This window comes from Alicyclobacillus tolerans (assembly GCF_048984885.1).
Classification (GTDB): domain Bacteria; phylum Bacillota; class Bacilli; order Alicyclobacillales; family Alicyclobacillaceae; genus Alicyclobacillus_I; species Alicyclobacillus_I tolerans.
Genome location: NZ_JBMGNK010000002.1, coordinates 698357 through 813699, shown reverse-complemented (window position 1 = coordinate 813699; position 115343 = coordinate 698357). Strand labels below are relative to the sequence as shown.

102 protein-coding genes, 1 tRNA gene and 2 riboswitches (2 of these 105 running past the window's edge) are annotated in these 115343 nt (G+C 43.9%); of the genes, 33 read left to right on the top strand and 70 right to left on the bottom strand.

Going from position 1 to position 115343, the window contains the following annotated elements; translation table 11 throughout:
* The 4 genes from ACOJUR_RS04125 to ACOJUR_RS04110 form a co-directional block, all read right to left on the bottom strand.
* Window positions 1-419, bottom strand: partial view of an IS110 family RNA-guided transposase gene (locus ACOJUR_RS04125; RefSeq protein WP_420950494.1) — the start only. The gene continues 868 nt to the left of window position 1, outside the view; 419 of the gene's 1287 nt are visible here — the first part of the coding sequence; its start codon is at window positions 417-419; its stop codon lies off the left edge, out of view.
* A 285-nt stretch (window positions 420-704) separates the two neighbouring features.
* Window positions 705-1328, bottom strand: a complete 624-nt coding sequence (locus ACOJUR_RS04120; protein WP_072875370.1) for a signal peptidase I — start codon at window positions 1326-1328, stop codon at window positions 705-707.
* 111 nt (window positions 1329-1439) lie between these two features.
* Window positions 1440-2168: a hypothetical protein gene (locus ACOJUR_RS04115; protein WP_420949310.1), complete on the bottom strand. Its 729-nt coding sequence runs from the start codon at window positions 2166-2168 to the stop codon at window positions 1440-1442.
* An 831-nt stretch (window positions 2169-2999) separates the two neighbouring features.
* Window positions 3000-4139, bottom strand: a complete 1140-nt coding sequence (locus ACOJUR_RS04110; RefSeq protein WP_420949309.1) for an RNA-guided endonuclease InsQ/TnpB family protein — start codon at window positions 4137-4139, stop codon at window positions 3000-3002.
* 509 nt (window positions 4140-4648) lie between these two features.
* Here ACOJUR_RS04110 and ACOJUR_RS04105 point away from each other — a divergent pair.
* From ACOJUR_RS04105 to arsC, 4 genes are all read left to right on the top strand, one after another.
* A complete protein-coding gene (locus ACOJUR_RS04105) occupies window positions 4649-6136 on the top strand; it encodes an aldehyde dehydrogenase family protein (protein ID WP_072875368.1) in 1488 nt (495 codons plus the stop codon).
* 156 nt (window positions 6137-6292) lie between these two features.
* Window positions 6293-6616 carry an ArsR/SmtB family transcription factor gene (locus tag ACOJUR_RS04100; protein WP_072875367.1) on the top strand — a complete coding sequence of 108 codons (324 nt, stop codon included), beginning with the start codon at window positions 6293-6295 and terminating at the stop codon, window positions 6614-6616.
* Window positions 6617-6631: 15 nt separating this feature from the next.
* Window positions 6632-7675 (top strand): ACR3 family arsenite efflux transporter, encoded by a 1044-nt coding sequence (gene arsB / locus ACOJUR_RS04095; protein WP_420949308.1) that lies wholly within the window; start codon window positions 6632-6634, stop codon window positions 7673-7675.
* 15 nt (window positions 7676-7690) lie between these two features.
* Window positions 7691-8125: an arsenate reductase (thioredoxin) gene (gene arsC / locus ACOJUR_RS04090; RefSeq protein WP_420949307.1), complete on the top strand. Its 435-nt coding sequence runs from the start codon at window positions 7691-7693 to the stop codon at window positions 8123-8125.
* 141 nt (window positions 8126-8266) lie between these two features.
* Here arsC and rlmD read toward each other — a convergent pair whose 3' ends face one another.
* The 5 genes from rlmD to ACOJUR_RS04065 form a co-directional block, all read right to left on the bottom strand.
* A complete protein-coding gene (gene rlmD / locus ACOJUR_RS04085; protein ID WP_420949306.1) occupies window positions 8267-9655 on the bottom strand; it encodes a 23S rRNA (uracil(1939)-C(5))-methyltransferase RlmD in 1389 nt (462 codons plus the stop codon).
* 58 nt (window positions 9656-9713) lie between these two features.
* Window positions 9714-11162, bottom strand: coding sequence for an Asp-tRNA(Asn)/Glu-tRNA(Gln) amidotransferase subunit GatB (gatB, locus tag ACOJUR_RS04080; RefSeq protein WP_072873492.1), 1449 nt, complete (start codon window positions 11160-11162; stop codon window positions 9714-9716).
* A complete protein-coding gene (gene gatA / locus ACOJUR_RS04075) occupies window positions 11159-12601 on the bottom strand; it encodes an Asp-tRNA(Asn)/Glu-tRNA(Gln) amidotransferase subunit GatA (RefSeq protein ID WP_306955470.1) in 1443 nt (480 codons plus the stop codon). Before gatA ends, gatB begins: the two co-directional genes overlap by 4 nt.
* Before the next feature lie 6 nt (window positions 12602-12607).
* Window positions 12608-12898, bottom strand: a complete 291-nt coding sequence (gatC, locus tag ACOJUR_RS04070) for an Asp-tRNA(Asn)/Glu-tRNA(Gln) amidotransferase subunit GatC (protein WP_420949305.1) — start codon at window positions 12896-12898, stop codon at window positions 12608-12610.
* 109 nt (window positions 12899-13007) lie between these two features.
* On the bottom strand, window positions 13008-13967 hold the full coding sequence (locus tag ACOJUR_RS04065) for an MraY family glycosyltransferase (protein ID WP_072873495.1): 960 nt from the start codon (window positions 13965-13967) through the stop codon (window positions 13008-13010).
* Window positions 13968-14257: 290 nt separating this feature from the next.
* Between ACOJUR_RS04065 and ACOJUR_RS04060 the strand changes: the two genes are divergently transcribed.
* Window positions 14258-14434: a hypothetical protein gene (locus ACOJUR_RS04060; protein WP_203115661.1), complete on the top strand. Its 177-nt coding sequence runs from the start codon at window positions 14258-14260 to the stop codon at window positions 14432-14434.
* Window positions 14435-14501: 67 nt separating this feature from the next.
* On the opposite strand, the gene ligA is transcribed toward ACOJUR_RS04060, so the two are convergent.
* Window positions 14502-16526: an NAD-dependent DNA ligase LigA gene (gene ligA, locus ACOJUR_RS04055; protein ID WP_420949304.1), complete on the bottom strand. Its 2025-nt coding sequence runs from the start codon at window positions 16524-16526 to the stop codon at window positions 14502-14504.
* A 99-nt stretch (window positions 16527-16625) separates the two neighbouring features.
* Window positions 16626-18845, bottom strand: coding sequence for a DNA helicase PcrA (pcrA, locus tag ACOJUR_RS04050; protein WP_420950497.1), 2220 nt, complete (start codon window positions 18843-18845; stop codon window positions 16626-16628).
* Between the two features lie 173 nt (window positions 18846-19018).
* On the opposite strand from pcrA, the gene ACOJUR_RS04045 reads away from it, so the two are divergent.
* Window positions 19019-19094 (top strand) — tRNA-Pro (locus ACOJUR_RS04045).
* Between the two features lie 105 nt (window positions 19095-19199).
* Here ACOJUR_RS04045 and ACOJUR_RS04040 read toward each other — a convergent pair.
* Together ACOJUR_RS04040 and ACOJUR_RS04035 are read right to left on the bottom strand one after the other, a co-directional pair.
* Entirely contained in the window at window positions 19200-19445 is a 246-nt protein-coding gene (locus tag ACOJUR_RS04040) for a hypothetical protein (RefSeq protein ID WP_072873498.1), read from the bottom strand.
* A gap of 150 nt (window positions 19446-19595) precedes the next feature.
* Window positions 19596-20939, bottom strand: a complete 1344-nt coding sequence (locus ACOJUR_RS04035) for a DNA recombination protein RmuC (protein ID WP_072873499.1) — start codon at window positions 20937-20939, stop codon at window positions 19596-19598.
* A gap of 232 nt (window positions 20940-21171) precedes the next feature.
* Between ACOJUR_RS04035 and ACOJUR_RS04030 the strand changes: the two genes are divergently transcribed.
* Genes ACOJUR_RS04030 through ACOJUR_RS04020 form a run of 3 tightly spaced genes read left to right on the top strand, consistent with a single transcriptional unit; the run spans window position 21172 to window position 23369 of the window.
* On the top strand, window positions 21172-21627 hold the full coding sequence (locus ACOJUR_RS04030) for a DUF420 domain-containing protein (RefSeq protein WP_072873500.1): 456 nt from the start codon (window positions 21172-21174) through the stop codon (window positions 21625-21627).
* Entirely contained in the window at window positions 21624-22406 is a 783-nt protein-coding gene (locus tag ACOJUR_RS04025) for an SDR family NAD(P)-dependent oxidoreductase (RefSeq protein ID WP_420949303.1), read from the top strand. Before ACOJUR_RS04030 ends, ACOJUR_RS04025 begins: the two co-directional genes overlap by 4 nt.
* A 24-nt stretch (window positions 22407-22430) precedes the next feature.
* Window positions 22431-23369: an NAD-dependent epimerase/dehydratase family protein gene (locus ACOJUR_RS04020; RefSeq protein ID WP_306954840.1), complete on the top strand. Its 939-nt coding sequence runs from the start codon at window positions 22431-22433 to the stop codon at window positions 23367-23369.
* A gap of 128 nt (window positions 23370-23497) precedes the next feature.
* Here ACOJUR_RS04020 and ACOJUR_RS04015 read toward each other — a convergent pair whose 3' ends face one another.
* From ACOJUR_RS04015 to ACOJUR_RS04000, 4 genes are all read right to left on the bottom strand, one after another.
* Window positions 23498-24067 carry a hypothetical protein gene (locus tag ACOJUR_RS04015; RefSeq protein ID WP_420949302.1) on the bottom strand — a complete coding sequence of 190 codons (570 nt, stop codon included), beginning with the start codon at window positions 24065-24067 and terminating at the stop codon, window positions 23498-23500.
* A 55-nt stretch (window positions 24068-24122) separates the two neighbouring features.
* Window positions 24123-24593 carry a GtrA family protein gene (locus ACOJUR_RS04010; RefSeq protein ID WP_072873504.1) on the bottom strand — a complete coding sequence of 157 codons (471 nt, stop codon included), beginning with the start codon at window positions 24591-24593 and terminating at the stop codon, window positions 24123-24125.
* A gap of 92 nt (window positions 24594-24685) precedes the next feature.
* A complete protein-coding gene (locus ACOJUR_RS04005; RefSeq protein WP_420949301.1) occupies window positions 24686-25642 on the bottom strand; it encodes a hypothetical protein in 957 nt (318 codons plus the stop codon).
* A gap of 11 nt (window positions 25643-25653) precedes the next feature.
* Complete coding sequence (locus ACOJUR_RS04000; RefSeq protein WP_420949300.1) at window positions 25654-26730, bottom strand: phosphodiester glycosidase family protein; 1077 nt, start codon at window positions 26728-26730, stop codon at window positions 25654-25656.
* 241 nt (window positions 26731-26971) lie between these two features.
* Here ACOJUR_RS04000 and ACOJUR_RS03995 point away from each other — a divergent pair, with 241 nt between their 5' ends.
* From ACOJUR_RS03995 to ACOJUR_RS03980, 4 genes are all read left to right on the top strand, one after another.
* The gene (locus tag ACOJUR_RS03995; protein ID WP_072873507.1) at window positions 26972-27628 is read left to right on the top strand and encodes an O-methyltransferase; all 657 of its coding nucleotides are present in this window, start codon (window positions 26972-26974) and stop codon (window positions 27626-27628) included.
* A 485-nt stretch (window positions 27629-28113) separates the two neighbouring features.
* Window positions 28114-28761, top strand: a complete 648-nt coding sequence (locus ACOJUR_RS03990) for a DUF4850 domain-containing protein (protein ID WP_072873508.1) — start codon at window positions 28114-28116, stop codon at window positions 28759-28761.
* 352 nt (window positions 28762-29113) lie between these two features.
* Window positions 29114-30868, top strand: a complete 1755-nt coding sequence (locus tag ACOJUR_RS03985; protein WP_420949299.1) for an ABC transporter transmembrane domain-containing protein — start codon at window positions 29114-29116, stop codon at window positions 30866-30868.
* Window positions 30869-30888: 20 nt separating this feature from the next.
* Window positions 30889-32700, top strand: coding sequence for an ABC transporter ATP-binding protein (locus tag ACOJUR_RS03980; protein ID WP_420950496.1), 1812 nt, complete (start codon window positions 30889-30891; stop codon window positions 32698-32700).
* Here the strand turns inward: ACOJUR_RS03980 and ACOJUR_RS03975 are convergent.
* The 4 genes from ACOJUR_RS03975 to ACOJUR_RS03960 form a co-directional block, all read right to left on the bottom strand.
* Window positions 32653-34038 (bottom strand): D-alanyl-D-alanine carboxypeptidase family protein, encoded by a 1386-nt coding sequence (locus ACOJUR_RS03975; protein WP_420949298.1) that lies wholly within the window; start codon window positions 34036-34038, stop codon window positions 32653-32655. The genes ACOJUR_RS03980 and ACOJUR_RS03975 overlap by 48 nt on opposite strands.
* Window positions 34039-34150: 112 nt before the next feature.
* Window positions 34151-35272 carry a S53 family peptidase gene (locus ACOJUR_RS03970; RefSeq protein ID WP_420949297.1) on the bottom strand — a complete coding sequence of 374 codons (1122 nt, stop codon included), beginning with the start codon at window positions 35270-35272 and terminating at the stop codon, window positions 34151-34153.
* Between the two features lie 54 nt (window positions 35273-35326).
* On the bottom strand, window positions 35327-35992 hold the full coding sequence (locus ACOJUR_RS03965) for a 3'-5' exonuclease (protein WP_306954850.1): 666 nt from the start codon (window positions 35990-35992) through the stop codon (window positions 35327-35329).
* Window positions 35989-37059: a DUF294 nucleotidyltransferase-like domain-containing protein gene (locus ACOJUR_RS03960; protein ID WP_072873512.1), complete on the bottom strand. Its 1071-nt coding sequence runs from the start codon at window positions 37057-37059 to the stop codon at window positions 35989-35991. Before ACOJUR_RS03960 ends, ACOJUR_RS03965 begins: the two co-directional genes overlap by 4 nt.
* Window positions 37060-37247: 188 nt before the next feature.
* Between ACOJUR_RS03960 and ACOJUR_RS03955 the strand changes: the two genes are divergently transcribed.
* The gene (locus ACOJUR_RS03955) at window positions 37248-38426 is read left to right on the top strand and encodes a glutamine synthetase beta-grasp domain-containing protein (RefSeq protein ID WP_420949296.1); all 1179 of its coding nucleotides are present in this window, start codon (window positions 37248-37250) and stop codon (window positions 38424-38426) included.
* 65 nt (window positions 38427-38491) lie between these two features.
* Here the strand turns inward: ACOJUR_RS03955 and ACOJUR_RS03950 are convergent, their stop codons facing one another.
* Window positions 38492-39790, bottom strand: a complete 1299-nt coding sequence (locus ACOJUR_RS03950; RefSeq protein ID WP_420950495.1) for an ammonium transporter — start codon at window positions 39788-39790, stop codon at window positions 38492-38494.
* Window positions 39791-40079: 289 nt separating this feature from the next.
* On the opposite strand from ACOJUR_RS03950, the gene ACOJUR_RS03945 reads away from it, so the two are divergent.
* Window positions 40080-40772 carry a hypothetical protein gene (locus ACOJUR_RS03945; RefSeq protein ID WP_420949295.1) on the top strand — a complete coding sequence of 231 codons (693 nt, stop codon included), beginning with the start codon at window positions 40080-40082 and terminating at the stop codon, window positions 40770-40772.
* Here the strand turns inward: ACOJUR_RS03945 and ACOJUR_RS03940 are convergent.
* The 3 genes from ACOJUR_RS03940 to hmpA form a co-directional block, all read right to left on the bottom strand.
* A complete protein-coding gene (locus ACOJUR_RS03940; RefSeq protein ID WP_072873516.1) occupies window positions 40769-41827 on the bottom strand; it encodes an LLM class flavin-dependent oxidoreductase in 1059 nt (352 codons plus the stop codon). The two genes, ACOJUR_RS03945 and ACOJUR_RS03940, sit on opposite strands and share 4 nt — an antisense overlap.
* Before the next feature lie 29 nt (window positions 41828-41856).
* Entirely contained in the window at window positions 41857-43098 is a 1242-nt protein-coding gene (locus ACOJUR_RS03935; RefSeq protein ID WP_083574100.1) for a carboxylate--amine ligase, read from the bottom strand.
* 135 nt (window positions 43099-43233) lie between these two features.
* A riboswitch (SAM riboswitch) is annotated at window positions 43234-43342 on the bottom strand.
* 49 nt (window positions 43343-43391) lie between these two features.
* Window positions 43392-44615 carry an NO-inducible flavohemoprotein gene (gene hmpA, locus ACOJUR_RS03930; protein ID WP_203115511.1) on the bottom strand — a complete coding sequence of 408 codons (1224 nt, stop codon included), beginning with the start codon at window positions 44613-44615 and terminating at the stop codon, window positions 43392-43394.
* A 172-nt stretch (window positions 44616-44787) separates the two neighbouring features.
* Between hmpA and ACOJUR_RS03925 the strand changes: the two genes are divergently transcribed.
* The gene (locus ACOJUR_RS03925; RefSeq protein WP_072873579.1) at window positions 44788-45294 is read left to right on the top strand and encodes a Crp/Fnr family transcriptional regulator; all 507 of its coding nucleotides are present in this window, start codon (window positions 44788-44790) and stop codon (window positions 45292-45294) included.
* A gap of 15 nt (window positions 45295-45309) precedes the next feature.
* Here the strand turns inward: ACOJUR_RS03925 and ACOJUR_RS03920 are convergent, their stop codons facing one another.
* Window positions 45310-46251, bottom strand: a complete 942-nt coding sequence (locus ACOJUR_RS03920) for a mechanosensitive ion channel family protein (protein ID WP_072873517.1) — start codon at window positions 46249-46251, stop codon at window positions 45310-45312.
* A gap of 133 nt (window positions 46252-46384) precedes the next feature.
* Between ACOJUR_RS03920 and ACOJUR_RS03915 the strand changes: the two genes are divergently transcribed.
* The 4 genes from ACOJUR_RS03915 (at window position 46385) to ACOJUR_RS03900 (ending at window position 50790) form a co-directional block, all read left to right on the top strand.
* Window positions 46385-47533 carry an FAD-dependent monooxygenase gene (locus ACOJUR_RS03915; RefSeq protein ID WP_420949294.1) on the top strand — a complete coding sequence of 383 codons (1149 nt, stop codon included), beginning with the start codon at window positions 46385-46387 and terminating at the stop codon, window positions 47531-47533.
* 67 nt (window positions 47534-47600) lie between these two features.
* Window positions 47601-48788, top strand: coding sequence for a CaiB/BaiF CoA transferase family protein (locus ACOJUR_RS03910; RefSeq protein WP_420949293.1), 1188 nt, complete (start codon window positions 47601-47603; stop codon window positions 48786-48788).
* A complete protein-coding gene (locus tag ACOJUR_RS03905) occupies window positions 48782-49993 on the top strand; it encodes an acyl-CoA dehydrogenase family protein (RefSeq protein WP_072873520.1) in 1212 nt (403 codons plus the stop codon). Before ACOJUR_RS03910 ends, ACOJUR_RS03905 begins: the two co-directional genes overlap by 7 nt.
* Entirely contained in the window at window positions 49993-50790 is a 798-nt protein-coding gene (locus ACOJUR_RS03900; RefSeq protein WP_072873521.1) for an IclR family transcriptional regulator, read from the top strand. The genes ACOJUR_RS03905 and ACOJUR_RS03900 overlap by 1 nt, the downstream gene beginning before the upstream one ends.
* 24 nt (window positions 50791-50814) lie before the next feature.
* Here the strand turns inward: ACOJUR_RS03900 and ACOJUR_RS03895 are convergent, their stop codons facing one another.
* From ACOJUR_RS03895 to ACOJUR_RS03850, 10 genes are all read right to left on the bottom strand, one after another.
* The gene (locus tag ACOJUR_RS03895; RefSeq protein ID WP_072873522.1) at window positions 50815-51657 is read right to left on the bottom strand and encodes a carbohydrate ABC transporter permease; all 843 of its coding nucleotides are present in this window, start codon (window positions 51655-51657) and stop codon (window positions 50815-50817) included.
* A gap of 45 nt (window positions 51658-51702) precedes the next feature.
* Entirely contained in the window at window positions 51703-52644 is a 942-nt protein-coding gene (locus ACOJUR_RS03890; protein ID WP_083574101.1) for a carbohydrate ABC transporter permease, read from the bottom strand.
* The gene (locus tag ACOJUR_RS03885) at window positions 52644-53933 is read right to left on the bottom strand and encodes an ABC transporter substrate-binding protein (RefSeq protein WP_420949292.1); all 1290 of its coding nucleotides are present in this window, start codon (window positions 53931-53933) and stop codon (window positions 52644-52646) included. The genes ACOJUR_RS03890 and ACOJUR_RS03885 overlap by 1 nt, the downstream gene beginning before the upstream one ends.
* Before the next feature lie 166 nt (window positions 53934-54099).
* Window positions 54100-56289 (bottom strand): amylo-alpha-1,6-glucosidase, encoded by a 2190-nt coding sequence (locus ACOJUR_RS03880; protein ID WP_420949291.1) that lies wholly within the window; start codon window positions 56287-56289, stop codon window positions 54100-54102.
* 105 nt (window positions 56290-56394) lie between these two features.
* Complete coding sequence (locus ACOJUR_RS03875) at window positions 56395-57399, bottom strand: LacI family DNA-binding transcriptional regulator (RefSeq protein ID WP_072873525.1); 1005 nt, start codon at window positions 57397-57399, stop codon at window positions 56395-56397.
* A gap of 233 nt (window positions 57400-57632) precedes the next feature.
* Window positions 57633-58976, bottom strand: coding sequence for a cation:proton antiporter (locus tag ACOJUR_RS03870; RefSeq protein WP_072873526.1), 1344 nt, complete (start codon window positions 58974-58976; stop codon window positions 57633-57635).
* Between the two features lie 182 nt (window positions 58977-59158).
* Window positions 59159-59220: riboswitch (Fluoride riboswitch) on the bottom strand.
* Between the two features lie 93 nt (window positions 59221-59313).
* Window positions 59314-60756 (bottom strand): SpoVR family protein, encoded by a 1443-nt coding sequence (locus ACOJUR_RS03865; RefSeq protein WP_420949290.1) that lies wholly within the window; start codon window positions 60754-60756, stop codon window positions 59314-59316.
* Window positions 60753-61904: a sporulation protein YhbH gene (yhbH, locus tag ACOJUR_RS03860; protein ID WP_203115089.1), complete on the bottom strand. Its 1152-nt coding sequence runs from the start codon at window positions 61902-61904 to the stop codon at window positions 60753-60755. The genes ACOJUR_RS03865 and yhbH overlap by 4 nt, the downstream gene beginning before the upstream one ends.
* Before the next feature lie 30 nt (window positions 61905-61934).
* Window positions 61935-63833, bottom strand: a complete 1899-nt coding sequence (locus ACOJUR_RS03855; RefSeq protein ID WP_203115088.1) for a PrkA family serine protein kinase — start codon at window positions 63831-63833, stop codon at window positions 61935-61937.
* A 136-nt stretch (window positions 63834-63969) separates the two neighbouring features.
* Window positions 63970-64686 (bottom strand): alpha/beta hydrolase, encoded by a 717-nt coding sequence (locus ACOJUR_RS03850; protein ID WP_072873530.1) that lies wholly within the window; start codon window positions 64684-64686, stop codon window positions 63970-63972.
* 248 nt (window positions 64687-64934) lie between these two features.
* Here ACOJUR_RS03850 and pdhA point away from each other — a divergent pair, with 248 nt between their 5' ends.
* From pdhA to lpdA, 4 genes are read left to right on the top strand one after another with little or no spacing between them, the layout of a single operon-like run.
* Window positions 64935-66020: a pyruvate dehydrogenase (acetyl-transferring) E1 component subunit alpha gene (gene pdhA, locus ACOJUR_RS03845; RefSeq protein WP_072873581.1), complete on the top strand. Its 1086-nt coding sequence runs from the start codon at window positions 64935-64937 to the stop codon at window positions 66018-66020.
* A 4-nt stretch (window positions 66021-66024) separates the two neighbouring features.
* Window positions 66025-67005 (top strand): alpha-ketoacid dehydrogenase subunit beta, encoded by a 981-nt coding sequence (locus tag ACOJUR_RS03840; RefSeq protein ID WP_420949289.1) that lies wholly within the window; start codon window positions 66025-66027, stop codon window positions 67003-67005.
* Between the two features lie 19 nt (window positions 67006-67024).
* The gene (locus ACOJUR_RS03835) at window positions 67025-68296 is read left to right on the top strand and encodes a dihydrolipoamide acetyltransferase family protein (protein ID WP_072873532.1); all 1272 of its coding nucleotides are present in this window, start codon (window positions 67025-67027) and stop codon (window positions 68294-68296) included.
* Window positions 68297-68300: 4 nt separating this feature from the next.
* Entirely contained in the window at window positions 68301-69713 is a 1413-nt protein-coding gene (gene lpdA / locus ACOJUR_RS03830) for a dihydrolipoyl dehydrogenase (RefSeq protein ID WP_420949288.1), read from the top strand.
* An 89-nt stretch (window positions 69714-69802) separates the two neighbouring features.
* On the opposite strand, the gene ACOJUR_RS03825 is transcribed toward lpdA, so the two are convergent.
* The 3 genes from ACOJUR_RS03825 to ACOJUR_RS03815 all read right to left on the bottom strand — a co-directional run bounded on the left by ACOJUR_RS03825 (window position 69803) and on the right by ACOJUR_RS03815 (window position 71878).
* Window positions 69803-70135: a GNAT family N-acetyltransferase gene (locus ACOJUR_RS03825; RefSeq protein ID WP_420949287.1), complete on the bottom strand. Its 333-nt coding sequence runs from the start codon at window positions 70133-70135 to the stop codon at window positions 69803-69805.
* A 220-nt stretch (window positions 70136-70355) separates the two neighbouring features.
* Window positions 70356-70814, bottom strand: a complete 459-nt coding sequence (gene trmL, locus ACOJUR_RS03820; protein WP_072873583.1) for a tRNA (uridine(34)/cytosine(34)/5-carboxymethylaminomethyluridine(34)-2'-O)-methyltransferase TrmL — start codon at window positions 70812-70814, stop codon at window positions 70356-70358.
* 86 nt (window positions 70815-70900) lie between these two features.
* Window positions 70901-71878, bottom strand: coding sequence for an amidase domain-containing protein (locus ACOJUR_RS03815; protein WP_420949286.1), 978 nt, complete (start codon window positions 71876-71878; stop codon window positions 70901-70903).
* A gap of 139 nt (window positions 71879-72017) precedes the next feature.
* Here ACOJUR_RS03815 and ACOJUR_RS03810 point away from each other — a divergent pair, with 139 nt between their 5' ends.
* A complete protein-coding gene (locus ACOJUR_RS03810; RefSeq protein WP_203115085.1) occupies window positions 72018-73103 on the top strand; it encodes an isocitrate/isopropylmalate family dehydrogenase in 1086 nt (361 codons plus the stop codon).
* 101 nt (window positions 73104-73204) lie between these two features.
* Here ACOJUR_RS03810 and ACOJUR_RS03805 read toward each other — a convergent pair whose 3' ends face one another.
* Window positions 73205-74359: a hypothetical protein gene (locus ACOJUR_RS03805; protein ID WP_420949285.1), complete on the bottom strand. Its 1155-nt coding sequence runs from the start codon at window positions 74357-74359 to the stop codon at window positions 73205-73207.
* Between the two features lie 213 nt (window positions 74360-74572).
* Here ACOJUR_RS03805 and ACOJUR_RS03800 point away from each other — a divergent pair, with 213 nt between their 5' ends.
* A complete protein-coding gene (locus tag ACOJUR_RS03800) occupies window positions 74573-76003 on the top strand; it encodes a phosphotransferase (RefSeq protein WP_420949284.1) in 1431 nt (476 codons plus the stop codon).
* Between the two features lie 9 nt (window positions 76004-76012).
* On the opposite strand, the gene queG is transcribed toward ACOJUR_RS03800, so the two are convergent.
* From queG to ACOJUR_RS03750, 10 genes are all read right to left on the bottom strand, one after another.
* Window positions 76013-77167, bottom strand: a complete 1155-nt coding sequence (gene queG, locus ACOJUR_RS03795; protein WP_072873538.1) for a tRNA epoxyqueuosine(34) reductase QueG — start codon at window positions 77165-77167, stop codon at window positions 76013-76015.
* Window positions 77164-77625 (bottom strand): ribonuclease HI, encoded by a 462-nt coding sequence (gene rnhA / locus ACOJUR_RS03790; protein ID WP_420949283.1) that lies wholly within the window; start codon window positions 77623-77625, stop codon window positions 77164-77166. The genes queG and rnhA overlap by 4 nt, the downstream gene beginning before the upstream one ends.
* Before the next feature lie 99 nt (window positions 77626-77724).
* A complete protein-coding gene (locus ACOJUR_RS03785; RefSeq protein WP_165611952.1) occupies window positions 77725-77898 on the bottom strand; it encodes a hypothetical protein in 174 nt (57 codons plus the stop codon).
* Entirely contained in the window at window positions 77891-79036 is a 1146-nt protein-coding gene (locus ACOJUR_RS03780; RefSeq protein ID WP_420949282.1) for a GerAB/ArcD/ProY family transporter, read from the bottom strand. Before ACOJUR_RS03780 ends, ACOJUR_RS03785 begins: the two co-directional genes overlap by 8 nt.
* Window positions 79037-79070: 34 nt before the next feature.
* The gene (locus tag ACOJUR_RS03775; RefSeq protein ID WP_420949281.1) at window positions 79071-80879 is read right to left on the bottom strand and encodes a spore germination protein; all 1809 of its coding nucleotides are present in this window, start codon (window positions 80877-80879) and stop codon (window positions 79071-79073) included.
* A 168-nt stretch (window positions 80880-81047) separates the two neighbouring features.
* The gene (locus tag ACOJUR_RS03770; RefSeq protein ID WP_420949280.1) at window positions 81048-81641 is read right to left on the bottom strand and encodes a DUF2140 family protein; all 594 of its coding nucleotides are present in this window, start codon (window positions 81639-81641) and stop codon (window positions 81048-81050) included.
* A gap of 23 nt (window positions 81642-81664) precedes the next feature.
* On the bottom strand, window positions 81665-82405 hold the full coding sequence (nth, locus tag ACOJUR_RS03765; RefSeq protein ID WP_203115082.1) for an endonuclease III: 741 nt from the start codon (window positions 82403-82405) through the stop codon (window positions 81665-81667).
* A complete protein-coding gene (locus ACOJUR_RS03760) occupies window positions 82405-83856 on the bottom strand; it encodes a bifunctional metallophosphatase/5'-nucleotidase (RefSeq protein WP_420949279.1) in 1452 nt (483 codons plus the stop codon). Before ACOJUR_RS03760 ends, nth begins: the two co-directional genes overlap by 1 nt.
* Window positions 83857-83906: 50 nt before the next feature.
* Window positions 83907-85475, bottom strand: a complete 1569-nt coding sequence (locus tag ACOJUR_RS03755; RefSeq protein WP_072873542.1) for a long-chain-fatty-acid--CoA ligase — start codon at window positions 85473-85475, stop codon at window positions 83907-83909.
* A 139-nt stretch (window positions 85476-85614) separates the two neighbouring features.
* Window positions 85615-86262 carry a DUF1054 domain-containing protein gene (locus ACOJUR_RS03750; RefSeq protein ID WP_420949278.1) on the bottom strand — a complete coding sequence of 216 codons (648 nt, stop codon included), beginning with the start codon at window positions 86260-86262 and terminating at the stop codon, window positions 85615-85617.
* A 180-nt stretch (window positions 86263-86442) separates the two neighbouring features.
* On the opposite strand from ACOJUR_RS03750, the gene ACOJUR_RS03745 reads away from it, so the two are divergent.
* A complete protein-coding gene (locus tag ACOJUR_RS03745) occupies window positions 86443-87006 on the top strand; it encodes a transcriptional regulator (RefSeq protein ID WP_072873544.1) in 564 nt (187 codons plus the stop codon).
* A 58-nt stretch (window positions 87007-87064) separates the two neighbouring features.
* Here the strand turns inward: ACOJUR_RS03745 and ytvI are convergent, their stop codons facing one another.
* The 8 genes from ytvI to mutY all read right to left on the bottom strand — a co-directional run bounded on the left by ytvI (window position 87065) and on the right by mutY (window position 95183).
* Window positions 87065-88180, bottom strand: a complete 1116-nt coding sequence (gene ytvI, locus ACOJUR_RS03740; RefSeq protein WP_238413630.1) for a sporulation integral membrane protein YtvI — start codon at window positions 88178-88180, stop codon at window positions 87065-87067.
* A gap of 48 nt (window positions 88181-88228) precedes the next feature.
* Window positions 88229-88417 (bottom strand): hypothetical protein, encoded by a 189-nt coding sequence (locus tag ACOJUR_RS03735; protein ID WP_072873545.1) that lies wholly within the window; start codon window positions 88415-88417, stop codon window positions 88229-88231.
* A gap of 7 nt (window positions 88418-88424) precedes the next feature.
* Window positions 88425-89138: a purine-nucleoside phosphorylase gene (gene deoD, locus ACOJUR_RS03730; RefSeq protein ID WP_203115078.1), complete on the bottom strand. Its 714-nt coding sequence runs from the start codon at window positions 89136-89138 to the stop codon at window positions 88425-88427.
* Between the two features lie 196 nt (window positions 89139-89334).
* A complete protein-coding gene (locus ACOJUR_RS03725; protein ID WP_072873547.1) occupies window positions 89335-89757 on the bottom strand; it encodes a potassium channel family protein in 423 nt (140 codons plus the stop codon).
* A 171-nt stretch (window positions 89758-89928) separates the two neighbouring features.
* Window positions 89929-90654 carry a FadR/GntR family transcriptional regulator gene (locus ACOJUR_RS03720; RefSeq protein ID WP_238413629.1) on the bottom strand — a complete coding sequence of 242 codons (726 nt, stop codon included), beginning with the start codon at window positions 90652-90654 and terminating at the stop codon, window positions 89929-89931.
* A gap of 173 nt (window positions 90655-90827) precedes the next feature.
* On the bottom strand, window positions 90828-93245 hold the full coding sequence (leuS, locus tag ACOJUR_RS03715) for a leucine--tRNA ligase (protein ID WP_072873549.1): 2418 nt from the start codon (window positions 93243-93245) through the stop codon (window positions 90828-90830).
* Window positions 93246-93393: 148 nt separating this feature from the next.
* Window positions 93394-94038: a Bax inhibitor-1/YccA family protein gene (locus ACOJUR_RS03710; RefSeq protein WP_072873550.1), complete on the bottom strand. Its 645-nt coding sequence runs from the start codon at window positions 94036-94038 to the stop codon at window positions 93394-93396.
* Window positions 94038-95183: an A/G-specific adenine glycosylase gene (mutY, locus tag ACOJUR_RS03705; protein WP_203115077.1), complete on the bottom strand. Its 1146-nt coding sequence runs from the start codon at window positions 95181-95183 to the stop codon at window positions 94038-94040. Before mutY ends, ACOJUR_RS03710 begins: the two co-directional genes overlap by 1 nt.
* 178 nt (window positions 95184-95361) lie before the next feature.
* Here mutY and ACOJUR_RS03700 point away from each other — a divergent pair, with 178 nt between their 5' ends.
* On the top strand, window positions 95362-95589 hold the full coding sequence (locus ACOJUR_RS03700; protein WP_072873552.1) for a hypothetical protein: 228 nt from the start codon (window positions 95362-95364) through the stop codon (window positions 95587-95589).
* Window positions 95590-95680: 91 nt separating this feature from the next.
* On the opposite strand, the gene ACOJUR_RS03695 is transcribed toward ACOJUR_RS03700, so the two are convergent.
* Both ACOJUR_RS03695 and ACOJUR_RS03690 read right to left on the bottom strand, forming a co-directional pair.
* Window positions 95681-96238, bottom strand: coding sequence for a cysteine hydrolase family protein (locus tag ACOJUR_RS03695; RefSeq protein ID WP_072873553.1), 558 nt, complete (start codon window positions 96236-96238; stop codon window positions 95681-95683).
* A 14-nt stretch (window positions 96239-96252) separates the two neighbouring features.
* Window positions 96253-96768 carry a DUF402 domain-containing protein gene (locus tag ACOJUR_RS03690; RefSeq protein WP_072873554.1) on the bottom strand — a complete coding sequence of 172 codons (516 nt, stop codon included), beginning with the start codon at window positions 96766-96768 and terminating at the stop codon, window positions 96253-96255.
* Between the two features lie 205 nt (window positions 96769-96973).
* On the opposite strand from ACOJUR_RS03690, the gene ACOJUR_RS03685 reads away from it, so the two are divergent.
* The 4 genes from ACOJUR_RS03685 to ACOJUR_RS03670 all read left to right on the top strand — a co-directional run bounded on the left by ACOJUR_RS03685 (window position 96974) and on the right by ACOJUR_RS03670 (window position 100559).
* Window positions 96974-97891 (top strand): ABC transporter ATP-binding protein, encoded by a 918-nt coding sequence (locus ACOJUR_RS03685; RefSeq protein WP_420949277.1) that lies wholly within the window; start codon window positions 96974-96976, stop codon window positions 97889-97891.
* Window positions 97888-98640, top strand: coding sequence for an ABC transporter permease (locus tag ACOJUR_RS03680; RefSeq protein ID WP_072873556.1), 753 nt, complete (start codon window positions 97888-97890; stop codon window positions 98638-98640). The genes ACOJUR_RS03685 and ACOJUR_RS03680 overlap by 4 nt, the downstream gene beginning before the upstream one ends.
* A 99-nt stretch (window positions 98641-98739) precedes the next feature.
* On the top strand, window positions 98740-99960 hold the full coding sequence (locus tag ACOJUR_RS03675) for a sensor histidine kinase (RefSeq protein WP_420949276.1): 1221 nt from the start codon (window positions 98740-98742) through the stop codon (window positions 99958-99960).
* Entirely contained in the window at window positions 99957-100559 is a 603-nt protein-coding gene (locus ACOJUR_RS03670; RefSeq protein WP_072873558.1) for a response regulator transcription factor, read from the top strand. Before ACOJUR_RS03675 ends, ACOJUR_RS03670 begins: the two co-directional genes overlap by 4 nt.
* A 66-nt stretch (window positions 100560-100625) precedes the next feature.
* On the opposite strand, the gene ACOJUR_RS03665 is transcribed toward ACOJUR_RS03670, so the two are convergent.
* The 5 genes from ACOJUR_RS03665 to ACOJUR_RS03645 all read right to left on the bottom strand — a co-directional run bounded on the left by ACOJUR_RS03665 (window position 100626) and on the right by ACOJUR_RS03645 (window position 106166).
* Window positions 100626-101105 (bottom strand): hypothetical protein, encoded by a 480-nt coding sequence (locus ACOJUR_RS03665; protein WP_420949275.1) that lies wholly within the window; start codon window positions 101103-101105, stop codon window positions 100626-100628.
* Between the two features lie 80 nt (window positions 101106-101185).
* Complete coding sequence (whiA, locus tag ACOJUR_RS03660) at window positions 101186-102118, bottom strand: DNA-binding protein WhiA (protein WP_203115073.1); 933 nt, start codon at window positions 102116-102118, stop codon at window positions 101186-101188.
* 15 nt (window positions 102119-102133) lie between these two features.
* Window positions 102134-103297: a gluconeogenesis factor YvcK family protein gene (locus ACOJUR_RS03655; protein ID WP_420949274.1), complete on the bottom strand. Its 1164-nt coding sequence runs from the start codon at window positions 103295-103297 to the stop codon at window positions 102134-102136.
* 2 nt (window positions 103298-103299) lie between these two features.
* Complete coding sequence (rapZ, locus tag ACOJUR_RS03650; protein WP_072873562.1) at window positions 103300-104166, bottom strand: RNase adapter RapZ; 867 nt, start codon at window positions 104164-104166, stop codon at window positions 103300-103302.
* 257 nt (window positions 104167-104423) lie between these two features.
* A complete protein-coding gene (locus tag ACOJUR_RS03645; protein ID WP_306954920.1) occupies window positions 104424-106166 on the bottom strand; it encodes a tetratricopeptide repeat protein in 1743 nt (580 codons plus the stop codon).
* Window positions 106167-106384: 218 nt separating this feature from the next.
* Here ACOJUR_RS03645 and argS point away from each other — a divergent pair, with 218 nt between their 5' ends.
* The gene (argS, locus tag ACOJUR_RS03640) at window positions 106385-108115 is read left to right on the top strand and encodes an arginine--tRNA ligase (RefSeq protein WP_072873564.1); all 1731 of its coding nucleotides are present in this window, start codon (window positions 106385-106387) and stop codon (window positions 108113-108115) included.
* An 86-nt stretch (window positions 108116-108201) separates the two neighbouring features.
* Here the strand turns inward: argS and hprK are convergent, their stop codons facing one another.
* The 5 genes from hprK to ACOJUR_RS03615 form a co-directional block, all read right to left on the bottom strand.
* Entirely contained in the window at window positions 108202-109149 is a 948-nt protein-coding gene (gene hprK, locus ACOJUR_RS03635) for an HPr(Ser) kinase/phosphatase (RefSeq protein ID WP_072873565.1), read from the bottom strand.
* Between the two features lie 37 nt (window positions 109150-109186).
* A complete protein-coding gene (uvrA, locus tag ACOJUR_RS03630; protein ID WP_306954925.1) occupies window positions 109187-112078 on the bottom strand; it encodes an excinuclease ABC subunit UvrA in 2892 nt (963 codons plus the stop codon).
* A 62-nt stretch (window positions 112079-112140) separates the two neighbouring features.
* Complete coding sequence (uvrB, locus tag ACOJUR_RS03625; protein WP_203115070.1) at window positions 112141-114126, bottom strand: excinuclease ABC subunit UvrB; 1986 nt, start codon at window positions 114124-114126, stop codon at window positions 112141-112143.
* A 164-nt stretch (window positions 114127-114290) separates the two neighbouring features.
* On the bottom strand, window positions 114291-115076 hold the full coding sequence (locus tag ACOJUR_RS03620; protein ID WP_420949273.1) for a flagellar motor protein MotB: 786 nt from the start codon (window positions 115074-115076) through the stop codon (window positions 114291-114293).
* A protein-coding gene (locus ACOJUR_RS03615) for a flagellar motor protein (protein WP_072873569.1) crosses the window boundary here: on the bottom strand, window positions 115054-115343 show its final stretch. The gene runs 517 nt beyond the window's last position; 290 of the gene's 807 nt are visible here — the last part of the coding sequence; its start codon lies beyond the right edge, outside the window; the stop codon is at window positions 115054-115056. Before ACOJUR_RS03615 ends, ACOJUR_RS03620 begins: the two co-directional genes overlap by 23 nt.

Genomic DNA, 115343 nt, shown 5'->3' with positions numbered 1-115343 from the left:
TTGGGCTCGGTGTACTTGCCGTCCTTCACGAGATTCGCAATGACCTTAGCATCCTTGTAGTCGTTCTTCGTCGGCGAGTTATCCTCCAACTCTTTGCTCTTGTTGACGTGATGCGGATTCACGAGCACGAATCGAACGTTCAAGTCTTGAATGAAGGCACCTAACGGGAACCAGTAGTGTCCGGTCGGCTCAACGCCAAAGACGACATCCGTCTTGCCGTGCAGCCGTTGCAACTCCGTCATCCACGTTACGAGTTTCGTCAGACCCTCATCGTCATTGCTAAAAACGCACTCTCTACCGAGCTCAATTCCACGAAAATCAATGGCTCTCGCTACATGCGTTTGCTTCGCAATGTCCGCTCCCACAATGATGGTAGCGTCGGTAATTTGTTGGATTCGTTGATTTTGCTTCTGTTGCATCTTATACTTCACGTTGAGCGTCCTCCTCAATTAGGGAATGAATGTCCTGCATTCGGAACCCAGCATACAGGAGGCGCTCTTTTTGTTTCAAACCCGAAATTAATTCATTACAGGAATGGCTCCTTAATATTTAAATATTTTTATTGAAGACTTAAATCTTCAAAATGATACCGAGCTATCATTGGAGCATCAGTTCATTCTGCAGATTTAATGTCTATTTGATCTCCTATCCTTTATATTTTTAAATTCATTAATGGATAGGAGTTTCAAATTTCTCGATATTCTCTACGAATGAATCGCATTTTGTTCTTGGAGCGCAGGTGAATCATTGTTCTCCTGATTGCTTTTCTTTTGTAAATTTAAAATTTCTTTGAATAGAGAGACCATACTACTGATGATGAGAAAAGCACCGGGTAAAATAAGTAACGAACCGTCTCCCCAACGACCGTGCAAAAAGTTCAGATAATACCCTGCATAAGGGATAGTAAAATGCGTGTACTCTCCAACAATATTGCTAGCCGATACTGTCCATGGATCTACTGACGGATTTGCGTCTCCTTTGGTTTGAAACATCATCTGGCCATTTTGATCGAATTCCCTTACGATTCTGTGTGTAACCAATACATTGGTCATGCCGTTAAAACCCGAATTTTGGGGTACATGAAATGTGATAATATCGCCTGGCTTTAAATCCGCAACATTCACATGAGGATTATCAAAAATCACTGAACCTGTATCAAATGTGGGGGTCATTGATCCAGAAAGCACTTCATACATGGTTTTTCCAGCCACAACCGGATTACCATCATGAATTCTTGATGACACTGTCAAATAAAGTGTAGAAGCAAAGATAAATACCATAAGACCAATCACAATACCATTTATCACACTAAATATTTTTCGGACCATTATACTTGCCTCCCCTTTACCTCTCGCTCCAACTCTAATCTAATTCATTGAATTGTCTTAGAAATTTTTACAATCCTTAGATTGGATAGAATTTCTTACTGTCCATGTTTCTTAATTTTTTCCTGAGCCAGTTGTTGGTTGTTGCACCTGCGGCAATTCTGTCGTCGAACCTGTCGATGTTGCTTCTGTCGATGTTGCTTCTGTCGATGTTGCTTCTGTCGATGTTGCTTCTGTCGATGTTGCTTCTGTCGATGTTGCTTCTGTCGATGTTGCTTCTGTCGATGTTGCTTCTGTCGATGTTGCTTCTGTCGATGTTGCTTCTGTCGATGTTCCTGACTGCAAACTTGAAACTTTTGCTATACTTGATTGCTGAACTGTTTGCTCTTTGCTTGCTAATTTTTGCAAATCCATCACCTGGTTTATGTCAGTAGTAAGCCAACCAGGTTCAGGATCTCCTATCTGCGCAACGTCTATTTGTAAATCTGATTTCAAAGAGTTCAGTTCCTTCTGAATTACACTGATAGATGAACTACTCGGTGATTTTTTAAGTTGTCTTCCATAAGTTTCTAAAAGGAACTGGACTTCATTCGGAAATATCGCTAAAACAGAAAATGTTTGTGTAGCAGGTACCGCTGTTTCATCCGTTAAAAGGGCAAATGATTCGTTCAGCCTAAGACTGGATGTTTGGAAAGCCAAAAAGCCTGCTATGAGCCCAGTACCAACGGCTACCAGTGAGCCCATTTTTCGAATCATACGGCGTCTACTGCGGCGCTTCACTAAATGCCGAATAGCCCGACGGGTCATGCCTCCCTGAACAGGAAACCAATCTTTTTGAGACACTGTAAACTCCCGCCCTCCATATGTTCTTAAAATAAAAAGTTATTCATTAAATAGAACATATAGTTAGATTAAATCACGGCTTCTGGAATGCCTTTGACTGTAAATGTGCTCGGTTCTCTCTATATCCCTTTACCCTTTACCGAGCAATGAGTACGTGAGTAAGCGAAACCCCAGAATCCTTCAATGGTGTTCTTCAAAATAAAATATATTCATTATTAAGAACACCTGAATGTATAGTAACGCATCCCAAATCAATAATCAATACTTTTTTCATTATTTATTTTTTTGTGTTCGCAAAGCATATGTATTTGGATGGAACTGGGGATCTCATAGCGTTCGCATGACATAACTCTGATAACTTGGCACTTGGATATACCAAGTTCTTTATATTTATGTAATTTGTGCAGACGCTCTACGATAAACCACTAGAACAGCAGGAATTGCCAAACGTCGATGTTAAGTAATTCCTACATCTGTAATGTCATTTCGGGATTAATTCTCTAACATTGACCCGCAGGGGGACGAAGGTAACTGGTGTCGACTTTTAAGATAAAGCCCTAGAGATTACAAAGCGAAGCTGGACTGGACGCTCAATTCGTCTGTTTTGATATTTTTTCGTTGCCAACCGTTCTGAATGGAAATTTGGACATTGTGTTCACCTCTTATTGGATACTTTGTTGGCGTCAACTACTCACCGCCTACGCTAACGCTTAGAGGCGGGAGCTTGTAACTGATCTAGTGGTAAATGGCTTTCGCCTCCCACGTCACGGCAACCGAAGTCGCACACAATCGCTACCATAGGCTGGCTGACACACAGCCCGATTACAAGTGTCATGCACTTGTAATCTCGATCTCATGGCGAACTTCTCTACCACGGTCACGAATGTTTCTTGCACCGACCAAATCATCATTCAGTTTGTAATGGCATTTGCGGCACTCGAACCAATGCTTTTTCTTGTCTCGATTTTCCTTTTCGGTATGACCACACTTTGGACACTTTTGGCTGGTATACTTTGGAGACACCGACAGTACAGGAATCCCTTCTGCTACGGCTTTATACCGAATGATGGATTCCAGTTGTCCGAATGCCCAAGAAAACCTCCAATACCGATCTCGTAACCGAACCGTGGTTCGCATGTTGATGTTGGTCAGGTCTTCCAAAACGATGCAAGGTCTACTGCCTGATGCTTTGGCAAACTTAATGACTTCGTTTGCGACTTGATGGTTGATGTCCGTCATAAAACGGTTTTCTCGCCCTGCAAGTTTCTTGAGTTTCCGCTTTGCAGAACGAGTGCCTTTGCGCTGTAAGTATTTGCGTTGACGAACGAGCTTGGCTTTCTTTTCCTTGATCGAGCGTCCCTTGAAGAACATCGTTTTGTTATCCTGATTGGTTGCAACAGCCAAGAAGTTCATGCCACGGTCTACGCCGATCATGGCATCGCACTCTGTCAGATTCGGTTCATCTATGGCACGTTTGACCGTTACATGCAGAGAGTAACCTTTGTGGGTCGGAACCAATTCCGCAGAGCCAAACAGCCAATCTGGACTCAGCAGATAGGGCAGATAGTTTTCACCCACAAGGAACGGAACCTTGATACGTTTGTCAAGTGTACCAATGGAGACGCTATGCTTGTCTGTTTCTACCGTATAGTCTCGATTGTATGAATACACCAATTTGCTGTGAGAGAACGAGGACAATTTCATCCTCTTATTACTCTTTGCACTGGCGTAGGTACTTGCAACAGCCGAACACACATTACAAGCCATTTGCGACTTGAGTCCGAAGTCTTCTCGTAACTGTCTATACACCAGTTGTTGTAGTTTCTTAAAAGTGGACAACCCACCATTCTGAAAGGCAACTTTGCTGGTGAAATTGAGGGCATTTCGATTGGCTGTCAAAGTCGTATCTAATGCTTGCTTCTGTTCTGGGGATACCAGAAGTTTCAATCGTATTGTACGAACCAATTCCATGCTTACTCACCACCTTTCAGTGAGTATATTCTACCATTAGTTTTACTGAACAAACAAAGAAAACGGCATTCCTCCACCACTTACGCTATTGCTTAGAAGTAGGGGAATCCTGCCTTACTGTGTTGAAAGTCTTAACGAATGGGCAAAAGTGATATATCGATACTTGAAGCCTGGTGGCACATACTACATCAAGGAGAATGAATCAATTGGAATGCTTGCAGAGTACTGGAAGGTTTGATAATTCTATGAACTCAAACTCATGATACCTATGCTTGAGTTGGGTTCTCCTTTAGGCATGAAGAAGACCATCGAATTTACATCTAAATCCTGCATAGGAATCATGGCAAACTTTTTTCAATCATGTATAGTAGATAAAGTTTTTCGTTCAAATATTCTGAAATAACTAATATTCGACATCATTCCCAATTGACTCATATCCAAGCGAGATATAGCATAATTGTGTAAGCGTTTTCTGATTGCTCTTGTTAAATTGAAAGGAGGAGCAAAAAATGTCTGTTAATCAAATTAGCTCTATCCAAGGAAAGGTACATGAATTTCTTCAAGGAACTAAAGAATTGTTTATAGACGGCCGTTTTGTCCCTTCTTTGTCAGGCAAAACATTTCATACCATCAATCCTGCAACTGAAGAAGTATTAGCAGTTGTATCGGAAGCAGAATCAGCCGATATCGACAGAGCCGTAAAAGCAGCCCGTCGAGCTTTTGATGAAGGACCATGGTCAACCATGAGCGGTGCAGAACGCAGTCGGCTCCTTTACAAACTTGCAGACCTTATGGAAAAACACCAAGTTGAACTAGCTCAAATTGACACCTTAGATAATGGCAAACCTATCCGGGAAACCCTACATGCTGACGTTCCCCTCGCCATTGAACATTTCCGCTACTATGCAGGTTGGGCTACTAAAATTGTTGGCCAAACCATACCTGTGTCAGGAAATTTTTTCAACTATACTAGACATGAACCTGTTGGAGTCGTGGGTCAAATCATCCCTTGGAACTTTCCATTGCTGATGGCCGCTTGGAAGTTAGGAGCTGCATTGGCCATGGGATGCACAGTAGTATTAAAGCCCGCTGAACAAACTCCTCTCTCAGCCTTGTATCTGGCAACCTTAATTCAGGAAGCTGGTTTTCCTGATGGTGTCGTTAATGTTGTTCCTGGATTTGGTGAAACTGCAGGTGCAGCATTAGTGGACCATCCGCAGGTCGACAAAATCGCTTTTACCGGATCGACCGAAGTGGGCAAACTCATTATGCGACAAGCTGCCCAGACTCTGAAACGTGTCACTCTTGAGTTGGGTGGAAAATCTCCGAATATCATTCTACCCGATGCCGATTTGTCAAGAGCAGTACCTGGTTCGCTGATGGGTATCATGTTCAATCAAGGGCAGGTGTGCTGTGCCGGTTCACGTTTGTTCATTCAAAAAAAAGCATATGATAACGTAGTGGCTGATTTAGTTTCCATGACTAAAAATATTCGTCAAGGTCAGGGTATTGATCCGGATACAAGCATGGGCCCCCTCGTTTCGGATGAACAGCAAGCTAAAGTCCTTGGCTATATTGAAAGTGGTGTCAACGATGGTGCTGAACTTCTTGTGGGTGGCCATTGTCCAACTGAACAAGGTTATTTTGTTGCCCCCACCATCTTTGCCAATGTTCGAGATGAAATGACCATCGCTAAAGAAGAAATTTTTGGCCCAGTGGTAGCAGCAATGCCCTTTGAAGATCTTGACGAAGTCATCGAACGAGCCAACCGTTCAGATTATGGTTTAGCTGCTGGTTTATGGACAGAGAATGTGCGAAATGCTCATTATGTCGCTAGCAAATTAAAAGCAGGAACTGTTTGGGTCAATTGCTACAACGCTTTTGATGCTGCAGCACCATTTGGTGGTTATAAACAGTCGGGAATTGGTCGTGAGATGGGTTCGTATGCTTTGAATAACTATACTGAAGTAAAAGATGTCTGGATTAGCTTAAGTTAAGCTCTCTTCGTTTATCAAATTTTGGAAATCAAAGTTATTTTATGATCGGCCTCGTCTCTTGCGAGGCCTTTTTCATTTTCCTAACCATGATATGATGATACCTTAATTGAAAACATTATAACCATATGGTTATAATGTTGGTTGTGAGGTGATTTCATGAACTTTGACCAGCTTGCTGATACGCTGAAAGCTCTCAGCGATCCAACTCGATTGAAAATTATTGCACTACTTCAAATTCGTGATTGCTGTGTGTGTGAACTGGTTCCTTTATTTGAGATCTCACAGCCAGCTGTTTCAAAACACATGAGTCGCTTAAAGAACGCAGATTTGGTTAAGGAGTCTCGCAAAGGAATGTGGGTGTTTTATTCCTTGAACCGCGATCGTTTGAATGAAATCGGAATATCTCTGACGAACTTACCTGACTTGTCCGAAGAGCTACGGCAACTTGAACAACAGGGTTTGCTCGTGCAGTGCGATTAAGGAGCGTGAAAACCATTGGGTAAACGGTTATCTTTTCTCGACCGATATCTCACCATCTGGATCTTTGCGGCAATGGCTGTTGGGATTGGTTTGGGGTACGTAGCCCCACATTTCGTCAACGGACTGAACCAATTGCAAGTCGGAACTACATCTATTCCAATCGCCATTGGTTTAATCCTGATGATGTATCCGCCGCTTGCGAAAGTACGGTATGAAGAGATAGGTCAGGTATTTCGAAATGGCAAAATCTTAGGGCTTTCTCTCCTTCAGAACTGGGTTATTGGACCTGTTTTAATGTTCATTCTTGCCCTGGTGTTCCTTCGTGGATATCCAGAATACATGGTTGGTCTAATTATGATTGGGTTGGCGCGTTGTATCGCCATGGTCATTGTTTGGAACGACCTTTCTAAGGGCAATGCGGAGTATGCGGCTGGACTCGTAGCGTTCAACTCTATCTTTCAGGTCCTGTTTTATTCCGTTTATGCTTATATTTTCGTTACAGTGATTCCGCGCTGGCTGGGTTTTCAAAGCATGATCATTCACATTACCGTTGCTGAGGTCGCGAAAAGTGTCTTCATCTATTTAGGCATCCCGTTCTTAGCGGGTGCGATTACCCGTTATATCTTCGTCAAAGCAAAGGGGCGTTCTTGGTACGAGAAGAACTTCGTACCGAAAATCAGCCCGATTACACTGATTGCACTGTTATTCACCATCATTGTGATGTTCTCGCTCAAAGGAAACCTGATTGTACGGTTGCCAATGGATGTCGTTCGTATTGCCATTCCGCTACTCCTCTATTTTGTCGTCATGTTTTTGGTGTCCTTCTTCATGGGTAAACGGGCAGGCGCCGATTACTCCGTGACTTGTACCCTGTCTTTCACGGCGGCAAGCAATAACTTTGAACTTGCCATCGCAGTTGCCGTTGGCGTGTTTGGCATCAATTCAGGAGCCGCCTTTGCCGCCGTCATTGGGCCTTTGGTTGAAGTTCCTGTCATGCTAGCTTTGGTTAAGCTTGCACTGATTTTCCAGAAAAAATATTTCCTACAGTTAACAGACTAAATGGAGGGAATTCTCATGGCAAACAAACCGCTCATTTATTTTTTGTGTACGGGCAACTCATGCCGCAGTCAAATGGCAGAAGGATGGGCAAGACATTTTGGTAAGGACAAAATTGAAGTTCATAGTGCAGGAATTGAAACACACGGTCTTAATCCAAGAGCCGTCTCTGCGATGAAGGATGCAGGTGTGGACATCTCCCACCACACGTCCGATTTGATTGACCCTGAGATTCTAAACAAAGCCGACTATGTGATCACGCTTTGCGGCGATGCCAATGATAAATGTCCCGTCACTCCAACACACGTCCATCGCTTGCACTGGGGATTTGAAGACCCTGCGAAAACGACGGGGTCTGAAGAGGAAATTACCGCGAAGTTTCATGAAGTGCGGGATGCCATTAAAGAGCGCGTTGCAAAATTCTTGGAGGAAGAGATGAATGATAGACTGTGACGTCCTGACAAAAATGACGGGAAAAGGGCTTGTCGGGCAAGGATTTCTCCGTTTTGCCTCACGCTCTTTTCCCGCTTGAATCAGGTCTTTGTTTGTTCTGGAGCAGATGATTATTCGAGATTGCAGAGGATTGTTATTGGGCTACACTTTTCTCACAAGCGTCACTACGCACTCCACATGGGAAGTTTGCGGAAACATATCAAACGGCTGAACGGATGTAATTTGATAACCATTTTCAGCAAATGGCCGCAAATCGCGAGCGAGTGTGACCGGATTGCAGGAGACATACAAAAATGTTTGCGGATTTGCTTTTAATATAGCGGATATCACTTCAGAATGCAGACCTTTGCGAGGCGGATCTACCAAAATGGTATCAAACGAGTCATTGTCAGAAATTTGTCGAGGTAGCCAATGCTCTACAGTATCCTCAATAAACTGGACATTAAAAATATGATTAATTTCAGCGTTTTGCCTGGCATTCTCAACACTTGCGCGGACAGATTCTACACCAACCAAAGTCTTAGCATAAGGTGAAAGCAGAAGCGATAGAGTTCCCGTACCAGAGTACGCATCCAGTAAACGAGTGGCAGAATGTTTCTGCAATCTGTCAATGACATGTCTGTATAATTGCTCGGCTTGAGCTGAATTGACTTGAAAGAAAGATTCCGCGGACAAACGAAAACGCACACCCAGCAATTCTTCTTCAATCCATGAAGAACCTGCAAGAATATCTGCTCGACGGCTATTGGGTCGATCCGTTTCATAAGAGGTTCTGTTTATACCTACCGTCAATAGTTTGCGCAGCGAACTTTCTAAATTTTGGTAGAAGTTTCGGATGTGCTCAACCACTTTTTCGTATTCTGCCTGCACAGCCCAGATAATCATCTGCTGACCAGTCGCCACTGCTTCACGAAGATGTAAATGATGAATAGCCGCTTTAAGCTCTCTGGGCCACGTCTCCATTCCCTTTCTCACCGCTTGCCAAAGCAACATCAAACGAGGTGAGATAAGCCAGCAATCCTCAGTTGGGACTAACTCATGGCTCGAAGGAGCGTAAAATCCAAAAAGAAGTTTATCCTTCTGCCCGTCATAACGAACAGGAATCTGTACATGATTGCGATATCCATACGGAGATGGCGACGCGATAGTGGGTTGCACCTGCAAATTCTCAATTGCCGGTAACCCTCGTAACGAGCGACGCAAATGATGCTCTACCACTTTTTGTTTATGTAAGAGTTGGCCACGATAACTCAGGTGTTGTAATTGACATCCCCCGCATTGTCCAAATACTGAACACGGGGGATGCACTCGATCCTTTGATTCCGTCCCCAGTCGCTCTATCATTTCACCACGTAAAAAAGAACGCCCAGCAGACTGAACTCGTACATTCGCCACTTCGCCAGGCAAGAGATGCGGAACAAAAATCGTTACTCCCTCGAGCGTAGCCACACCTTCCCCATCATCATTGATACGTATAGGAGAGAGCGTTACCTGCTGACCAACGCATGATAGAAGTTCAGATTTAGGCACCGCAATGTTTCCTCCTCGCTTAGCGGGTTGCAAAGAAGTCTCCATAGGAGACTTGACTTTAGTTGTTTCCTGCCTTCAAAGCCGATATTTTCTCGAGCAAAAGCTTGTTCACTACACCAGGATTAGCTTGTCCTTTCGTAGCTTTCATGGTTTGTCCAACAAGTGCACCGAGAGCTTTCTCTTTTCCGTTTAGATAGTCCTCGACTGACTTGGGATTTTTAGAAATAATTTCATCCAAAATTCCACTCAACGCACTTTCGTCGCTAATTTGTTCATACCCTCGCTGCTGAATAATAACAGCCGCATCTACCCCTGTCTCAAACATCTCACGGAAAACTTCTCTGCCCTGCTTTATCGATATTTTCCCAGATTCAATTTGTTCAATCAGCTGGGCCAATTGATTCGCAGTCACCTTAGAATCCGCAATCGACTTACCCGCAGCGTTAAGAGCGCCCAACAAATCTCCCATGACCCAGTTGCTGGCAGTCTTTGCTTGAGCGCCGGCAGCGACTACTGCCTCAAAATATTCTGCTACTGCCCGTTCCGCTGTTAAAACACCCGCATCGTAGGCAGGCAGGCCAAATGACTCTACATAACGTCGGGCTTTGACATGCGGAAGTTCCGGGATCTCCCGGCGAACCCTTTCCAACCAAGCATCATCCATGTGGAGTAAAGCGAGATCGGGCTCAGGAAAATAACGATAGTCATGCGCTTCTTCTTTAGAACGCATGGATACCGTCGTTTGAGTGGCTTCATCGAACCGGCGCGTCTCCTGAACAACTGTCTGGCCTGATTCGAGTAGCTCACGCTGACGTTTTTCCTCATATTCAAGACCGCGCTGCACATTACGGAAAGAGTTCATATTCTTCAATTCAGCTTTGTTGCCAAATTTTTCACTTCCCAGAGGACGCAAAGAAATATTCGCATCACAGCGCAGCGAACCTTCTTCCATACGACAATCAGACACATCGCAATATTGCATAATGGACTTAAGAGCTTCCAGATAGAGACGCGCTTCTTCTGGCGAACGGATATCTGGCTCGGAAACAATTTCTATCAACGGTACGCCCGTTCGATTGTAATCAACCAACGTATGGGAACCATCGGCAGCGTGCATAGATTTTCCGGCATCTTCTTCAAGATGGAGACGCGTGATACCAATTCGTTTCGTTTTACCTTCGATCTCGATTTCAAGATAACCGTGTTCACCAACGGGCTTATCGTATTGGGATATTTGATAACCTTTCGGCAGATCGGGGTAAAAATAATTTTTGCGGTCAAACTTGCTTTCTTGATTGATCTGACAATTTAAAGCCAATGCAGCGCGCAAGGCAAGATTGACAGCTTGCTCATTAAGGACAGGCAAGGTACCAGGATGCCCTAAACATACTGGGCACACATGGGTATTGGGTTCGCTGCCTGACTCATTCTTACAACCACAAAAAATCTTGGTTGCTGTTTTTAATTCAACGTGAACTTCTAAACCAATGACCGTTTCGTAGTTCATTGTCCAACCTCCTCCGCAGCCAGTTGCACGCTGAAGCCGCGCAATTGTTCATAAGCATGCGCAACGCGCAACAACGTCGCTTCGTCGAAGGCTCGTCCTACCAATTGCATGCCCACTGGCAATCCGTCTACTTTCCCACATGGAACACTGATACCCGGAAGTCCCGCCAAGTTGGCTGGAATAGTGAATATGTCGTTTAAATACATCTGCAATGGACTTTCCAATTTTTCACCCATACGAAAAGCTGTTGTTGGCGTCGTTGGGGTAAGAATAACGTCGCATTGTGCGAAAGCTTTTTCATAATCTTGCCGAATTAATGTACGCATTTTTTGTGCCCGTTTATAAAAAGCATCGTAATATCCACTGGACAGGGCATATGTACCAATCATAATGCGCCTTTTTACTTCCAGGCCAAAACCTTCGCTGCGCGTCTTTTCATACATTTCAAGAAGCGTTTCTCCACTTGCACGTCGTCCATAACGAACACCGTCGTATCGGGCCAAATTTGAAGAAGCTTCAGCAGGCGCAATTAAATAGTAGGTTGCTACAGCATATGATTGGTGAGGTAAGTCAATTTCCACAATTTCTGCACCCGCAGAAGATAACGTGCGAATGGCGTTTTGCAAAGCATCTGCTACACCATTGTCCAGACCATGTAAGGCATCCTGCGGCAAAACTCCGACCCGCATACCTTTTATATCTCCAGTCAGAGCTTGGCTAAAACGTTCTGTCTCATGTTTGGCCGACGTCGAGTCATGCGGATCGTAACCTGAAATGGCTTCTAGCACGAGTGCAGCATCCTCAACTGTTTGTGTAAAGGGACCAATTTGGTCCAGTGAAGACGCGAAAGCGATAAGTCCAAACCTAGAGACACGTCCGTATGTAGGTTTGAGTCCCACGACTCCACAAAAAGCGGCTGGTTGACGAATTGAGCCACCCGTATCCGAACCCAATGCGAACGGAACCATGTTTGCAGCTACAGCTGCCGCCGAACCTCCGCTCGACCCTCCGGGAACAAAACCTAGGCGATGAGGATTATGTGTTTTTTGAAAAGCTGAATTCTCGGTAGAAGAACCCATGGCAAACTCATCAAGGTTTGTCTTTCCAACCAACACCGCATTTTCATTCTGTAATTTTTCTGCAACTGTGGCGCTGTATGGCGGAATATAGTTTTCAAGGATACGACTAGCTGCTGTTGTGCGTAAGCCTTCCGTACATATATTATCTTTCAAAGCGTAGGGTACACCGTAAAGCGAGCCAGACGGCTGTGACTCGTCCAATTTTTTGGCTTGCTGTATGGCCATTTCCGGTTGCACTGACAGAAAAGATTGAATACTGGACTCAGCACGTTCGATTTGCTGAATGGATAATTCTACCCATTCAGAAGGCTTACTTTCTCCAGATTGCAAAGAACGAATGATTTCTTTTACTGTTTGCATAACTGATTACCCCTCCAGCACTGCAGGCACGCGGACCTGACCTTGTTCCGAATCTGGTGCATTTTTGAGCGCTTCTTCTCTTGGCAAAGAGGGGCGTACCGCGTCTGCGCGCAAAGCGTTTACTAATTGAAATGAATGACTGGTGGCTACCACGTCATCAAGATTAAGTTGTTGAAGTTGTTCCGCATAGTGCAGTATGTCGTTTAATTCTGGAGTAAGTCGCTCCACTTCTGTTTCGGAGACTGCGAGCCGTGCCAATTTAGCCACATGGCGCACTGTAACTGCAGTAATTTGCAAGAATTTCATCCTCCTGTCTTGCCATGTCAAAAAATTGCCCCTAGAAGGGACACACAATTCAATGTCATGCATTATAGCATAGCTACAGAAGGAGATACGAAGTTAATTATCAGCGGGTTGCTAACTGCACAACAATAGAAGCAAGTGAAAAGCATATACCGAGTAAATAAAGAAAAGTAACTGTTTGAATTTGGCTTAACCCTGATTTCATCAAAACGTGAAAAGTGTGCCCTTTATCAGCAATATGAAGTGGCCGATTTTCCCTGACACGCCGAAAAAGAACCCAGACCGTATCCATAATAGGCACGCCAAGCGCCAAAACAGGTACAACCAAGGAAACAGCTGTAGCGCTTTTAAATGCCCCATCTACGGCAATGGCCGCCAAAACAAACCCAAGAAATGTTGCACCTGCATCACCCATGAAAATACGCGCCGGATAAAAATTGTGGCGAAGAAACCCGATAGCGCTACCCATCAAGGCAATGGAGAACACAGCCATTACCGGCTGACCTTTGAGCAATGCGACAAAAAACAACGTCATTGCTGAAATTGCTGCAATACCAGCCGCCAGCCCATCCACGCCATCAAGAAAATTCATCATGTTTGTAATCGCAACTACCCATAGCACCGTGGCCAAAACTGAAACCCAAAGCGGGAAAGTGTCATATCGGTGTTGAAATGGCAAAGAAATACCTGTAATGCGAATTTGGTAAAGAACAAGTACTACAGCAGCAGCAATTTGCATCAAAAACTTAGGTAAAGCTTTAAAATCTTTACCTCTTGTTTTATAAAAATCATCCAAGACGCCGATAGAAAAAATCAAGAAACCCCCAATGGCAATTCCCCAAAAGGTACTGCCCGCCTTCCCCATCCAAGCCGCAGTGACAAGAAACCCACAATAGATAGAGAGTCCGCCGAGTAAAGGAATAGGCTCTTTATGAATTTTCCTTCCATTAGGTTGATCTACAAAACCAAGATGAACAGCAAATTTTCGAATAAATGGCACCGTAGCATAAACAATTCCTAAGGATAAAAGAAAGCTCACGAGATAATACCAAACGGGATGCATGTGATTCAGGGGACCTCCTATCGCCCAACCTGAGTGTCTTTTTTACCCTTCCACATCGTATTATGGTTTATGTCTACATTGATGCATATTACAATATTTAGAATGCTTTCCTCATTCTGATGTTCTATTGGATAAAGAAGCAAACCATCTTACACGGCCCTCATTATACCAGACCTTGAGCAACAGACAAGATATCATCTCTTTCTTGAAATTTCATAGAAAGAGACATGCACAGAAAAGCATGAGCATACGTTGGAGAAGAGGCGGAAAACCTGTCGCCGCTAAATTCTATGGAAGAGGAGATGGCCGTATCCATGACCACTCACGAAATCATCGCAGCATGCGTCATTGCTATTCCGGTTGCTTTTGCAATCGGTCGGTATTCGAGCAGAGTTGCGATTTTTCACACACGGACGTCAGAAACATTGAGTGTACCAGAATTTCTACGTTCCAAAGAACATCAATAAGCATTCATTTTTCGTACATCTGAGATTCATGTATGTTTGCAAAAGCGCCCTGACTACACAAAAGCAGTCAGGTGCGCCTTACATTTGTTTGGGGGATATACGGGGCAATCGATTCCAAAAATTGTTCTTCATTCAAAATGAGCAGATGCGGTTGTTTCCCGGAAGCACGAATGTCTTCCGCCTTCTTCAATTTTGAACCAGCTTCATTCCCAGCAATTAAAATATCTGTTTTGCTGCTCACACTGCTTGTTACACGACCGCCTAACTGCTCGATCAGACGAGTAGCCTCAGCGCGATCGTACGATTGAAGCGTTCCTGTCAATACAACCACTTTGTCAGAATAGGGTGTTTTCTGCTCTTGCTCCGTAACAATATGATTCTCAGTTGGCCAAACGCCAAGTTTTTTAAAATCGTCCAGCATGTGCAATATCGCAGCTTCATGAAAGTATTGGTAAATACTTTCTGCCATTTTGGGACCAATATCGCGAAGTGAAAGCAGTTCTTCATACGATGCATTTTTCAGGGCATCCAGACTGCCAAAGGACCGGGCTAGCGTTTTGGCAGCTTTTTCACCCACCATGCGAATACCGAGTCCAAATATGAAACGATACAGTTCATTGTTCTTGCTTCGTTCAATAGCTGCAAGAAGTTTCTCTGCTGATTTTTCCCCCATTCGTTCCAGAGTCAATAATGTATCTCGTTGCAACCGATAGATATCTGGCAAACTGCGTAGCAAATTTTTCTGAACCAGAATTCCAACCCACGTTTCTCCCAATCCTTCAATATTCATGGCGTCCCGAGAAGCGAAATGGATCAACCCTTCGCGCAACAACGCTGGGCAATTAGGATTGACACAACGCCAAGCAACTTCTCCAGCAAACTTATGCAGATTTTCCCCACATTCCGGGCAAGCGGCAGGCATCTCAAACGACTTTTCCTTGCCTGTACGCCGATTGGGCAAGGACTGTACTACCTCGGGTATAATGTCTCCAGCCTTTTGCACAATAATCCAATCACCGATACGAATATCGCGTGCGTGAATAATATCTTCATTATGTAAAGAGGCACGCGTAACTGTGGTTCCTGCCAACTGTACCGGATGAAAAACAGCTGTAGGTGTCACCACACCTGTCCGTCCAACATGCAAAACAATCTCCTGTAACTGAGTTTCCGCCTGTTCTGCTTGATATTTATAAGCGATGGCCCAGCGTGGACTCTTAGCTGTAAACCCAAGTACTTGCTGTTGAGCAAAATTGTCCACTTTTACAACCATGCCGTCTGTAGCGTAAGGCAACGTATGACGTTTTTCCGACCAATCCTGAATATATTGGATGACTTCATCAATACTCATACCGCCGCGTCTCTCTCCGACCGCTGGCAAACCAAGGGAACGCGCAAAATCGAGCGCTTGAGAATGTGTAGCCAAATCTCTTCCTTCCATATAGGCAACCTGGTAGACAATCAAAGATAAACCTCGTTTGGCCGCAATAGCTGGATCAAGTTGGCGCAATGAACCGGCTGCGGCGTTGCGAGGATTCGCAAAAAGGGGCAATCCCTGTGCTTCACGTTCCTCATTTAGTCGTAAAAATGTTTGTTTTGGCATATAAGCTTCACCGCGCACTTCAAGCGTCAATGGTTCTTTTAATTGCAAAGGCAGGCTGCGAATGGTTCGCAAATTGGCCGTGATATCTTCGCCGGTCTCTCCGTCTCCCCGCGTTGCTCCAAGCGCAAGTTTCCCTTCTTCGTAACGCAGGGAAACAGCTAAACCGTCAATTTTCAGTTCACAAACATATTGTACTGAATCACCCACCACATCTCTCACACGCTGATCAAACTCTCGTAACTCTTCTGGAGAATACGCATTGGCCAAAGACAGCATGGGTAACTGGTGAACAACCTTCACCAATGACTGGCGAGGCGAACCGCCCACTCGTTGCGTAGGAGAATTGGGATCAGCCCATTCCGGATAACGGCGTTCCAAATCTTGTAATTCACGCATCATCTTGTCCCATTCAGCATCACTGATGCGTGGTGCATCTTCCTCATAATAAAGACGATTATGTTCTTCAATTTCTTCTATTAGCTGTTTCATGCGCGCCTTTGCTTGCTCAGCGTCCAATCCTGCTTTCCCCTTCCTAAACGACTAGCTTGTCCTCATGAATTCCCACTTCATAAATAGATCTAGCTCAACCTATTCACTCTTGCGAATGGGCGCAAAACGAGCCGCAAGTTTTCGCTCACCAATCGGTGCTGGAAAATGAACTGTCATTTCCATATCCTCTCCACTGCCACTGGTGGAAAGAATCACACCTTGTCCCCATTTCCGATGCAAAACGCGATCGCCAACATGATATTCGACAGACAAATCCGCTCCGAAAGAGGAAGGTATCTGTTGTAGCAAACCGCTTGAACGAGGACGCCACAACTCGCGTTTCTCTGAAGGCTGTCCAGGAGAAATTCGCTGCAAACAATGAACCGGCATTTCTTTGAGAAACCGAGATGGTGTATAACTGTGCACATCACCAAAAATCATTCGTGTAGCGCATGTACTCAAATAAAGTCGTTTGCGGGCGCGGGTAACTCCCACGTAGCAAAGTCGACGTTCTTCTTCCAGTTCCTCTTCACTATTGAAAGAGCGGCTATGCGGAAAAATACCTTCTTCCATACCGATTAAAAAAACGATGGGAAATTCCAGTCCTTTGGCACTATGCAGTGTCATGAGTGTGACACCTTGCGCCGATTCAGGCGAAGGGCGACCATTATCCATGTCTGTATCAGCCACCAGGGAGACATCAGTAAGAAATTGACTCAGCCTTTCTACAGGTTCCAATCCTGGCCAATTTTCATCAAACTCCTTCGTCAGCGAGAGAAATTCTTCGAGGTTTTCTATGCGACTCTCTGCTTCTAAAGAATGTTCTGTCTGCAGCATCTCCACGTATTTTGTCTGCTCAATGATCAGACGAGCGATTTCTGTAACCGACAATTTTTTCTGCTGTTCATGACATTCTTCCATCCACTCCGCAAAGGAGGTTAAACCCATTTTAGCTTTGCCGCTTAAACTAGCAGCCTCGAGATGTTCACAGGCCGCCAACAAGGGCATTTGATGTGCATTTGCATATTCTGCCAATCTGCCTAGCGATGTGTCACCAATTCCGCGTTTTGGCACATTGACGATGCGCAAAAATGAAGCGTCGTCCGCAGGATTGTCAATAAGTCTTAAATAAGCAATCAAATCACGAATTTCTTTTCGTTCGTAAAAACGCACACCGCCATAGATGCGGTAGGGTATACCTCGTTGCAAAAAGGTTTCCTCAATCACACGCGATTGAGCGTTTGTACGATACAGCACAGCAGCATCCGTGTATTGTCCTCCCGCTTCGACCCATTTCACCAACTCTTGAGAGATCCAGGCAGCTTCAACACGCTCATCACGGCATTCCAAAAGTTGAGCAGCCTCACCTTTTTCACCATCCGTCCACAGCGTCTTCTCTTGACGATCGCGATTATTTCGAATTACATGATTGGCAATATCCAGGATGGTTTGCGTTGAACGGTAATTTTGTTCTAAACGAATCACCTTGGCTTCCGGGAAGTCTTTTTCAAACTGCAAAATATTACGAATATCCGCACCACGCCAACCATAAATAGATTGATCGGAATCCCCTACGGCGCAAAGATTTCGATGCTCATCTGCAAGTAGGCGGATCAAGATATATTGAGCATGATTGGTATCCTGATATTCATCCACATGAATGTAACGATATTTTTGACTGTATGCCGACCGAACATCAGGAACTGCGCGAAAAAGTTCAACTGTTTTCATAATGAGATCGTCAAAATCAAGCGCTTCGTTCAGTTTCAATCTGCGCTCATATTCGATGTAGGTGTCTGCTACAATTCGGCTAAACAAATCACGTGCTCCATCTTTGGCCTTTTGGGGACTTACCAATGCATTTTTATGCTGACTAATGCCTCCCAGCACCGCACGCGGATCAAATCTCTTGCTATCTATTTGGTAATCGCGCAGAATTTTACGTACAATGGCAATCTGATCCGAGCTGTCAAGTACGGTAAACCGCGTACTGTATCCCATCTGGTCAATATCGCGGCGTAAAATTTTTGCACAGAAAGAATGGAATGTGCTGGCCATGACATCTTGTCCAGCCAGTCCAACCCATTGTTCAATACGCTCACGCATTTCGCGTGCAGCTTTATTGGTAAAAGTAATGGCAAGCACATTCCAAGGCGAAACTCGACAATGCCCCAGCAGATAAGCTATCCTGCGAGTGAGTACGCTTGTTTTTCCGCTGCCCGCACCAGCGAGAATTAAAAGTGGTCCCTCTGTAGCTTGTACAGCTTCTAATTGAGCGGGATTCAGTCCGTCGAGAATGCGCTCGCTGCCAATTCCCATTTTATGCATAAACATCAAGCACCTAACTTCCCTTGGAGGATGATTTCTATTATATCAGTCCTCAACTCATGGATGCGAACAAATGACCGAACATATAAAGGCTTTTTAGAGAGTTGACGCTCCAAGAGGAAGCGTGCTATAGTAGCTTTTGTTCAAATAGAGGTCTTTATTTTCGGAATGTAGCTCAGGTGGTAGAGCGCACGGTTCGGGACCGTGAGGCCGCAGGTTCGAGTCCTGTCATTCCGACCAGGTTGCCTAGAATGTGATAATCCGTTTTTTTAAACATAAAAAATAAAGTCGCAGATTCCTTGTTTAAATCGAGAGAATCAGGCGACTTTTTTAATCTACAATCCATTACTTTTCATCTTTCGTATTGACGATTAAAGCAGCAAGCGCAATATAAGTAATGAAAAGTCTGGCGCTTGTAGCCGTAAAATCAATTTTCTTTTGTCTAGCAATACCAAGGACGTAGATAAGCGTAGATTGCAAAATAAGGAATAGAAAAGCGATATTGTTGTACCCTTCCGGCAAGAGAGCTTCCAGAAGCAAAAATGATATCATGGCCCAGACTATAGTTCTGGTCAAGAAGTCATCGTTCATACTCCTACCCCCTAGTCCAGCCACCTATCGTCTGTTGTCATTTTACGCCATCCTCAAACAAAGAGGCACTGACAATTGCCACTCCCCAATTCGAAGTCGAATGAAAAGAAAACTTCTTTGTCTTTTATCTAAGTACGTCTGAGGTCTAGATTATTGATCAAGTTCTTCCCATTCTTCTTCGGTTCCCAATTCAGGCAACAATAAAGACGCTTGGCTATTCGGCAATGCTTCCACTTGTCTTAATTTACGTTCAATGCCGCGCGAACTTCGAGAAGCTCGTTCTATCACATTACTTGCTTCTTGTAATTTTTTCTGAGTTTTTTGGAGCAAGTCCCCAAATGTACCAAACTGTGTCTTAATGGCCCCCAGTAACTCCCAAACTTCGCTCGATCTCTTTTGAATAGCCAGTGTACGAAATCCCATTTGCAAACTGTTTAACAAAGCTGTGATGGTGGTGGGGCCTGAGACAATCACCCGAAATTCTTGTTGCAATTTTTCCAGCATGCCTGGTTGACGCAATACTTCAGCAAACAAGCCTTCAATGGGCAGATACAGAATAGCAAAATCTGTCGTATGAGGTGGGTCAAGATATTTGTCGGATATCGATTTTGCCTCTTGACGAATTCTTGACAGCAGAGACTTGGCAGTTTCCTGCATGAATTCCAAGTCCCCCCTATCTTCCGCATCTAACATCCTTTGATAGTCTTCCAATGGAAATTTACAATCAATTGGCAACCATACAGCTTCATCTTGACGATCACGACCTGGCAATTTTATGGCAAACTCAACGCGATCGGCAGAACCTTTGCGCACTGAGACATTTTTCTCATACTGTTCGGGTGATAATATTTGCTCAAGAAGCATTTCTAATTGAATTTCTCCAAATGTACCTCTGGTTTTGACGTTGCCAAGCACTCGCTTTAAATCTCCTACATTACTGGCTAATGTCTGCATCTCGCCCAAACCTTTATGGACCGCTTCTAAACGTTCGCTGACCAGCTTAAAGGATTCTGTCAAACGTTGTTCAAGCGTGGCATTGAGCTTTTCATCTACTGTTTGGCGCATTTTTTCCAATTGAAGCGCATTATCTTCCTGTATTTTATGAAGCTGTTTTTCCACAATATCTCTGACACGTTCCAATTTTTGCTCATTCATCGTCGTCAACTGTGAAAGTTGATTAGAAAAGGCGTCAAACAAATTTTTTTGCTGTTGACCAAAAGTCTGGAACTGTTGCTGAAGCTGCTCACCGCTTTGACGCTGCAAACGTTCCAATTGTTGACCTAATTCCGCACGCATCTCTCGAAACTCCTGATGTTGTCCATTAAGGATTTTTTCTCTTTCAACAGAAAAACTCTCTTTCATAGCGTCCAAGTCATGATTGAGACGGGTCAATGACTCCAACCATTCCGGATTTCGTTCTCTGTTTTGCTTTCTAAACAACCAAATCATCAGGATAATTTGTAAAATGAGGACAATCGGCAATAGATAGGACATTGAAAAACCTCCTCAGGGTAATCCATCTTTTCAAACCAAAAGATTGCATCATCTCCCTGTTCAATTTAAATAAATTTTCGCTTATTCCTCTCGACTGCACAACCACATCATCTATGCTCTTCTGATGGTCTAGACAGAGTGTCACACATTGCTACGATTTGTGGTATAGGCGTAGCTTTTTTCCCCACCGTGCTAATGTTACAATGCAGTTTGATAGAAAGGGGTGTCAATCATGGGGCTATTTTTAGCCTATTTCAACGAAGCCTGCATTCTGATTAGTGCTGCGTTGTTTGGTATTGGGTGGTATCAAATCCGTCAGGGAAGACAGTTGCTCCACAAGAGATTGATGCTTACCGGCTCTACGTTTGCTGCGCTTTTTTTCATCACCTATGTACTAAAAACCATTTTTATTGGCGATACAGCTTTTGGCGGTCCAAAGTCGATGGCCAATTTTTATTACGCTTTTCTCCAAACGCACTCGATTTTGGCAACTGTTGCAGCTATTTTCGGCATTGTAACGCTCGTCTTCGCGTTTCGGATGAACTTTGCCAAACACCGAAAAGTCGGACCATGGACTGTGGTTATTTGGTTTATCACAGCAGCCACTGGTTTGACCGTATTTATTTTACTATACATTGCTTATCCTATAGGCCCTACCACCAATCTATTTAAGGCGTGGATGGGATGAACACAGAATCTCAGAAATACGTCCTGGTGACTGGAGCAGCGCGCGGAATCGGGCGGGCTGTCAGTGAAGCTTTTGGACAAAGCGGCTGGCATGTTTTTTTACTAGACCATCACGAACAGGCTTTAACTGAACAAATGAGACGCATGCAAGATTTAGGCTACGCCAGCTCCTCTTTATTAGCAGATTTGCGCAATGAGCAGCACATTGTCTCTGCTATGAAGCAGGCAGCGAAAATTGCCCCGAAATTAGACGCGTTGATTAATAACGCTGGCATTATGTCACCCAGACTGCCTTTAACTGATATGCCCGTAGAACATTTTGACGATGTGATTGCTGTCAATTTACGAGCGCCTTTTTTATGCGTCAAGTATGCCTTGCCATTGCTTGAGAAAGCCAAAGCTCCTGCTGTAGTTAACATGGCCTCTACTCGCGCTTTAATGTCTGAGGCCAATACGTTTCCGTATTCCGCTTCAAAAGGTGGGATACTTGCTCTGACACACGCAATGGCCGTATCACTCGGTCCGAAAATTCGCGTCAACGCTGTCTCTCCAGGATGGATTGAGGTAAGCGATTGGCAGGATGGTGAAAACAGACAAGTCCCCATACATTCTGAGGCAGATTGTGCTCAACATCCAGTTGGACGCGTAGGAAGACCGCAAGACATTGCAAAAGCCTGTCAGTTTCTTTGTTCCAATGAATCTGGTTTCATCACAGGAACAAATCTTGTTATAGATGGCGGAATGACTGTCAAAATGATCTATGTGGAAAATGAGGAGTAACGAATAAGGAGCTGAGCTGTTCCCTTGAAAATTCTAGTCACTGGCGGCGCTGGTTTTATTGGTTCTAATGTGGTGGACACCTATATAGCAGCCGGACATAAAGTAGTCATTCTGGATAACCTGAGTACAGGATCACCCAGCAATATCCCAGATGGAGTGACATTTTATCCTGTCAGCATAGAATCAAAAGATATGGATACCATCATAAAGATCGAAAAACCAGATATTGTGAATCATCATGCGGCCCAGAAATCTGTTCCCGCTTCTGTTGAAAATCCTCTCTATGATTTACACCAGAATGCGGAAGGTTTTTTGAATTTATTGGAATCCAGTGTTCGACACGGTGTACGTAAAGTCATTTTTGCATCATCTGGTGGCGCGCTGGCTGGCGATGCTCCCATCATTCCTACGGATGAGACTTATGTACCACGCATGATTTCACCGTATGCCATACACAAATATCTAGGTGAGCAATATCTGCATTTTTATGCCGTGACTTATGGATTAAAATACACCGTACTGCGGTATGCAAATGTCTACGGCCCACGCCAAGTTCCAGACGGAGAATCAGGAGTTATTCCTATTTTTATAACCCGCCTGCTGGCTGATCAGCCTTGTACACTTTATGCTTATGCAGATCAGCCCGATGGCACTACGCGAGATTACGTATATGTATCCGATGTCTGCCGGGCAAACTTACAAGCCTTAACTCACGGCGACAATGAAGCTTTTAATATCGGATCGGGTACAGAAATGAGCACATCTGCGGTCTATCAACTGATTGCTGACCTGCTTGAAAAGAGAAGTATACCTCTAAATCGAGCAGGAGAACGAAAAGGTGATGTCAAGAGAAGTGTATTGGATATTAGGAAAGCTGCTGAAAAACTGGATTGGAGACCTAACATTTCTTTGCAAGAAGGTTTGAAACGTACTCTAGAATGGCAACAACAGTTTCTATCATAAACGGCCTTTTGCACGAATAAAACTATCATCACCCATAGTGACCCTAAAAAAGCCTCTCCTTCAATTAAAATTGAAGAGTGAGGCCTTTTTAACTGCGAACCCACTTATTTCTTGAGGTCTTATCGAATTTAGAAATCATCCTGGCCAAGCATTTCTGATTCTAATAGAAATTGTTGAAACGCGTACTGCAGCGGATCGACCAGAGAGTTTTCCATAGTGATAACAAAATCCGTTTGAGGAAATGGCCATTTTTGCGTATGGTCTACGGAAACAGCCGGGCAATTTCGGACTGCAAAAGTATCCTCTCGAACAAATGGACAGCCCAATTCATTGACAGCACAATTATGCAGGTAAATTTTCTTTAGTTCCCAATCTGGATTGTTCAAACGTTCTAATAAGTCTTGCTCGTAATCTGCATGAATCGGTAGCCATTCAGAAGCTTTGGATACTGAATGCTGGAACTCTAAAGACGACTGCATATACCAAACAGCCATTCCCGTTTCCCAATGAATTTGACCAACCCATTCTTCTATTTCCGTATGATGCGTTTCATCCATACCATGATGGCCAAATGGCGGATCAATAGGATCTTCCAAAATATCTTTAGGATAAATTGGGGCAAAAGATTGGCTGTCTAGAAAAGTAGCCATCTTCTCCATCTCTATGGTTCTTTGGCTAACAACAAGGATCTTGCGCATAGACTGTTTGATTCCCCTCATGACCCAGTTTAGCCAGCAATACCGGCTTCAACGCTTACGAACCTGTACAACGTTTGGGTTGACGAAAGACCATATAACGCATAAACAAATACGAAATAAAGGAAGAAAGCATCATTGCCAGAATTTTCGCTGCATTCCCAGAAGCAAAAAGAGGTATAGATTTATTGAAAACCAAATATCGAGAAATCCAAAAAACAATTAAATCGTTGATAAGCAGGTTAATACCAGCCTGGATAAGAAATAACATTTTCTCTTTTTTCGATCCGGTGGCCTCCGCCTGGAATGTCCATCTTTTATTCCAATAATAGCTGTTTGCAATAGCTGCCAGTACGGCCATAGTATTATAAAGTGCCAATGCCCAGACAGCCCTTGTAGGCACAATGAAGAAAAACAGATTAAATACGAGCAAATCGACTGCAGCGTTCATCGCACCTACCAAGAGAAAAAGCATATATCTTTTGATGGTTTTGGTAAATCCCTGACGAACGACAGCGCGCTGCGACATACACAGCACCCCTTCTCTAGATCGCCCTTCAGCCACTAACCGGCTTTTCAAATCTTTTTGTATACAACTATCCAATCCTGCAAACCTTCTATTTAACCTCCAGCCGACGCTGCATCCGTAGATGTATTGGAACTTGGTTGCAGAATATTGGACGGCAATCGATGATGAATCGTAATTTGTCCATTTGAATTCACAGAAATTTTTTCAGCTAACTCTGGTTGAGCCAGCGTTGATACCAGTACACCCTGTCCATTGACCAACTTATAGACAGCCGTGACAAGTCCTTGATTATTGATGACGCCATAATACAAAGTATTATTCACGACACCAATGAGAGCGCCACCTTGCTGAATAGTCTGGATAGTTCCATTATTGTCCGACATGACATTGAAAGTGCCATTTGAATAATCTTCATAATACAAAATATCTCCCGTCAATGTCACTGCCACATTTTTGACAAATACCCCGCCTAAATGCACACGATTAATATTCCCATTTGTATCATAGTGATATAACACACTGGAAGAATCTGTAGCAATAAGAATGTACGTATCGTTGGTCAGATAACTGTATGAAATTTTTCGAATGCTAGCCGTTGGTGAAACATAAAATGTGTGAATTAGCCGATTCGGTGAATTAGGTTCCAAAATATCCAAGGTATTGAGTGTGATTACTCCTGGTGACTGTTGGAGACCGACAAACAGCGTATCATTGCGAATCCAGAGCAGATACGTGACCAAATTGCCTTCATTGTATTGCATCAGTTGCTTATCTGTCGTCAAGTCCATCACATGCACAATATTTGAGGTATCCGCATAAGCAACGTATTGACCATCCGGAGAAACATCAACTACCGGATATTTTGCCTTTAGTTTTTCTACTTCTGCACGTATTTGTTGATTTGAAGCTAAAAGATTAGAATCCCCGCTCTGGTTTGTTAACGAGTTTGCTTGTCCTAATATGGAATTATAATGATGAAACGCAGCCACCTGAACAACACTCACCAAGACTACAAATGCAGCAATTTTCGTCCAAGTTTTTTTTAACAATATGCGCACCCTCAATTCGGCATGACGACAAATGCTGTCGCCACCGCGCGCTCACCTAGCACGTCGGTTGGAGTATTGATTAGCTTTCCATTATATACCATGGTGGCAGAAGAACCACCATCCAGATTGGCTGCATTGATGCAACCAAGATTCAACATTAATTGACGAAGCTCTGCTATAGAAGCTCCCAAATCATTGACACCATTCACTAACCGACCATCTGTGACTACAAAAACCATTGTGCCATTGCGTAATTGCCCTATGGCTGTTCTTGGCGCAACACCCCAAGTATTGATTCCGTAAACCGGCTTCCCGTTTTGGATGAGAACAGGACCAAAGGCAACGGACTGAGTTACACCCATTTGCCTTAATTGTTGCACAGTATAGGAGCCGACAATCAACTGACCCTTATTCGTGATGCCAATGGTAGGGTCGTCATTCCATTGCGACGGATCGTTATGCACTAGTTGTCCATTGTGCATTGTAATTCCAAGCGGAATTCCACCTGTACCTCGCCAATGGTGAGAATCCTGAAAAGCTCCTGCGTTAATGCCTGCAATCGCCCCTGTATCATTTACAAATTCACTCACCGTTTCACCACGAACACCTATATATTTCGTCACCGCTACTTCCACACGAGTAGGTGGAGATATAAACATCACATACGCAGTGAAGGTGGGTTCATGAATGGTCTCCATTTTGATGCTTGTTGGTGAATGTCCATTGGTCCCGTTACTGTAATCGACCAGCGTTGGAAGCGCGGATGGGCCACGAATCCCTAAATTAGGTTTATATTTGTCGATCTCGCTTTCTGGCAATGTCCAAAGAGAGAGCGGTTTTAACAAATAACCATGCATCGTCGTATCCAATGACTGAATGAAATAATTTTTCAATGATTGATAGGGACCATGAAATAATAGCAGTGACGTTGATACAAACAAATAAGCTAAGGCGGCGACAATAAACATAGCACCACGCGCCAAGCGAATTGGCAGAGACCTTTTGATTTTCTCGCCTCGTTCAGCGTGATGCGAACTATTTACCGTTGACTTTCTTTTCGTTGAATGGCGAGAATGCCTCACATTCATACACCTCTATACGCAGTTTCAATTTATCAATTTCCTATGATAAATACATTCGTCAACTACTCACCGCCTACGCTAACGCTTAGAGGCGGGAGCTTGTAACTGATCTAGTGTTGAAAAAGTTTATCGCTTTATTGTACCATGTTCCCTCTACATTTCAGTGTAAAATATCCATCCTTAAGCTTGACCATACTGTAACAGTTTTAATTTACAGCTACCACATACAGAAAGGATTGAATTTCTTTTGGAAAATATATCTAAACTCTCTATCCTTTATAGCCAAGAATTTCTCACATTACAGAAAAGGTATGATTTCATCACACATCAATTGGCAGAACGTAACTGGCCAACGATTTGCATCCAGCCAGATTGGGGATATTTTATAAGTTTTCTCTGTCGGATCGCCAAAATCAAAACAGCACTTGAAATTGGCACATTGGCTGGCTACAGTGCATCTTGCCTGTTAGAAGGTATGTTAGAACATGGACATTTGATTTGCCTTGAAAGAAATCCTGATTTTGCTGAGCTTGCACACGAAAATTTAACCCAATTCGGATATTCTGAAGAACGGTTTACCATTATATTAGGTGATGCCAGAGAGAAACTGGCCGAATTAACTCAAGAAGGTAGAACTTTTGATCTGATTTTTCTGGATGCCGATAAGCCTGCTTATCCTCTTTACTTGGAATGGATGCTCAAACTCTCCCACAATGGAACTGTTTGGATTGCTGATAACGTCTTATCAGCAGGAAGAACACTCGACACAAACAATATGTCTCCTGCACCTTCAGCCATGCGTACATTTTTGGAAAATGTAACGCATCATCCAGAACTCACTGCATTTACCCTGCCATTTCACGATGGATTAACCTTAGTTCAAGTCAATAAAACAGCGAACTGATGAACAATCTCCAGGTCACCGGCCTTATTTTCAAAAAATTCTTTCATATCTGTTGCAAAACAATGTATCTGTGTGTATGATTGTTATAAAACAGATGGAGAGGAGTTGCGATTCCCTTGGAAACTCAAGAACGAACTTCCCTGACAACATCCGCTGAGGAACATTGCGAAAACTGTGGTGCTCACCATGAATCCAGCACCTTGAGCAGAGCGCTTTGTCCTGAATGCGCAAAAGAGTGGGTGCGTCTTCATCTTCTCAATCATTTTGCCTAATAACTTTGAGAAGACTGCCAAGGATAATAAGCACTCTCTTCCAAGGCAGCCTTTTTATTTCAATTCTATTTACCGTATTCCAAGACCAAGTAGCTTTAGAAGAATGCAAAAGTTAAAATTTTGTATCGATTAGTTATTCTTTTACATATATGGATAGCATCTTCCCGCTGAAAATGTGTATGATAGATTCAAATCCAGCGAGGAGTTGAAAGCATGAACAAATGGACCCTGACTGCAGCACTCATCCTGACTGGCTTTATCGTATCTGCTTGCGGCACGCCATCAGGCGGAGGTGGCGGTGGTCCTGTAGTTGCCAATACCGCCGCTGGCAGCACCCCGGCTAATACATCACAGACGAATACAACCGGGAATTCTAGCAATAGCAATTCCAATACCACAAATACGACCAATACCAATGCGGATAATTCCAATAGTTTGACTGCTTTTCAAGCTGGACAGTCTTATGGCATTCAAGTTCAGGTCCCAACTGGTTGGACAAGTCATCCACTGAAAGGGAATGGTCAGGGTGACACAACGGGATGGGTGCTTACAGATCCTAACGATTCTAGTTCAAAAATTACGATAGCCTACTCCGCTTGTGTCGGCTGCTATATGGGAGCCAATGGACAGCCTAACTTGAAACAAGTCATACCTGTCTCTAATGCCACTGTGGTATCCACAAGCGCAGACGCACATACACTTTCCTATAATTATTCACCAAGTGGAACCAGTAACGAAGGTTGGGGTGAAATCATAGCTTCCAATAATCAATCCGGTTATGCATATATTGATGTAGTTCTGCCATCATCTGAACAGACTCTGGCTACATCGATTCTTCAATCCTTCCAATTTTCTCAATAAAAACACTCCCCTGCTCTAAAAAGAGAACTGGCTAAAGCAGTCATTTTACCCCCACTCTTACCATAACCTCCTATTTGGGTGCTATGAGCAGGCTGATGAAGACTTAAATTCTTGTCTTACGCGCATGAAATGAAAGAAACATTTTTCGTTGATGCGCGTAAGGGGGGCCTGATACCTAATTGAATATTAAATCACACTCATCTCAAATTTAATGTCGCTTTATGAGATTCGATCCAGGAGACATCCGCACTTTTGATAAGTAACCTGTCTCATGAAAATCCCCAGGAACATTCAGGTGCTTTTTTATTCTTCTTCCGATAAGATTAAACTTAGTTGAAGGGAGAGATTCCGCTTGCGGGTGTTCCTTGATTTAATGTGGTTTTTTCGCGAACGAAAAGGACATTATCTTGGTGGCATTCTACTTCTGATGTTAGTGTCTCTGCTGGGGCTCATCCCTCCGCAAATCGTTGGTGCAATGGTCAATCGCATTCGACACCATCAATTAACAGTCCAAGAGTTCACTCATTGGATTTTTTACATTGCAGCCATTGCTTTAGCCATGTATATCTTGCGATATTTCTGGAGAATTTTACTCTTTGGTTCTGCCATCAAGTTGTCTACAGAATTGCGCTTTCAACTTTATCAACATTTCACCCAAATGTCTCCTAGTTTTTATCACAAACACCGAATCGGAGATTTGATGGCTCATGCCACAAACGATATTCAAGCTGTTGAAAGTACGGCTATGGATGGAATTCTTACTCTTGTCGACTCCATCACCACAGGCATTCTGGTCATTGCTACAATGGCAATCACAATTTCTTGGAAATTGACGTTGATCGCACTCCTTCCTATGCCGATTATTGCCATAACCACGCAATTATATGGTAAAATTTTGCACAGGAGATTCACGCTTGCACAAGCTGCTTTTTCGGATATTAACGACAAGGTTCAAGAAAACATCTCGGGAATGCGTGTTATCAAAGCTTTTGGCCAGGAAAACTCAGAAAAACAAGCTTTTGCAGATTTATCTAAAGACGTCATTCGCAAAAATTTAGCAGTAGCCAAGATAGATGCACTGTTTGATCCTACCATAGGTATCGTTGTAACTCTTTCTTATTTTCTCTCTTTTGCTGCAGGAGCTTGGTTTGTGCTTCACCATCAATTAAACCTGGGTCAATTAACCGCGTTTTCCATCTATCTAGGCCAGCTCATATGGCCAATGCTGGCATTCGGCTGGTTATTCAATATTGTCGAACGCGGACATGCTTCCTATGATCGAATTCGCAAACTGCTTGCCATAAAAAGTGACATTGCAGACAAACCGGAAGCCATAAATTTTGTGCCGAGTGGAAGCATTCACTATACGGTACATTCTTTTACCTATCCAGAATCATCTATGCCTTCTCTACAGCAAATCTATTTTCATCTGCACCGCGGCAAAACACTGGGAATTGTCGGCCGAACGGGAAGTGGAAAATCAACCATTTTACGACTCTTGTTGCGTGAATTTGATGTCAAAAATGGCGACATTCAGATTGGTGAACAAAGTATTTATCACTACACCCTGGATGCATTGCGACAAGCGGTCGCCTATGTACCACAAGATCACTTTTTATTTTCGGCAACCATTGCTGAGAATATTGCTTTTGCCGCTCCTGACAAATCATTTGCGGAAATTCAAGAAGCGGCTCAGATGGCGCAAATTCATGATGATATTCAACAATTTCCAAACGGGTATAACACCATTGTCGGAGAACGGGGCGTAACTCTTTCCGGAGGCCAAAAACAGCGTATTTCCATAGCTCGGGCACTTTTAATGGACGCTGAAATACTTATTCTGGATGACGCTTTATCTGCAGTTGATGCACGCACGGAACATCGCATTCTCGAATCATTGCGCAAAAATCGTTACGGTAAAACAACTTTAATTGCCACACACCGCTTATCTGCTGTCGAACACGCTGATCTTATTTTGGTTTTAGAAGACGGAAAAATTGCAGAATACGGCACACATGCTTCATTATGTTCAGAAAATGGTATTTACCGAGCCATGTGGGATCGTCAACAGTTAGAATCTCTGGTTGAGGAGGGAGGTATCGCGTGAGTTCTCTGGAATCCAGCTTAATGCCACAGGAAGAGATTCTACAGTCGCGAAGTGGTGTAGGGCGCAAACTGTTCTATTACGCCAAACCACAGAAACACTTGTTTCTTGCAGCGTTTTGCCTACTTATTATAGCAACATTAGGAAATGTGATTGGCCCGATTTTGATCCAAAGATTTATTGACAACTATCTTGTTCCACGTAAATTCCCGATACAACCGATTGTTTCGTTAACCATTATTTATCTTGGCTTGCAATGCATTTCTGCTATTTGTCAATACAATCAATTGGTCATGTTTCAACGTGCTGCTCTTCGTGTCATCCAACAGTTACGCCAAGATGTATTCTCCCATGTACAAAAACTTGGACTCGCTTTTTTTGACAAAACACCCGGTGGAACACTGATCTCGAGAATCACCAACGACACAGAAGCCATTCTCGATCTTTTCGTTTCTGTACTTTCAACCTTTATCCAAACGATTGTCCAATTAACTGGCATATTTATTGCCATGTTTTATTTAGATGCCAAACTCGCATTAGATTGTTTATTTGTTGCCCCTTTACTGATTTTTATCAATTGGCTTTACCGAAAAATCTCTTCAAAAATTTTTCACGTCACACGACATCGCTTGAGTTTACTCAATGCCAAAATGAACGAGTCTTTACAAGGAATGTATGTGATTCAGGCCATGCGTCAACAAACTCGTCTGCAAAAAGAATTTGCCTATATTAACAACGCATATCGGTCTTCTCGAATGCGCAATATTCGAGTCAACGGTTTGATGCTCCGTCCTTTAGTCGATCTCGTTTACTTTGCGACACTAATTGTAATTATCTGGTTTTTTGGCCGGAATTCTCTTATCTCTGCGGTCAATATTGGTGTACTATACGCATTTGTCAATTATTTGGAGCAATTTTTTGAGCCTGTCAACAATTTGATGCAACGGATGAATATGTTTCAACAGGCTATGGTTTCTGCTCAACGAGTATTTCATCTTCTCAATGAACAGCAACTTGCACCACAAAGAGAATCTTCCCAAGAACAGTGTTCCGCACAGATATACAACGGTCGGGTTGAATTTCAAAATGTCACTTTCTCGTATGACGGGAAAAATCCAGTTTTAAAAAACATCAGCTTCGTTGCAGAACCCGGACAAACTGTAGCGCTTGTAGGACATACTGGCAGTGGAAAAAGCTCTATTGTCTCTTTGCTTATGCGTTTTTATTCCATTGAGCAAGGAGAAATTCTTATTGATGGACAACGTATAGAATCCTTTGAGAATGATGAATTGCGAAAAAAAATAGGTCTTGTTTTACAAGATCCGTTTTTATTTGTAGGTGATGTTGCCAGCAATATTCGATTAGGAAGATTTTACATTTCTGATGAACAAGTGGAAGAAGCTGTGCGGTTTGTGCAGGCCGATCGTTTCATTGACAAACTTCCCCACGGTATTCACGAGCCGCTGGGTGAACGCGGATCTACATTGTCGGCAGGAGAGCGTCAACTATTGTCCTTTGCTCGCACTATGGCTGGCAATCCTAAAATTTTAATTCTGGATGAAGCCACAGCCAGTGTAGATACTGAAACCGAAGAAGCCATCCAAGAAGCTCTCGCGCGTATGCGTCAAGGACGTACAACCATTGCAATTGCACATCGCCTATCAACAATTCAAGATGCAGATCTCATACTTGTCCTACATCACGGAGAAATTGTGGAAAGAGGTACACATCAACAATTACTGGCCAAGCAGGGGTTGTATTATAAAATGTATATGTTGCAATCGGGATCAGTAACTTCTATTCCGCCTGCTCCTTTGGCGACGTTTCACGAATAAAACAACACCAACAAAAATGAAAGCCAAAATGACAACGCTGCCCCAGTTAGACGTTCGAGCATGTTGCTTGCCCTGCCACTTTGCGGCAAGCACAATTGGGACACGCAACGTTTCATTCTCTGCTCCTGTCACACGGATACTGGCCATGCCAATCTGAGTACCTGAAGGCAATACTTTCCTCGAACGTAAATTATCAACATGCCAGTGAATCGACTGTATCCTTTCATGACCACCAAGGGGTAATACAGCAGCAACCTGCTCAGTAAGTTGCAAGGGAACACGCGTGCCTAGCGGATCGACCAGATAGCCCACAATGTAGTGGGAAGGCAATAAAATGATGGATGTCGCTCGGGCAAATGCTGCATTAAGCAGTTGAGTTGCATCCGTGACGATCTCGCTATTTAATGGACAATCTAGCAGCACCGCGAGAAACTCTTGTTGCCCACGTTTGGCCGCAACCACTAAAGTTTCGTGAGCTTCACTCGTGTATCCGGTCTTAACACCTATGGCTCCAGGATAACTGAAGAGCAAGGGATTAATGTTGGTTAATGTAGCATGCCAAGCCTCGCCGTTCCAATATATTGATTTTGTGTCTACCATTTTTCTAAATTCAGGAACTTGCATAGCGGCATAGGATATACGTGACATATCGTATGCCGTCGTATATTGTTCTGTATTTGGAAGTCCACTTGGATTGACAAAATGCGAATGGTAAGCACCGAGTTGAATTGCCGCACTATTCATCCAATCAGCAAATGCGGCTTGCGATCCCGCTAAATCCTGCGCAATTTCCTCTGCTACATCGTTATCCGAGTCAAGCAACATAGCATAAAGCAATTTTTTGAGCGAATGCGTCTCTCCTGGTAATTGGTAGAGTTTGTCAGGTGGTTCGGCAGCAGCCTTAGCGCTGATGGAGATTTCATCACTCAATGGCGTCGTTTGCAACGCTAGAAGAGCGGTTAGAATTTTGGTCAGACTGGCTGGATAATGACGAACCATTGGATTTTTAGCATAAAGGACTGTACCTGTCCGCAGGTCAATTAAAACGGCTGCTTTTGAAATGAGTTTAGGCCAAGATTGTGGAGTAAGATCGGTAGCCATTGACATGCCATTGGTCTCATGACTGCCAATGACAATTTGTTTAGGAAGCAGTCGATGCAAATGAAAGTCTGGCTGCTTTCGGAAAAAAATTTGCAAGTTTGCCGCCGAAACCACAGGCATCGTAAGCAAAGAAATACCCAGCAGTAGTATACAAAAAGTTGTCATACGACAAACGAATCGAATGCGTTTACGAACTATCCCTTTTCTATGCAATAAAGAAGACAAAACATTCTTCACACAAAGCTCTCCTCAAAAAGAATGGCCGAGTTACAAAAGTGTAACAAGGACACATTCGACACCCTTCGACACCTCCCTGCTACACGAAATATTTACCAAGCTCACACGGGTTTTATCTTAAAAGACTCTCTATAAAAGAAGCCACATTCAGTGATCCAAAACCTGTACAAGCATTCCAGCCAGGTCCAGCATTGTAGCCCACAACTCCGTTGAAAGAATTGTTGCCACTGGTAATTGAATTGTAGGGTAAACTTTGCGACTGTTGATAAAGAATCTCTGTTAAGCCGCTTACAGGACTCAATCCAATTTGTGACCTTTTTTGATTCACTAAAGCTACAATCGCTGCAAAAACGGGAGTCGCCACAGAAGTACCACCGACTACAATCGGCTGACCTTGGAAGATAATTTGATAACCAGTTGCCGGATCGGCATTGAATGCTATATCAGGCAGCGCACGACCTTGTCCAGAAAGTCCTGCTTTTGTTTGAAAGACTGGCATGGAAAAAACTTGTGAATACCCACCACCAGTAGCTCCGCCGTTTTGTGGTCCATAGTAAGTCCATGCGCTTTCCGGTCCGCCCTCTGGCAAAGACGTACCGCCTACAGCAACAGCATGAGGGCAAGAAGCTGGTGCATCCGCATGACGCGTCAATGGACCATTCAAATTGTGCAACCCATAAGCTCCATCATCACCTGATGCTACACAAACAGTGATTCCTTGAGCATCCAGTTGGGCAATCGCCTTTTCCCACGTTTCAATGGCCTGGCTTCCAAAAGAAATTTCACCATCACCATAGGAAATAGAAAGCACCGTTGGAGAATGGGCGGTATCTTGCAAAATATACTGAAGAGCATTTTGCATAGAGGCAGCAAAATCCGCATCCGTCTGCCCAGCACTCGCTTCATAAATTACAATATGAGCTCCCGGAGCAATTGCTCCCGCCCATTGTAAGTCCAGAGACGCCTCTTCATCTTCAGAAGATGCTCCACCGTCGTTTCGCGTACCATCTACTGAAACAAATTCAACATTAGGTGGAGATATGTGATGCATTTGCCAAAATAACTCAGCGTCACTCAAACTATAGCCATTGGAAAATTCTAAAATACCAATCGTTTGTCCCGAGCCATCCAAATTATCCGGAATATTGTAATATTTACGGATATCACTAGGAAAATATCCTTGTCCACCATTGACTTCACAAGCAATTGAGCGAATCAGGCGGCGTTTTTTCATTATAAGCAACCCCTCTCCATATGCTTCATCAATCATTGATAGTCGTGTTAACGCTCAAGCACCATCCGCAGACCAATCAACGAGATCGCCAACAGTTCGAAGTCCAATTCTTTTACATAATTGTAACTCTTTTTGCCAAACAGCGGATGTCATCCTAACATCTTCATCAGCACGGTGACGGTTACTGACTGTGACACCCAGAAGTTGACATGTCTGTTCTAAAAGAGGAGCCTGCGGCAACCGAAAAAGCGCCTGCGCCACTACAGCAGTATCAATGGTGATGGGCCGTAATCGTTGCTTCCAAATTTCCCGAACCGCTTTTTGCAAAAATGCCATCTCATGCCGGATATGATGGGCAACCCAAATTTTACTAACCGAATCCTCCAGCAAATCATGAAGCGCGTCCGTTATTGGAACTCCTTGCTGCTGACAAACACTCGGACTGAGACCAATTAACCCCCAAATCGTTTCTGGGACTTTGTCATAAGATGGATGGGCAATCAGAGCAGATTTTACAGGTTCTATGGTATCGCCGTAACAGACACAATAAGCTAGAGATAAAATCAGATCATTTTGCGCAGAAAATCCGCTGGTTTCTATATCAAGCACAAGAAATCCAGCTTCATCCAGTGAAGATTCCCATAATTTTTCTAAAGTTTCGGCAGGTGATAACAACTTATCGCGAGGATGGATTGTTTCGCGCGGTATAAACCACTTCATGCGCTACCTCGCGGTTTGCGAAAATGTTGGACAATAAATTGTTCTAATTTTTTCGCCTCATGCAAATGGTTTTGTAATGCCTGATATTCCTCCAAGCTTATATCTTCCATAGAAATTTCCTCCGACGCTCTTCCTTTGGCCATATAACTTGCCGATTGCGCACGCAGTCGCAACATACTGGCAAATTCGATAGCCTGCCGCAAATGACAGCTCCAATCGTGAGATATAACCCCTGACTTCTCTATTCGTTCCAAGCGCTCCCTGGTCGCAGTGATCTGTGCCCATTTATCAACTGATTCATTGGTAAACGGCACAGAACGTGTATAAAGCAAGCGAATAGCACGAATGATGGGTGTTTGTAACTCAGTCTTGACATTCCATCCTATTTGGCGTTGTTTGCCAAACCAATGCTTCCGACTTTGTGGACGTTTGCCAACAGTTCCACGAATACCAAGACTGGCCATTTCCCACTGCAAAAAGGAAGATTGAGAGATCCTTTGCAATACCGATGTTTGATAAAGACGCCAAAAAGAAGATTCTCCCTCTTCTGCAAGGAGTTTTCCATCCAAGATCATATAAAGAAACCGAGCATGTTTCCAATCTGGATAGTGAAAATAAGCATCCGTGCGCGTAGTCCAGAGCTTGCTATCCCCCCGCCAACGGACATTGCTGGCCATAACATTGCCTGGACAAGGAGAAAAACCGTATTCGTATGTTCGTCTTTGAAATTGATATAAATGGAAGAGTAAACTTTTTTCTCTCCATAGTCCATCTTTGGTAATCAAAGCATAATCGAGATCGGAAAATGGAAAATCTTCACCGCGACCGCTCGCTCCAAGCAGTACAAATTGGCATTCGGAACGAAGTTCTTCGGGCATACATTCCTCCCAAAGCCGCTTGATAATCTGTATACGCAAAAGTTGAAATTGTTGCAAAAATTGACTAGCAGATGGAATTTCAACTGCATACTGCCTAGCCAAAATAGCGGCTCGCTTACAAAAAGAACTCCCATCTCCTGCATCCAGATATTTTTGCAACTCCTGCCCACCATTGCGCTCTTCATTCATCGACTCCGACAGTCCTTTCTCGAAAACAAAAACTGATTTCAGTCTAACATGGGACAAAAAGTACGCGAACCTTTTTCAGTCTATTCTGTATATGAAATTTGGAGATTGCATTTTATACTAAATAACAAGGTATTCGTCATAAAGAAACACTGCTCCATGTTATTGTCGACTCGGGGAGGATGCTGGATTTGAATCATGTCACTGAGAGCCAATCGTTAAGTGCCCACCCTGATGCCAGATTAAATCTGCTTTTCAGTGACTGGTCAGGACGCATGAAATCCATCATTATACCCTTTAAGGAAATCCGAAAAATCCAGGAAAATGGATGGCAGATGGATGGTTCTGCAATACAAGGCGCCTTGCGCGTTCAAGAAACCGAGATGAAAGTCATTCCAGACTGGAAAACATATAGATGTTTTTCTTCTACACAAGACTCTCTTTTCTCGAGCGTCATCTGTCAATTGCATCTTGCGGATGGACGTCCTTACGCTGGCGATAGTCGAGCACGCCTTCATCACATACAGCGCATGTTGGATGAAAGAGAATTGGCTATTCAAGCAGCATGTGAATTTTCATTTTATTATGACGCCGATAACAAGCATGAATTATCCAATCTAGATTGGCTGGAAAACTGGCTAAGCGATGTTCGATGTCTATCAGGCCTTTCTATTTCCATGCAACAGCTTTCGCACACTCATCAGTTTTTGATACATCTTGAAAGCGCACATCTATTGCAAGCAGCGGATGGGTTTGCGCTTGTCCGACATCTCCTGATGAGCCGTATCAAAGAAAGAAAGCATTTTATCAGTCTTATGCCTCTTCCTCACAATGATGCGCGACCACAAAAAATGCGTTTAAAATTGCTCTGTTCTGGACCAGGCTTGAAAAGTCATCCTCTTCTCATTCAGAAATGGGCTCAAACGATGGTTGATCATGCCTCGGCTCTCTCCTGTATTTGCAATCCCACCATAAACAGCTTTCGACGATTGGAAATCCTGCGTCGTCAACGCCAACCGTATTACATTGTGCATAAAGAAGCTCAAGAACAAGCAACGAGTATAGATCTTTATACTCCAGACGCGTTGATGAATCCTTATCTTACATTGACTGCATTACTCGCTACTTTGGTACCCGTTTTGGATCAACCAACTATTCACAAAACATCAAACTCATGCACTTCTACCATCCCTGAAAGTCTGCCTCGTTCACTGCTCGAAGCTTGTGATGCTTTGTCTGAAGATGAATGGATTGCCGATGCTCTTGGTGAAACGCTTTTCTCCATCTGGTTGAGCCATAAATTAGAGGAGTATCAGCGTTTTGAAGAACATATTCATGATTGGGAATATCAACAATATTTTGGGAGTTAAATAAGCAACAAAAAAACCGCGCGATCCGGTTCAGCAGAATCGGACGCGCAGCTCAGAAACCATGGCTATTTACGCAATACCAAACCTAAAGCGGACGGATCAGCGTCGAGAATTTTCGGCAATTCATCGACTGACAACTGTTCAGGATAGGCCGACTCATGATGGAGTGTCATATCCAGACCAAGTATTTCCTCTTCCTTCGTGACTCGCAATCCCATCACTTTGTCGATAACAAAGAGGAGCAACAAGGAACCTCCACCTGAGAATATCCAAGTACTTGCCACGCCGATGGTTTGTAGAAGAAATTGATGCGGGTTGCCATAAAACAATCCGTTGGCTCCTCCTGAATTGACGGCAAGGGTAGCAAACAGACCTGTTGCGAGTGCTCCCCAGGTACCACCAATACCATGTCCCCCAAACGCATCTAAGGCATCATCATAGCCGAGCCTATTTTTCATCCACGTGGAAGCGAAATAACAGATAGCTCCCCCTAAACCTCCTAAAGCAAGACTTCCAGCAACAGACACATAACCGGCAGCAGGCGTAATAGCCACCAACCCTGCGACGGCTCCTGCACATGCCCCAACAAGACTTACATGACCCGTATGCCATCGCTCGACCAACATCCAAACCAACGCTGAGGCGGCTGTTGCTGTATTTGTGGTTAAAAATGCCTCTGCAGCAAGAAAATTCGCTTGCAAAGCACTCCCTGCATTAAACCCAAACCAACCAAACCAAAGCAAAGCCGTGCCTAATAATACAAATGGTACATTATGTGCCTTAATGGCTCCTGTACCATGCTCAACTCGTCTTCCTAAATAAATGGCAGCCACTAAACCTGCTACTCCGGATGAGATATGAACGACTGTCCCACCGGCAAAATCAAGAACACCAAGATTATGCAGCCATCCACCTGCACCCCAGACCCAATGTGCTAGCGGATCGTAAATGAAAGTCGACCAAAGCAGGATAAAGACTAGAAAAGCAGAAAATTTTACACGTTCAGCTAAACCTCCAACAATCAAAGCAGGAGTAATCACAGCAAACATCATCTGAAAAATACCGTAGACAAAATTAGGAATGGTCGCTGCATAATTCGGATCAGGCGCTGCACCCACATGCCGAAACATTGCCCAAGAGAAGTTCCCAATGATATGGTGAACATCAGGTCCAAAGGCAAGACTGTATCCAATGACCACCCATTGTACAGAAACCACTAAAAGTACGGCGAAGACTTGGAAAGTTGTCGTGATGACATTTTTTTTTCGGACCATTCCGCCGTAAAAAAAAGCTAATCCAGGTGTCATCAGCATGACTAGAGCAGATGAAACCAAAATCCAGGCTGTGTCACCAGCACTGACCATAGATGGAGTCGCTGCATCAGCTACAGTTGGGGTTAACAATACCACTAAAAATGTACCAAGAAACAACCAGAAGCGATTGCGAAGGGAGACGCTCATTTTCATCCTCCTAGTCATTCTTTCTGAAATCTCTGTCTTTATATGCAAGGCTACAGGAGGGAAAAAAACGCGTCAAGATGTTTTGTAAGAATATCTTACAAGAAGATTAAAAATTCATTTTTTCTTATACTCATCCACACACATAAAATCCTACAGCTTTTTTAAAAACCTGCGAAAGAGAGGTTGGATTGACATGTCTCATACCACTTCACCAAGTTTATACGACCATTTCCGAAGCATTCTTAACAGCTTGTCGACTGAGTATCTTGTGCCCGATCTCGGTCTGCAAACAGCTAACTTCCTTTTTTTGCTGGAAAGTCCGCATCTCCAAGAATTAAAGTATGGAGCCCCTGTCAGCGGATCGAGCGGATTGTCCATGACACGTCATCTGTTCGACTCTGCTTATCACTCGCTGCCTATGGGGCGTTTACTTCTGCAACATAGAAAAGGAGAGCTGGTAGACCGTCGTCTCTATCAAGTTGGATTGATGAACGCATCAAATTTGCCGATGCAAGCGGCCGCCTATAGTGCGCAGACACGAAGCAAGTTCCCGGAAATAATGGAGATTTTAGAAAGTCTTCGGAGTGCGAATCAACGAGACATCTATCCTCGCGAGGAATGGAATATTGTTCAAGATCTTCTGCTGGCTAACCTGCGCAAACGGTTGACTGCGTTGTACGAACGCAGGCTGATACTGGTACCGTGTGGCAGGTTTGCACAGAAGTTTTTTCGGCTCAGTCAAGTACACTCTCCAAACTGGCTAGTGGTAAACGGTATTCCGCACCCTTCTTATAACGGATTCTCTCAGCCACGATATCAGAAAGAAGTTGCCTACATGAAACAATTATTTGAGAAGGTTGTGAACAAATCGGCTCGACAGGATTAATTGGCGATTTGCCCCACAGACCGTTCCGATCGAACAAGTGGCATCACTTGTTCTGAAAACCTTTGCAGTTCTTCCAATTGCGGTGAACACTGAAGCAAGAGCAGATCCAGTCCGGCTTCAGAGAATTCAAGTATCCGTTCTGCTACCTGTTCTGGTGTACCGACTAAATTTGGACGCAGACCGCGATTGGATACCGAATAATCTTCGAGAGTAATTTGTTGTTCCAACTCTGATTTTTGAGTAAAATCCTGAAAACCAGCATAACCTCCGCCTGCTTTGGCCTTGACTTGAGTTATCCTTCTTTTTTCCGCCTCAGCTTCCTCTGCGGTATCGCGAACAATCACGTAAGCTGCCATACCAAAGGAAGAAAACGGGCCTAAACCAGTTAATTGCCGGCGTTCTTTCATGTCTCTTGTCTTGTGACGAATTTCTTCCACTGTTCCACCATGCATTAAATAGGCATCACATGATTCGGCAATAAATCGTTTGCCCCGTTCACTTTCACCGCCAGCATAAATCATGGGCAATTTTCGCTTGGGTTTGGGTGACAAGTGAGCCTCTTGGATCTGATAATATTGTCCATCGTACGTAAATGTATCTGCCATCCACATCCCGCGCAGCACATCCACAAATTCTTGAGATCGAGCATACCGCTCATCATGCTGAGAAAATTGTCCAGCGTATTGACGAGCTTCTTCCTCCCACCAAGCCGACACAACATTGAGCGAAAAGCGCCCACCACTGATGTGATCCAAGTTGGCAGCCATCTTGGCTGTCACTGCAGGATTGTGAAAGGCTGGACGGACTGCCGCCATCAATTCCAGCCGCTCTGTGACGGATGCCAACGCAGCAGCAGTCGTCCAGGCTTCTAAAGCGTCCGCTTTTGGCCCTTTAATGTCATTTAAATAAAGTTCCGCCAACAGGCTCACATCATATCCCCATTGTTCAGCAGATTGTGCTACTTTCTTAGCGTAGGCAAAAGAAGCTGGCATACCTTCATCCTCAATATTTCGTAGCCAACCACCAAACATAGGCATCCAAAATCCAAATCTCATCTTTCTCCAACCTCCCGTTTTCTCTGTTTCTAGCAAGGACATACGTAAGAACGTGTATAAAAATTCTCCAGCAATCTGGCTGCCGGAACCGGATCGTCCAAATCAAGAACCGCATCCAAGCAAGTTTCGCTTGTTCCTGTCAGCAATTCTGCCAATTCATGGACATGCAAATGCTCTTGTGGTGATACGTATTTCCCGCTTGCTTTTAGTGTCAAATAATCTTTCAGATAAACCCAACGCATCCCCTTACGAGTCGGAGAGACAGGCAAAGTCAGTGGAGAGCCGATCGCTTCCTCATAGGCGTAAAGAGGTAAATTCCAACCACAGGCGATGGGAAGTCCAATCCATTTCCAGGTACGCGTATTGATATCAAGTAATTTGTAGACTCCGTCGCGATGATCGAGAATAAATTCCGACTCAGAAATTCCGTAGTAAGCTAGGGTCCGTAAAATATTTGCTCCTAACTCAGCTAAATCGGGCAAATCCTCAGATTTAACCAAACATCCTGTACCAAAATCGGGAGGATATTGCTCTAATTTACGTCCCACAAATCCTGCAACCATTTCTCCATTCGACCGCATATAGGAACAAAGAGAAACGTAGTTTGACAAACCTGCCGGCACAATTTCCTGGATAACCACGGAATGAGGATACACTTTTTTTAATAGCTGAATGACCTCATTCGGCGTATGGGCTTCCAAAACTTTGGCAGAAAATGCATCATAAAAACTACGTTGTTCAACCGGTTTGAGAATACAAGGATAGGTTACTTTTTTTGCTTCTGCCTCTATATCCATCCATTCATCTGGATACCATGTTTTAGGAATCGGTACACCCAGTCTTTCAGCAGTCTGGTAGAGCTTTTTCTTATTCAAAACAGACTCCACAATTTCCAGTGGTGAAAAAGGGAAATGATAATATTTTTCTAACCGATCACGATGACGGGAAACGGCAAAAACCCACTCATCATTAGACGGAAAAAGAACAGCCTTGACAGGCAAACGCTCGCCCATTTGTAGTAGAAAATCGACAAAATCCTCTTCATTCGTCAAGGGATTGGGACAAATAGCGGCGGAATGCAGATACTTGGAAGCTAATCCATAAGCTCGCGCATCCCTGTCAAGGGCGAGAACAGGAATATTTTCACGTCCGAGCGCTCTGGTTACGGCCAAGCCTGTAATATGTGCATTGAAAACTACTGCTGCCGGCTTATCTTTGGGCAGATGAGGCAAGCGGCTTAAAAATTGTTCAGGATCATAAAGTGATGACATAGGCTCAACCTTTCTCTGGATACCCACGACTTTCAAGCACTACAGACCATGGAATGCCGCCTCTTGGACAGGAAAAACGAACCCCCTTACTCACAAAAACGAGAAGGGGGTTCATCCAAATCCGATGCCACCGTCTTCTCATCTTCGGAATGAAAACCATTCCTCTGAAATTGGCACCGTGCCGACATATTGGCCGGTTGCCGAGGCTTCGCAGGGTCAGTCCCTCAACCTCTCTTGATAAGAGCGTGGTTCCTATGAAATTTAGTGAAAGCATAGCACGGAATCTGAAAAAGTCAAGTCAAATTCGTCAAAACTCCTTCCGGTCCAAAAAATTCATAGTGAATCCTATCTTCCTGAATACCTATAGAGTGCAAAATTCTATAAACTGCTTGCATAAACGGTGTGGGTCCGCAGAAGTAGACATCCGCGTTCTGCGGAACTAGCGGACGTAAAAAGTCGTCTGTGATATAGCCGCTTAGTTGATGACGTTGAAGCGCTTCATCTTCAACTGTGGGTTTTTCGTATATGGTGTAAACTGATAAATGACTGTGTGTTTCTGCTAATTCTTCAACATGATTAGCAAAAGCGTGTACACTACCTTGCAATGCAGCATGAATATAGACAATCGGCCGTTTGTCTCCAGATTGAATCAATGTATTGAGCATCGAAATCATAGGCGTCAAGCCAACACCGCCACTGATCAGAACGATGGGTAAATCATGCGAGCGATCTAATGTAAATACTCCTGCAGGAGCACTGACCTCAATGACATCACCTACACCAATTTGCTCGTGAAGATAAGAAGATACGACACCGGCTGGTTTTTCTTGAATGGCACTCTCTTTTTTGACAGAAATCCGATAATAGGGTAAACCAGGCGCATCCGACAAGCTGTATTGACGCAAATGAACAAACGGTTGATCTTTCGGTTGAACGCGAACCGTAATATATTGACCAGGGATAAAATAAGCTATGGCACCTTGATCAACAGGCTCTAGATAAAAAGATGTGATGACATCGCTCTCCTTAACTTTGCGTTTGACCTGAAATGAACGAAAGCCACTCCACCCACCCGGTTGTGCGGATGCTTGTTCATCAAACTGTTGTTCCATTTGCATGAAAGTGGATGCTATTACACCATACGCTTTCTCCCAAGCTGCCAGAATGTCCGGGGTCGCCGCTGAACCCAGCACATCTTGAATAGCAAGCAGCAAATTTTCCCCCACCACTGGGTAATGCTCTTTTTTTACACCCAAACCGCGATGTTTGTGGCCAATTTGACGCACGGATGGCAAAATAGCTGAAAGATTGTCAATATGCTGTGCAGCCGCATATACCGCATTGGCCAATGCCATCTGTTGTTGCCCTTGCTGTTGATGCGCATGATTGAACATATTTAACAATTCTGGGTGAGCTTCAAAAAGACGTTCATAAAAGCGTCGTGTAATGGCTTCCCCGTGAACTTGCAAAACAGGAACAGTAGATTTTACAATCTCTATCGTTCGATCGTCCAGCATCTTCATCGTATTGATTTTTTCTAAATTAGATACTACGGCGGTCATCTGAACCACTCCCTTGTGGATGGATAACTATTTTTTCTTTGGCATTTATGAAAATACGCTCCTTTTTGGAAAGTCTCTGTGACTACAGTCACAGAAAACCTGACGAAGGTGTGACGAAATGACATGGATAAAATTGCATCGTGGCGAATGCTTATTTCGCCAAGGTGAAATGGGTTCGCTTTATCGTTTGCATACTGGACTATTGAAAGTCGTGCGCTACCAAGCAGACGGACAAGCGCTGCTATTTAATATTTTGCTGCCGGGTGAACTGTTTCCTCACCATTCGCTGGTCAGCCCCAAGCCTTACCACGGAAACGCTATAGCCATGATGGATTCGGAAGTCGAAGTTATCAATTCAGAGGATTGGTACCACCAATTAGAGGAGAACCCTTATTTATATAGAGAAGTATCTCTTTCCCTGCAACATAAATTGCGTATGATGCAAGAACGGATTGACCAGTTAACTACCGTTACAGCCAAAGAGCGTTTTAACGCCTTCATCCACTGGTTTAAACAAGAATTTCCTGATATCGATCCGCTCTCCATCTTCACACAAGAAGAAATCAGTCAATTCATGGGCCTGCGCAGAGAGACACTCAATCGCTTGTTACGAAAACCGGCCAATTTTTCGTAACCAAAAGGCGAATATCTAATTGCTGGTTTGTTCAGCATTGGCTTCTTCTTTTTTCTTGATTTGTTGAAGAAGGCGCATCATTTGCTGTAGTATCTCGGACTTGAGTGCCTCTTCGTGATCGTCTGAGAACAAACTGATGCGAATGGAATAGGTTGCAGGTCCAATATCTGCAATCCAAACCTCCGGGCGAGCATCTTCATCATTAAACCTTTTCATTAAAAAAATTCTTGCTTCGTGTAGAAAAGTATCTACAGGTACAGCGTGATCGACATCAAAACGGAAATGTATGCGGTGCTTTCCTGGGGTGGATTTGTTTTCCAGAAATGACTGCGCAATAATTCCATTAGGAATCATTTGCAAATAACCATCGGCACTTTCAATCTCTGTGTACATCAGGTTAATATCACGGACGACACCAAAATACATGGGACGCATTGCTTCGTGAGGATAGCTTGGCATTAAAAGTGGAAATTGCCAGGCTACAATGCCAATTGGGTCTCCGACTCGGAAAGGCCGAAACAAAAGCAACCATATACCGCCAATAATGTTGGCAAACACCGTTTGGCCTGCCAAACCTACAATAACCGTAATAAAGGTTCCACCAAAAATGACACTGGGTAAGCCGACCCCAAACGCAGTCAATGCGCTAATGATAACTGTCAAAAAAAGCAACAGTCGAGCAACATAGCGAAAGAGCGTGGAACGCTGTGGGCCCAATTTATTCAACGAAATGCGAAATAAATTGCGCTCTAAAATCGTGGATACAATACCACCTACCGCAAACACAAGCAAAGCTTTGACAATATCAAGCCAAGTCTTAGGAATATGTTTTAAAAAACCAGAACGAGTATCTACACCTATCATAATGGCAATAGACACTACAATGAGAATGACAATGGATAGAATCGTATTCCGCAACAACCTCGGACTGCGCGATCCATCAGGAGAGCGTTTCATCTGGCAGCGCCTCCATTTCTAACTTGAAAACTCCCAATATCCATCTTAATCATTCTTTTCAAGAAAGGCCAACTTCAGGCACACTTTGATGACTCACGGTCTTTATGGGAAAGCATAAAAAGGGGAATCTATGATGCGTATTGCCATACTGGGTTCAGGAGTAGCCGGGCTAGCTGCTGCTGCAGCGTTGCAACAATCCGGCATCGATTACGTGTTGTTCGATCGCGATGCAAACCCGTTAGATGGGGGGGCTGCATTGATTTTATGGCCTAACGCGCTTTTCGCGCTGAATCAATTGACGAGTGAAAAAATCTCAGAGATTGCACAACATCCTCTCAAAACTGGAGTCTTGCTTGAAGAAACAAGCACCCTTCTTTTGCAACTTCCTCTGCATTGGATGAAAGAAGAATTTTCTCATTATCCCATCTGTGTGCGCCGTTCCCATCTCCTTCATTGGTTATGGGATATACTGGATCGACCAAAAATTGAACAAGATACGGCAATCCACACTGAAATGGGAAGAAACCAAAAAATTTATGTGGAATTTGGGAGTGGCCGAAAAGATTGTTTTGATGGAATCATTGCGGCAGATGGTATTCATTCCAATATTCGCAAATCAATCTATGGTCATTTGCAGCGGCCAACTCGTTATCACGCTTGGCGAGCAATCATCCAAAACGCGTATGACATTCAATGGGATATGGCAGAATATTGGGGATCTGGACGGCGATTTGGATATGCGCGAATCGACGCAGATCACCTATACTGGTTTGCTACACTCAACTACCGATGGATGCAAAAAGATGACCAATCCTTCCCTTCCATCCGCCATCAGTTCTCCAATCTGCCTGACTCGATACAGAAATGGATTGACCATACACCTAATCATGAAATTTTCAGCCATTCCATTTACGATATAGCCCCAGGGTATCCTCTATCTTCAGGACCTCTTCTATTCATGGGAGATGCTGCCCACGCCATCACACCTAATTTAGGCTTTGGAGGCTGTCTTGCTCTAGAAGATGCACACGTTTTACTTCATGCATTGCAACAAGAAAAGGATTGGCAAAAAGCATGCGCACATTTCGCAGTTTTACGAAAACGCAGAGTCGCACATTTGGCAAAATTTGCTCGCTGGCTCGGTGAATTCTCGCAAATAGAAAATCATTTAGCCATCCAACTGCGAAACAAAGCGTTCAGCCTTGCACCCAACTTTGCATCCCAAAAAGTGTGGAGAAAATTGCTCACCTACAATCTCTTACCGCACCACAAAATAGATTGAAATATGCAAAATCTCATGTTATTCTATCGATTATAGGAATGTTATTCCTATAATAGGTGGTGTATTCATGCAACCTTTGCAAGGGATCCGTGTATTAGACTGTTCACGCATATTGGCAGGCCCGTTTTGTGCCATGAATTTGGCAGATCTCGGTGCAGATGTCATCAAAATTGAATCCGTTCAAGGGGGTGATGAGACGCGCTATTGGGGACCTCCATTTATAGGTGGAGAAAGCGCTTACTATCTTTGTACCAATCGAAACAAACGTTCCCTGGCGATCGATCTGAAGCATCCAGAAGGCCAAAAAATTCTCAATACACTGTTGCAACACACAGACGTTTTGCTCCATAACTTTTTACCAGCTTCCGCACAACACCTTGGCCTCACTTATGAACAGGTTAGTGCTGTGAAACCTGACCTGATTTATTGTTCTATCTCTGGATTTGGCAGACAAAGTGACGAACCTGGTTATGACTATCTGATGCAAGCAATGGGCGGTCTCATGAGTATTACTGGTTACGCTGAAGCTGGCCCCGTCAAAGTAGGCGTTGCCATTACTGATGTTTGTACAGGTTTGTACGCAACCATTGCTATTCAAGCAGCACTGCGTGTTCGCGAACAAACTGGGCAGGGGCAGGCTATTGATATGGCGCTTTACGATACACAGCTTGCCATGTTAGTCAACGTCGCAAGCAATGTTTTGACAAGCGGCATTGATGCCAAACGCATAGGTAATGGTCATCCAAACATTGTTCCTTATCAGCTTTTCCATACTCGTGACGGAGATGTGGTTATTACGGTAGGCAACGATAGACAGTTTAACGACTTTTGCCATGTTCTCCATCTTGACGAATTACCAACGGATCCGCGTTTTTCAACCAATGCCGAACGTGTGAAACATCGTGAAGACCTCTTGAAGCTGCTAGAAACAGCCATGGCTCAACACTCTCAAGAAGAGGTTCTTTCTATGATGCGTGCTGCACGAGTACCCGCCGGACCAGTACAAAGTGTTAAAGAATCACTAGCTTCATCACTAACGACCGAACGACAAATGATTTGGGAGAGCGAAAGTCACCCGACGATTGATAGATTACGACTGCTCGGCAGTCCTTTAAAACTAGAAAAGACTCCGCCAGTCTTTCGCCTGCCTCCTCCCAGACTCGGTGAACATAGCGAAATCATTTTAAAAGAATGTGGATTTTTGGAAAATCAAATTCAAACGTGGATCCATGAAGGGGTGGTAGCTACATGCTAGACTTCTCACTCAGCCAAGAGCAATTAGAGTTACAAAAAATGACACGAAAATTTGTCCAAACCGAAATTATTCCCTATATGAAGGAATGGGACGAACAACATCATTTTGAGATGGGTGTAGTGCAGAAATTAGCTCAGCTGGGGTTGATGGGCGTTTGCATACCTGAGAAGTATGGCGGCGCTGGCATGGATTATAACTCCTTAGCTATTGTCTGCGAGGAACTTGAATATGGAGATACCGCCTACCGAACTGCCGTCTCTGTACATACCGGACTTAACAGTATGACTTTATTACAGTGGGGTACAGAAGAACAAAAAGAAAAATATTTAAAACCTCAGGCAGAAGGAAGCAAATTAGGTGCCTTCGGACTTACCGAACCTGGTGCAGGTTCAGATGCTGGTTCATTGCAAACCAGAGCACGACGTGATGGTGACAGCTATATTCTGAACGGATCGAAAATATGGATTTCCCTGAGTGACTATGCTGACCATTTTTTAATTTTTGCGACGGTCGATCCGTCCAAGAAACATAAAGGTATCACAGCTTTCATTGTGGAACGCAACTATCCTGGTGTTACCACCCGACCGATTCGTGGCAAACTCGGTATTCATGGCGGGAATACAGGAGAAGTCATTTTGGAAGATGTTCGCGTACCAGCAGCAAACCGCCTTGGAGATGAAGGTGAAGGATTTAAAATTGCTATGTCTGCTTTGGACAACGGTCGATTTACTGTTGCTGCTGGTGCGACTGGATTAACGCGTGCTTGTTTAGATGCCTCCGTGAAATACGCCCATGAACGCAAGACGTTTGGTGTAGAGATTGGCAAACATCAGTTAGTTCAACAAATGATCGCCAAAATGGAAGCTGGTTACCAAACTTCACAACTCCTTGTGTTTAAATCAGGTTGGTTAAAAAATCAAGGAGTCCGCAACACTCGTGAAACTTCACTTGCCAAATGGATTGCTTCCGATGTTGCTTTTCAAAGCGCCTCCGACGCCATTCAAGTCCATGGAGCCTACGGATACTCCAACGAATACCCGGTAGAACGTTATATGCGCAATGCTAAAGCCCTTGTTATTTACGAAGGAACTCGCGAGATTCATACGATTATGCAGGCAGAATACGCTCTTGGATATCGAGAAGACAAAATTTTAAACCGGATGTTGCCGCCCTGGCCTTTCGCAAACTCTGGAGACTATCTGTAATGGATATTTGGCTTGAACCTGATTCATCAAAAGATAAAACACGCACTTCACAAACACTTGCTCGCGGTTTGCGCATCTTGGATTGTTTTGTGACTTACGGTGAGGAATTGGGCGTGGCAGAGTTGTCTAACCTTCTTCATCTTCCGCGCACTGTAGTTGCTCGTTTAGTGACAACACTCGCCGAACATGGCTATCTTGCTCAAAATCAAGAAAACAAAAAATATCGACTGGGTATGAGTGCCTATATCCTTGGCATGCATGCCAACCGGGAATACAGTTTACGCCAAATGGCTTGGCCATCTATGCAATGTCTAGCGGCCTCTAGTGGTGAAACGGTAAGTTTGACCATGCTGGATGAAGAACGTCTAGTAGGTATTTGCATTGCATCCATCGACAGCCCGCTACCCATCAAACTGACAACACGTACAGGCAGCGTCCTCCCACTCCATCGTGGAGCTACACGCAAAATCTTGCTTGCTTACGCTAGTGAAGCTATAAAGGAAACCGTCCTGACGCAATTACAAGAAATATCCCAGAGTTCTCCAGATAGTGTGGAATCCTTGAAAAAGGAGTTATTGGAAATTCGCAGGAAAGGATATGCCTATAGTGAGGAAGAATTGGATGACGGCGCTTTTGCAGTCGCTGCACCCATTCTTACCGAAAAAGGAGAACTGTTGGCAGGCATTGGCGTTGCTGGCCCCATTTATCGCAAAACAGAAGAAAGTTTGCAACGCCTCATCTCACTGATCCTATCTTCAGCTCGCGAGATAGAAAAGCGTTGGACACAACCCTTATAACAGGGTGTGTCCTTGCACTTTTCACTATTTGAGACCTGTCGTAGAAATACCTTGGATAAACCATTTTTGGAATATAAGGAATAAAATAGCTATTGGAATGGTAGCCATTACAGCTGCCGCCATTAAATATGGCCAATTTGTATAATATTGCTGTTGAAACATTACCATACCTAGCGGCAGGGTCCAAAATTGCAGTTTATTGGCTACAAGTAGTGGTAAAAGAAAATTATTCCAAGAACTCATGAACATCATGAGTGCCAGTGTAAGCATGGTAGGCTGCACCATAGGCAATGTAATTTGCCAAAAGATTCGCCACCGACTAGCACCTTCAATCACGGCTGATTCTTCCACTTCTTCCGGGATGTTCAAAAAGGCTTGTCGCATGAGAAACACGCCCATAGCCGAAACCAGTTGCGGTAATATCATGCCTGCGTAACTGTTGATAAGGCCAAGAGAGCGCAACTCGATATAGACTGGCAACATGATGGATTGGAAAGGAATCATCAACATAGATATGACACCAAAGAACACTAGATTGCGTCCACGAAAATGAATTCTTGCTAAAGCATAGCCAGCGAGCGCATCCAGCAATAAATTTCCAATGACCACAACCACTGAAACCAAAGTACTATTCAGAAACCATCGCTCCATGGGAACTGTTTTCCACGTATCTATATAATTTTTCCACAAAAAGGGATGAGGAATCCAACGTGGCGGGTAGGCCAACGCTTGATTCAATGGCTTTAATGATGTGGAAAGCGACCAAAGAAACGGGATCACCATAATAAGCGCACCAACGATTAAAATGAGCAGATACAGACCGCGGGATATGCGTCCCCATGTTTTTTGCGCTGGAGATACAATCATTTAACCATTCACCCTCCCTCACTTTGCGCATTCAACAGCCATCGATTAATACTCAATCGGTTTGCCAAGCCAGCGATTCGTTAACAGGGTAAGCAGAAGTACAACTACAAAAAGAAACACCGTTATCGCGGCTCCATAACCGACATTTCCATAGGAGAAAATTTCTTCATAAATAAGTAGCGCCATTGTCATGGTAGAATTGAGCGGCCCACCTGTGCCACCCGATATGATGAAGGACTGATCAAACATTTGCAGTGTGCCAATCATGCCCATGACTACAATAAAGAAGGTGGAGGGTCTCAAAAGTGGCACTGTAATCCGCAAAAAACGCTGAAATGCAGATGCTCCATCAATAGCTGCCGCTTCATAGAAGTTTTGTGGAATGGATTGTAAACCTGCCAAAAAAACCACCATGAAATATCCCGATGTACTCCATATGTTTAATATCATGATGGCCGAAAGCGCAAAACGAGGATCTCCTATCCAGTCAGGCCCAGAAATCCCAAACCAGTTCAAAAAACCGTTCAATAACCCCAGTTTATTGAAAATCCACATAAACATCAGAGACGTAACAGCTGATGAACTGATGGACGGGAAAAAGAATGCCAAACGAAACAGTGGCCGGGCGGGAAGATGCTGATTCATGATTACTGCGAATATCATGGCAATGATTGTTTGCACCGGCATGACGACTGCTGCAAAGATAAATGAATTTTTGACTGCCGTCCAGAAGAGTGGCATACGAAAAATAGCAGCATAATTATGCAATCCAATCCAGTGCATTTGGTCTAACAGATTCCAAGAAACGCCACTCAGAAAAAAGGCATAGACTGCTGGACCAAGAGAAAACATCAACAAAAGAATGATAGTCGGCAGAGAGAAAAGGTAGGCGGTGACGGTTTCCTGTCGCCGCCATTTCTGCATGCCTTTTTCACGCAGGAAACGACCACCGCTCCGACTCTGGGAGTCTGCTTGAACTGCGGCCATCACTGGCTACCTCCATTTTGTAAAATTGATTCACCTTCACTTTGCAGTTTTTGTAGTGCTTGTGCAGGACTTTCTTTTCCATCAACCGCCAATAAAGTCTCATTAGAAAGTGTCGTATTCACATATTGATCGAACCCATTGGGAAAATTCCAAGGCACTGCGTTGGGCAATTGCTTCAAGATGTTTTCATAAATCGGATGTTCTTTGTAATAGGGCATGTCAATTAAAGATTTTCGAACGGTTACCAGTCCGCCCTGTTCCACCCATTGCGCTTGACCTGCCCCAGTCAGATACTGAATGACTTCCCAAGCCTGTTGCGGATGCGAACAATCTTTGGTGATGGCCCAAGCGGTTGGAAAATCCAGACTGACATTATTGACAGGACCTTTTGGCAACGTAGCTATAGCGAATGAAGTGTTCGGATACGTGTCTTGCAAATATGGAATTGCCCAAGCCCCTTCAAAGGTCATAGCCGCGCGTCCCATTCCAAGCGCCTGTCCTCCCCATGTAGCTCCGACATCCTGTGGTTGTGCGGCAACTCCTGAACGATAGAGATTGACAAAAAACGAAAACCCTTTCAAGGCTGCCGGAGTATTTAAAGTCATTTGAGTCATGTTATTATTCATGACACTGCCGCCTGCCTGATAGACAAATTGCGCCCAACGAGGTTCCTGTGGTGTCTGAACGATTCCATAAATTTTCTTTGCAGGATTTGTTAATTTTTTAGCATCTGCGTAGAGTTCCGCCCATGTCTTCGGCGGGCCACTAATGCCAGCTTGCTTGAACATAACCGGATTGTAATAAAGAACGAGCGGCGATTGATCACGAGGAATACCGTAGACCTGACCGTTCGCCACAAACATATTCAGTGCACCAGAGAAGAAATCGCTCAAAGAATAGTTAGACTGCTTGATATAGGAATTCAGCGGTATGACTGCCCCTTCACTTTCAAAGGTTGGCGCTTGCCCGCCATTGTTTAATGTAATGATATCTGGCGCATCTCCTGCCACAAACTCCGTTTTGAGAATCGTCTCGTAATTACCAGAAATCGGACGATATACCGCATGGATACCAGGATGTGTCTTGTTGAAATCAGCTAATTGCTGATCAATAATCCCATTGGTTACATTTGTTCCAGACCAACTGGCTACAACAATAGTTACCGGTTTACCTGAACTCGTGGATCCACCTTGCGAGGAGTTGCTGTTATTAGCTGTACCACAACCCACTAGCCCTAAAAAAGTCAAGCCCACGAGAGAGTACATAGCTGCTTTTTTGACTTGCTTCAATTAAATCTACCTCACTTTCGTGAAATTTTCGCTTAACTGGCATCTGCAATGGACAAGGATAAGATTTCCTAGTAACTGAATGTTTGCTGGGTTGATTTTGTTCAATACTGCACATTTGATGGACAATGAGGTGATTGACTGACGTATCTATGTCAAGTCAGCGCCACTAATGCGCCATCACCTCCCTTGCCATAGGTTCATAAAGAACTTCCCAACCTGTCGTGTTTTGTAAAACATCATATTGGGTCGATTTGTTCAGAGACTTGAGATACAGAGACAAATGTCCATGACCAAGCGGAATTCTCTCTATCTTCAACTCCTTTATGGAATCGGGTAGCAGCGGATCGAGCGCAATCTGTTGTCGACTAGCGTTTGGACGAAGGCCAATGATTTGTTCCAAGACAAATACCGGTGTTGCAGCGGCCCAAGCTTGAGGAGAACACGAAACCGGATAAGGTACTGGTTTGGCTGATTCGGAGATTCCAAAACCAGCAAACAATTCCGGTAGCCTGTGTAAGTCAAATGCATCTTGAGCTCGCAACAGATTTTCCATGACGGCTACAGCCTCATCTCTGCAGCTATAGTTGCGCAACCCCTGCAATACTAAACAGGTATCATGCGGCCAAACCGAACCATTGTGATAACTCAACGGATTATAACGTTTCTCTTTAGAAGAAAGTGTTCGAATGCCAAAACCCGTCAGCATATCTTCGGCTGTTATTCGCGCAGCCACTCGATCAGCTTCCACTTTGGAGAGGAGCAAGCTTTGCAAAACCTGACCCATGTTGGAAGAAATCACCGCACACGGCTGCTTCATGCCATCAAGTGCCAAGGCTATACTCCCATCCGATAGAATAAATCGCTCGCGAAAACTCTTTTGTAATTCTGATGCTTTGTTCTGTAAACGAGTTGCTAACTCTTTTTCACCACGAGACATGAAAATTTGCGCCCAATCTAAGTAAGCCCGATACAAGTAAGCCTGTACTTCACACAGCGCCACTGGTCCTTCCACCAAACGACCGTCAGCGTACATAATGGAATCTCCAGAGTCTTTCCATCCTTGATTCGCAATTCCATCTTCTGCTTCTCGACAATATTCCAGAAATCCGTCCCCATCGCGATCGCCATACATTTCAATCCAGTCCAAAGCTCGATGTACATGGGGCAACAAGATTTCTAAAAGTTCTTCATCACCCGTCCAGCGCAAGTAATCAGCTGCCAGATTTAGAAAAAGAGGTGTGGCATCAACACTCCCGTAGTAAGGAGCAAAAGGTAGAATCCCCAGTCGACTGAGTTCCCCATCGCGTACTTCATGAACAATTTTACCCGGCTGTTCGTCTTTCTCTGGTCTTTCCTGAGTGCCTTGAAAATGAGCCATTGTCTGCAAAGTTCCTCGTGCTAATTCAGGATTAGCCAATAACATCATCCGTGCAGCAATTAAACTATCCCTCCCAAACGGCACCGCGTACCAAGGCACACCAGCTGTAAGCAACGTCCCGTATCCCAAATTGCTTTGAAGCATCCGCAAATCTTTCAATCCTTGCTCATACCATGCTGCAAAACGCAAATCCCCAGTAACCTGAGGAAGTTGATTGAACCATTGAGCATACGACTCGCGAATCCATCGATATTGATCCAAATCGTTTTCGGTTTGCTTTTCAGCTATGCAAGATTCACTTATGACTACTGAGTCTGTAACGGTTGGGACGATCTCAATTTTCACTTTGAGGAACAACTCGACCTGTTCTTGATGCAAAAGTCGTATCTTACATTGATAACGGCGTGCAGTCGTTCCATTCTCTTCAGGCAAAACATTCACTTGCACGCTATGATTTGGATGTGCATCCAAAGTGACATGAGTACGGGTAATACGTCCATCTCTAGCAGAGTATTGATAGCTGCAAGCAGTCTTTTCTGTCACAACCTGTACTTCTCTTTGAAATGGTGTATCTTTAAAACCGCGCACTTCGAACATATCGACAAAATCCGCATCGACCACATAACCCACATTGATTTCCAGCGGATCGAGAGCATAATTCTTTATTTTCACATGTTCATAGAGTCCAGTCGCATCTACCCACTGATGCCGTTCTATCCATAAAGATTCTCTGGGAATCGACGAAATATCTGAAGGCGGTGTATTGGTATACCAGTAAAATATTTCATAACCATTTTCTGATAATTTATCCAGCATGATGTGTACTTCAGGGTCCAACCACCAATCCAAACGTGACAGAAACCTCGTGTCTCGCGAATAAAGTCCGTGGTGACCTTGACCCTGCGAGTTTCGTATAGTTGTACCTTCTTGACAGCATACCAGAAAAACATCGTTCTCTTTTAAAACAACATCATTCAAAGCAAAAGCTCCTTTCCTGTGCAGAAATGGACAGGTTGTTTGCAAACATAAACCAAATCGTTTTCGGAACCATAGACCGCACGAACTCTATCTCAGGAAATTGGCTTACGAACTTTCCCTGATGACCAGTGACGGTGGTAACAGCCGACCACCGGGTTCTTCTTGACGAAGCAACATTCCCATCAACATATCAGCGGCTGCAACGCCCATCTCGTAACGCTTTTGAGCGACAGTGCTGAGCATGGGAGTCACCCATTCGCCTAAATCAATATTGTCATAACCTAAAACTGCTATATCGCCCGGCACCTTTTTACCCATCCGCTGAATGCAGCGCATTCCGCCAATAGCCATCAAATCACTAGCGTAAAAAATGGCAGTCATTTCAGGATGATTTTGCAGCAATTGACGAGTTGCTGTTTCACCTCCATCAACCAAGAAATTCGAGTGAATGATCCAGTCTTCTTTTACTTCTAGGCCGGCTTCCTGCATGGCCGTTTGATAACCACGCAAACGATCAACACTGACAGCAGCTTGAGCATGCCCGTTAACAAATCCAATTGAACGATGCCCTTGGGATATGAGATAACGAACACCTTGCCTGGCACCGTTGACATTGTCTGTCATGACGTATCCGCAATAACGGCTGAGAATGGGCAAGTCAATCCCTACAGAAGGCAGTTTAGCTTCTGCAACTTCCTGCATGTATGGATCATCAAGCCGCATCCCCATAACAATGACTCCCTCCAAACGACGTTCAGTACAGAAATCGATATAACTTATCAGGCGCTGACGTGCAGTTGTGGTACTGACTAATGTAATATCGTAGCCTAGATAGGCTAGTCTGTCGTGCACCCCGGCTATGACATCAAAGAGAAAATGATGTCCACCAGGATTGACGTTGAAATCTGAAATCATCAAGCCAACACTTTGTGTCTGCTGCAGCACGAGACTGCGAGCAACCCGACTCGGTCGATAGTTTAGACTTTCAGCGACTTGCAATATTTTTTTCTTTGTTTCCTCACTAACATCCTGATAGCCGTTAAATGCGCGCGAGACTGTGGTGATGGATACACCTGCCTGCCGCGCCACATCTCTAATGGTCACTGTCATTAAATGAACACACCCAAATGAAAAATGAATAGCAATGAAAGCGTTATCCACACTATACCCAAAACGTTTTGGTTTGGCAATATAAAAATGATATAATTATCAGTAAAATTTGTGGTCACATTCATTTTCCTGAATAAAAAATAGAGGCCGATGCTACTCAGCCTCTCTACATCGATTCAGAGCTAGAAATTGTTTTTGATTTGTGGCTGAACCAGGTCAGTGTACAGATTGGTTTACTCTAGACTGGGCTCCCATTGAAAATCTATTTCTTCTTGCGCTTTTTGAATCACTAGGTTTTCATCACCAGGCATAAGTCGTTTGCCGCTTTTGAGAATATAACGAAGCCAAGAACCCGCCATCCAGGATGTTAAGAGTGCCAGCATAACCAGTATGGCGAAAAAATCTTGATTAATAATACCTAATGAGTAAGCCACAGTTGAAAGCACAATACCCGGCCCCCCACGAGCATTCATCGCCGCGGCAAAATTGAAACTGGTTAACTTATCTATACGAATGATCCGACAGGTAAAATAGACAACCAGTCCTTGCACCAGTGTGGCAAAGATCAGATAGAGGATGAAGAACCCAAAACTGAAGTTTTTCGCCAAATCCAACTGCATCCCAACGATGGCAAAAAACAATGGAATAAAGAAACCATAGGAAATCCCCAGAACCCCTTCTTCTAACTTTTTAAAAAGGTTTTCAGGAAGACTGAATTTAGTGGCAATACCCGCTAATAGAGCCCCATACATCACATCTACTTGTAGATATCCGGCAATAGCAGACAGCGCAAAAAGAATGACAAGAAAGTACCCTAAAAAGGAAGCCCGAAATAGCAAATTAGCCCTTTTTGAAGTCAATTTGCGCAGTGCCCAAGGTAAAACCCCAATGCAGACCACCAGAAAAGCCAATGTTATAACCAGGCTTTTGGAGACCATCCAAACATTGATTGCACCTGTTGAACTGACATGTCCCCCCGTTACCATACCGGAAGCGATTGCCAAAGCCACCCAGAGAATAAGGTCGTGTATACCAGCAATGGCAACAATGATTTTAGCGAAACGGGAGTGCATTATACCGAGATCGCTAAAAATTTTGGAGATGACTGGTATGGAAGTTACAGCTATAGAAATGGCGACGATGATTTTTAAAGCGATAACATTGTGATCGGGTCCTTCAAACTGAGACGGATTGAACACGAATGTCGACAACCAGCCAACCAGAAAGGGTATGATGGTCGATCCGACAATAATGGCTAATCCAGTCTTAATATCTGACTTCGCAAATCGAGACTGAAATTTCAATCCTGCGGTGAATAACAGCAAGATGGTTCCTAATTGATAAATAAACCCAAAAAGATCGCTTTCCGAATGAAAGCCGAGATAGAGCCAATGAAAACTAGCGGGAAACAAGGTACCAAAGCAGGTTGGCCCCAGTAATAAACCACCTGCGACCTCTCCAATCACTCTTGGAATGGCGAGTCGTTCAGCTACGTAACCAAGAAGATTTGCGGCTGCCAACAGGAGTACCATAGCGAACAAAAAACGCGTCAAATCTGCTCCAGCCAAACTAAACACTTGTTTTTCCTCCTTCATACGATTTGGATGCCTATTCATCAGGCAGCTTGACATACCATATGCAGGAATGGAAAAACAGTCCAAGACGTTTGCCTGTCCTGAACGCAGTTAGACTTTGGGTTACAGCAATTTACGCATATGTACTTATGCTTGCAAAATATAAAAACCCCTACAAATTTCATAAATTTGTAGGAGCTATTATCCTATAGAGGCGGTTAAGGTGGGCTCCATCACCTGTTCAGTTCATTTTGTATTACATTATATAGTGAATGCAGAAAACAGAAACGGCAAATGCCATCATTTTCGTCTCTATTCCAATCTCAAGAATGCAACTACACTAAACAAATTTTCGTTGTGTGCGCTTGCCATCACAGCTAAAAATCACTTCCCGCCCTTCCACTACAGTAGCCAAATGGCAGGTTCTTCCCCACAATTGATACAAATAGGGAAGTGTTTTTTCTAACTGTTTTAAATCGAGTTCCACACCCTCATACGCATGGCGCAAGAACAATTCTCCATTTCTCTGATAATCTCCGTCTTCTACAAGAATGACGGGAATTCCCCCATTCAGACGCGAAGCACATAGCGCGTTGCGAACTTGCTCGTAATCTGTTTCTACAACCCGGTACTCATTGCCTACTTTTTGATAAAGATAGAGATCGAGTTGCTCCATCAATTCCTTCGTCAGATAATTGCGCAGAAAGGAAATGTCATTTTCCATCTCGCGCACTTCAAACATTTTCTCCCGACCAGCCGAACCGAGTCCTTCACTTGCTGTTGAAGAAGGTGTTTGACGCTTACTCCATCTTTTTTCAATATCCTCCCAAATTGCCAACCCCACGTAATAAGGATTAATGGTTGTACGGGAAGGAAGAACTACTCCGGCATGCATCTTGGCAAATTCAATCGAATCTTCCGGCAACAAATCCATCTCACGCATAATTCGCAAATGCCAGTATGTTGCCCAACCTTCGTTCATAATCTTGGTCTCCATTTGCGGCCAAAAGTAAAGCATTTCGTCTCTTAAAATAGAGAGCACGTCCCGTTGCCATAGTTTGAGTACAGGACTGTGTTCTATTAGGAAGAGCATGATATCTTTCTGCGGAAGAGGAAAACGTGTACTCTGTTCCTCGACAAAGGTACTTTCTATTTGTAGCTCGTCGCCAATTGTCCACAAATCATCATAGTCCGATCTTTTTTTAGACGGTCTATCTTCAGAGTACAGCCCGCGTCTTTCTCTATCCTTTTGTTCACGCCACTCCCTACGATATCGACGTCCAGAAACCGAAGCGTCCACATGCTCTTGAAGAGCTAGACCAGCATCCAGCAAAGATTCCACCGTACCGCGTCCATACTGAAGTTCATATTGGCGAATGCGTTCAGCAGAAATCGACATACGTTCCACCATATCACGAGGTGTATGAGTAAACATGGCATTATTTTTAAAAAAATCACAATGCGCTAACACGTGAGCACAGACAGTTTGATTTTGTAGCAATGTATTTCCTTCCAGCAAAAACGCATAGCAAGGATTAGAATTGATAACCAACTCATAAATGCGACTCAAGCCAAAGTCATATTCCAAACGCAATCGATGAAATATTTTGCCAAAGCTCCAATGCGAAAACCTAGTTGGCATGCCATAGGCGCCGAACGTGTAGATAATATCTGCAGGACAAATTTCATAACGCATTGGATAAAAATCCAGCCCGCATGTACGGGCTAATTGGGTCATAGACTCGATGCTTTTTTCTAATTTTTCAATTTCCTGAACGTTCAAGCAGTATTCCCCTCCTCCGGAGCGGCCGAAAAGAATGCACGCAGTGCACGATAGACGTCCGATTTCTCACGAATGACAAACTTTCGAAAGAGTGGATTCTGCATTTTACTGTATGCCGACATGAGTGTCGAAGAGCGAGCATAAGCGTTTACTTCAGCATAAGCAAACATCTGCGAGAGTTTACAGATTTCTTCCACTCGTTTGATACATTTCTCATTGTCAGATGTGAGATTATCACCGTCCGAAAAATGGACAGGATAAATATTATAAGAACCGGCAGGATAGTCCTGTTGAATGATACGTAGCGCCAAATCATATGCGGAGGAACAAATGGTTCCACCGCTTTCACCCTTGGTAAAGAAATGTTCCTCTGATACTTCCTTTGCTTCCGTATGATGAGCAATATAACGGATATGCACATTCTCATACTTCGTACGCAAAAACCGAACCATCCAAAAGAAGAATGTCCGCGCAGCATATTTTTCAAACAATCCCATTGAACCCGAAGTATCCATCAGCGCCAAAATAACCGCATTGGAATCTGGCTCAATGGTGTCTTCCCACGTACGAAAACGCAAGTCGTCTGGACGAATCATCATTTTGTCCGATCCGTTTCGAGCACTATGCCGAATAGCCTCCAATAATGTACGGCGTTTGTCAATATTGGACATGAGGCCATTTTTCCGGACGTCTCGAAAATCCACATCCGTAACCTGAATATTTTCATTCGATTTAGGTACAAGATTCGGCAACTCCAACTCAGCGAAAAGCATTTCTTCGATATCTTCCAAAGTCACGCCAGCTTCTTCGTAGTCAACGCCTTTCCCATCCCCCGCCCCTGACTGATCCTGACCTTGGCCAGGCTGACCGTTGCCAATCACATCTCCAACCTGGGAACCACCTTTGCCAGTTCCCGGTTGTCGATTTTTCGAATAATTGTAGCGAATACGGTATTCTTCCAACGAACGAATCGGGATTTTAACAATCTGCCGACCATCGCTCATGATGATGCCTTCGTCACTGATGAGATCGGCAAGATTATTTTTGATGGCCTCCTTGACCTTTTCCTTATGACGTTCTTGATCTTGTTGCCCTTTGCGATGGAGCGACCAGTCTTCTTTCGAGAGCGTGAATGATTCATTCGACATCGTCTCCACCCCCTTGCCAGCCAAATTTGATTATCGATTCAAAAGGGAGCCTGTATAACGGAGCAACTCATTGGCACAAACCGGACAATAACCATGTTCGTCAATCAAGCGGGCCGTCACTTCATTGACCTTTTTCAATTGTTGTTCATCTGGAGTTTTACTGGAAGTTGTGATTTTAACAACGTCTTTTAAATCACTGAAAAGTTTTTTCTCAATCGCTTCCCGAAGGCGTTCATGAGAATTGTATTCAAAACGCTTGCCACGTCGGGCATATGTCGAGATGCGAATAAGTATTTCTTCTCGAAAGGCTCGCTTGGCGTTTTCCGAAATACCAATTTGTTCTTCTATAGAACGCATGAGCCTCTCGTCTGGGTCAATCTCTTCACCCGTCAGTGGATCTTTGATTTTTTGCCAGTTACAGTAGGCTTCCACGTTATCCAAATAGTTGTCGAGCAATGTCTTCGCAGATTCTTCAAAAGAATAGACAAACGCTTTTTGCACTTCAGTTTTAGCCATTTCATCGTACTCTTTGCGAGCAATAGCAATGAAATTTAAAAGTTTTTCTCGATCTTCTTTAGAGATGGAAGCGTGTTGATCGAGACCGTCTTTTATGGCACGCAACACGTCAAGAGCATTGATACACTGTGTATCCCGGCGAATCAGGGCTGTGGAAATCCGATTGATGATATATCGTGGATCAAGACCCGACATTCCTTCATCTGGATATTCTGCTTGCAACTCCTTGACATCTGAGTCTTTCATGCCTTCCACAGCCTGCCCGTTGTAGAGATAGAGTTTTTTCAGTAAATCCATACCCTGTTTTTTAGAATCCTTCAACCTTGTCAAAATGGAAAAAATCGATGCTGTTTTGAGGGTATGGGGTGCAATATGAACTTGTGAGAGATCACTGGCCTTGATTAACTTCTCATAGATTTTCACTTCATCGTCGACGCGCAGGTTATAGGGTACAGGCATGACAATCATCCGTGATTGCAGTGCTTCATTCTTGCGATTGGCAACAAAGGAACGATATTCAGCTTCATTCGTATGCGCCACAATCATTTCGTCCGCAGATATCAAAGCGAAACGGCCTGCTTTAAAATTCCCTTCCTGAGTCAGACTGAGCAAATTCCATAGAAACTTCTCATCGCATTTGAGCATCTCCTGGAACTCCATTAAGCCTCGGTTTGCTTTGTTCAATTCACCGTCAAATCGATACGCGCGCGGATCACTTTCTGATCCAAACTCTGTAATAGTGGAAAAATCGATACTCCCCGTCAGATCGGCTATATCTTGCGACTTAGGATCAGAGGGGCTGAAGGTACCAATGCCTACTCGACGTTCTTCGGAAAGCAATACACGCTCAACTGGAACGCGATCGACCTGTCCTTGATATGTTTCTTCAAGCATGAGACGGCAACTGGGACAAAGATTGCCCTCAATTCGTACGCCATACTCTTTCTCAAACTCATCACGCAGTTCTTGGGGAATGAGATGTAAAGGTTCTTCGTGCATGGGGCACCCGGAAATACCATAGAGTGCGCCTGCATCCGTACGCGAATACCTTTCAAGTCCGCGTTTGAGCATGGTCACAATAGTCGATTTACCTCCACTGACGGGTCCCATGAGAAGCAGAATTCGCTTGCGTACGTCAAGACGCTTAGCGGCTGCGTGGAAATACTCTTCAACCAGACGCTCCAGCGTTTGTGACAGACCATACATTTCACGTTCAAAAAACAGATAGACGGGACGATTGTCTGCCCCCTGTTCAATTCCGGCAGCCACTATCATGTCATAAATACGCGCATGAGCGCTTTTGGCAACAGAAGGATTGGAACGGACAATTTCTAAATAATCAGAAAACGTACCTTCCCAGCGGAGTGCTTCTTCTTCCGCCCGGTAACGACTCAATCGATCGAGAAAATTCACGCAAATCCCCCCATCTGTCTTCTTCTTGGTTACCTGACACAACCTGGAAGGGCGCGTCTACCGGAATGGTTTATCCTATTCCGGTAGAACTTGACCCAATTCGCCGAAGTATCACCAAGAAGAAAAATGGGCGGCGTCAGCGGGTAGGTTGCCACCATGTCAAAGCGTCAGGGAGCAATTTCTGCCAAAATCCCCAAATATGATTACCTGGCGCTTCCTTATAAGTAATGTCCATTCCCCGCTCTTGCAGCAAATCGCGCATTTGCCGATTGTAGGTTAAAAAATCATAGACACCATTCGGTGTCGTTGCCTCCGCCTCTTCATCACCTACCACCATATAAGCGCGATACTCAGATAGATCGGCTACCATGCGCAACGCCTCTTGTACACTCGGAAAGTAGGCGCCAGAAAAAAGCATGAAGTGGCGAAACAAGGAACGTTTATGCAGCATCATGGAGAGTGTAGCGACTGCGCCAAGCGATATACCCGCCATAGATCGTTGTGCCGGATCGACCGAATAATGTTGTTCGATTTCTGGTATGCACTCATCCAGTACAAATTCGCAATAAGCTTCGTGTCGAGTGCCGTCCATTGCGTAGTCTTGATTTCTTTGTTGCAGATTGACTGCAATTCCAGCAATCAGCACTGGTTTGAGACGACCTTCGGCAATCAGTTGTTGAGCAATCGTGGCTACACGCCCGTGTGTAAAAAACTCCAGTCCATCATGACAGTAAACAATCGGATACGCCGTATGCGTGTCATAGTTGGGGGGAAGATAGACCTTGACTGTGCGCTCCTCACCAAGAGCACGACTCTGCCATACGTGAGCTTCTATCTTGCGTGATGTATCCATGGGCAACTCTCCTTTGTTCAAACGGCTGCTGTACCTACACTGTATCAGAAAAAATAATTCACGTTATATAACAGATAAATATCGGATTTTTATGTGACTATCGCTACTTTGTAACAAGTGTATTATAATGAATTTGATTCTGTATCACTAGTGCGATGCTCTCTGACATGCAATGGCTCTCTCTTAGGCCGTATGCCTGGGCAAGCAAAGCTTCAAACTGAGGATTGAATTTCACTTTGACGAATGAGGTGAAGAATGTGAGCACAACTGTCAAGGAACGTTCTGTCCCCTACGTTCAAGTATTGGATGAGAACGGTAAAGTTGTTGACTCTAACCGACTGCCCAAACTGAGCGATGAAGAGTTGCGTGAAATCATGCGCCGAATGGTCTTTACACGAGTCTGGGATCAGCGCGCTGTGCGTCTGACGAGACAGGGAAGACTTGGTTTCTACGCTCCAGTCGCTGGTCAAGAAGGTTCCATGATTGGCAGCGAATTCGCTACAAAGAAAGAAGATTTTATCATCCCTGGTTATCGTGATGTGCCCCAATGCGTATGGCATGGCTGGCCATTGCATCAGGCATTTCTCTATTCGCGCGGACATCAGTTGGGTGGACGCATTCCAGAAGATGTTAACGTCATGATGCCGCAAATCATCATTGGCGCACAAATCGTCCAAACCCCAGGCATTGCCATGGCCTTCAAACTAAAAGGTGAAAAACGAGTGGCTATCACTTACACCGGTGATGGTGGAACATCGCAAGGTGATTTTTATGAAGGCATGAACTTTGCCGGAGCTTTTCAATTGCCTGCTGTTTTCATTGTTCAGAACAATCAATTTGCCATCTCTGTACCCGTCTCTTTGCAGACAGCGGCTGAAACACTGGCGCAGAAAGCGGTTGCCGCTGGTATCCCGGGCATCCAAGTGGACGGCATGGACGTGCTTGCCATGTACAGTGTCACCAAAGAAGCGGTCGATCGCGCTCGCAACGGTGATGGTCCAACAATGATCGAAGCAGTGACATTCCGCTACGGCCCACACACCATGTCAGGAGACGACCCCACTCGTTATCGCAGCAAAGAAACCGAGTCGGAATGGGAAAAACGCGATCCTCTGATTCGCTTCCGCACCTATTTGGAGAGCAAAGGGCTGTGGACTCAGGAAGATGAAGAGCGAGTCATGGAAGAAGCCAAAGATGCTATCAACGACGCTTTGAAAAAAGCGGATGCGGTAGAAAAAATGACAATTCCAGGATTACTGGAGAGTATGTTTGAAACGCCAACCGCTCCTCTGAAACGGCAAATTGCAGAATTCAGCGGTCAGGAGGGAAACTAATACTATGGCGCAATTAACAATGATTCAAGCGATTACAAATGCACTCGACAATGAGTTAGATTTAGATGAAAAAGTGCTGGTCTTTGGTGAAGACGTTGGTCACAATGGCGGTGTCTTCCGTGCTACAGACGGATTACAGGCCAAATATGGTAAAGATCGTGTCTTTGACACACCTTTGGCTGAATCTGGTATTGCTGGTTTAGCAAACGGGCTGTCCACACAAGGTTTTCGTCCGGTTGCAGAAATCCAATTCTTTGGATTTGTCTTTGAAGCGTTTGACCAAATCGCTTCACAAACAGCGCGTATGCGTTACCGCTCTGGTGGCCGTTACAATTGTCCTGTGGTTTTTCGTGCGCCTTTTGGTGGAGGTGTTCGGACCCCAGAACTCCATGCTGACAGCCTTGAAGGTTTGTTTGTTCAAACCCCTGGCATCAAAGTTGTTATTCCGTCCAATCCATACGATGCTAAAGGCTTACTGATATCAGCTATCCGTGATAACGATCCGGTACTGTTTCTTGAACACATGAAATTGTATCGCTCGATACGTCAAGAAGTTCCAGAAGATGCGTATACCATACCGCTCGGCCAGGCAAACGTAGTGCGTGAAGGTAAAGATATCACCATTGTCACCTATGGGGCTATGGTTCATACGGCACTTAAAGCAGCAGAACAATGGGCAAAGGAAAAGCAATTGGAAGCTGAAGTGATAGATCTGCGCACCATTAGTCCTATTGATTTGGATACAATTGTAGCCTCTGTCAAGAAAACTCATCGCGCCATCGTATTGCAGGAAGCTCAACGTTCTGCAGGCGCTGGAGCAGAGATTGTAGCTCAGATCACAGAGAATGCTATTTTCCATTTGGAAGCTCCCGTTTTGCGCGTTTCACCGCCTGATACCGTCTATCCATTTGGTTTAATCGAAGACGAATGGCTCCCGACACCCGAATTTGTTATCCGCGGTCTGGACAAAGTCATGAGTCTTTAACTTTGAGGAGGTGACATGAATGGCTGTATATGAATTAAAGCTTCCAGAACTCGGTGAAGGTTTGCATGAAGGCCGCATTGCCCGCTGGTTGGTCCAACCGGGAGATACTATCCAGGAAGACGACGCGGTAGCAGAAGTAGAAAATGACAAAGCACTAGTGGAACTACCCTCACCTGTATCGGGCAAAGTCATCGAGTTGAAAGTAAGTGAAGGGACAACATCCGTGGTTGGAGATGTATTGATGACATTGGAAGTTGCTGGAGAGGGCAATGTGGACACAACAGCTTCCAAACCCCAGGAACAAGCGCCCCAACCGGAAGAAAAACCGGTAGCTGTTGCGCCAGCTAACAAAGAGTCATCTACACCAGAATTATCTTCTGCACATGAAGTTCTCGCAACACCTGGAGTACGCAAGTACGCAAGAGAGCAAGGAATCGATATTCGTCAAGTTACCGGTACCGGCAATAACGGTAAAGTTACCAAGGAAGATATTGACGCCTTCAAACAAGGAGGCACACAAGTCGCTGCTTCAAAATCAGAAGACGGTCAAAACGCTCCATCAACACAGATTCATTCTCTAGACGATGGCGAGACAGAAGAGCGTATTCCGCTTACCATGATTCGCAAAAAAATTGCTGAATCCATGGCTCGCTCAGCCTATACTGCACCTCATGTGACCCTGATGGATGAAGTAGACGTGACGGAACTTGTCAAATTGCGGCAAGAGATCAAACCTCTTGCGGCCGATCGCGGCGTTAAAATTACTTATTTGCCATTCATTGTTAAGGCGTTAATTGCTGCATTGCGAAAACACCCCACCATCAACGCAGTATATGACGAGGAAAAACAAGAGCTTGTGGTGAAACACTATTACCATGTGGGCATTGCTACTGATACCGATCGCGGTTTAATTGTCCCCGTAATTCGACACGCGGATCGCAAAAACATGTGGAACATTGCCTCAGAGATTGACGATTTAGCGACACGTGGGCGAAGCGGCAAATTGAGCCCGAATGAAATGAAGGGAAGCACCATCTCCATTACGAATATCGGATCGGCTGGTGGCATGTTCTTTACGCCTATTATCAACTATCCCGAATTGGCTATTTTAGGTGTGGGACGTATTGTTGAGAAACCGGTCATTCGTAATGGCGCAGTTGAACCGGCCCAAATGATGGCACTTAGCTTGTCATTCGATCACCGCATGATTGATGGAGTATTAGGCCAACAATTCCTGAACGACATCAAATCTTTCTTGCAAAACCCGCGTTTACTTTTGATGGAGGTGTAACGACATGGTAGTTGGGGAATTCAGCGAAGAAGTGGATGTTCTTGTCATTGGTGGCGGTCCTGGTGGTTATGTCGCCGCGATTCGTGCAGCTCAGCTAGGCAAATCAGTGACATTAGTAGACAAAGCGGAATTAGGTGGAGTTTGTCTCAATCGTGGCTGTATACCTTCCAAAGCTTTAATTTCAGCAGCTCATCAGTATGAAGCTGCCAAAGAATCACCTTTCCCTGGTATTCAATCGAGCGTAGAACTGGACTTCAGCAAAGTTCAAGCCTGGAAAAAAACGGTTGTCGAAAAAATGACCGGTGGCGTATCAACGCTCATGAAAGGCAATAAAATTAAAGTCATCTCCGGTGAAGCTTTCTTTACCAAAGAGAATGAAGTACGCATTATGATGGAACATGAGAGTGAACGCTTTGCGTTCCAACACTGCATCTTGGCTACAGGTTCACGTCCCATCGAATTAAAATCGTTGCCCTACAGCAAGCGAGTGATCAGTTCCACAGAAGCACTGAATTTAGAAGAAGTGCCAAAACGATTGGTCATTGTGGGCGGAGGCTACATTGGTACAGAACTGGGACAAACTTTTGCTAAATTTGGCTCCCAAGTGACGATTGTAGAAGGACTCGACTCCATCCTCGCCGCGTTCGATAAACAGATGGTTCGTCTGGTAGAACGCAATTTGAAGAAATACAACGTGGAAATTCACACCAAAGCCATGGCTCAATCTGTCGAAGAGACTGATAAAGAAGTGACTTTGACTTTCAAAGACAAAGACGGCAACGAGCAGAAAGTCACTGCTGACTATGTGCTGGTTACCGTAGGACGCCGCCCCAACACAGATGACATAGGTCTTGACGTTGCTGGTATCCAAGTAGATGAAAAAGGCTTGGTGAAAGTGGACACACAAGGACGGACAACGAACTCTAAAGTTTTTGCAATTGGTGATATTGTGCCAGGAGCTGCCCTTGCCCACAAAGCCTCCTATGAAGGCAAAGTAGCTGCGGAAGCTATTGCTGGACACCCCAGCATTGTCGACTACCGTTGTATTCCCGCCGTCGTCTTCTCTGATCCGGAAATGGCCTCGGTTGGTTTAAGCGAAGAAGAGGCCAAGAAACAATATGGAGAGATTGCTGTTGGCCGTTTCCCATTTGCAGCTAATGGTCGAGCTGTTTCCCTGAATGCTGATGCCGGGTTTGTAAAAGTGGTAGCTGACAAGAAAAGTGGTGTTGTAGTTGGCGCGCATATTGTAGGCACTGAGGCTTCTAATATGATAGCTGAATTTGGATTAGCCATTGAAATGAGCGCTACGCTAGAAGATTTGGCGCTTACCATTCATGCACACCCAACTCTAGGTGAAATGGTCATGGAAGCTGCCGAAGTAGGTCTGGGTCAGGCTGTTCACGTCGTCACCAAGTAAACATTTCGCTATATCTCTTATGGAATAGACGTAAAAATTGCCATGACATTGGGCTCATTAACCCATGGTCATGGCAATTTGATTCTAAATTAAGATGAAGCGTTTGCTTGGTCTGCCAAAACATCATGATATTCTGGATGTTTTTTAAACTCTGCTACGGCAAAGGAACAAACAGGAACGATTTTGAGTCCTTCATTTCTCGCCATCTCAACTACTTTCTGCACCAAACGTCCTCCTATGCCATGACCGCGCAACTGAGAAGATACAACCGTGTGTTCCAACCATAGATATCCATCCTCTGATACACGATTTGTTACATAGGCAATGGTCGATCCGTTTTCATCACGGATGATAAAATTTACACCATTTCTTTCAATTTTATCGTCCCCCCACCGAACTACTCCATCATTCGCTTGAGACATGTTCTCACCTCCCCAGCAGTTACGCATAAAAGCGCCTTTCGAGCTATTTTTCTACTATCATCTCAGACATAGGATTCGACATATTTCCCGAGCAATAGCGTATACTGCACCATCCGACTGCAAATCAAGTAGAATGCTGCCGAAAAGAAGATCCAAACTGCTGATAATATCAAAACTTGAAGAACCATGCATACCGATCATTCAATTCGGTGCGATATATCTATAGCATTCCAGGAAACGACCATTGGCGTAGAGCCTCATAGGCCACTATGGCGACAGCATTCGATAGATTGAGAGAACGGGCATCGCGCCGCATTGGAATTCGTATCACTTCTTCACGATGAGCTTCCAACATTTCTTCTGGCAGACCTTTGGTTTCTTTACCAAACACCAGAAAATCTCCGTCTTGATAGTTAGCCTCTGAGTAATAGCGTCCTCCTTTAGTTGAAGCATAATGAAATCTACGATCGGCATATGCTTTCCATATTTCTTCCATGCTATCATGATATCGGATGTCTAAAAGATGCCAGTAATCTAACCCTGCCCTTTTAAGTTGACGATCGTCTGTAGAAAATCCCAGTGGTCTCACCAAATGCAAAACACTGCCCGTAGCAGAGCAGGTTCTAGCAATGTTCCCCGTGTTGGCGGGTATTTCAGGTTCTACCAAAACAATGTGCAACAAAACAATTCCCTCCACTTTTCACACTTCCCCTAGTTTAGCACAGGAAGAGAACAAGAGAAGAGATCCAACTATCGACAACGTACTTACACGGTTCCATCTGGAATTCTCAAAAAAAGATACTGGACACGGTCTGAATAAATAGGCGAATCGAGATAACGATAAGGACGATATTGTACATGCATGGAATGACTGTTCACAAGTGGCCTTCCTTGATGATCGAAATCTGTCACAATAGCAACATGACTGGGACGATGATTCCCATGCCAATCATAAAAAACGAGATCGCCCACGATACATTGTCTGGATTTTTCCAGTCGTATGACATTTTTACGTGAAAGCAACGAATGATAGAGCAGATGCGGCATCGTCCAGGCTGGTGCATATTCCTGACGGGCTGTATCCATCCACCATCCGTGCGAATTTTTTTCACTCATACCAAGTCCTGCTGCAAACAAGCACTGAGACACATAATTGGCACTGTCGTTTTCATACTGTGCATATAGGGGATTTTGTTTCTGCCACCATAAGTCTGCGTATCGAACAGCCAATAATCGCGAGTAACCCATCTGTTTACCCGTATACCATTGCCTTATGTTGACAATATCATCCCTCATCGATACACAATGAACTGCAGGTTTGATGATGCGATTATTCATCTTACAATCCTCTTGTAACCCCAGCAGATGGTCCTCTTTCAATTGCCAGTGTTGATGATTACGCTGCCATGTCATTTCATGCTCTAACTGTCTAGCCTCCACAGTCATGGCAGGCGTAGACACCTTGGTCAAATAGACAAGTTCGTTGGCAAGAACCTTTGCAAGGCGACGATTTTCCTTAAATTGAACATCTAAAACGGCTACACAAGTGTGCGCTCGTGCCAAACGCATCCCGTCATGTAAAGTTGCCAAACGCATACGTCGCACTTCCTGCCACGCTTTCCGCCCCAATTCTGTTGCAACAGGCGCATTCCTTAGTAAATTAGAATCTTTATCCAAACTAACCCATGCTTGGTTTCGAGCAGCAAACCATGTTTGAACGGCGTGCAAAATCGCTTCCACCACGTTCACCTCACCATGGGCAGACTATGACAGTAAATCGATATTTGCTCATTTTTCATGAGAATCTCTGTTGGCTATGGTATACTCCTCTCTGGAATCCATGTCACGTCAGAAATGAATCAAATAGAAAGGGTGGACATTCATGAGCAAACCCAAAATTGCTGTCATGGAGGGTGACCAAACAGGTCAAGAACTCCTCGAACAGTCATTACGCCTGCTTGATGCTAATGTAATCGGCGTAGACGTAGAATTACATCGTTTTGATTTGAGTCTGGAAAACCGCCGCAAGACCAACAACGAGATTGTGCATGAAGCGGCAAAAGCAATGCGTGAATATGGTTATGGACTTAAAGCAGCCACGATTACGCCGGAAACAAAAGGCGACGTAGGTAGTCCCAACGCCATTTTACGAAAAGAGATCAATGGAACGGTGATTGTACGCACAGGCCGGCGTATTCCAAGCGTAGCACCGCCAGTGGGTGTATATTCACCCATCTCTGTTGTAAGAATGGCTGTTGATGACGCTTATGGTGCCAAAGAATGGCGTGAGACGGTTGATAATGAAGAAATTGCCTATCGTACTGAAAAAATCTCGCGCAAAATTTGCCGAGGTGTCGCCGAATATGCTTTTCAACACGCCAAAAGACTGAATGCTAAAGTGTTTGGTGGGCCAAAATTCACTGTTTCCCCTATTTATGAAGGAATGCTGAAAGAAGAAATGGATAGGGCTGCAGAACGTTATCCCAACGTTCCCTATGAACCTCAGTTAATTGACGCAACATATGCTTTATTGTTGGTAAAAGCAGGAGAACCTTTAGTAATTCCAGCTCTCAATCGTGACGGTGATTGTTTGAGCGATCTCGTTTTACAAATGTTTGGAACGATTGCTGGATCTGAATCTATTCTTCTTTCTTTGGACGATAATTGTAAGCCTCAAACGGTAATGGCAGAAGCTCCACACGGAACAGCTCCCAGCTTATTTGGCAAAAACGTTGCCAATCCAATGGCTATGATTTTAGCTACCGCTTCCTTGCTCGCCTATATGGAAGATAAATCTTGTCAAACAGCATCGAGAGCTATCTACGAAAGCACTCTGGAAACTGTGATGACCGGTTGTCGTACTTCCGACTTGGGCGGAGGCGCTTCCACGACAGAATTTACGGATGAAGTCATTGAACGAGTAAAAACAAAGTTAGAAGTATGGAGTACGCTTGGAGAAAGCGTATAAAACATCAGAAGCAGAAGAAGGATCTGCCGCGAAAGCATGTTTTCATGCTTCAGAAGCAGATCCTTTCTCATATTTTCCGTCCTCTATAGGTTTTTTCCGTCTCACTTTAAATCATGTTTCACAGGCTTTCCAAAAGAACCCAAATATTTTTGAACTCGTATGCTCGGGTAAAACACCACCGTAAATAAGCCGACTAAAGGTGCGACATTGACATCTGTTCCCATACCCCCTAACACTCCAAAATCTTCCGTCCACCACCACACCAAAAAAAGGACAAGACATGAAATCCCCACCATAAGCGCGCGTGGTGTGGGCAACAAGAACAATACCGCAATAAAGAAGAAAAGGCCTATAGAAATACTATTGACTAGACTGACATGCTGAATGGCCAAGCGCATAAACATATTGATTCCCGAAGTTACCCAGGCAGGTTGACCTGCAGGCGTTTGTATCATGCTCTGAAGAGAGTTCTGCCAAGTTTTTGCTTGCCAAGCTCCATTACTAGGAATGATTTGCCATATGGCGGCCAAACCCCAAAATACAGCTAGCGCCACTCGCATAATTGAGTAAAATCGAGGATTTTCCCAGATTTGAATAGGTAAAAAAAGTAAAACAGAAGCTACAACATAGAAAAGAACCGCTCCAGGCGTCCCAGACAAAAGAAAGGAACGACCCGTCGTAAAGGTATTTCCAAATCCTTCACCATAAGCCCAAACTAAAAGTCCCCAGACTATAGAACCACCTAGGGCCGTATAGCCAAGCCAATTGCGCCGATTGAGCAAAAGTAAAACGCCAATAAAGAGTTGAATCATAATAGCTTCTATATTACTTGTAACCGGATTGTGGCTCCAACGTTCCATTAAAGCAAGATCCGAAGTGCGCAAAAAAGGAACTTGCGTCAGATAGGCGTTCTGAAGTATGGAACTTATAAATTGGTTTGTAAACATCATCGGTTGTGCTTGTAAAATTCCAGCCAACAGCCATAAAACGGCCATTCCGTACCAGAGTATTCGATAAGGTAACGGCGTAGCTAACCAAGAGGACTTACGATGTAACTTCTCATCCAGTTTGACAAGAGCGTCGTTTTTTAAGTTGGTCTCTACCGAAAGGTTGGTGGAAGTTTCCTGGACAACGATTTGATGAATTAATCGTCTGCCAAGTTGATAAATGAGCACTGAAAATATGGATAGGAGAAAAGAAGCCAAGAGAACATAACTCAAATATTGATATGGAGTTACTGATCCACCCATAGACATCATCTTCACCTCCTCAACGATTTCATTCATCCCTATTTATTTATTCTGTCTTCATCATATCGAGCTTAATCCTGTAAAAACAGACAAACTGTTTAGATTGTCAAAAAAACTTTAAACTTCTATGAACAAAGCAAATCCATTTCACCATTGCCTAGGATCGTTCATAGTCTGTAAGGAGTCAAACAGCCTTAAATGCCCTGGAGGTGTTCTAAGTTGAGAAAAAGACGAAAACTTGCTCCTTGGGCGGAAGCGTTGCTAGAAGAACTCATGAAACCTCCCTATTTTTTTCAAAATAAGACAGACCCATCAGGTTGGAAACAGTCTCTGTGGCCTCTGGACAAGAAGTATGAAGAGGAAGAAAAAGTATCAGAAGCAGTGCCTGTGCGTCCTGTTCCCATAGAGAAAACTGAAAAAGATGTTCGTCCAACAGCTTCTGCCCGTTCTTCGAAAGATTCATATCCAACCCATACTCCTGCCAAAGAAGCAGCGTCAAAACATACTCAAAGACCTGCAGAAGCTGCTAACACCGGACATGTTACCGTGATCAACAGGGAAAATAAAAGAGAAAATATGAGAACAGCCCCACCACTTCCTCAGGTTCAACGTTCTCTCTCCAAAGCTCGTTCTTCGTCAGTTGAGCAACGTCTGGAAGGACTACCGCGTCAGGTTATTGATGCCTACACAAACGAATTCGAACGTTTGAGCAAAGTAAATGGAGTATGGAAAATCACTACACCTGAAGGAAGTTTTTCGATTAAAGAGGCGCATGTCCATCCTGCTCGATTGAAAATTTTAATGGATACACTTGAATTTGCTAAAGAGCAAGGATTTGAGGGTACTCCGAATATTTGGCGTACAAAAAACGCGGGCTACTTTGTGGAATATCAACAAACCGTTTATTACGCCAATCATTGGATAAACGGAGTTCCTGCAAATTTTACTTCACTTCACCAGTTGGGGAAAGTTGCTTATTTATTGGCTGAATTACATGAAAAAACAAGAACATACAAACAAAAAGATAAACTTCGCACCACACCTGTCGATTTACGAGCCATGATGAAGAGAAGAAAGGTGCAATTCGAACAAGTATTGAATCGAACCAGCGAATCACGTCAATCTAAAAGAATTAACGAATGGCTGCAAACTCATCGTTTATCGCTGCTTCAAGAAGCTGAAGAATCCATACAATTACTACAATCTGATGCTTGTCTCGATTATCTAAAATCCGCTACGGTTCAAGCAGGTCTCTGCCACTTAGATGTCATACCTCGGAATTTTCTCTATGACGGAACAGAGGACAGAGTCACTGCTATTGATTTTGATTTGTCTGCTTTTGCACCGCGAGTTCTGGATATGTCGCATTTGTTGCGAAGAACATTAGAATCAACTTTTTGGACCAGCGACTACGCATATAACGTTTTTGTTCAATATAATGAATGGCGAACAATGAGCAAAAGTGAATATACAACACTGGAAGCTTTACTGCGCTTTCCGCACCATATTTGGCGGATACTCGACAGTCATCTAGCCAATACAGACAATGAAATGGTACTACAACAGTTACACAACTATATGCAGCAGACGGAACGGCGCAAACAATTTCTTGATTCTTTCCATGAACAAATTCAGCAATTACCTGATTAAAAATTTCGCTTAAGAGTTGTTTCCAACAGAGGCTTGATGAAGAGCGTCAACTAATTCTTGGCGAATTTCTTCATCTTCTTCAATGGAAAGTCTCTGTTTTAGAACATCCATAGCCACCTGTCCACCAATTTGCCCCAGAGCATAAGCGGCACTCGCCCGTAACTCACGACGATGGTGATCAAGAAATGGTATGATTTCCATTAGAGCTTCTCTTGCTCGCATATTGCCAAGAGCAATCAGAGCATTACGCTGGACAGTGCGTACACCGCGCCAGCCTGCAGCACTGCGACCATATAACTTTTGAAATTGGCGCTGACTCATGCGCAAAATCTTCAACAAATCTGGATAAGCTTGATCCTTTTCAGGTTCAAAGACGGTTGCATGAGCATACTCTATATGACGATTCTCAGGACATACCCATTGACAGGTATCACAGCCAAAAATTCTTTTTCCCAACGCGGCACGATACGCCTTAGGTATAATACCTTTCATTTGTGTGACATAGGAGAGACAAGCAGTTGCCTGAATGACTCCGGGAGCAAGTAAAGCGCCTGTTGGACAAGCCTTGAGACACAAATCACAATGACCACATTGCATAGTAGGCATAGCTAATTGCTGACTCCCTTGAATAGGTATCCCTAATAAAATAGCTCCCAGAAAAACAAAACTACCACTCCCCGGAACAATTAACATACAATTTTTACCTATCCATCCAATTCCGGCCCTTTCTGCAAGACGACGATCGACCATTGGTGATGTATCTACAATGACGCGAGCAGGAATAGACCCGCCCCACTCTTCTTCCAATAAAGCATGAAGAGTGAGAAGCTGGTTGCGCAAAACAATGTGGTAATCTTCTCCATAAACATATACAGAAGTCTGTCCATGTTGGCGCGAACGCGGATGTAACCGAGCTTCATGCAAACCCTTTTCCGTCAAATAGGCCATTGCTACAACTACAATCGATTCAGCTTCTGGCAGCCATTGACGCGGATCCATACGCTGACGAATATCGCTCACTTCAAACCCAGTCAAACCTCGTTTGGCATATTCGCTCAGAATGGGTTGCAATTCTTCAAACGGACTGGCATCGGTGGCGCCTACCGCGGCAAAATTTAGTGGTCGAGCTATTTCTTGCAGCCTTTCAAGCGTCAAACTTTTCACCGCTTCGGCACCGCCTCGCGAGCAAGGGTATCGCACCGTTCATTATAAAAATCCCCAGCATGTCCTTTTACTTTCGCAAACTCCACTTGATGGCGCTCTACCTCTTGCAACAACCTCTCCCACAAATCACGGTTTTGAACTAAATCTCCTTTACTGTTTTTCCAATTATTTTTTCGCCAATTGACATACCAACGTTGGCGAAAACAATTAACCACATAAGCTGAATCACTGTATATTCGAACCCGACAAGGTTTACGCAAACAAGCCAGCGCTTCCACTACTGCTTGAATTTCCATGCGCTGGTTTGTCGTCTGCAGTTCGCCGCCGGAAATTTCCTTACTATGATTTTGATAAAGTAAAATAGCAGCCCATCCTCCTGGCCCTGGATTGCCGCTGCATGCTCCATCTGTATAAACTTCCACCCAATCGTCTTCGCTGGATAAAGATAATTCCGACACTTCATTTCCCACTCCCTATTTGTCCACTCACTTATTTCCTTTTCATTATATACCGGAAAGGAAGTCGTTCTGGAAATGTCCGAACCACCAGCAAAACATTTAGGTAAACATCCGCCAGAAAATAAATCCTGATGCACTAAAAGATAAAACTCCCAGTACATAGGCTACAGCAGACCCAAACCCTTGATGATTAGAGCGCATCCACAATCCAAAAGAAATCGTATATATCAGAATCATCAATGGAACAATCATGGCAAAAACAAATTTAAGCATGTGCCGTTCGCCTCCTTTTATTTCTTCTTTTATCTCTTCCCCCTCCACCTCGACGTAAATGATGACGGATGACACCACTCAAAATGATAAAAACGGGCAACGCAAAAACAACCGTCCAACCCCATTGCATAAGGTACTGATCATCCATCGTGATCACCCTTACCAAATCGGCATGCCATAAGGAAATAGCAAAACAAAGCAACGAAATGGAGGGTATTGAGGGACGAAAAGATTTCCATCCAACTGCTTTACCCAGCAAATATCCTGCTCCCCAAAGGCTGACAGCCATTTTAACGATGGCTGCTGTAACCCAAAGAAAAACGAAAATACTTTCCAATCTTTGAAAAAACCTGCCCAAGTATATCATGCGTGCCATTTGGTAAAGCGCAAATGAAGCCTTGCCTGCTTCCACTGGTGAAAAGACCATATGGAAAGTCACCAAGAACGCGGTTAATAGCAATGTAGACACAACAATAGATACTGTACCAATTACTCGAAAATCACGCGGATGATAGGCATGTGGAAAAATGACACACAGCAATAGCACATTATTGAAGATAGAAATGTAAAAAACTGATGATTTCAAAACTACCCAAGGTCCTGAGCCCCAAATGGGAAAAAGATACATGGGATGCCACCAGTTGGCTGTCATCAGACAGAGAGCAAGTATGCCAATGATTAAAATAGGTTGCACAAAATACGCTGTTCGACAGATTCCTTCTAATCCCATATAGGCAATATAAGCAGATGCTGCCATAAACACAGCGCCAATCAGCAGGATAGGTGTTGAAGGCAAAACTGTCGTGATAACATTTTCTGTAAATTGTCTGGATACACTTGCTGTGGAAAGAATAAAATAACCTACTACAATCAGTATAAAAAACATCGTTATTGGCTTTCCAAATGTTTCTTGTGAAACCTGAACAATATCCATATATGGAAAATATTTTGATAGCAACATTTCAACAATTAAAAATACAATCAGGGTTATAGCTCCTGATATAATAGGTTCCATCCAAGCGGCTTCCAGCGTTGTCTGGCTAACATAACGTGGATACATGAGAAAAGCGTTAGAAGCTACAAAAATGGTCAGCATAGCAATCAGTTCTCTGGTTCCGACACGCGTTTTTTGCTTCATTGACACTTTCCTTTCCAGCACTTACTCGTCATAACTAGCTTTTAGACTTCTTGTTAGACTTTGTTAAATTGGGGACAGGTCGCGTTTCCGCACTCCACGGTCTGGTAATAGGACTCTGCCGCCATCGTTTGAGCGGCTTGAGATAGTCTGGTCTACGATTCATTTGAAAGACATAGCCGCGTACGAGTACATCAGGAGATCCGCCCATGCTAGGTGCAACCGGAGCCAACAAGGGTACACCAAATGATTTTTGTACTGTAAGTCGAACCAGATAAACAATCCCTAGAATTGCGATACCATAAAACCCCAAAAACGCCCCAGCAATGAGGAAAACAAATCGTGCCACACGAACAGCAAGGCTCAGATTGTAATTTGGAATGGTAAAGCTGGCTAAGGCAGTTGTAGCTACAACAATGACGAGTAAAGGTGAAACAATACCAGCCTGTACGGCAGCCTGACCAATAATAAGGGCTCCAACTATACCAATGGTGGGTCCAATTACCGATGGTATCCTAATTCCAGCTTCTCGAATTAATTCTATGGCAAATTCCATCAAGAGAATTTCTACGACCACTGGAAAAGGTACTTGTTCACGGCTTCCAGCAATGGCCAACATCAAATCGGTTGGAATCATTTCTGGATGATAGTTGGTCACAGCTACATACATCCCTGGCAAAAGCAGGGCGACTACTAACGCAATCCAGCGCAAACCTCGCAAAAAAGCACCAAAAGGGAAACGCAAGTAAGCATCTTCCGATGTCTGAACCATGGTCCAAAGTACAACGGGTACCGCTAGTACAAAAGGACTATTGCCAACAAAAATGGCCACATGTCCTTCAACTAAAAGCGATGCAATACGATCGGGACGTTCTGTTGAAAATACTTGCGGAATCAGAAGATTGGGCTTATCATCTAAAAATTGTTCAAGAAGACCGCTATCTGGCAAATAATCTACCTCAATCGCTTTGATTCGCTTTTTTACTTCTTCAACCAATTCTGGATTCGTCAATCCTTCTATCCACATGACCCCAATATCAGTTGGCGCCAATTTACCAATGGAAAGAATATCGGTCACCAAATGTTCCGATCTCAATATTGAACGAACTAACCCTGTATTTGCCCGAAAACTTTCAGTAAATCCGTTATGCGGCCCACGTACAACATTTTCTGTCAACGCTGTGCCCACTGTACGGTGTTCCCAACCTTTGGTTTCTACCGTGAGAGCCGCGTCACAGCCGTCCACCAAAACTACAGTCGAACCCGCCAAAACGGCGTTGACTAAATCTGTCCACTCATTGATGGCTTCCACCTGATTGCCAGGCAATAACCGTTCAGCAATAGCATCCATTCGTTTTTTACTGTCATCTTCAGGAATATGGGTAAGAATCATTAAAGGCTGCAGAATGTGTGTGTTGATGATATTTTTATCTGCCATACCATCAACAAAAACGGCAAAAGCTTTCCAGGGACGACGAACCCCAATCGTAAATTCTCGTACAACGACGTCCTTATTGATGTCCAGGTGGAACGTGGATTTTAGTTTATCCTTACATTCTTCCAAGTGGGCAGGAATCTGTTCATCATCATAAGATGCCATATGCTCAACACTGACATCGTACTCTTGCGCCGACTGCTTGATATATTCCCGCAACGCCCGCGGTCGTACAGTCGATCCGCCCTTGTGACCGAGAGGAAGAAAACTGCCGGTTGTACTGTTTGAACTCTCTGAATTGTTTTCACCACTTGAACTCCGACTCGACTCATTCAATGTGAATGTTTCATCCATGACGGAATCGTCAACAATCAATAATTTTCTTAACCAAAGTGGAAATTTTAAGGCCACGCGGACATCACCTCACTTTCTTGACCGTGCAGGAACGAATTTTTTTCAGTGAGGTTAGCGTGTACGTGCGTTAGACAGTTTATTCAGGGACAGTAAACTTCAAGTATGTTTAGACCAAGAAATGATGAGGGTAACCCAATAATAAGAGAGGAAATACAAGACCATGACTCAAGAAATCTTACTTGTCAAAGCTGGAAAAATACTGATTTCCAATGTCAGCAGACGTGTACGAGGATTGTAAGCAAGTGCTCGAATTCGAAAGGGCGATTGAGGTCGCTCACTCAAATTAACTTGAATCATATCGTTCTGGCTCTGGAGTTGTATCCAGTTGGGCCATGGCATGCGTTCAAAAAACAGAAACAAAAGCCGGTTGGGTAGTCCTACACCACCCATACTGGATTGCTCTAACTGCAAATTCAAATTTCCATTTTCAACCACAGGCAAAAAAGTCATATCGAATGGTATGACACGGCCAAGAAAAAGAATATCGAGTTGAGCTTTCCAATTATTTGAAAAGTTGACTTTGGCACTTTGCAAAAACCGATTCAAATCTTTCTGACGAGGTAAATCATAGGCCAAATATGCGTTGATGGCTTCGTCTCCTATAGACATTTGGATATTTGCTGGCGTGCCCGAAGGTATGCTCTGCAATGGAACAGTTGAAGCACTCGGTTTAGGAAAACTCGTAACCCAAACCAGCAGTCCAATGGCTGCCAACAAATTTATCGAGAGAAGAACCACAAACGCTCGTTTCCAAATCATCTTCTATCCTCCTGTATGTCCATTTACAGGGACGAGGCGACCTTTTTGCCCGATCTCGTTTTTGATTTCTTCTTCTCAACTGGTGGTTTTATCTCAAACACTTTATCATTTAACCGCTTATCACTCTGCAAGCGAGGATAAAATTGACAATATTCTAAAACAGGACAAAGTTCGCACTTAGGATTTCTCGCTGTACAAACTTGCCGACCATGTTGAATCAACCAGTGATGCGTCTGGCTCCAGAGTTTTTGTGGAATACGCTGGCAAATCTGTCTCTCAGTAATATCAGGCTTCAAACTATTGGCAAGTCCTAAACGATTGGCTACGCGATTGACATGTGTATCCACTGCTAACGCTGGGATACCAAAAGCGTTTGAGACAACAACATTAGCCGTTTTTCTCCCCACTCCTGGTAAACGAATTAATTCGTCTTGAGTTTGCGGGACAAGACCATGATATTCTTTTAAAATCATTTTGGAAGCAGCAATAATATTATCCGCTTTGGCGCGAAAAAGTCCAACTTCCCTAATTTCCTCCTGTAACTCTTCCGATGTAGCCGCAGCAAATTCCTCAGGTTCACGATATTTTTGAAATAACCTTGCTGTAACCTGATTGACGCGAACATCCGTGCATTGCGCGGATAACATAGTGGCAATCAGTAATTCAAAAGGAGTCGTATAATTTAGAGCACATTTTGCATCTGGATACGCAGCCTCTAGCTTAGCTAGCATCTTTCTTGCCTGAGACTTAGACAACAACCGCATCACTGACTCTCCTCTTCATCCACAATAGAATCTATCTGATAACGTATTTCATTCGCTTTTTCCCAAACATTTTCCTGTTGAATATAGTTTACCAGAAGTTCTCTCACCATAGGTGCACCAAAAGTAACTTCTGTTCCGCATTGAAACTGGGGAAAAGTATGGGTTAAGTATAGATATTCACAAGTGGCAACACGATAAACGCCTTCCAAATTCATTTCTTTCCCCGCCAGCATGACCTTTTCAATCACATGCTGACCGTCCTGCAATTCTTTTGTATAAATCACTGCCCCGGCAACAGCAAGATGACCAATCACCGCTCCTCGGAACCCAAAACCCTTTCCTAATTTCATCTGAATCTCTGGTTGCAGCCCTACTTCAAGAATCGAGAGAATTTGCTGACCGGTCAGATTCATGAGTACAGGACGAGTTGGTGTGCTGCATGCTCCAAGAAGATGATATTGATCTGCACGCCCTGGCAGCAGACTGGCCGTTAAAGCTCCTGACATCATGATGGAAAGATGAGCATCATAATTCGCTAATAAAGCATCCGCTAACAAATTAGCAAAGGCAGATTCACCGCGGAAACGCACTTCTAAACGTTCTGGAATTTCCGCTACTTGTTTGCCCATCACTGTGTCAATCTCCGACCGCCAAGATTCATAGGCTGCCAGCATAGCCCTATCAAGGGGTTCATATTCATTCACTTCTACAAGTTCCACACTTACAGAACCTACTCGCTTCTCATCTGAAACCCATTCCAGCGACACATGCCCAAAAGCGCGACCATGCTTGCCAGCCTGAAAAATGTAGGTATGACCGACGACTTCCGGCTCGTGCATAAAGTGATGCGTGTGCCCTCCTAAAATCACGTCTATTCCTGGAACACGTTGCGCTAAAACGCGATCGTCAAAAAGGCCCAAATGGGAGAGGCAGATGACTACACTGCAACCTTTCCCGCGCAGTTCTTGAACAACCTCTTTCGCCGTTTCAAAAGGCGGAGCAGCCTTAACACCAAGCGGTTGATAGGCAAGTGGATAAGCTGCCGTCAATCCAAAAACTCCTATGGTCACATTTTCCTGAGATAAAATCAACGCGCGATCAAAAAATGGAAACGATTGACCATTGAGCTGCTGAAGATTGGCACAAAGTATACGCGTGTTTGCTAAGTTACCGAGTTCCCCCCATACACTGCTGGGTAAAGTAAGACCCTCGTTGTTCCCAAAAACCCATGCATCTACAGATAGAGCGCGCATCATAGCCGCGTTGACTCTGCCCAGCGACGCCTCAGTTTCCGGACGAACGCGGTCGATTAAATCTCCAATATCAAACGTCCATACTACTTCCTTGGAAGCTGTCAAATCTGCACGAAGAGCGCGCAGGCGATGGCCTACGCGCATATAATTTTCGAGAGAGCTGTGCAAATCGTTTGTGTGCAGCAAATGAATTTTCATGCGGTCATCCCCCTCGATATCCATGACCGCGCGATTTCGGATACCGTTTGCTAACTTTTTAGCGCACGGCGGAGCACTTTACCAACGGCTGACTTAGGCAAACTATCCCTAAATTCGAAGCTGCGTGGAACTTTATAAGCAGCAAGTTGCTCCCGGCAAAACGCGTGAAGCTCTTCCTCACTGACCGACATACCTGGCCTTAGAACCACGTAAGCCTTTACCGTCTCTCCCCGATAATCATCCTCTACACCAATTACAGCGGCTTCTAGAATAGCCGGATGGCGATAGAGCGCTTCCTCTACTTCGCGCGGATATACATTGTAACCACTGGCGATAATCATATCTTTTTTACGATCGACGATAGAAAAAAATCCATCCTCATCCATAGTAGCAATATCTCCTGTCAACAGCCAGCCATCCAAAAGTACTGCTGCCGTCTCCTCAGGACGCTGCCAATAGCCTAACATAACCTGAGGTCCAGCAATGGCTAATTCTCCTTCACTGCCAACCGGAACTTCTTCTGCTGGATTATCAGGATTGACAATCTTCGCAGACGTACCTGGAATAAGCTTACCAATACTGCCTATTTTACGAGATGCAAGCGATGGATTGCTGTGTGTGACGGGTGACGCCTCGGATAATCCATAACCTTCTAAAACAGTTGCGCCAGTGACCTGTTCAAAAATTTCCAAGACCTTCACAGGCATAGGTGCTCCCCCGCAGTTGCATACGCGCAAAGAAGACAATATATCCGAACCGGGTGTAACAGCTTGAGCCAGTGCTACATACATAGTGGGAACAGCTGGAAACAAAGTTATTTTATAATTTTGGATCGCATCTAGAGCATCCTGTACGGAGAAACGCGGCAAAATCACCAAGGGAATACCACTGACAAGAGGAAGATTCATGGCAACTGTCATAGCGTAGACATGAAAAAACGGTAAAGCAGCCAGCGTAATATCGTCCGGTCGAACACCGTTTTCAACAGTATGCGTGGACTGAATGGCATTGGCTACAATATTTCTGTGCGAAAGCATAGCACCTTTAGGTCGACCTGTAGTCCCTCCGGTATATTGCAACACAGCGAGAGTATCAGCAGGTGAAAGATTCTTTACAGGTTCAGCAGGACTTGCGGCCATCAGCACTTCCATAAATGAAACTGCTTGAGTCGGCAGAGAGTCTGTCGCTCCTCCTTGTAAATTTACTACCACAAGGTCTTGTAAAGCATGTCTTTCTGTCATTTTTTCAAGAACAGGTAAGAATGAATCGAGTAAAATCAGCATGCGCATACCCGAATCTTCAAGTAAATAGGAGAGTTCTGGAGCGGTGCTCATGGGATTGACCTGCACTACGACAGCACCAATTCCCGTAATAGCATAATAAGCTATAACGTACTGAGGGCAGTTTGGCAACATGATACCCACGCGATCGCCCTGTTGAATACCTTTTGAGCGCAAAAAACCCATAAATTTTTTGACAGCTCCCAGTAACTGCCCATACTTTAAAGTATGCCCCATAAAGTGAATTGCCGCTCCGTCTGGATTGCGACTCGCAGATTCGGCCAACATATCAAAAATCATCTGATTAGGTATATCGATAGCGGCTCCACTAGCAATCATTTCTTTACCTCCTGACACCGTGTCATGATAAGGCTTACATTGAGGCATTCGTGATATAAAGCGAGTTTCCTGCTAGATAATCGAGACTTCCAAATATTTTATGACGATCCGTCATTATTGATGACCTTGCAATAAATGTTCATCCATTTCCAATATCGGTTGTCAACTGGTAGATGGACAATAGACGTTGAAAGACCTCTTGAAATGAAGCTAACGCTTGATGGGCTTGCATCTCAAGAATTTGCTCGGCAGACCATTTTTTTCCTATCAACAAGTCTCCTTGGCGACGATTTTTACATTTTTCCGCCATATCTTTAAATTTTTCCACATGAACATCCCGTGCTGAAAGATAAATTGGTTTCGTATGATCTTCCATCCAAAAATAGTCCCCTGGAATATGTTTGATAATCGTTTCTGCATGGTTTTCGAGACGTTGAACAATCGCTGATTTATTGGGGGACTCGTAGAGAACGCCAAACATGACAAAAACATGTGTTGGCCAAATACCCAATTGAAAATGTGGATGCTGTTTATAGCCACGAGGATTCTCTGAGAATGCTACCCACGTATCTTTAGGAGGATTGACTGTCCGTCTTGCATGTTTGGCTACATGAGCATAAACAGGACGATGTAAATCATAAGAGAGTTGTTGCGCAAACTGAGCACCGATTTTTTCTAACTTAGGTCGAATAACAGATTTAATGGCTTGCATTCTTCCATCGAGATCGGGCACATCAAATACTGAAAAGTCGTCTGCTTGAAATACCGGAAAATCTTCTAAATTCAACCTGTTCTCTTCCTTTCCATTCAAATGTTCCTACGTTTTTTTCAGAAATTTGTTCACGATTGCAAGGTTGCAACATAACATACTCATAAAAGCTGCAACGTACGCAAAGGTTACTTGCCTTTGTTGAAATCTTTCAGAAACCTCCCTCTTGAAAAGGTTGGTTGCAAAGGAGGAAATACAGTGACATCTGATGAAAAAACGGTGTCTCGTTCTGACGCCTGGTCTCCAGAAGACGATGTGAAGCTAGCAAATCTTGTACTTCAACATATTCGTTCTGGAAGCACTCAATTGCGCGCTTTTGACGAAGCTGCCACATTATTAGGCCGAACATCCGCTGCTTGCGGCTACCGATGGAACGGTGTTGTTCGCAAACACTATCGGGATGAAATTGAAAAGGCAAAAGAAGAAAGGAAAACGAGTAAAGTACATTCGAGTATTCAAGAAGTAGAGACTTCAGACTCCAATCCACATCAGAAAAGCGTATCGCAGGAATTGTCAATGACCGATATTTTACATTTTCTGCAAACGTACGAACAAAAGTTTCAACATCTCCAGCAGCACGCTTCTCAGCTAGAAAATCTGAATAAAGATTTGGCCAATCGGATTGGACAATTGGAAGTACAAGTGATCCACCCTCAAAGCAGTTCTTTTACAGAAATATCTTCAGAACAGCTTGATGATGATTCAAAAACACTGTTTGCAATCTTACAACGCGCAAAAAAGATTTTACAGGATTCTCATTAAGGCTGTAGGTTTCCATCTTCAGACAGCTTATTGCACATTCGAAAAAGTATAATCCACACTATTTAACTTGTTCCTCAGAGTCAAGCATTGGATTTACTGAGTTGGGAAGCAAATCAACAAACAAATGTGAAGCAAACAGGCTCTTTACCGCAATGAGCAAAATGGGGCCAATGAACAAACCTATAAAACCCATAGCTTGTAAACCTACGTAGAGTGCAAATAGCGTGGAAAGTATATCAAGTCCTACGTTATTGGCAAGAAATTTAGGTTCAATCAAATGCCTGAGTATCGAAACACCCACTTGCAATGAGAGTATTTTTATGGCAATGGACAGATGACCGGTTGTAAAGGCCAGTAGAGCCCAAGGTACAGTTAACAACGCAGATCCCACAATAGGTACTATACCAAAGAGACCAAACAGAATTCCAAGCAGTACAGCAAACCTAAAGTGCAAGAGAAGAAGTCCGCCAATGCCAAGCACAGCAGAAAGAATCATCAGTAATAATTGAACCCGGATGGTACCCACAAACGCTTTATGAATATCGCGAATAACACCTTCCATTTTAGCGGACCATCCGGGAGGCAGTATACGAAAAAAACGTTTTGTCATGCTCTCCCTATGCAATAACAAGAAAAAGGCTGTAATGACTGCAATAATGGCAACAAAAATAGTTTCTGGCAGATGCGTGACGGACATTAGCACTTCTGTCGCAAATTTTTGCAACCATTTTTCTGCACTCGCTAATACGTGCACAAAAGTATTCTGCAGTTGATTCGCCACCTGTGGCGGCAAATTACCGTATAGGATCTCGCCCCGCAGGACTTGTTGATGAATCCATAGCTCTCCTGAACGCAGTAAATATTCAGAACCCAGCGTCAAGGTTGGCGCTTCTCTTGCCACACCAACAATAGCCGCGACAAAAAAGACGACCAGTAATGCCACACAGATACCGAGCGTCAGCAATACAGCTAATAAGCGCGGTATACGAATTTCTTCCAAAAAGCGAACCACAGGCAATAACAAGACAGCCACTATCCAGCCAAGAATGAATGGAAGAATATATTTTAATAGTAATCCAACAACAAGAATGACCAGAGCGACAAAAAGAAACAACGCGGCAACTTCTGCTACGCGCAACCAATATTTATGCAGGCTTTCTTCACGTGCCAGCACCGCCTTGCTCCTCTCTGCCGATGCTCAATTTCAACATTCAGATAGGCATTACACTTTGCGCAAAAAAACTCGACGCAATGTAAAACCCGTACCAATGAGTAAAAATGCCAAAATAAAGAGTAATGTAGCCTCGATATTATGTTTGGGTATGGACATAATGTAACTGGCTGATGCTAACGAAGCTGCTCCGAAAATGGCAAAAAGCAACATAATTATTTTTTGTCCACGTGACATCATGATGACATTAACCCTCCTCAACTATCATCGCTTCTAAAGCTATTTCCATCATATCACGGAAGGAAGTTTGTCTCTCTTCCGAAGTCGTGGTATCTCCTGTCAGGATATGATCACTAATGGTAAGAATAGATAGTGCTCTACGTCCATAGCGAGCTGCCAAGGTATAGAGCGCAGCGGTTTCCATCTCAACTGCCAACACTCCGTAATTTTGCAGTCGCTGATAGATGCTTTCATCTTCATGATAAAACGTATCGGACGTAAAGATATTACCTACCCAATATTTTCTTCCGATCCGTTCGGCTACGTGATAAGCTTCTTCCAGCAACGCGAAATCAGCGGTTGCTGCATAGTGAACACCTGGCAAGCGCAGACTCGGCACAGCAGAATCTGTGGAAGCACTCATGGCTAAAACGATATCTCTAACCTTCATATCTGCATGAAGCGCCCCTGCAGTACCTACACGTATGAGTCGCCGGACTCCATAATCAACCATCAATTCATGAGCGTAAATCGAAATCGAAGGCACACCCATCCCTGTTCCCTGCACAGAAACGCGGTTCCCTTTATAAAATCCAGTAAATCCATACATTCCTCGTACTTCATTATACATTTGCGCATTCTCTAAATAATTTTCAGCTATAAACTTAGCACGTAACGGATCGCCCGGAAGCAAAACAGATTCGGCAATTTCCCCGTGCTTGGCAGCTAAATGAATGCTCATTGAATGTTCTCCTCGTTTTTATTCGTATTATGCCACTTCTGTGGAATGGAGAAAAGCGCCGAGATACGACAATTTGCCCAGCCAAACAAACCTGGGCATATGGACTAGGCTATGGGACGGATCCTCTGATGAATTGGGAGGAATATCACATAAAACTTGCATAGGGGGTAATCATAAAATATTCAACATCCAACCTTCAGGCAGGAAGATTAGCTACAAAATAACGTTGACATAATGTCCAAGCTTCACTACAATCACGAGCCACAATAACACGATGAGCGCCACTGCGACGGTAAAGACGAATTTTATTGGCATCAGCAGTCAACACAATGACTAATGGAATATTGGCTTCCCGTAACGACTGCGCTATCAAAGCTGTCCGAACAAAATCACTGTCTTCTTCAATCAAGGCTACATCAAACTGATAAGAAGATACCGCTCGAATAACATCTGTTTTTCTTGCATCTGTTTCAATGAGCGCTTTACCGTATCTCGATTTTAATTCTCCTCGATGCCCTTCAAAACAATCAAGTACATGAGCTTCAAGACCAAGCGCTTGAGCACGATGCAAATATTCCAGTCCTGAATTAGACAAGCTGGCAATAAGTAACTTTGTCATATAGCTCTCTCCCCCGCTCCAAATGGAAGCGCTTACAGGACTATTATACACCAATCTTCATCATTATAACAGTGACAATAACCAAATGGGCTTGCTCTATTGTGATCAAATTTTTTCACTAGCTACAAGTCTTACTCTCTATTCAGAACGGATTTTCACGGTGTCGATGCGTTATCTGTCTGCCTTGGTGGGCTTTTTCTCCTCAGTTGCGGCGGCATCCATTTCCCCCTGTCGGGCACGAGCTACTGCAGAACGCAGTTGATCGCCATACCTATAGACAATTTCTCTTGCTTCGCGGACTTTCTCCATCTGTACAGCATGATATAAATCGCGGCAAATGGAAATACCGAGATCGCCCGGCAAACCAAGCACACGCAGAGCAGAGCGAAATGGCTCCTGTAAAATGCGAAAAGCATTTTCTAAAATAGAGTTTTCAGCCACTTGAGCTAGCACTTCAAAAAAACGTAACTCAGCAGACAGGCGCGCTTCCATATGATGAGCGGCACATTCCATCTCAAATACAGCATAAGACAGTGCACTGTAATCGCGGCTGCCTCGCTCTCGAGCAGCCACCGTTGCCACACCTGCCAACACGGCAATCAATGTGTCGAGCAGGTCTTCGACCTCGCCAATGCCCAGTAACCACGCAGCCTCCAACGGCTCCATCCACATCTCTACACTCGCCGTTCGCACATAAGTTCCATCGCCATGGCGAAACTCTACCAGCCCTTGACCACGCAACATTCCTAGCGCTTCTCGCACTGTTGCTCTGCTGCATTGGTAAGTTTCCGCCAAATGAGCCAACGGCGGCAACTTTGTTCCAGGGCGGTATTCACCTGACTCTATTTGTGAACGAATTTTTTGTGCTACACGCATATACAGTTTATGAGATTCCATGGACGTTCCTCGCTTCGCAGAATGAGCGGCCTACGCCCTAAGACACTGATCTTTTCGCCTATATTTATCTTCCAAGCGCAGAATCTACAGTTTGAGATCAAAGCCACTCAGTGACCACTCCCTTACCGAAAGGCAGGGACTTCTCAGAACACGCATCGACAGCCTACATTCGCTCAAGCTTTCACGACAAGATTCAACAACTTGCCAGGAACGTATACTTCCTTGACAATGACACCATCGTTTAACCATCCTATAATTTCTGGAAGCTTCTTGGCAGACGCAATGACCGCTTCTTGAGAAGCATCCGCTGGCATGCGCAAATGACCGCGCACTCTGCCATTAATTTGTACCACAAGTTCAACCTCGTCATCACGCAACCATTTTTCATCCACTTTTGGCCATGATGTCGCAAAAACGGATGACGAATGTCCCAAAAGCGACCAAAGTTCCTCGCCCAGATGGGGAGCAAACGGAGACAGACAAACAGCCAAAGTTTCTAAAGTAGCCAGATCTAGTCCATGTGCGCTCTCCGCCTGCAACGCGTTGATATATTCCATAAAGGCACTTACGGCGGTATTAAAGCGGAACTGCTCCATTCGTTCTGTCAGCGTAGCCACAAAACGGTGACGCAACTTGTTCAAACTGTCACGTGCCGGAACAGGTTCACCCATAGCTTGAGCGAATAGTCGGTATAACCTCTGCAGAAAACGAGCGACACCTTCCAATCCGTTGGTATTCCATTCCGCTTCATCTTCGGGTGGCCCCACAAACATTTCGTACATCCGCAGTGCATCAGCCCCGTATTTGTCAATAATTTCATCCGGACTCACAACGTTTCCTTTTGATTTGCTCATTTTTGCACCGTTTAACGTGATCATACCCTGCGTAAAAAGGTGCTGAAACGGTTCATCAAAGTCAATCATTTGAAGGTCATGAATGACTTTTGTAAAGAAACGCGCATAGAGAAGATGCAATACCGCATGCTCCACACCGCCAATATACATATCCACAGGCAACCAGGCATCCGCTTTTTCCTTGCTAAATGGAGCGTTTGGATTGTGCGGGTCGACATAACGCAAAAAATACCAACTGGACCCTGCCCACTGTGGCATTGTGTCTGTTTCTCGACGTGCCGCCCCCCCACATCGTGGACACGTAGTATTTACGAATTCGGGAATGGCCGCAAGTGGCGATTCACCAGTGCCTGTTGGCTCGTACTTTTCCACATCAGGCAGACGAACAGGCAAATCGTCTACAGGCACTGGAACAGTCCCACACGTATCGCAATAAAGGATAGGAATAGGTTCGCCCCAGTAACGCTGGCGGGCAAATACCCAGTCACGCAACCGATAAGAAATGGTTTGCTCCCCTTTTTTCTTCTCTTCCAGCAATTGAATCATGGCCTTCTTGGCATCTGCTACCGTCAGACCATTGAGCCCCTCTGAATTGACCAGCACACCATCCCCCAGGTAAAGAACTCCATCTTCTGCTTCCTTTCCTGGCTCTGTTACCACTGTACGAATGGGTAGACCAAACGTCTGGGCGAATTCAAAATCTCTTTCATCATGTGCGGGAACGGCCATAATCGCACCGGTTCCATAATCCATCAAAACATAATCAGCTATCCAAATGGGCAACTCCGCACCAGTAAGAGGATGGATAGCGTACGCACCTGTAAATACGCCAGTTTTGCTCTTGTCCACAATCTGCCGGCTAACAGCTGATTTTTTTAAGGTTTCTTCCACATACGCGTTCACTTCGTTTTGCTTTTCAGTTGTGCTGATCTTCTGAACCAACGGATGTTCTGGAGCAAGCACCATATAGGTAGCGCCATAAAGCGTGTCGGGCCGAGTACTGAACACCTCAATTTGCTCATCGGGATGTCCTGCGACACCAAACAGAATTCGCGCTCCTTCACTTCGACCAATCCATGCTCGTTGCATGCGTTTCACATGTTCGGGCCATTCGAGTTTATCGAGATCGTCCAACAGCCGATCTGCATAAGCGGTAATTTTGAGCATCCACTGATTCATTTCCCGCTTTGTCACTTCCGCACCACAGCGGTCGCAACAACCATCGACAACTTCTTCATTAGCAAGGCCTGTTTTACAACTGGGGCACCAATTAATTGGCATTTTCTTGCGATAAGCCAGTCCTTTTTCAAACATTTTCACAAAGAAAAATTGTGTCCAGTGATAGAAATCTGGAGAACTTGTATTCACTTCCCGATCCCAATCATACAAAGCGCCAATCTGTTCCAGCTGACGCTTGAAATTTTGAATATTTTTGGACGTTGATAGGGCTGGATGAACACCATGGGCAATCGCGTAATTTTCTGCTGGCAAACCAAACGCATCCCAACCCATGGGATGCAACACATCATAACCCTGTAAGAGTTTGTAACGACTCCAGACATCAGAAATGGTATATCCTCGCCAATGTCCTACATGTAATCCTTCTCCTGAAGGGTAGGGAAACATATCCAAACAATAATATTTTGGTTTTTGACTGTCTTCTTGAACACGACTCATATTGTCTTTTTTCCATTTTTCTTTCCATTTAGCCTCAATGGTTTTTGCTACATATTCCAACGTCACCACTCCTGCCGTTCCACTACAGATTGGAAAGCAGTATACCGCAATCCCAGGCAGAAGAAAAGTCGGACATTCAGCCCGACCTTTTTTATGCCAACAATTTTCACTTTTTGCGAGCCATCAGATAGCTCCTGCAATAGAATCGTTAACGGCGCGAATTTGAACTAACTCCGAAGAACTGGAGAATAAACAGGAAGAGGTTGATGATGTCCAAGTAGAGTGACAAAACAATCCAAGGAACATATTGTTCAGCTACACCGTATTTGGAAAGACGGTTCACGTCAAAAAGAATATAGCCAATAAATATGGCAATTCCGATGAAAGAGTAGATCAATTGTCCGGTAGTTCCAAAGTGTACGAAGAAGGACACAATCCCCATCAAAATCAGGGCGATGAGTCCAATAAAAAGAAATCCGCCGAGGAATGAAAAATCCATGGAACTGCGAGACGCTACAATACTTGCAACCAAAAAGGAAATTGCTGTTACACCAAGTGCCTCCAATACCAGACCTGAACCGTAAGTTTGCGTGTAATACGCAATCGTTGGGTAAAGTGTTAACCCAGAAATGAAAGTGAAACTAAAAACAAATGGATAGCCAATGGTTCGCCTGCGCTGAAGAAACATGGCCACCACAATCATAATAATCTCCGCAAACATAGCAATACTCACCAAAACGGGAGGCACGAATTGCCCAGCGTAAACGCCAATCGTCGCAAACAAAAGTGAAGCAAACAATCCTAAAAACACTCTACTCATTAAGCTTCCACGAGATACTGAGTACGTCTGCATCAAATATTCACCCTTTCGCTTAACAGTTTCTCCAAAATTTTTTCATACACTCGCGGCCACGCATATTTGTCCCAATCTTCCACAGGAACCCAAATCATGCGCTCCATTCTTTTCTGACTCTGTCCAAAAAGTTTCTCTAAAGCTAAACCCACTGGACGACAAACATGAACTTCCCATTCAAGATGAGTAAAGACGTGCTTCTCTGTGGCAACTGGCACCAGATAGGGTTGCGGTGATTCGCTGATCTCATCCGCGAGCAAAGAACCTGCAACCAAACGTTCCATTAAAGATTCGGCCAAGCGCAAAGCAGAAGGCAACTCGGAGCCGCCATCCTCTGTCCGCTCTTCGGACAAAGACGGCAATTGCCACATTCCTCCTAATAAGCCTTCCTCAGGACGCTGTTCAATGAGCAACTGACCTGCGTGTTCTAACCAAAGGGCACTCACCAGCATCTTTTTACGAGCAGCCTTAGCCACTTTCACAGGCAATTCTGCGGCACAGCCTTCACGTTTCGCCCTGCAACCCTCGGCAAGCGGACATAACAAACATTGTGGCGATCTCGGTGTACAGACAATCGCGCCAAGTTCCATGATCGATTGTGTTACGTCCGATGGAACATCGTTTGTCAGCCAATATTCGAGCAATTTGCGTATCCTTCGAACAACGTTGGTGTTACGTACCGGCTCGCGAATACAAAGCAAGCGTGACATTACGCGCAGTACATTGCCGTCAATAGCTGGCTCAGGTTGACCCATAGCAATGCTGAGTACAGCCCCCGCAGTGTAATCCCCTACGCCTGCCAATTGCAACCAGCCGTCTCTCGTCTTGGGAAAATCTCCACCCCATTCTTGACAGACCTGTTTTGCAGCAAGGTGTAAGTTTTTAGCGCGCCGATAATAGCCCAGCCCTTGCCAATGTTTGAGCACCTGTTCTTCGGAAGCTTTGGCTAAATCAGCGACACCAGGAAACGCTGAAAGAAAGCGCAAATAGTAAGGAATGACCGTCTCCACTCGCGTTTGCTGCAACATGGTTTCAGAAACCCAGATGGCGTAAACATCGCAAGTTCTTCGCCATGGCAAATCGCGACGGTTTTGTCGGTACCACGTCACCAGTTTATGTCCATATTCCTGAAAATTTTCATCCATGACGATCTCTGTTGATGATTTTCACAGCTTTCTTGCTCAGAATGCTGCCCTACCTCCTTTAAACCTTTAGAAAAAACACTGCCGCGAGAGGAAAAGATCCCTGTTGATATTATACAGCGTTTTAAATCATGCGTACATTCCTGCAAAATGGACACACTAGCGGCGGGAGGTGCTAACCATGTGGGATATGATGAACGGGGTTGCCAATTCTGTACGTGGCCGATTTATGCCCCGCCGACGAAACGGTATCGGCACAATGACCGCCTTAGTAATTGGTGCGAGTGTCGGTATCGCGGCCTGGGAAGCGTTCCGTAAAACGCAAAACGCGCCGCGAATGAATTCTGGCTCAGTCGGCAATGGCGCTGCACAAATCGCATCAGAAGTCATGAAGGAGATTCAGGAGTAGCCCCACTCGCAAGAGCCCTCACTGGCAGCGGAACAGAAGCGGGAAGGCAAAAAGCCATTCCGCTTCTTCTCCCGTTTATTCTGCTAAACATTTACACAACTTCTGCACCAAATGTAGCCGGAAAATGCCGCAAGCTATCCAAATGACCAACTTCGTTAAAAGAAGCTACTCCCTGCTGATGAACAACCAGACGCAAATTGCGAGATTGTGCCGTTTTCCATTCATAAAGACCGTTCAACGTGTAGCGCACACAGATATCCGTGCAAACACCAACGAGATGAATTTCGTCCACTTCATACTCTTCCAGAATGGAAAGCAAATTTGTACCAGAAGTAGCATTGTACTGTTTTTTAGATAGGGTTAACCATTGACCCTGTTTTGCCAATTCATGCAAACTTGAGATTTCTTCCACCAACTCTTGTCCCCATGTACCGCGTAGATTATGAGGAGGAAATAGACCAGAGGATATTTCCCAATCTTCCGGATCATGGTTGTCTCTGGCATCTACAACAAGTTGCCCATGGGTCAGAAAATTTTTCACTTGTTGACGACAATACGGCAATATCGCCAAGCCTGCCTCGCCACAATTTAATGAACCTTCCAAACGTATAAAATCATTGGACAAGTCAATCAATAGCAGCATTTTCATGACAGTTTTCGCTCCTAGGGATAGCGTCTGTTAATACCGTACTTATGTTTCCAGATATTGTAAGACAATCGACTTCGCTTCATAGAGTCTACAAACTTTTGAGTATTGTCCAACACTCGACGCGCTTCTGCTGGGGAAACTTGACGTGAAAATACCGCCTCGCCAAATTCCTCCAAGTCGATAACATGGTAATAAGAGCGCTCATAAATGAGAACGTCCACATACATATCTTCAATGTAGATGTACTCCTGGTCTTCCCACACTTTAACGAGATCGACATAATGGTCAAATCTCAGACGAGGATGTTTGACAGGAACCCCATCATCCAGACAAGTACTGACTCCAATACCCCATTGTGGATATATCTCCCGCATGTGATTGGTATATCCCGCTTCAAAAGCGGGACGCTGAATAACCACCAATCCAGGTCGACGAAATAAACGTTCTACTTTGAACGGCTCATTGCTCCTGTCAATACCACGCTCTTCGCGCTTATGAATTTGTTGGACGCGACCTGGGCGTAACGCCATTGCGTCAATAACTCCTCCCTGTAAAGAACCATCTTCCAGTAAGCGTACCATGATTCACTGGTCTGAACAAGAAAGTTGGTATGTATACAAGTACGCAAATCAGTGACAATTGTCATGGTTCTATTGTGACGCAGGTGACTAGATATGAAAAACATTTTTCATTACCCTTTTCATAAGAGATTGAAAAAAAGTGGAGGATGACAAATTGACATCCATTCTTGAGTTTCAAAACGTAAGCAAGAACTATGGCAGTAAACGCGCCGTTGACAACCTGTCTTTTAGTATTGAAAAAGGTACCATTGTAGCACTATTAGGTCCAAACGGCGCCGGAAAAACAACCACAATGGCTATGTTGCTCGGTCTGATTCAACCAACAGACGGCAAGATCTCTGTGTTACATGGCAATCCTCGCCAGCCCGCTACACGCCGACAAATTGGGGCCATGCTACAGAATGTGTCTTTGCCAGACAAGATCAGTGTACAAGAACTTCTGCAACTGTTTCGCAGCAATTATCCAAACCCAGCTTCACTGGAAACATTGTTACAAATGACAGGCTTGACCGCAGAGCGTCACAAAGATGCCAGCAAATTATCAGGCGGTCAGCAGCGCAGAGTTCAATTTGCTCTAGCCATGGCTGGAAATCCTCAATTCATCGTGCTTGATGAACCGACAACTGGAATGGATGTGAATAGTCGCCGGGATTTTTGGCATCAATTGAGGGAATATACAAAAAACGGAGAACGAACACTTTTACTTTCCACTCATCATTTAGAAGAGGCCGATGCTATTGCCGATCGCATTTTAGTCATCCAACACGGCAAATTGATTGCTGATGGCTCACCTGCTGAAATTAAAGCGAAAACTGGCTGGAGTTATATACGCATGCAAATAGGTGAAGGTTTCACGGCGGCAGACTTGCAATGTTTTTTAACCTCCGAAGACGAATGCTCTATGGAAGGTCGTAAAGTACAAATTCGGACACGCGACTCTGACTCCCTATTGCGTAAGTTACTTCGAACTGAATTGCCCCTCTCTCAAATTGAAGTCAGTCAAGGCAAACTGGAAGATGCTTTTTTCGCAATCACGAATAAGGAGAACTATGAGGAGGTCACTGTCTCTTGAAGGCTTATTGGGCTCAATGTCGCTTTGAATTGAAACGATCCATGCGCAACCGAAGGCTGATTATTTTAAGTTTGTTGCTGCCGCTTTTTTACTATTTTTTCTACGTAAATTTATATGGGAACAGCTCACAAACTTTGAGTGGTTTGCCTTGGAAAACCTATTTCCTGATGTCTATGGCCAGTTTTGGAACCATTGGCACAGTCATGAACTCGCTTGCCAACCGCGTCGCAGTAGAACGCACGCAAGGCTGGCTAAAATTATTGCGCACCACACCTTTGACAAGCAGGCAGTATATCCTCAGTAAAATTGTCACACAACTTTTGCTTGCTTTTTTGACAATTCTTATCATGTTTGCGGCTGCTGCTATTTTTACGCACGTTCATATGCCGATTCGTCTCTGGATAGGCGCATTGCTTGGTATAATGTTTGCATCTTTACCCTTTATGGCACTTGGTTTTACTATTGGCGTGTTGGCTGGTGAAAATGCGGCGAGCGTGGCTTCTTCAGCTGCATATATACTACTCTCCATCTTTGGTGGATTGTGGTTTCCTGTCGCCATCATGCCTCATTGGATGCAACACTTAGCCCATTGGTTGCCAACTTTTCGAATGGCCAATGTCGCCTGGAGAATTGTTGACCATCAATTTCCTTCTACCACTGACATCTTACTATTGCTCACATATTTTGTGATTTTTGTGGTGATAGGCGGCTTAGCGTTTAATCGCGATCAAAAAAATCTCTCTGTCTAAAATCAAGAAGTGATTAAGTGTGCTTGTTCTTACATGGATTGATTCAATTTTTCAGCAGCTATGAAGAAATGGAATTGAAAGATAAGTGAGGGATTGCGAATGAAAATGTTCAATCATCTCTTTTTCGTTCGCACATCCTATCAATTGTTGCTCGTTATCCCTGCTATCTATTTGTTTGATGTACATGGTATCACTCAGCGTATTATTGGGTTTCTGCTTCTCATCTTAACAGCGTATTTATATTCGTTTGCTTTTCGCAAACCGATTCGTATATGGCATTACTTCTCTATTGTCATTCAGGCGGCCATCATTCTCTCGCTCGCCTGGTTTTATTCAATAGGATATTTTTATATGGAGTACTATTTGATTGCCATTATCATTTTCTCAGTTCCTCCTTTAGTAGCCAAAAAACTGATTGCACTTACTCAACTCATCTTTGCTGCAGAAGCTGTATGTATGATTCATTATCAGCATTTGTCTTGGGGCCCTGCTCTTCTGGTTTACATTACTGTATCTCTGAGCGTATTTGCCATGTACTTTATTATGAGCCAACAAATCCGACTGAACGATGCCAATTTGAGACTTCGTCAACAAAATGCTGAAATCGAATTTTTAACACAGATCAATGAGAGGGAACGTATTTCTCGTGAATTGCACGATGTCATGGGTCATGAACTGGCGAGCTTGACATTGGGTGCCCAACTAGCTCAACGTCAATTGCAACATGGTCATTACGAAGCAGCAGAACAGGAACTAAAATTTATAGAAACCGCGGCACGAGAAGCCTTGAACAGAGTCAGACAGTACATCGCCGTTAATCAAACTCGCCTATTCCATGAAGAATTACACATGATTAGCACTTTTCTGGAGAAGGCTGGTTGGTCTGTTTCGACCGAAATCTCACCGTGTATACCGCAGAATCATCCTACGCTCCAAGTCTTCGCTGCGTGTTTGCGTGAAATTTCAAGCAATATCGTTCATCATAGTGAAGGAGAAAAAGTATGGATTCGTCTACTTCGAGACCAAACCGGAGAAGAGGAGAAAATATGGATGCTTGTACAAAATGATGGACAATCCAAAAAAGCAACCGGATCGGCCAGAAAAGGATTAGGGCTGATGGGCATCCAGAGTCGAATTTCAGCAGCTGACGGACAAGTTTTCCACTGGCAAGGTGAAAAGCCAAAACACCTTGATTTACCGAATGATTTACACGTGCAATCTCTGCATGAAGGATACAGTATATTACTTGTACTACCCCTCCTTCAGAAAACGAAACAGCAAATTCATGAACCTCACCAGGATATTGAGGTGTCCGAATGATAAAACTCTTTATTGCTGAAGACCAAAGGTTAGTCAGACGAGCGTTAGCTCAATTGCTATCCTTTGAAAGCGATTTTGAAGTCGTAGGTGAAGCAGCAGACGGTGATGAGGCCATAGCTGGTCTTCGTTCAACTTCTGTCGATATTGCCATGTTGGATATTGAGATGCCAAAAATGAGCGGATTGGACGTAGCACAATGGATCAAACGGGAAAAGCCGGAATGTCGAATTATTATTGTGACTACTTTTGCCCGCCCTGGTTATATACAGCGTGCGATTTCCAGTGGAGCAAACGGTTATTTGTTAAAGGACGCTGAATTTACTGAACTAGCGTCAGCCATCCGTAAAGTAGCAGCAGGAGGAAAGGTCATTTCTCCCGAACTGGTATTTTCCGCTTGGGAATTTCAAAATCCTCTAAGCCCGAAAGAAATTGATATCTTACGTTTGGCAACTAAAGGATATTCAACGAAAGAAATAGCTTTAAAACTGCATTTAAGTGATGGAACAATTCGCAATTATCTATCCGATATCCTGAGCAAACTGCATGTTTCCTCCCGCTATGAAGCTGCTCGGCTTGCTCATGAACAAGGATGGCTTTAATTCTCACATGCACCAAATTCATGAATAGACCATACATACCATGAGCATAGCGATGGAAAAGTAACGTTATCGACGCATGATACGCCGTTGTGGATGAAATTTTTTCATGAACTTTTGACGCCAGATTTGAAAACGCCACAGAATTAAAGCCACAAGAGCGGCTATTAAGCCAAGGATTACTAAAATCCAGCGAGTTGGCAAGGCTTCAATCGGTTCAGCATAAGTCAAGGACGTGGGGGTATGATGCTCAAGAACCACAAAACGCCCATCAGCACCAAACAAGTGACTGTCGGGAGGAAGCACCACCGTCTGATCATCTAGGCGATTGAAAAAACGCAGATACCCTTCTTCATCTACCCCGTTATACACCCAATCAGCAATAACCGGTTCGCCAATAGTAACTTCTTGGTAGAGCGGATTGCGCGACTCAAAAGGAATAATCCAGCGCATGATTTCAAAGATGAAAGTTGCAGATATGATTGCCAATACAATCAACCAGCGCGGTTGCACCCATGGGCTACGCGCTTTTTTTGCAACAAACCGCACACGCCCCATCTCCCGTCACAGGGTCTATCATTATAATGTATGGGTTTGTTATCCGGAGTAGACCAAGCTACTCATAAGGTTTACGGCTGAATTTGATCAGCTAATTCAATCAATTTGCGAAATCTGTGATTTAACCCTGATTTACTGACACGATTGTGCAAATGGCTACATAGTTCCTGTAGATTGGCTTCCGGATAACGAAGACGAAGTTCTGCAGCTTCACGAAGATGATCGGGCAAGGAAGATAGTCCTACCGTTGCTTCAAGACGGCGTATCGATTCCAATTGCCTCACGGCGGCACTGATGGTTTTGTTCATATTGGCGGTCTCACAATTAACAAGTCGATTTACCTGATTGCGCATCCCTTTTAAAATTCGAGTATCTTCAAACTTAAGCAAAGCTTGATGAGCGCCAATTATGGAAAGAAAATCCACAATTTTCTCTCCTTCTTTCAAATAGACAATATAAGCTTTTTTCTTTTGAAAAAATTTCGCGTTTAACTGGTAACTATTCAAGAGTGACTGTACATACTTTGCATGTTCTTGAGAAGGTACCTGAACCTCAAGATGATAAGAAGAACTGCCAGGTGCATTCACCGAACCTGCTGCCAAAAATATGCCTCGCAAATAGGCGCGCAAGGCCTGGGTATGAGTATGTGGAGGTATACGAAACGGGAGATGCCCTTCTGTCATAGGCATATCACGCCAACTCAGTTGCTCCAGCATAGATAACGCTTGAGATTCGCTGAGACGGATTCCGTACACGTGATTTTTTTTCAATCGCATTTTTCGACGTACAACTACTTCTGCGGAAAGATTTAACATTTCCTTTAACTGTGTGTAAATACGGCGTGCGGTTGCTACATTTTCCGTTTCCATGACAATAGACAATCGACCATCTTGTTTTACAAATACACCAATTGAACTGACCACTGCGGCAAATTCACTGATTTGACAATCGGATCGTTCATGAATCCAAGTTAATTCTTTTTTTGTTTCGGAAGCAAAGGACATGCTTCCACCTCTCTTTCACCACTCGCCTGCACTCTCCCGCTCATAGCCAAGAAGGGACATAATTTGTTCGGCTATCAAACGACTGTCATGCCGAGCATATGTTGCATAATGCACAAAGTTTCTGGCAATCACACGAACACGCAATTGATGCAATCGCTCAATATCTGGTTGTACTGGGAACGAGTTTTGTTCGCGATATTGATGCAACGCTTCCTCTGGAAAATTAGCCGAATTTACCAAGACATAATCAAACAAACCCGGCTTGGTATGATGATAAATCGTCTCTACGTGACTTGAAGCAGATAATTCATCCGTTTCACCAGGTTGCGTCATTACATTGCAAATGTATAATTTTAAGGCCTTACTGGACTGAATCGCCTCTACCATTCCAGGAATCAACAAATTCGGAAGAACACTTGTGTAGAGACTGCCTGGTCCTATCACAATGCCATCCGCTTCTTGAATGGCTTGTAACACTTCTGGTAGCGGTTTTAAGTCTTCCGGGACGAGTTGAATCTTTTTAATTTGCGATCCGGCCTCGGGAATTTTGGACTCACCCTCTACCACTCGACCATCAGCCAAGATGGCTTGTAGTTTTACATCTTCCTTGACGGCAGGCAAAACTCTTCCACGTACAGCCAAAACTCGGCTTGTCTCACGAATTGCTGATTCAAAATCGCCCATAATATGAGTCATGGCGGCCAAAAACAGATTGCCAAAGCTATGTCCGGCCAAACCTTCACCAGATTCAAAGCGAAATTGCAAGAGTCGTTCAAGCAACGGCTCAGTATCAGCCAACGCTACCAGACAGTTGCGAATATCGCCAGGCGGAGGCATGGAAAAATCGCTGCGCAGTCTCCCTGAGGAACCCCCGTCGTCTGCAACGGTTACAACGGCTGTTAAATCCACCTGAAACTCCTTTAATCCTCGCAATACTACAGAAAGTCCTGTCCCTCCACCAATAGCCACAATTTTCAATCGCCGCTTAGCTGCATTCGCAATTTGTCGATTGCGCCGCACTTCACGCCACCAGCCCAACGCCAAAAGAAAAACTGCGGCTGCCAGAACCATACCGCCAGCTTCTGTACCATGTTGCCAGTTAGCTAACCGCAAGGTACCTGCCAATATCCCGATCCCGATACAAGCAACAGTCCAGGCTACCCACCACCATCTTCGCATGGTTATCCCTCCCGCCTGCTGTCCCGATGTATCAGTTGAATATCTGATAAATTTTGCAAACTCTGAGCAAGATAACACGATATGGCTACCGAGCGATGTTTTCCTCCTGTGCAGCCAATACCGATGACTAAATGACTTTTTCCTTCCTTACGAAATTCAGGAATTAAAAATTGCAGCAAACCCTCTGTTCGTTTTATGAATTCTTGAGTGGCAGGCCACTGCATGACATATTCAAATACACGTTCATCTTCACCTGTCAACGGTCGCAAGTCATCAATATAATAAGGATTAGGCAAGAAACGTACATCAAGAATCATATCCGCATCAATTGGTATTCCGTATTTGAAACCAAAAGAAACAATATGAACGGGCATGCGAGGTTGATGTTCCGCAAATCTTTGAATAATTTCCTGCTTCAATCGATTCGGACGCCAATGACTGGTATCCAAAACCACATCGGCTGCATTGCGAATTTGTTCCAATGCCGCTCGTTCTTTAGCTATACCTTCCAGCAAAGTCATTGAAGGCGCTATAGGATGCCGTCGTCTCGATTCCTTATAACGGCGAACCAATACTTCATCACTAGCGTCTAAATAGACTATAGAGAGTTCTAAAGATTGATTGAGACGCAATTGCTTTACCATTTCAAGGAGGGGTTCAAACCATTCTCCTCCACGTAAGTCGCATGCTAAAGCAACTTTGCTGATGCGTCCTCCCGATTGACCAACAACATCGAGAAACTTTGGTAACAATATCGGGGGCAAGTTGTCAATACAAAAATAACCAGCATCTTCTAAGGATTGCATGGCTACCGTTTTCCCTGCCCCAGACATGCCTGTCAAAACTAAAGTGCGTATGCGCTCCGTCACAGACTGCCCACTCCCTAGTCTCTTGTTCTTCAAGCATAGCACGCCACTCATTCCTCAACAACGACACAAAACCCATATCTCCATTCAACTGTCTTGGCATCCCATTAGGTTTTTATCCTTGACATCATTAAAAAAATGGCACCCAGATTGGGCGCCACAAGGAATATATTAAAAGGGGGTCAAATGTGCTACACCTGTATAGTACGCCGAACATATTGCAAGCGTATTACAAACGGTTTAAGTTTTCATGACAACAGCTATTCTTTTTGGACATTTTGCAAAAGTAGTTGCTCAATTCTTTGAGAAGCCTTGCGAATCGAAGTGGATGAAACCTCAAACGCCTCTGAAAGTTCACGTAAAGTAACTGATATTCCTTCGTAACGGAGCACTAAATATAACAGCCCTCCAGCCCAAATTCCAATTTTACCAATTTTTTTATCGTCTTCCGGCAATCTGAGATACAGATATTTCAACCAGGTCTTTTTAACCAAGCCATGGATATTTTGATATCCTTGACGAAATAACCATAATTCAGCTAAGCTCCAAACTTCTTGATAATATCGATTAACCTGAAGGATGATGTCTTCTTGAACATCTGTTAGCGATAACCTTTGTAACTGATGATTGTGACGAATTTCCACAAAATTGACTTTGCTGATATGTTTGAGCAAAAGCAATGAGTAAATACGTAATTCTTCTTCAACATCCTGTTCCCGTAAAAATTGGCGAACCATTTTTTCAGCTACATCGTCCCCGATTTGACTAAGTGCAAAGAGAATGGAAAACTTTGTCTGCTGATTGCCATGAATTAAACCCCACTGAAGAGAAGCACGGAAAATTGGATCGTCACGCCATGTTTCAACATCCATCTCTTTCAATCGGCGTCTCATTTCTACATACTGCAGTTGTACGGGAATATCATACTGGTAAGAAATATTTACTTTTTTGTATCCTTCTTGTTCAGCTTCAGAAAGCACTCGCAGGTAATATTCAGCCATCTGATACATTTTTTCGTCTTTGGACAACTTAGTCCACCAACGCTTGGCAGTTGCAAAATACCCCGCATTTGCCGCAGCAGCAGCAATGGAATGAATCAGGATGACATCAGGATCAATTGTAAATCTCGCTATCGTCAAAAAGCAGCGCATTGCTTGAACATGCATCCCAACCAATCCATACGTAGTAGCCAATTTCATGGCCAAGTCGTAGTTGAGCGGGAATACAGGTTCAAACTTACTGAAATATTCAACCGCAGCTTCTTGACCCCACTGCTGTTTAATATAAACCCCGTAATTACAGAGAGCATGCAAGTTGTCAGGCTGTTGGGTCAATACCTCTTCTGCCATTTTCAATGCTTTTTCAGTTTGCCCAGTGTAAAAATAAGCTAAGGACAAATTGTTGCGAGCAGCTATGTTTTCTGGCTCCTTGACAATCATTCTTTCCAGCCATTCAACAGCTTCTTCAAATTTACCCTGTTCTAACAAATGTCGACCATCACGCAAAGCAGCGGCACGCTCTTGTTCTTCTTGCTCTGCTTCATAACGTGAATAAGCCTGACCTCCGCCAAATTCTTCTAAAAGGAGATCTAACATCTCCTCTGCTTCCAATACATATTCACCATCAGGACAGACATCTAAATATCGTAAAATATACTCCTCTGCCAAATCATATTGGCCAAGATGAGCATAGTTATTAGCCAGATAAAAATAACATTCGGACATATCGGGATCCACTTCTTGCAAAACCTTCTCAAGAACGGCTATCGAATCTGTAAATTGACCTAATTCCGCTAAAATCCCAGCAACATTACAATGATTTGCTGGGTTATTTGGATCAGCCTCTACGGTTCTCTGAAAAGCACGCAACGCCCTGTGTAAATCGTTGCGCCGCAAATATTCCAATCCTCTTTCATGGAAATAATCAGCCGTCTGTTGAAATGGAATAACTTTATTGGAATGTCCCTGCAAATTAGATGAACGCTTGGGTGAGACAGGTTTCAAGCTCAATCACCTCCAAGCCAGACAAATTCAATATTACAGTTCATGTAGAAATCAGCTACAAGCTGCAGGTTGTCTGACAAAACTCCAAATTATGTGAACTAATCACGGACAGTATACCATACCCAAACGAAACTCTAGAAGCTAGGTCTGTCTAAGTCATCTTTGAACCATGCTATAATAGGACAATTCAATAGTCGATGACGTCGGGGAGAGAGAATATGCGTACAGTAAAAATTGAACTGGCCAATAAGATAGCGAGCACTTTACAGGAAACTCCGGAAAACTGTGCTATGCTGATGGAATATCCACCAAACCCAGAACTCGGGGATTTAGCGTTACCCTGCTTTAAATTTGCAAAAAAGTTAAGAAAAAATCCTCAACAAATTGCCCATGATATTGCCCAATTACTCAAATCTGCAACTTGTTTAGAAAGTGTCACCGTTGAGAACGGCTACGTCAATATGAAAATTCGACATAGCGTAATATGGAATAAAGTTTTTGAAATTTCCTCCACACATATAGCAAACCTGTTTACAAGACAGAGATTTCTGGGCAAAAGAGTGGCTATCGATTACTCTTCCCCCAATATTGCCAAACCTTTCGGAGTTGGCCATTTACGCTCCACCATTATTGGTGAAGCCTTACTGAGGATGTTAAAAGAAGATGGGTTTGAAGGAATCGGTATCAACCATCTTGGAGACTGGGGCACTCAATTTGGAAAAGTTATTGCTGCCTATCAAAAATGGGGCTCAGAAGATAAAGTTAAAGAGAATCCAATTCGCGAACTATTTCAGTTATATGTCCGATTTCATCAAGAAGCTGAACAGAATCCTCACTTAGAGGAAGAAGCAAGGTACTGTTTCAAAAAGCTTGAGGATGGGGACGAGGAAACCATTCGTTTATGGCAATGGTTTATCAAAGAAAGTTTGACTGGATTCGAAAAAACCTATCGATTGCTCGGTGTTCATTTTGACCATTATCTTGGTGAAAGTTTTTACAACGATAAAATGGAAGCTGTTGTTGAGGAACTGCAAGACAAACATCTATTAGTGGAAAGTGATGGTGCTTTCGTTGTTGATTTATCAGAGTGGAACATGCCTCCATGTATTATCCGAAAATCTGATGGTACCACCATATACGCGACTAGAGATTTAGCAGCCGCCCTTTATCGGCATGACAAACTTCACGCTGATTATCTCTTGTATGTTGTCGGTTCGGAGCAGACCTTACATTTTCAGCAAGTATTTAAAGTATTGGATTTAATGGGTAGAGATTGGTCCTCCAACTGTGTACATGTAGCCTTCGGACTTATGAAATTCAATGGGGAGAAACTTTCAACGCGTCGTGGACATGTTGTTTATTTGGAAGATGTGCTTGAAAAAGCTATCCAAGAAGCACGCTCCATTATTGAGAGTAAAAATCCGAATCTCTCCAACCCAGATGAAGTAGCTCGCCAGGTAGGTGTTGGGGCAGTGATTTTCAATGATTTGAAAACTTATCGAATCCATGATGTGGATTTTCGATACGAAGATGTGCTCAATTTTGATGGAGAGACTGGTCCGTATGTTCAATATACGCATGCACGAGCATGTAGTGTATTGCGAAAAGCTTTAACCACCATTTCTCAGGAAGAAATGAATTCCAGCGTTTCAGTACCTGATGTTGCACTCCAATCCTTTACATTGACGCCATCTGAATGGTCTCTGCTTAAGCAAATTGCGCAGGCTAATGAATTTTTTGAGAGAGCAGTCGATCAATATGACCCGTCAGTGATAGCTCGTTTTGCCCTGCTCGTCAGTCACGCGTTTAATCGTTTTTATCATGACGATCCGATCCTTACTGCTCCCCATTCTATCCGCCAAAGAAGATTGGATCTGGTTCGTCTAACCAAACATGTTCTTGCTCATACTCTACATTTATTAGCTATCGAAGCGCCTGAAGCCATGTAATCCGTACAAGTGTTTCAGCTAATATTCCTAAAAAAGGACTGCAAAGCAAAGCTCTGCAGTCCTTTTTTGTCTAATTTAACGCATACTTAAGAAGAAGGATTCTCCTCTACATGACTCGCAATGACCCCCGCTAATTCTTCTGTAAAAGCTTTAGCAGCGTCGTAACCCATCCCCTTTAGGCGGAAATTCATGGCAGCTACTTCAACAATAACTGCCAAGTTGCGTCCTGGCCGAACCGGAATGGTAACCAAGGGGACTTCCACATCAAGAATTCGCATTGTATGATGATCAATTCCCAGTCGATCGTAAGCCTTATTCTCCTGCCAAGCTTCCAAATGAATGACCATTACTAATTTCTTGTGCGTTCGAACAGCCCCCGCTCCAAAAAGAGTCATAGCATTCAATACACCAAGTCCTCGTATCTCTAACAAATGTTGAAGTAAAGTAGGCGGACTGCCCAGTAATGTATCATCGGAAATTTGGCGAATTAATACCGCATCATCCGCAACTAATCGATGACCTCGCTTGATTAATTCAAGCGCAGTTTCACTCTTGCCTATACCACTGCTACCAGTAATGAGAATACCGATACCATACACATCTACCAACACACCATGAACCAGTGTCTCGGGGGCCAGACGTTCTTCCAAAAAGTTTGAGAGAGTGGCTGCGGCTCTTGTGGTCACCATTTGCGTACCAAGGATTGGCAATTCTCTACGTAAAGCCTCTTCCAGCAACGGGTCTGGAGGCATTTCACTGCGGCTGATGATGACACAAGGTGTTTCTTCATATGCACAGAAAGCAAATACTCGTAAAGCTTGCTCTCGAGGATTCATTCCTTGCAAGAAAGAAAGCTCAGTTCGACCTAATAATTGTACCCGTTCAGCTGGATGGTATCGTAAATAGCCAGCTAAAGCCAGACCAGGACGATTTATATCTACAGTACGAATGACTCGCTGTAAATTAGCATCTGGAGTAAAGACGTGCATGCCCAGACTATCAACCAGTTCCTGCACTGTGATGCCTCGCTCCATCTGAACCCCTCCACTCGCCATTCTCTGAATAAAAACATTAACCCTCAGTTTTTTCTGCAACCAAGCTATATTCAGCTAATTTAATTTGAGCATGCCGAGTACGCTCTTTGTCACGCTCAAGAATAGGTCGCAAAAATTGCCCTGTATATGAATTCGTCAAATTGCATATGTCTTCTGGCGTTCCAGTCCCTACCAGTGTACCTCCCCTATCGCCACCTTCCGGACCGAGATCGATAACATAATCTGCTGTTTTGATAACATCCAGATTATGTTCAATGACGAGCACAGTGTCCCCTTGCTCTACAAGACGATGAAGAACTGTCAAAAGTCTTGCAATATCCGCTACATGCAATCCAGTGGTCGGTTCATCCAGAATGTAAAATGTCCGTCCATTACTGCGCCGATGCAATTCACTTGCGAGTTTAACACGTTGCGCTTCTCCACCTGACATGGTCGTCGCTGGCTGTCCAAGTTTCATATAATCAAGACCAACATCATGTAGCGTCTGTAACTTTCTTGAGATGCGAGGGATATTTTCAAAAAATTGAAGCGCTTCTTCTACCGTCAAATCCAGAATGTCCGCTATGTTTTTTCCTTTATAGCGAACTTCTAAAGTTTCTCTATTATAACGGCGACCTTTGCAAATTTCACAAGGTACATACACGTCAGGCAAAAAATGCATTTCAATTTTAATAATGCCATCACCCTTGCAAGCCTCACATCGTCCCCCGCGGACATTAAAAGAGAATCTACCTTTTTTGTACCCGCGTATTTTAGCCTCGTTAGTCGTTGCAAACAAATCTCGAATATCGTCAAAAACTCCTGTATAGGTAGCAGGATTGGAGCGAGGCGTTCGACCAATGGGAGACTGATCAATATCCACCACTTTATCAAGATACTCCATTCCTCGTATGGACTCGTATCTTCCAGGTTTTACTCTAGCTTTATTTAAATCGCGAGCCAGTGATTTGTAAAGAATTTCATTAACCAGTGTGGATTTCCCCGATCCCGATACTCCTGTTACACAAATAAACAGGCCAATAGGAATTTTCACGGAAAGATTTTTGAGATTATTTTCTTTAGCTTTACGAATCTCCAGATAACGTCCATCTGGGTGACGACGCTCCGTTGGAACAGGAATAAAATTTCTACCAGATAAATAATTTCCCGTTATCGATTGTTCGTTAGACATAACCTCTTGCGGTGTTCCTTGCGCAATGACTTGTCCGCCATGCGCCCCGGCGCCAACTCCCATATCGATAATATGATCTGCGGCAAGCATGGTATCTTCATCGTGTTCGACCACAATCAACGTATTGCCCAAATCACGCATATGTTCGAGTGTTTTTATCAACCGTTCGTTATCACGTTGATGCAATCCGATACTCGGCTCATCCAAAATATAGAGTACACCCATTAAACTAGAACCGAGCTGTGTAGCTAGACGTATGCGTTGCGCTTCCCCACCAGAGAGCGTACCTGCAGCACGGGAAAGTGTTAAGTAGTCGAGTCCAACATTTTTCAAAAAACCTAATCTCGACTGGATTTCTTTGAGAATTAATCGTGCAATCGCCCATTCCTTCTCAGAGAGTCGTAGGTTTTGAAAGAAAGCCAGCGACTCAATAACCGAATCCTCTGTTACATCGGCAATATTTCGATTTCCAACGCGTACAGCAAGCGATTGGGGTTTGAGCCGTTTTCCTTTACAAGCTGGACATGGCTTCGCACTCATATAACCTTCAATAAATTCTCTTATAGACTCGGATGCAGTATCCCTATATCGACGTTCTAAATTAGGAATCACACCTTCAAACGGTATTTCAGCAGTTTTCTGCTGTCCAAATTCATTTTCATATCGAAACTGAATTCGCACACCATTTCCATATAAAATTTTTTCAACCGCTTCTTCAGGCAATTCAGCAATGGGTACCTGAGTGTCAATACCGAGTGTTTGACAGGCTGATTTCAATAATTGTGGGTAATAGTTTGAGGTCGATCCGGTCCATGGATCAATGGCGCCTTCATCAATGGATAATTGCGGATTAGGTATGACCAATGATTCATCAACTTCCATTTTAACACCTAATCCCGTACAAGCTTCGCATGCTCCAAATGGACTGTTAAAAGAAAACATGCGCGGTGCTAGTTCTTCCACACTAAATTGGCAATTAGGACATGCTAAATTTTGACTAAAAAGAATTTCTTCTTTTCCTATAACATCCACAAGTACGATTCCGCCCGCCAACCCAAGCGCGGTTTCTAAAGAATCGGCTAAACGAGAGGTTATGTCTTCACGGATAACAATACGGTCAACGACAGCTTCAATATTGTGTTTTTTGTTTTTTTCAAGCTGAATTTTCTCTTGTACATCAAGTGTTTCACCATTCACACGCACTCGCACATAACCTTGTTTACGTATTTCATCAAATATTTTTTGATGCTCTCCCTTTCGTCCACGTACAAGCGGCGCGAGAATTTGTATGCGCGTGCCTTCTGGGAGATGCATCAGATGATCTACCATCTGCTCTACAGTTTGCGATGTAATGGGAATATCACAATTGGGACAATAAGGTTGACCAATTCTTGCAAATAAAAGACGCAAGTAATCATATATTTCAGTGACCGTACCCACAGTAGAACGAGGATTGCGACTTGTCGTTTTCTGATCTATAGATATCGCAGGCGACAAACCGTCAATAGAATCAACATCAGGCTTATCCATTTGACCGAGAAATTGTCTCGCATAAGCCGATAGAGACTCAACATATCGCCGCTGTCCCTCTGCATAAATGGTGTCAAAAGCCAGAGAAGATTTCCCTGAGCCACTTAATCCCGTAATGACTACAAATTGGTCGCGTGGAATTCGCACATCAATATTCTTTAAATTGTGCGCACGCGCACCTTTTACTTCAATATATGCGCTGCTCATTGTACACCTCACATTATCCGAATAGCGGTCATGTTTAGAAAAATAAAGGAAATTGGCTTACTCTAACCAGTCAATTCAACAATTAAATCACGAAGTTCAGCGGCCCGTTCAAATTGCAATTCCTTTGCTGCTTTCCGCATTTCTTCTTCCAGTTTTTCAATTAAAGTTTTTCTCTCTTTATTCGACATTTTTTTAGCTCGTTCTGCTAAAGGAATAAAATCGTTTGCCTCTTCAGCAGAGCGTGTTGCTTCAATTACAGCACGTACAGATTTTTGTACCGTTTGCGGAGTGATACCATGTAACTCATTAAAAGCAATCTGTTTAGCTCGTCGCCGATTGGTTTCATCAATCGCAAGGCGCATTGATTCGGTAATATGATCGGCATACATAATAACTTCTCCGTGACTGTTTCGTGCAGCCCGGCCAATCGTTTGAATCAAAGAAGTAGTTGCGCGTAAAAATCCTTCTTTATCCGCATCTAATATGGCAACAAGTGAAACTTCAGGCAAATCAAGACCTTCCCTAAGCAAGTTAATACCAATCAAAACGTCAAATACTCCTAAGCGTAAATCTCTCAAAATGACCATACGTTCAATGGTTTTAATATCAGAGTGTAAATAACGAACCTTAATTCCTATCTCTTTGAGGTAGTCCGTTAAATCTTCGGACATTTTCTTCGTTAAAGTTGTGATAAGAACTCTTTCTTTGCGAGCGATTCTTCCCTGAATTTCTACAACTAAATCATCAATTTGTCCTTTTGTGGGCCTTACATGGATTAACGGATCGAGCAAGCCTGTTGGACGTATGATTTGTTCCACTCGTTTTTGTTCATGGGCTTCCTCGTAAGGACCGGGGGTTGCAGAAACATAAATAATTTGGCCAATTTTTTGTTCAAATTCCTCAAAAGTTAAAGGTCTGTTATCTGCTGCCGACGGAAGCCTAAAACCGTGCTCAATTAAAGTTAGCTTGCGAGTTCTATCTCCACCGTACATCCCTCGAATTTGCGGTAATGTGACGTGAGATTCATCAATAAAAGTAATAAAGTTATCTGGAAAATAATCTAATAGCGTATTGGGAGGTTCACCTGCCGCTCGCCCTTCTAAATGACGGGAATAGTTTTCAATACCTGTACAAAAACCAATTTCCAGCATCATTTCAATATCGTAATTTGTTCTTTGTTCCAAACGTTGGGCTTCCAGAAGCTTCCCATTGGCACGCAACTCTGTCAATCTTTCTTTGAGTTCATCACGAATTCTTGTAATAGCTGCTTCCAGACGTGGACGTGATGTAACAAAGTGAGACGCCGGGAAAATAGAGACATGCTCTCTATACCCTACCACTTCTCCAGTCAATACATCGATTTCGGTGATCCGATCTATCTCGTCTCCAAACAACTCGACACGAATGGCATGCTCGCCCCTGGAGGCTGGGAAAATTTCTACTGTGTCACCTCTAACGCGAAATGTGCCTCGCGTAAAATTCATATCATTACGCTCATACTGCATGTCTACCAATCGATGAAGGATAGAATCCCTAGAACGTGTGCTATTGACACGCAAAGACAATACATGACTTGCATATTCCTGCGGACTACCCAACCCATATATAGCCGATACACTGGCGACCACAATAACATCGTTTCTTTCTAAAATAGATGCTGTCGCCGAATGGCGCAATTTATCAATTTCATCATTAATTTTTGCATCTTTTTCTATATAGGTATCTGTCGAAGGAATATAAGCCTCCGGCTGATAATAATCATAGTAGCTGACGAAATACTCAACTGCATTTTCAGGAAAGAAGTCTTTAAATTCTGCCGCAAGTTGTGCTGCCAATGTTTTATTATGCGCTATCACTAAAGTAGGTCTATTTAATTCAGCAATAATATTTGCCATTGTAAATGTTTTTCCTGAACCAGTTACCCCAAGCAAGGTTTGATGTCTTAATAATCCTTGAACACCCTCTACCAAGCCTCTGATAGCTTCTGGTTGGTCTCCTTGCGGATGATACTGTGATACCAGTTTAAACTTTCTGTACTCACGTTCCAAAATAGTTTGACCTCCTAGCAAGAAGCCTCTTTCATTAAGAATATCACATTCTACAAAAAACAAGAACAAATGTTCGCAATTTTTAAAAATAAAAAAGGACAGCAATCTGCCATCCTCAGCATGCTCGAAGACTGAAGAAAATAGACCTAAATGATTGGTAAAGACTATCCATTTCCTGCAACACCTACTGGCTCAGCATTGATAGTACCCGGTTGAATTCCCTGCCGCAAAATAACAATATTCACACGACGATTCATTTGGCGATTCTGCGGTGTATTATTGGGGACTATTGGACGATATTGACCATATCCAATCCCTGATAGACGCTGAGGGGCTATGCCATGACTAGCCAAAAAACGAACGACACCCATGGCTCTACCTGCTGAAAGTTCCCAATTGGAAGGATAAATCGGAGTATCTATTGGTTCATTGTCTGTATATCCTTCAACAACAATTTGATTTTGCAAGGATCGAAAAAATGGAATTAACCCCAAAAGGATCTTTTGTGCCGCTGGACGAATATTGGCCGATCCGGTATCAAAAAGCACAACATCTTTAAGAGTTATCTGCACACCTCTTTGTTGGTTTTGGAGTGATACATTACCACTTAAATTGTGTGATTGAATATATGACTGCAATATGGCATAGAGATGATTGAGCTTACTGTCATTCTGCTTTTGCATGGATGACACTTTTTGCTGATCACCCGTATTGGTTGGATTCGCTGCCGAAATTAAAGCTGTTGTTCCTGTATTATTCAATGGTATCTGATCGGATTTATGTAATGCAGCTGCTAACGATTGTGATAAAGATTCAAATTTAATATGATTAATAGAAGACATTGCGTACATAATCACAAAAAATATCATGAGTAATGTAATTAAATCTGAATATGTTATTAACCAGCGTTCATGATTTTGTGGTGGTTCAGGCTTGCGCCGTCTCGGCATTGACCTCACCCGTCTTTCCCTTCGAAGATTCTATACGGTCAGCAGGTGGTAAAAACGCTTTTAGTTTTTGGCCAAGTATTGTTGGATTTTCTCCAGCCTGTATCGATAAAACTCCTTCCATCATAATTTCTCTAAGTAAAATTTCATCCTCGTTTCTATGCTTCAATTTATTAGCGATAGGCAGCCAAAAAACGTTAGCACTTGCAACACCATATAACGTAGCTGTAAAGGCTGTAGCAATTTGTGGGCCAAGCTTTGAAACATCTT

Coding starts and splice junctions, on each gene's coding strand:
- ACOJUR_RS04120 (WP_072875370.1), bottom strand. CDS start 1,328: ATGGTCCGAAAAATATTTAGTGTGATAAATGGTATTGTGATTGGTCTT.
- ACOJUR_RS04110 (WP_420949309.1), bottom strand. CDS start 4,139: ATGGAATTGGTTCGTACAATACGATTGAAACTTCTGGTATCCCCAGAA.
- ACOJUR_RS04105 (WP_072875368.1), top strand. CDS start 4,649: ATGTCTGTTAATCAAATTAGCTCTATCCAAGGAAAGGTACATGAATTT.
- ACOJUR_RS04100 (WP_072875367.1), top strand. CDS start 6,293: ATGAACTTTGACCAGCTTGCTGATACGCTGAAAGCTCTCAGCGATCCA.
- arsC (WP_420949307.1), top strand. CDS start 7,691: ATGGCAAACAAACCGCTCATTTATTTTTTGTGTACGGGCAACTCATGC.
- gatB (WP_072873492.1), bottom strand. CDS start 11,162: ATGAACTACGAAACGGTCATTGGTTTAGAAGTTCACGTTGAATTAAAA.
- gatA (WP_306955470.1), bottom strand. CDS start 12,601: ATGCAAACAGTAAAAGAAATCATTCGTTCTTTGCAATCTGGAGAAAGT.
- ACOJUR_RS04065 (WP_072873495.1), bottom strand. CDS start 13,967: ATGCATCCCGTTTGGTATTATCTCGTGAGCTTTCTTTTATCCTTAGGA.
- ACOJUR_RS04060 (WP_203115661.1), top strand. CDS start 14,258: ATGGAAGAGGAGATGGCCGTATCCATGACCACTCACGAAATCATCGCA.
- ligA (WP_420949304.1), bottom strand. CDS start 16,526: ATGAAACAGCTAATAGAAGAAATTGAAGAACATAATCGTCTTTATTAT.
- pcrA (WP_420950497.1), bottom strand. CDS start 18,845: ATGGGAATTGGCAGCGAGCGCATTCTCGACGGACTGAATCCCGCTCAA.
- ACOJUR_RS04040 (WP_072873498.1), bottom strand. CDS start 19,445: ATGAACGATGACTTCTTGACCAGAACTATAGTCTGGGCCATGATATCA.
- ACOJUR_RS04035 (WP_072873499.1), bottom strand. CDS start 20,939: ATGTCCTATCTATTGCCGATTGTCCTCATTTTACAAATTATCCTGATG.
- ACOJUR_RS04030 (WP_072873500.1), top strand. CDS start 21,172: ATGGGGCTATTTTTAGCCTATTTCAACGAAGCCTGCATTCTGATTAGT.
- ACOJUR_RS04025 (WP_420949303.1), top strand. CDS start 21,624: ATGAACACAGAATCTCAGAAATACGTCCTGGTGACTGGAGCAGCGCGC.
- ACOJUR_RS04015 (WP_420949302.1), bottom strand. CDS start 24,067: ATGCGCAAGATCCTTGTTGTTAGCCAAAGAACCATAGAGATGGAGAAG.
- ACOJUR_RS04010 (WP_072873504.1), bottom strand. CDS start 24,593: ATGTCGCAGCGCGCTGTCGTTCGTCAGGGATTTACCAAAACCATCAAA.
- ACOJUR_RS04000 (WP_420949300.1), bottom strand. CDS start 26,730: ATGAATGTGAGGCATTCTCGCCATTCAACGAAAAGAAAGTCAACGGTA.
- ACOJUR_RS03990 (WP_072873508.1), top strand. CDS start 28,114: ATGAACAAATGGACCCTGACTGCAGCACTCATCCTGACTGGCTTTATC.
- ACOJUR_RS03980 (WP_420950496.1), top strand. CDS start 30,889: ATGCCACAGGAAGAGATTCTACAGTCGCGAAGTGGTGTAGGGCGCAAA.
- ACOJUR_RS03970 (WP_420949297.1), bottom strand. CDS start 35,272: ATGAAAAAACGCCGCCTGATTCGCTCAATTGCTTGTGAAGTCAATGGT.
- ACOJUR_RS03965 (WP_306954850.1), bottom strand. CDS start 35,992: ATGAAGTGGTTTATACCGCGCGAAACAATCCATCCTCGCGATAAGTTG.
- ACOJUR_RS03960 (WP_072873512.1), bottom strand. CDS start 37,059: ATGAATGAAGAGCGCAATGGTGGGCAGGAGTTGCAAAAATATCTGGAT.
- ACOJUR_RS03950 (WP_420950495.1), bottom strand. CDS start 39,790: ATGGTCAGTGCTGGTGACACAGCCTGGATTTTGGTTTCATCTGCTCTA.
- ACOJUR_RS03945 (WP_420949295.1), top strand. CDS start 40,080: ATGTCTCATACCACTTCACCAAGTTTATACGACCATTTCCGAAGCATT.
- ACOJUR_RS03940 (WP_072873516.1), bottom strand. CDS start 41,827: ATGAGATTTGGATTTTGGATGCCTATGTTTGGTGGTTGGCTACGAAAT.
- ACOJUR_RS03935 (WP_083574100.1), bottom strand. CDS start 43,098: ATGTCATCACTTTATGATCCTGAACAATTTTTAAGCCGCTTGCCTCAT.
- hmpA (WP_203115511.1), bottom strand. CDS start 44,615: ATGCTGGACGATCGAACGATAGAGATTGTAAAATCTACTGTTCCTGTT.
- ACOJUR_RS03920 (WP_072873517.1), bottom strand. CDS start 46,251: ATGAAACGCTCTCCTGATGGATCGCGCAGTCCGAGGTTGTTGCGGAAT.
- ACOJUR_RS03915 (WP_420949294.1), top strand. CDS start 46,385: ATGCGTATTGCCATACTGGGTTCAGGAGTAGCCGGGCTAGCTGCTGCT.
- ACOJUR_RS03910 (WP_420949293.1), top strand. CDS start 47,601: ATGCAACCTTTGCAAGGGATCCGTGTATTAGACTGTTCACGCATATTG.
- ACOJUR_RS03905 (WP_072873520.1), top strand. CDS start 48,782: ATGCTAGACTTCTCACTCAGCCAAGAGCAATTAGAGTTACAAAAAATG.
- ACOJUR_RS03900 (WP_072873521.1), top strand. CDS start 49,993: ATGGATATTTGGCTTGAACCTGATTCATCAAAAGATAAAACACGCACT.
- ACOJUR_RS03895 (WP_072873522.1), bottom strand. CDS start 51,657: ATGATTGTATCTCCAGCGCAAAAAACATGGGGACGCATATCCCGCGGT.
- ACOJUR_RS03890 (WP_083574101.1), bottom strand. CDS start 52,644: ATGGCCGCAGTTCAAGCAGACTCCCAGAGTCGGAGCGGTGGTCGTTTC.
- ACOJUR_RS03875 (WP_072873525.1), bottom strand. CDS start 57,399: ATGACAGTGACCATTAGAGATGTGGCGCGGCAGGCAGGTGTATCCATC.
- yhbH (WP_203115089.1), bottom strand. CDS start 61,904: ATGTCGAATGAATCATTCACGCTCTCGAAAGAAGACTGGTCGCTCCAT.
- ACOJUR_RS03850 (WP_072873530.1), bottom strand. CDS start 64,686: ATGGATACATCACGCAAGATAGAAGCTCACGTATGGCAGAGTCGTGCT.
- ACOJUR_RS03840 (WP_420949289.1), top strand. CDS start 66,025: ATGGCGCAATTAACAATGATTCAAGCGATTACAAATGCACTCGACAAT.
- ACOJUR_RS03835 (WP_072873532.1), top strand. CDS start 67,025: ATGGCTGTATATGAATTAAAGCTTCCAGAACTCGGTGAAGGTTTGCAT.
- lpdA (WP_420949288.1), top strand. CDS start 68,301: ATGGTAGTTGGGGAATTCAGCGAAGAAGTGGATGTTCTTGTCATTGGT.
- ACOJUR_RS03825 (WP_420949287.1), bottom strand. CDS start 70,135: ATGTCTCAAGCGAATGATGGAGTAGTTCGGTGGGGGGACGATAAAATT.
- ACOJUR_RS03810 (WP_203115085.1), top strand. CDS start 72,018: ATGAGCAAACCCAAAATTGCTGTCATGGAGGGTGACCAAACAGGTCAA.
- ACOJUR_RS03805 (WP_420949285.1), bottom strand. CDS start 74,359: ATGTCTATGGGTGGATCAGTAACTCCATATCAATATTTGAGTTATGTT.
- ACOJUR_RS03785 (WP_165611952.1), bottom strand. CDS start 77,898: ATGCTTAAATTTGTTTTTGCCATGATTGTTCCATTGATGATTCTGATA.
- ACOJUR_RS03780 (WP_420949282.1), bottom strand. CDS start 79,036: ATGAAGCAAAAAACGCGTGTCGGAACCAGAGAACTGATTGCTATGCTG.
- ACOJUR_RS03770 (WP_420949280.1), bottom strand. CDS start 81,641: ATGATTTGGAAACGAGCGTTTGTGGTTCTTCTCTCGATAAATTTGTTG.
- nth (WP_203115082.1), bottom strand. CDS start 82,405: ATGCGGTTGTTGTCTAAGTCTCAGGCAAGAAAGATGCTAGCTAAGCTA.
- ACOJUR_RS03760 (WP_420949279.1), bottom strand. CDS start 83,856: ATGAAAATTCATTTGCTGCACACAAACGATTTGCACAGCTCTCTCGAA.
- ACOJUR_RS03755 (WP_072873542.1), bottom strand. CDS start 85,475: ATGATTGCTAGTGGAGCCGCTATCGATATACCTAATCAGATGATTTTT.
- ACOJUR_RS03735 (WP_072873545.1), bottom strand. CDS start 88,417: ATGATGTCACGTGGACAAAAAATAATTATGTTGCTTTTTGCCATTTTC.
- deoD (WP_203115078.1), bottom strand. CDS start 89,138: ATGAGCATTCATTTAGCTGCCAAGCACGGGGAAATTGCCGAATCTGTT.
- ACOJUR_RS03725 (WP_072873547.1), bottom strand. CDS start 89,757: ATGACAAAGTTACTTATTGCCAGCTTGTCTAATTCAGGACTGGAATAT.
- ACOJUR_RS03720 (WP_238413629.1), bottom strand. CDS start 90,654: ATGGAATCTCATAAACTGTATATGCGTGTAGCACAAAAAATTCGTTCA.
- ACOJUR_RS03710 (WP_072873550.1), bottom strand. CDS start 94,038: ATGCAGACGTACTCAGTATCTCGTGGAAGCTTAATGAGTAGAGTGTTT.
- mutY (WP_203115077.1), bottom strand. CDS start 95,183: ATGGATGAAAATTTTCAGGAATATGGACATAAACTGGTGACGTGGTAC.
- ACOJUR_RS03700 (WP_072873552.1), top strand. CDS start 95,362: ATGTGGGATATGATGAACGGGGTTGCCAATTCTGTACGTGGCCGATTT.
- ACOJUR_RS03695 (WP_072873553.1), bottom strand. CDS start 96,238: ATGAAAATGCTGCTATTGATTGACTTGTCCAATGATTTTATACGTTTG.
- ACOJUR_RS03690 (WP_072873554.1), bottom strand. CDS start 96,768: ATGGCGTTACGCCCAGGTCGCGTCCAACAAATTCATAAGCGCGAAGAG.
- ACOJUR_RS03675 (WP_420949276.1), top strand. CDS start 98,740: ATGAAAATGTTCAATCATCTCTTTTTCGTTCGCACATCCTATCAATTG.
- ACOJUR_RS03670 (WP_072873558.1), top strand. CDS start 99,957: ATGATAAAACTCTTTATTGCTGAAGACCAAAGGTTAGTCAGACGAGCG.
- whiA (WP_203115073.1), bottom strand. CDS start 102,118: ATGTCCTTTGCTTCCGAAACAAAAAAAGAATTAACTTGGATTCATGAA.
- ACOJUR_RS03655 (WP_420949274.1), bottom strand. CDS start 103,297: ATGCGAAGATGGTGGTGGGTAGCCTGGACTGTTGCTTGTATCGGGATC.
- argS (WP_072873564.1), top strand. CDS start 106,385: ATGCGTACAGTAAAAATTGAACTGGCCAATAAGATAGCGAGCACTTTA.
- hprK (WP_072873565.1), bottom strand. CDS start 109,149: ATGGAGCGAGGCATCACAGTGCAGGAACTGGTTGATAGTCTGGGCATG.
- uvrA (WP_306954925.1), bottom strand. CDS start 112,078: ATGAGCAGCGCATATATTGAAGTAAAAGGTGCGCGTGCGCACAATTTA.
- ACOJUR_RS03620 (WP_420949273.1), bottom strand. CDS start 115,076: ATGCCGAGACGGCGCAAGCCTGAACCACCACAAAATCATGAACGCTGG.